Below are 115,343 nucleotides of genomic sequence, written 5' to 3'. Positions count from 1 at the left end.
AGCTAATACCGCTAAAGATCTTGAGCCAACCCGACAACGGAGGTCACCCATGGCCCGCCAATCCTTGCTCAGTCTTCCACTCCCCGCGCCGCCGCTGAAAAGCCGCCGTACCTGGCCCAGCCTGAACCAGCGCCTGTTGCCGTGGCTGCTGCCGCTCAGCCTGTTCGCCCTATGGTGGCTGGCCGCACGCAATGAATGGATGAGCGAGCAGATCTTGCCGGCGCCGTCGCTGGTCTGGAACAGCGCTGTCGAGCTGTCTCAAGGCGAGTTATGGAGCCATTTGTGGATCAGCCTGCAGCGTTTGTTCTGGGGCCTGCTTGCCGGGGTTTCGGCCGGTGCATTGCTCGGCGCAGCACTGGGCTTCAGCCGGCGTCTTGAACGTTTGATCTTCCCGACCTTCGCCGGCCTGTCGCAAATACCGACGCTGGCGTGGATTCCATTGTTCATGGTGTTTTTCGGCATCGGCGAAGTGCTGAAACTGGTGGTGCTGATCAAGGCCATCGTGGTGCCGGTGACCCTGCACACCTTGGTCGGCGTAAGAGATGCCCAGCCGAAACTGCGTGAAGCCGCCGCTGTTCTGCGCCTGCCGCCGCGCCTGCTGATTCGGCGCTTGGTATTGCCCGCCGCCCTCCCCGCGTTCATGGCTGGCGTGCGTCTGGCGCTGGCCGCCGGATGGACGTCGTTGCTGGCCGTCGAACTACTGGCCTCGAGCGAAGGCATCGGTTACCTGATGGTCTGGGCGCGACAACTGTTCATGCTCGACATCGTGTTCGTCTGCATCGTCGTCATCGGTTTGATCGGCATGGCGATGGATCGCGGCATCGGTCTGCTGGACAAAAAACTGGTGCACTGGCCGCACCCCGCCACCGCCGAAATTCGTCGCGGCCCGCGTTATGACGGCTGGCAGCGGCTGCAACCGTGGCTGCTACCGCTGGGCTTGTTGGCGCTGTGGCAATTGGCGAGTGACCAGCAGTGGGTCGACGCCAATATTCTGGTCAGCCCGTTGGCCGTTTTGAGCACGGCATGGGCTGGCGTGCTCGACGGCACGTTGATCAGCGCCATGGCCCTCAGTCTTGGTCGCACACTCGGTGGCCTGTTGCTCGGCGGCGGTCTCGGATTTGCCTTGGGCCTGCTGCTGGGCCTGTCGAACATCAGCGAACGCCTGCTCGGCCCGACCCTCGCGGCCATCCGCCAGATCGCCATTTTCGCCTGGGTGCCGCTGCTCACCGCATGGTTCGGTCTCGGCGAATTGGCCAAGTGGGTGTTCGTCGCCCTTGCCGCTTTCTTCCCGCTGTTTATCGCCACGCAACGCAGCGTCGCCAATCTCTCACCGCAACTCAACGAAGCCGCACAAGTGCTGCGCCTGAGCCTCGGCCAGCGTCTGCGTCGACTGGTACTGCCGGGCGCCGCGCCGGGGATTTTCGCCGGGCTCAGACTGAGCCTGATCTACGCCTGGCTCGGCACCATCGGCGCCGAATACTTCATGCCGTCGAACGGCGGCATCGGCAGCCAGATGATCGGCGCGCAACAACTGCTGCGCATGGACCTGATCATGGCCGGCATGCTTTTCGTCGGCATCACCGGCGCCCTGCTCAACCTCATTGGCCAACGCCTGGAAATTCGCGCGACCCGCTGGAGACACGCATGAACGCACCGATTGTCAGCTTCAATCACGTAGGCAAATCCTTCGACGTCGACGGTTTCGAACTGGAGGCGATTCGCGAATTCAACCTGGACATCGTCGAGGGCGAGTTCGTCGCCATTGTCGGCTCTAGCGGCTGCGGCAAATCGACATTGCTGCGGTTATTGGTGGGCCTTGATACGCAGTTTCGCGGGCAGATTACCGTGGATGGCAAAGCCGTCAGCGGCATCGGTGGCGAGCGTGGCATTGTCTTTCAGGAACACCGTTTGTTCCCGTGGCTGACCGTTGCCGACAACATCGGTCTGGGCTTGGTCAACGAACCGCTGACTGCTGCGCAGAAACAAAAGCGAATCAACGATTTCATTGACCTGGTCGGCCTGCGCGATTTCACCCGTGCCTACCCGCATCAGCTGTCCGGCGGCATGGCCCAGCGTGTGGCGATCGCTCGCGGTCTGGTCGCCAGCCCACGCATTCTGCTGCTTGATGAACCCTTCGGTGCCCTTGATGCACTCACCCGCCAGCAGATGCAGGACGAGCTGCTGGCGATCCGCGAGCGCGCAAAAATCACCACGATCCTCGTCACCCATGACGTCGAAGAAGCGATCTTCCTCGCCGACCGCGTGGTGGTGATGGAGCCGCGCCCGGGACGGATCAAGCAGGTGGTCGACATCGCCCTGCCCCATCCGCGCCAGCGCAGCAGTTTCGACTTCCATCAGTTGCGTGAAGAGCTGCTGCACGAGCTGACCAGTGACGACCATTACCAACCGAGCGTGCCGGTGCAGATCCGCGATCTGCCGCTGACGTTCATTGCCTGCTGAACAGGAGTTTTGCGATGCCGCAACGTCCCAATTTTCTGGTGATTCTGGCCGACGATCTCGGCTTTTCCGACATCGGTGCCTTCGGCGGCGAAATCGCCACGCCGCACCTTGATGCCCTGGCCAACAATGGCCTGCGCCTGACCGATTTTCATACCGCACCGACCTGCTCGCCGACCCGCTCGATGCTGCTGACAGGCACCGACCACCACATCGCCGGGATCGGCACCATGGCCGAAACGCTGACGCCGGAACTGATCGGTAAACCGGGTTACGAGGGTTATCTCAATGACCGCGTCGTCGCACTGCCCGAGCTGTTACGCGAGGCCGGTTATCAAACCTTGATGAGTGGCAAATGGCACTTGGGTTTGAAGGCTGAACTGGCGCCCCATGCACGAGGTTTCGAGCGCTCGTTTTCGCTGCTGCCCGGCGCGGCGAACCATTACGGTTTCGAACCGACCTACGATGAGCAAACGCCAGGCCTGCTGAAATCCACGCCGGCGCTGTACATTGAAGACGATACGTTTCTCGACGAATTGCCGAAGGATTTCTATTCCTCCGATGCCTTCGGCGACAAGTTGCTGCAGTACCTCAAGGAACGTGACCAGACCCGGCCGTTCTTCGCTTACCTGCCGTTCTCCGCACCGCACTGGCCGTTGCAGGCACCGGCCGAGATCGTCGAGAAATACCGTGGCCGCTATGACGCTGGCCCCGAAGTGCTGCGTCTGGAGCGTCTGGAAAAGCTCAAAGAACTCGGCCTGATCGAGCCGGACGTCGAGCCGCATCCACTGATTCAGTTGACCCAGCAGTGGGACGCGTTGAGCGAGGAGCAAAAGCAGATTTCCGCGCGGGCCATGGAGGTCTACGCAGCGATGGTCGAGCGCATGGACTGGAACATCGGTCGGGTTGTCGATTATCTGCGCCAGCAGGGGCAGCTCGACAACACGTTCATCCTGTTCATGTCCGACAACGGTGCCGAAGGCGCGCTGCTTGAAGCATTTCCGAAATTCGGCCCGGAACTGGTGACGTACCTCAGCCAGCATTACGACAACAGCCTCGACAACATTGGCCGGGCCAACTCCTACGTCTGGTACGGGCCGAACTGGGCGCAGGTGGCGACTGCGCCGTCGCGCCTGTTCAAGGCATTTACCACCGAGGGCGGGATTCGCGTGCCGGCGCTGTTGCACTATCCGCAGTTGCCGCTCAAAGGGCAGATCAGCCATGGTTTCGGCACGGTGATGGACGTCACACCGACGATTCTCGATCTGGCAGGTGTGCGGCATCCGGGCAAGTTGTGGCACGGAAAACCGGTCGCACCGTTACGTGGCAAATCGTGGCTGGGGTTCTTGTCGGGTGAGACTGCGCAGGTGCATGACGAGCACACGGTGACGGGGTGGGAATTGTTCGGGCGTCGGGCGATTCGCCAGGGGTCGTGGAAAGCGGTGTGGATCCCCGGGCCGGTCGGGCCGGCGACCTGGCAGCTGTATGATTTGAGCAGTGATCCGGGGGAGATTCATGATCTGGCGTTGAGTCGGCCGGAGAAGCTCAGTGCGTTGATCGGGCATTGGCAGCAGTATGTCGAGGAGACTGGGGTGATCTTGAGTGAGTCGCCGTTTCAGCCGGACTGAGGGCAAGATCAAAAACACCCTCACCCCAGCCCTCTCCCGGAGGGAGAGGGGGCCGACCGAGGTGTCTTTCGTCAAACATCGACCTGAAAAATCGGGTCGATTATGGATTCGACAAAGCTCTTTCACTTCGGTGTAACTCCTCAATATCCCCGGGTCGGTCCCCTCTCCCTCCGGGAGAGGGTTAGGGTGAGGGCAGCTTGTCACGCCTCCACCGCCTCCCCAGACACCGCAACTTCATCCCGACGAACAAACCGGTTCGCCCGCCCAAACGTCCCAAAATCATTAAACCGAACCCCCATCTCACGCATCACCTTATGCGCCACCGGCACCGTCATTTGGCGAATATAAAACGGCTCCTTCACGACAAAATGATGAATCCCGTGGCTGCTGCCAAAGTTGAAGCAAAACGCCTGCAACGGCCACAGCCACCAAGGGTTCAGCACCTGGCACTGCTGCAGCACATTGCCCAGCTCGACATCACCGTAGTAATGCATGTTCGAGCTGATGAAGTGCAGGCAAAACGTGCGCAACACGTTCGGGCCGATGATCACCACGGCGGCGATATCGATCACCTGCATCACCGACAACGTGGTTGCTGACCAGTCGATCGGCGCGCCCAGCAGGTAAGCAATGCCATTGGCCGCATGAAAGCCGAGAAACACATACCACGCCCCCCAATGCACCAGCGCCAGCGGCGCGTAGACCTTCAGCGTGCGCTTGATGATGCTGAACTTGTGCGCCCAGGTCTTGGCTCGCAGCATGCGGATGAACGCCGACATGACGTTGTCGCCAACCATCAGCAAACGTGCAAAACCCCACGGCTCGCCGTTGGTGATCGCGCGCTCTTCCATATCGGTTTCAGTGCCGGAGACCTTGTGGTGATTGAGGTGCAGGTGCCGACGGATCCACGGGTTGATCGTGCTCGGCCGCGCCAGCCACACCAGGCCCATCATCAGGTTGTGCGGCACGCGCTGCTTGCGGAAATACATGCTGTGGATCAGGTCGTGCTCAAGCTCATGGGTCAACGAAGCAAAAAACGCGTTGAGCAACAGACAAACCCACCACGCCATATGGCCGGTGATGTACAGCGTCGCCGAGCCGATCATCCCGATCAGGGCAAAGGCCAGAATCCCCGCGCCCAGCGCATCCTGATGCTGGAGAATCGGGTAGCGCTCGCGCAATTCGACGCCTTTGGCCAGCACCACTTCACGAATATGCGCTGATCGCTGGGCCGCATTGTGTCGCTGGGGACTTGCAGAAGTACCGTCCATGCTTCCATCCTCGGGTTTATGATGTTCGCATCGTGCCTCGCCAACGCTTCAATTGCGGTAGCCGAGAACGCCAACCTGTTGACCGGAAGCGCCAATCAGCATGAAGGAACCGACCTCCCTCGCCAGCTGGACCCGTGCCTTGCGCAAGCAACTCGATGCGCTGGGACTGGACAGCATTGCCCTGTGTCAACAGGCCGGGCTCGATCCGAGCTTGATGGATGATCCCAACGCGCGCTATCCACTGTCCGGCACCACGCGCCTGTGGGAAATTGCCGTGCAGGTCAGTGGCGACCCGGCGATTGGTCTGCGCGTGTCGCGCTTCGTCAGCCCGACCACGTTCCATGCCCTCGGTTATGCGCTGGTCGCCAGCGGCAGTTTGCGCGAGGTGTTCGAGCGCATCGTGCGCTATCACCCGGTGGTCAGCGATGCGCTGGAACTGGAGCTGAGTCGTGGCGACGACCGCTATCAATTTCGTCTGAAAATTCCGTCAGGCAATCCCGCACCAGCCTTCGAAGCCATCGACGCGTTCACCGCGATCTACGTGCGCACCTGCCGCAATCGTCTCGGCCGTGATTACGCACCGCTGGCGGTTTATCTGCGCCGCCCGGAGCCGAGCGATGCGCACCAGTGGCACAAAGTCTTCCGCGCTCCGGTGCATTTCGGTTGTGTCGAGGATCGTCTGGAATTCGCCCTCGCCGACTTCGACAGCCACCTCGACGACGCCAATCCGGAACTCGCTGAACACAATGAAGCGGTGCTCAAACGCACGATGGCCCAGCTTCAACCGCTGACTTGGGAGCGCAAGGTGCGCGATGCGATTGAAGAACAATTGCCGGAAGGTGAGCCAAGTGCAGAACGCATTGCTCAGGCGTTGCACCTGAGTTTGCGCAGTCTGCAAAGGCATCTGGCGGATGAAGGTTGTCGCTTTGATACGTTGCTCAACGAGAGCCGCGAGAATCTGGCGCTGCTGCACCTGCGCGATCCGCAGTGCTCGTTGAGTGAGGTGAGTTATTTGCTCGGGTTCGCCGACACCAGCAGTTTCAGCCGCGCGTTCAAACGCTGGACGGGGCTGACGCCGGGGCAGTTTCGTGATGGGTTGCGCTGATCCAGAATCAGTTTGTCTGATCTGGCGCCATCGCGAGCAGGCTCACTCCTACAGGGGGAACGCATTCCAATTGTAGGAGTGAGCCTGCTCGCGATAGCGCCCTTTAATTCAACGCAAAGCCCAGCTCAAAAATGGTGCCGCCAACATCACTGTTCACCCGCACCTGCCCACCATGCAACTGCATGATCGACTGCACGATCGCCAACCCCAGCCCACCCGAATCCCCCGGCTCCGCGCGCGAAGGATCGACGCGGTAGAAACGGTCGAACAGTTTGCCCAGATGCTCCGCCGCAATGGCCGGGCCATGGTTGTGCACTTGTAACCAGCACCAGCCCGACTCGTCACGCCGGCGCAGGCTGATCACGGTTTCGGAGTCAGCATGACGCACGGCATTGGCCAGCAAGTTGCCCAGCGCCCGTTGCAGCAACTGCTGATCGGCACGCAGTTCGCCATGCAGTTGATTGTCCAGCCGCAGGTCGCGGTCATCGGCCAAGGCTTCAAAGTAATCACACAGTTCAGCGCCCACGCCGTGCAGATCCAGCACTTGCAGGTTAAGCGCGCGCTCGGCCTGCTCGGCGCGGGCAAGGAACATCAGGTTTTCCGCCATGCGCTTGAGCCGTTCGAACTCTTCCATGTTCGAGGCGAGGACTTCCTGATACTCCTCGGTGCTGCGCGGATGATTCAGCGCCTGACCGTTGCTCGCCAACAAGGTGTGCAGCGGCGTACGTATCTCGTGGGCGAGATCGGCGGAAAACTGCGAGAGGCGCTGCACGCTGTCGTCCAGCCGCGCCAGCATGCCGTTGAGCGCCTGCACCGGCTCAAGCAGTTCTGCGGGCGTGCCGGTGGCGGGCAAGCGTTGGTCGAGGCTGCGCAGATCGATACCGCGTACCGCTTCGCTCAACTGCCGCAACGGTTGCAGACCCCGGCGCAGCAACAGCAAGCCCAAGGCAAAGGCCAGCAAAGCACCCAGTCCAACCGATAAGTACAGGCGCAAGCGATAGCTGCCGAGCATCTGTTCGCGCTCGCTAAGCACTTTGCCGGCGATCACGGTCAGCGGTTCGCCGTTCGGCCCCTGCGCTTCGCCGGACAACAGCGCGAGTTCGGCACCGTCCGGCGCTTGCCACGTCAACACATCACGGCGCTGCGGCGTTTGCTCGCGGGGGATCGCGCTCAGCGCGGGCAACTCGCGTTGCCGTGGATTGATCGCGATCACGCTCGATCCGTCGGCGCGGCGCACCAGCAACAGGCTGTCGAGATTACCGAGCATGTTCTGATACAGCCGTGGCCGCGCCTGCAAGGCATCGAGGCTGTCGCTGTCAGCGAGCAACGCGCGCACTTGCTCCAGTCGTCCGAGCAACGCGAGGTCGTCGCGGTAGGCGATTTCCGACGCCAGCGAACGGTAGAGGAACACACCAATCGCGCTCAGCACCAAAGCGCAGACCAATGCGAACGCCAGCGCCAGACGCCAGGCGATCGATCTAGAGCGCATCGTCGGGGGCTTCCAGTTGATAACCGACGCCGCGCACGGTGTGAATCAGTTTCGGCATGTACGGGTCATCGACTTTCGCACGCAAACGCCGCACCGCGACTTCGACCATGTTGGTGTCGCTATCAAAATTCAGGTTCCACACCTGCGAGGCAATCAGCGTGCGCGACAGCACTTCGCCCTGGCGACTGGCGAGCAATTGCAGCAGGGCGAATTCCTTGTTGGTCAGGGCAATGCGCTGGCCACCACGGCTGACGCGGCGGCGCAGGACGTCGATTTCCAGATCGGCGATGGTGTACGACTCGGCTTCGCGCATCGGCCCGCGCCGCAACAACGTGCGCACCCGCGCGAGCAGTTCGGCGAAGGCGAAGGGCTTGAGCAGGTAATCATCGGCGCCCAGCTCGAGGCCGCGCACGCGATCTTCAATGGCGTCCTTGGCGGTCAGGAACAGCACCGGCGTGGCGCCGCGCTGGCGGATCAGTTGCAACAATTGCCAACCGTTGAGGCCCGGCAGCATCACGTCGAGGATGATCAGGTCGTACTCCTGCTGCTCGATAAAATAGCGCCCATCGAGGCCATTGAGCGCCACGTCTACGGCAAAACCCGACTCGCCCAGGCCTTTGGCGAGGAAATTCGCGGTTTTGGCTTCATCTTCTACGACCAGCAAACGCATGGCACACCTCGATTGATCAGGCACACAGGCTAGGCGCCTTCGAAGGCGTTGCCCATTACAAACTTGTAATCAGACTGACGAGGTTCTGACGAAGACCGGCGATTAAGGTGACCACCTTCGCTTTTGGAGCCTGTTCATGACTTTCAAATACTTCGTTGCAAGCCTGATCATCGGCCTCAGTGGTGCCGCTGTCGCCAGCCCTGAACTGCCGCGTCACGCTGATCTCGACCTGAAAACTGCACGGCTGCTCGCCGACACGGCAATGGCCAACTGCACCGGCACGGTGTCGGTGCTCGATCGGGGCGGCAATCTTCTAGTGACCCTGCGCGGCGATGGCGTAGGCCCGCACAACACTGTTGCCAGCCAGCGCAAGGCTTACACCGCGCTGTCGACCAAGACCGCGACCCGGTTGTTCGCCGAACGCGCTCGCAGCAACCCGGAAACCGCCAACCTCAACACCCTCGACGAGTTGCTGTTGCTCGGCGGCGGCATCCCTTTGTTCGCTGCTAATGAGTTGGTCGGCGCGATGGGTGTAGCCGGTTCCGGCGGCGGCGAGCAAGACGAAAACTGTGCGATCAAGGCTGCCGGGAAAACCGGTCTGGCCACTACCCGTTCCCAATAAGGAGATGCATCCATGAGCACTTTGCGCATGACCTTCGCCGCGCTCGGCCTGAGCGCTTTTTCCAGTCTGGCTCTGGCTGCCGGCAATCCCCTGAGCGTGCACGTGCTCAATCTGGAAAACGGCCTGCCTTCGCCAGGTATCAACGTGACGCTGGAGAAACTCGTCGGCCAGAACTGGCAGCCACTGGCTCAAGGCACGACCAATGAACAGGGGCGAATTGCCGAGTTGTTCCCGGCCAGACAGCCTTTTGAAGCGGGTGAATACCGGGTGGTGTTCAAGACCGGCGAGTACTTCAAGAAGGTCAAGCACGACACGTTCTTCCCGGAGATTCCGGTGATTTTTGAAGTGAAGCAGACCGATCAGCATTACCACATCCCGCTGCTGCTCAGCCCGTACGGTTTCTCGACCTATCGCGGTTCCTGAATCAATACTGCCCCATGTGGGAGCGAGCTTGCTCGCGAAGGCGGTGTGTCAGTCAGCAATCATGTTGAATGTTAAATCGCATTCGCGAGCAAGCTCGCTCCCACAGGGGCTTGGGCGAATTGTCAGATCGTGGCGAGAGCGCGCAATCGCATGGCATCAAGGATTTCGATCTCTCCATACCCGAGTCCGATAATCCCCTGCCCCTGCAAATCCTTAAGGATCTGGTTGGTGGTCTGCCGCGACAGCGACAGCATCGATGCCAACTGCTCCTGCGGCAGTTGCAGAACGCGGCGTGGCGCATCGAGCTCGCCGTAGCCTTCGGCAATCATCAGCAAGCGATGGGCCAAGCGTGCCGGCGCTGGCAGCAGGCTCAGTTGTTCGAGATTGATAAAGGTCAGGCGCAGTTTATGGCTCATCAGCAGCGCCAGGTGCCGCCAGTACACCGGGTGTTCGTCGAGCAGTTTGAGCAACGTCGCCTGAGGGATATTGAGCAAGGTGCACGGCCCGACTGCATAGGCGTCATGAGTGCGCGGCTGGCCATCGAACAGGCAGATTTCGCCGAACCAGTGCGGCGCCTCGACCAGACTCAACAACGCCTCTTTGCCCTGCTCGCTCACCGCGCCTATACGCACGGCGCCATTGAGCACCGCGTATAAACCGCAAGGTGGATCACCGCGCTGGAACAGCCGCTGCCCTGCCGTCAACCGCCGCTCCCGGGCCGTAGCCAACAGACTATCCTGAAAGGACGCCGGCAGATGACTGAACCACTGGCCGCTCATCAACCGTGAACGTATTTGCATAAACACTCCTGGACTGTCGCCTGCCTGACAGAGCGAACCCTGATCCCGAGGGATGATGCGATCAACCCTACCGGAGGAACAACAATGAAAAGCCTCGTCGACCATCTCAGTCAATACGCCGCCTACCACCGTGACCCGCGCAACATCGCCAGCCACTTTATCGGCATTCCGCTGATAGTGGTGGCCGTGGCGGTGTTGTTGTCGCGGCCGGAATGGTCGCTGGGCGGGTTGTGGATATCTCCAGCGGTTATCGTGGCTTTGGCCTCGGCGTGGTTTTATCTGCGCCTGGAAATGAAGCTCGGGGTGTTGATGACGGTGCTGATGGGTCTGTCGGTCTGGGCCGGGCATGTATTGGCGCAGCAAAGCACGATGGTCTGGCTGAGCAGCGGGCTGGCGATGTTTGTCGTTGGCTGGGTGATCCAGTTTGTCGGGCATCACTATGAAGGGCGCAAACCGGCGTTTGTCGATGATGTGTCGGGGCTGATTGTCGGGCCGTTGTTTGTCGTGGCCGAGTTGGCGTTCATGCTCGGGATGCGGCGTGAATTGAAGGAGCAGATCGAGGCGCGGGCGGGGGTGGTGCGGGTTAATCCGAAGCGTGCTGCAATCTAGACTTTATGCCCGCTCGTTCCCACGCAGAGCGTGGGAACGATCAGTCTTAGAGGCTGGCGACTTTCTGCCAGACCTTCGGCTTGAAGAACAGGGTTTCACCCTTGGCCAAGCCGATCAGGCTGTCGTGGTCTTTCACCACTTCGGCTTCAATCAGATCAGTCTGCCCTTCTACCTTCAGCGTGACCCGCGTGGTCGCGCCCAACGGCCGGATATCACGCACCTCTGCCGCGTGGTGATCCTCCAGCTCATGCTTGGACAGCGACACCTCATGCGGGCGGAACAGCACGTGGTTGTCGTCGCTCAACAGCAAGCGGTTCGAGTCGCCGAGGAAGTGATAAACGAAATCGCTGGCCGGGTTTTCGTAGACGTCGCCCGGTGAGCCGATCTGCTCGATCACGCCTTTGTTCATCACCACGATACGGTCGGCCACTTCCATCGCTTCTTCCTGATCGTGGGTCACGAACACCGAGGTCAGGTTGATATCTTCGTGCAGACGCGCCAGCCAGCGGCGCAGTTCTTTACGCACCTTGGCATCCAGGGCCCCAAACGGTTCGTCGAGCAGCAGTACTTTCGGCTCGACCGCCAAGGCGCGTGCCAGAGCAATCCGCTGACGCTGACCGCCGGACAACTGCTCCGGATAACGATCCGACAACCAATCCAGCTGCACCATGTTCAGCAACTCATGAACCTTGACCGCAATCTGGCTTTCGCTCGGGCGCTGGTTTTTCGGTTTCATGCGCAGGCCGAACGCGACGTTGTCGAACACGGTCATGTGGCGGAACAACGCGTAGTGCTGGAACACGAAACCGACATTGCGATCACGCACGTCGTGGCCGGAGACGTCTTCACCGTGGAAAACAATGTTGCCGTTATCCGGGGTTTCCAGGCCGGCGATAATCCGCAGCAGCGTGGTCTTGCCGCAGCCCGAGGGGCCGAGCAGCGCGACCAGTTCGCCGCTGTGGATATCCAGGCTGATGTTGTCCAGCGCCTTGAACGCATTGAAATTCTTGCTGACGTTACGCACTTCGATCGACATGAATTATTCCTCCGCGGCGCTAGCGCGCAGGCGGTTGATACGGTTTTCGCTCCACTGCTTGGCCAGCAGGATGAAGAGCGCCAGGATCAGCAACAGGCTCGCCACGGCGAACGCGGCCACGTGGTTGTATTCGTTGTAGAGGATCTCGACGTGCAGCGGCAAGGTGTTGGTCACCCCGCGAATGTGCCCGGACACCACCGACACCGCACCGAATTCACCCATGGCTCGCGCGGTACACAGCACCACGCCATAGATCAGGCCCCACTTGATGTTCGGCACGGTGACATGCCAGAACATCTGCCAGCCGTTGGCGCCGAGCAGGCGCGCGGCCTCCTCTTCCTGCGTGCCTTGTTCCTGCATCAACGGAATCAGCTCGCGGGCCACGAAGGGCACGGTGACGAAGATCGTCGCCAGCACGATGCCCGGCAGGGCGAAGACGATCTGGATGTCGTGATCCTGCAGCCACGGCCCGAACAAGCCTTGTGCGCCGAACATCAGCACGTAGACCAGACCGGCGATCACCGGCGACACCGAGAACGGCAAATCAATCAGGGTCACCAGCATGCTCTTGCCGCGGAACGAGTATTTACTCACGCACCACGCGGCGCTGACGCCGAACACCAGGTTCAACGGCACCGAAATCAGCACGGCGAACACGGTGAGTTTCAATGCCGACAGAGCATCCGGTTCAAAGATCGCGGTGAAGAATGCACCGAGGCCATTCTTCAAACCCTGCGATACGACGATAAACAACGGCAGCAGCAGAAACAGGAAAAAAACCAGCCAGCCGAGGCCGATCAGGACCCTGCGCGAAGTGGCGCTGCCACGGCGTGCCGCATTGGCCGAAGAGGCGGCCGCAATAGAAGATTGGGACATGGTTCGCGCCTCCTTATGGGGTTTCGATGCGCCGCTGCAGCAAGTTGATCAGCAGCAACAGGACGAAGGAAACCACCAGCATCAAAACGCCGATGGCGGTAGCGCCGGTGTAATCGTATTGGTCGAGTTTGACCATGATCAGCAGCGGCAGGATCTCCGTTTTCATCGGCATGTTGCCGGCGATGAAAATCACCGAACCGTACTCGCCGACACCACGGGCGAAGGCCAGGGCAAAACCGGTCAGCCAGGCGGGCAACAATGCGGGAACGAGGATGTGGCGGAACACCTGCAAGGGTTTAGCACCTAGGCACGCGGCGGCTTCCTCGACTTCACGGGGAATGTCGGCCAGCACCGGCTGCACGGTACGCACCACAAACGGCAGAGTGACGAAGGTCAGCGCCAACGTGATACCCAGCGGGGTATAGGCAATCTTGAAACCGAGGTCAGCGGCGAATTGCCCGACCAGTCCTGCCGGCGCGTACAGCGCGGTCAACGCGATACCGGCCACGGCAGTCGGCAGGGCAAACGGCAGATCGATCATCGCGTCGATCACCTTGCGCCCCGGGAAGGTGTAGCGCACCAGCACCCAAGCGAGCAGCGTGCCAATGATGCCGTTGATGATCGCGGCACACAGCGCGGTGCCGAAGCTCAGCTTCAGGGCGGCCAGCACGCGCGGTGCGGAGATGATCGTCCAGAACTGATCCCAGGTGAGTTGCGCGGCGTGGACGAACATCGCCGCCAGCGGGATAAGCACAATCAGACTGAGGTACACCAAGGTGTAGCCCAGCGTCAGCCCGAAGCCGGGTATGACGGGGGAGATACGACGCGACATAAAAGTCCTTGGTTAAAAAGCGATCCGCTGAACGCACCCATGTGGGAGCGAGCTTGCTCGCGAAGAAGGAGTATCAGCCAACTCCACGTCGTCTGACACTGCGCTTTCGCGAGCAAGCTCGCTCCCACATTTTCTGCGCCTGGCTAAAGGCTTGATGTGTGGCTGAAGTCAGATTACTGCGCCTGATAAATCTGGTCGAACACGCCACCGTCGTTGAAGAATTTCGGCTGCGCGGTTTTCCAGCCGCCGAAGTCTTTGTCGATGGTCACCAGTTCCAGTTTCGGGAACTGCTGAGCGTACTTGGCAGCCACGTCCTTATCACGCGGACGGTAGAAGTTCTTCGCGGCAATTTCCTGACCGGCCGGGCTGTACAGGTGCTTCAGGTAGGCCTCGGCGATCTGCTCGTTGCCTTTTTTCTCGGCGTTCTTGTCGACCACGGCCACTGGCGGCTCGGCGAGGATCGACAGCGAAGGCACGACGATGTCGAACTTGTCGGCGCCGCCATCTTCTTTCAGTGCCAGGAACGCTTCGTTTTCCCAGGCCAGCAACACGTCACCCTGACCGTTGTTGACGAAGGTAATGGTCGAACCGCGTGCACCGGTGTCGAGAATCGGCACGTGCTTGAACAGGGTCTGCACATATTCTTTGGCTTTGGCTTCGTCACCGCCGTTGGCTTTCAGGCCGTAGGCCCATGCGGCGAGGAAGTTCCAGCGCGCACCGCCGGAGGTTTTCGGGTTCGGGGTGATCACCGAGACGTCGTTCTTGACCAGATCGCCCCAGTCCTTGATGCCTTTCGGGTTGCCCTTGCGCACCAGGAAGACGATGGTCGAGGTGTACGGCGTGCTCGCTTCCGGCAGCCGCTTCTGCCAGTCGGCGGGCAGGGTCTTGCCGAGTTTGGCGATTTCGTCGATGTCGCCGGCCAGCGCCAGGGTCACTACGTCGGCACGCAGACCGTCGATCACCGCACGGCCCTGCTTGCCCGAACCGCCGTGGGATTGCTGGATTTTCACGGTGTCGCCGGCGTGATCTTTCTGCCAGTACTTGATGAATTCAGCGTTGTAGTCCTGATACAGCTCGCGCGTCGGGTCATACGACACGTTGAGCAGTTCGTAATCCTTGGCAACCGCGGAACCGGCAAACACGGCACTGGCCAGAGCGGCCAAAGCGTAACGGCGAATCGACGACATGGTGAAAGCTCCTGGAATTCTGGGTGGTGGCTTTTTCTTATGTATTTCGGGAATCGTGTTGTCGGTTCAAAGATCGCAGCCTTCGACAGCTCCTACGCACAGCCCCCTGTAGGAGCTGCCGCAGGCTGCGATCTTTTAGCCCGGTTGTTTGCCCGGTTGCTGCAAACGGAATTTCTCTTTGCGTTCGATCTGCACGACCTGGGCGTTGTGCACAGTGATCTCCACCGCGCCGAAACGCAGATCGCGCAGAGCGCTCTGGATTTCACGCAAGATGGTGGTTTCGTCCTGACCGTCAACGCTGCGAAGGGATGCGCTCATGGTGCTGCTCCTTTGAATGGGATTTGCCTGGCAGTGGGCGGCACTGCGTTCGGCGTGGGAGCAATATAAGAGAGGCGCAGATATTCTTAAAAAGACTATTTAAGAATGTTTATATAACTGAAAAACTGATCGTTCCCACGCGCAGCAAAGGAATGCAGCCAGCGGCGCTCTGCGCCGCGATTTTGGGCCGACGCAGAGCGCCCCTTTGCTGAGCGCAGGAACAAGTTTGCCCCTGTCTTAGCTAACCACCGGAGTTCTCGCCCAATCAATCTCCTGCGCCGGAGCCGGTCGCCCAAACCAGTAGCCCTGCCCCAGATCACATTCCTGCTCAAGCAGAAACGCCGCCTGCTCAACCTGCTCGATGCCCTCGGCATGCACCTGCATGCCCATGCTTCGGGCCAGCGCGATGATCACCCGGACAATCGCCACGTCATCCTCATCCCACGGCAACCCGGCAACGAAACCCTGATCGATCTTCAGCTTCTGCACCGGCAAGCGCTTGAGCCGCAGCAGTGACGAGTAACCCGTGCCGAAATCATCGATGGCCAGGCGAATACCCAATTCGCGCAAACGGTGCATCTGCTCCAGCGCCACTTCCGGATCATCCATCACTGCACTTTCAGTGACTTCCAGCTCCAGATATGCCGGATCCAGTCCGGTGTCGTGCAGCACCTGCGCCACCTGCTGGTACAACTCGCGCCGGGCAAACAGGCGCGACGAGACATTCACTGCGACAAACGACAACACCACTCCGGCCTGCTGCCATTGGCACATTTGCCGACACGCCTGCTGCATGACCCAGGCGTCGATTTCAGCGATCAAACCGGTGCGTTCGGCAATCGGGATGAACTCCGCAGGCGAGACCAGACCGCGTTGCGGATGCTGCCAGCGCACCAACGCTTCAACGCCAATCAAGCGACTGGTTTTCAAGTCATGCACCGGTTGGTAATAAACTCGCAGTTCCTGTTGCTCCAGCGCCCGGCGCAGCTCGAATGCGATCTCCACACGTTGCTGGGCGTGGGCGGTGAGTTCTTCGGTATACAAGGCATAACCGTTGCGGCCGCTGCTCTTGGCCTTGAACAGCGCCGCATCGGCATTGCGCAACAGTTGCTCGGCGCTTAGCGCGTCGCTGGGGAACAGGCTGATGCCGAGGCTGGCGTTGATGAACAACTGATTGCCATCAATGCTGAACGGCTCCTTCAGCGCATCGAGAATCCGTTGCGCCAGCGCCGCTGCCTGCACCGGCTGTGGACAACTCTCTGCCAACACCGCGAACTCGTCGCCGCCCAGGCGCGCCAGGGTGATACCGGGTCCAAACAGTTCTTGCAGGCGCGCCGCGACTGCCTTGAGCAAGCGATCGCCGACGTTATGGCCAAGGCTGTCGTTGATCATTTTGAAATGATCGAGATCGAGCATCAGTAACGCGCAGCCGCGCTTGTGGATCTGCGCCGAAGCCAGCGCCTGTTCGGCGCGGTCGCTGAACAGCAGGCGATTGGGCAGATCGGTCAGCGGATCGTGGTGCGCCAGGTGTTTGAGTTCATGCTCGGAATCCTTGATGGCGCTGATATCGGAAAACACCGCAACGTAATGGCTGAGCCGGCCCTGATCATCGTGAATGACCCGGATGGTTTGCCACTGTGGATAAATCTCGCCGCTTTTACGCCGGTTCCAGATCTCGCCACTCCACTCGCCCTGCGACTCCAGGGTGGCGAACATCGCTTGGTAGAAACCCGGCGGATGATGGCCGGACTTGAACAGGCTCGGCTGCTGCCCGAGGACTTCTTCACGCTGATAACCGGTGATCTCGATAAACGCCCGATTGACGTGCACGATCAGCCCTTGGTGGTTGGTGACCAACACCCCTTCGCGGGTGCAATCGAAAACGGCCGCCGCTTGACGCAGGCGTTCGCGATCAGCTTGGCGCTCGCGCAACCGCGCACCGATGCCGAGAAACTCGCACAAGCGCGCCCGCGCCAGAAAGATCAGCCCGGCGCTGAGCGCCGCAAACACGTAACCGTTGATCAGTTGCCATCGGGCAAGATCGACGGAGTTATCGAAGAAATTGTTTAATAAATGATCAGTTCCCTGCAGCCAGACAACCGCAAGTACGAGATAGAGCAGCGCTGCACGCAAAGCATCGCGGTAAGTGGCACGCATTCGGCTGTCCATGTCCCTACAAAAAGGTTGGAATTATAGGTCAAGAAACATCCAGCGACTCTTATCTGAAAGGGCGACTGGTTTTATCTGTGTGCTTGGTGATAATGCAACGGCTGTTTTTATCTTTATCGAGGGCCCTATAGCCTATGTGGTACGAAGGTTTTCTTGGCTTGTCGGCCTGGTCTCTGGTCGCAGTCACCCTGCTGATGACCCACGTGACAATTGTCGCCGTCACGGTCTATCTGCACCGCTACTCGGCCCATCGCTCGTTGGAGCTGAATGCCGGCCTGAAGCACTTTTTCCGTTTCTGGCTGTGGCTGACCACGGCGCAGAACACCCGCGAGTGGACCGCCATCCACCGTAAGCATCACGCCAAGTGCGAAACCGAAGATGACCCGCACAGTCCGGTCATCAAAGGCCTTTCCACCGTGCTGCGCACCGGCGCCGAGCTGTATCGTGCCGAAGCGCAGAACCCGGAAACCCTGCGCATCTACGGCAAGAACTGCCCCGAAGACTGGATCGAACGCAACGTCTACAGCCGCTACCCGCTGTTGGGCGTGGCGATCATGGGCGTTATCGACCTGCTACTGTTCGGCACCATCGGCATCACCATCTGGGCGATCCAGATGATGTGGATCCCGGTGTGGGCCGCTGGCGTGATCAATGGCCTGGGCCATGCGGTCGGCTATCGCAACTTCGAATGCCGCGATGCGGCGACCAATCTGGTGCCTTGGGGCATCCTGATCGGCGGCGAAGAACTGCACAACAACCATCACACCTACCCTAATTCGGCCAAGCTGTCGGTGAAAAAGTGGGAGTTCGACCTCGGCTGGGCATGGATCAAAGTCTTCTGTTTCCTGCGTCTGGCCAAGGTCCAGCGTGTCGCGCCAATTGCCCACCGTGTCGAAGGCAAGGGCAATCTGGACATGGACACCGCGATGGCCATCCTCAACAACCGCTTCCAGATCATGGCCCAGTACCGAAAGCTGGTAATCGGCCCGCTGGTCAAGCAAGAGCTGGCCAAGGTCGATCATTCGGTGCGTCATCAGTTCCACCGCGCCAAACGTCTGCTGTCGCGGGAAACCAGCCTGCTGGAAGATCGTCATCACTTGCGTATCCAGACCATGCTCGAGCACAGCCAGGCACTGAAGGTAATTTACGAAAAACGCCTGGCCCTGCAGCAGATCTGGGTCAAGACCAGTGCAAATGGCCACGACATGCTCGCGGCCATCAAAGAGTGGATTCACGAGGCAGAAGCCAGCGGCATCCAGTCCCTGCGCGAATTTGCTGATCAGTTGAAAACCTACTCGTTGCGTCCTGCCGCGGTCTGAGACCGTTGATCGGTGCACCCGGCTCCCGGATGCACCCTTCGGAACTTCGCCAAAAATCGCCTATCTCAAAGACACTTCGCCATCCCGGCGGGCTGTACTGTGGCCGTTGTCGAATTGCGGCACGTCCTTTGAGATCTGTGCCGATGGTCAACAACAATCAAAAAGACTCATCCTTCCCGCAGTGGCCCGAAGCCGCGCAAACCCTCATGGCGTTGATGCACGCCCAAGGTGAAGTCGCTCGACTGAGCGAACGCGAGCAGCTGTTCAGCTCCTTGCTGGTCAGCGTCAACGCCGTGCTCTGGGCCTTCAACTGGGAAACCCGGCAGGTGCTGTACGTCAGCCCCGCCTATGAAAGGATTTTCGGCCGTTCCGCCGGCCTGCTGCTCGCCGACTACAACCAGTGGCGCGACAGCATCTACCCCGACGATCTCGACTACGCCGAACGCAGCCTCGCCGAAGTCCTGCACAAAGGCGCGGTGGAAGATCGCGAATACCGGATCATCGCCGCCGACGGCCAGGTGCGCTGGCTCAGCGACAAATGCTTCATCAACCGTCAGGACGAACCCGGTCAGCCGGTGATCATCGTCGGCATCGCCGAAGACATTACTGACAAGAAGCAGATGGAAACCGAGCTGCACCGTTTGGCGACTACCGATGTGCTGACGCAAAGCAGCAATCGCCGGCACTTCTTCGAGTGCGCCAATCGCGAGTTCGAAGTAGCGCGGGTGCAGGGCGCGCAAATGGCCTTTCTGCTGCTGGATATCGATGACTTCAAAATGATCAACGACACCTACGGTCATCCCGAAGGCGACAACGTGTTGCAGCGGATTGCCGAGTGCGGGCGCGGGTCATTACGTCGAGGAGATCTGTTCGGGCGGATTGGCGGCGAAGAGTTTGCAGCGGTATTTCCCGGTTGTGCGCCGGACATGGCCATGCAAGTGGCGGAACGGCTGCAGCAGGAGATTCAACGGTTGAGTTTCAGCCATGATGGCCAGACGTTCGGTATCACCGTCAGCCAGGGGTTGACCAGTCTGACCGAGACCGACGACAGCCTCGACAGCCTGTTCGCCCGCGCGGATGCGGCGATGTATGAGGCCAAGCGACAGGGCAAGAACCGCATCATTTCTGCCTGACCCGTATCTCAGCTACACAGAGATCCATTGTAGGAGTGAGCCTGCTCGCGATAGCGGAGTGTCAAACGAATCGTTGGTGTCTGACACTCAGCATCGCGAGCAGGCTCACTCCTACAGGGGTTTGCGTAAGTCAGGTTATTTGCGCATCCGCATCAATTCCGGCAAGCCAATCTTCAGCAACCGCGCCGTGCGACTCTTCGCCAGTTCCTCAACGCCTTCATGCTCGGTCAGATGCGCCATCTGCGCTGCCATGTTCATCACCAACGCCTCACGGGAATACACCCCGCCGCCGAGTTGGTAGACCGACGCAATCAGCTCCCGCAATTCCAGCGGCAGGCGCCATCGGGTACGCAACGCCGAACCATAAGCCGCACCAAACTCGGCCAGCGCGTCGCCCACCTCCTCCCACTCATCCAGCTCTCCGCCGGCCTGCTTCCACTCCTGCAGACAACGCAACAACGCCAGATCACCCAGGCGATGCAGCATGCCCGCGCAGTAACAGCGTTCCTGATCGAGATCGAGCAGCCGCGCGAGGGTGCGCGCATATTCAGCGGTGTGCAGCGACAACCCCCAGTAACGTTCGGCATAGTCCGCCAAACATGGATCGCTGAGCCTGGCGCTGCGCTTGAGCGCCAGCCCCAGAATCAGGTTCATGCTCTGCCCGGTGCCCAGCCGATGCAGGGCCTGCGCCAGTGTCTGCACCGGCGCGCCATGGTGCTGCGCCGCGCTGTTGGCCGCAGCGATCAGCACCGCCGTGATTTGTGGATCGGTCTTGATCTCATCTTCCAACAGCTTCAGATCGAGGCCATTGGGATTGAGGCTGCGCTTCACCGCCACCTGCACATCGGTCATCAACGGCGCACCGTCAGCCTGCTCACGACGTCGCTCGAGAAACACCGACAAGGTCATGCCCGGCGCCAATGCCGGTACTTCACAGAAAACCTCTTCACCGGCATTCAGCAGCAAGCCCTGCAAACGCTCGGTCAGGCTTTCCATGTTCAGTGGTTTGGTCAGATAGGCCGTTGGTGCCAACGGAAGCGCTTCGCGCACACTCGCGCTGTCGTTGCGGCTGCTCATCAGGATGAACGGCAGCGGCGGATTGCGTTTGCGCTGGCGCACGCTGCGCAGCACGCTCAAACCATCGATGCCGGGCAACTCCCAATCAACGATCGCCAGGTCATACGGCACTTCACTGAGCAATGACAGGGCTTGCTGCCCGTCGGCGCACAAGTCTATCCGCGCATCGCAACGCACGTTCAGGAGCACTTGTTTGAGCAGGTCCCGGGACCACGGATCGGCCTCGGCAATCAGCACTCGGGGTACGGCGGGTAAATCAACGGCAGTCATGCGCGCTCTCCCTTGCAATGCCTGAACCTTAGCCAATGCTGGCCATTCGATACAGCGCTAAAGCAATTGATATGTTCACGGGGCGAAAAAAAACCCGCCGAAGCGGGTTTTTTTGTCTATCCGATCACACTGTGCGCGGCTTACAGCTCCGAGAAGCACTCTTCGATGATCGCCAGACCTTTGTCCAGTTGCTCGTCCGGCGAGGTCAGCGGTACGAGGACGCGCAGAACGTTGCCGTAGGTGCCGCAGGACAGCAGGATCAGGCCCTTGTCGCGCGCCTTGGCCACAACGGACGCTACAGCGGCGGCGTTCGGCTTGTGGCTGTCGCCGTTTTCGAACAGCTCGACCGCGATCATCGCGCCCAAGGCACGGACTTCGCCGATCACCGGATACTTGGCCTGGATAGCTTTCAGGCCAGTAACCAGACGCTCGCCGACAGCCTTGCAGCGGTCCAGCAGTTGCTCTTCTTCGAACACTTCCATCACCGCCAGCGCAGCGGCGCAAGCGATCGGGCTACCGGCGTAAGTGCCGCCCAGGCCACCCGGGGCGATGGCGTCCATGTATTCGGCCTTGCCGCACACACCGGCCAGCGGGAAGCCGCCTGCGATGGATTTGGCGAAGGTGGTCAGGTCGGCAGCAACGCCCATCTGCTCCATAGCGAAGAAGGTGCCGGTACGGCCAGCGCCAGTCTGTACTTCGTCAGCGATCAGCAGGATGCCGTGCTGGTCGCACAGGGCACGCAGACGCTTCATGAACTCTTTCGGCGCAACGTAGAAACCACCTTCACCCTGCACAGGTTCGATGATGATCGCGGCGATGTCTTTCGGCTCAGCATCGTTCTTGAAGATACGCTCGATGGAAGCGATCGAATCATCGATGCTCACGCCGTGCAGTTCGTTCGGGTACAGCGCGCGGAAGATGCCGCCTGGCATCAGGCCCATGCCGGCCGAGTACGGCACGACTTTACCGGTCAGGCCCAAGGTCATCATGGTGCGACCGTGGTAAGCGCCGGTGAAGGCGATCACGCCAGCGCGGCCAGTGGCGGCACGGGCGATTTTCACGGCGTTTTCAACGGCTTCGGAACCGGTGGTGACCAGCAGGGTTTTCTTGGCGAAATCACCTGGCACCTTGGCGTTGATTTTCTCGCACAGCTCAACGTACGGCTCGTAAGCCAGTACCTGGAAGCAAGTGTGAGTCAGCTTGTTCAGCTGTTCGGTCACGGCGGCGATGATTTTCGGGTGCACGTGGCCGGTGTTCAGTACCGCGATACCGCCGGCGAAGTCGATGAATTCACGACCTTCAACGTCAGTCACGGTGGCGTTCTTCGCCGATTCAGCGAAGATCGGGTGAATCTGGCCGACACCACGTGGAACAGCTGCGGTACGACGGGCCATCAGTTCAGCGTTAGTCTTGCTCATTACAGTCCTCATTCGCCGCTCATCGGGCGGCGTGGTTCAAGGATTAGCGGGAGAAATCGACGGTGGCAGCATGCGATGATCGACTGCCACGGCGTTCCTGGCCGCAGAGAAAATTCCGGTTTGAAACGACGCAAAGGGACAGCGCTCTCGTGCCCTTTGCGTTTGCAGCGGTCTCTTACAGGGCTTAGATGCCCAGGCAGAGGTATTTGATTTCCAGGTAATCTTCGATGCCGTACTTGGAGCCTTCACGGCCCAGGCCCGAGGCCTTGATGCCGCCGAACGGCGCGACTTCGTTGGAGATCAGCCCGGTGTTGACGCCAACCATGCCGTATTCCAGCGCTTCCGCGACGCGGAACACACGACCGAGGTCGCGAGCGTAGAAGTAGGAGGCCAGGCCGAACTCGGTGTCGTTGGACATCGCGATCACTTCGGCTTCATCTTTGAAGCGGAACAGCGGCGCCAGTGGACCGAAGGTTTCTTCCTTGGCCACAGCGGCGTTTTTCGGCACGTTGGTGAGGATGGTCGGCTCGAAGAAGTTACCTTCCATCGCCTTGCCGCCAGCCAGCACGGTGGCGCCTTTGGCTACGGCGTCAGCAATGTGTTCTTGCACCTTGGCCACGGCTTTTTCGTCAATCAGCGGACCCGTGGTGGTGCCGTCTTCCAGACCATTGCCGATCTTCAGTTTCGCCACCGCCACTTTCAGCTTCTCGGCGAACGCGTCGTAGACCGAATCCTGAATGTACAGACGGTTGGCGCAGACGCAGGTCTGGCCGTTGTTGCGGTACTTGGAAATGATCGCGCCTTCGACGGCCTTATCCAGGTCCGCGTCGTCGAACACGATGAACGGCGCGTTGCCGCCCAGTTCCAGCGAGACTTTCTTGATGTCCTTGGCGCATTCCGACATCAGCTGACGACCGATTTCGGTCGAACCGGTGAAGGACAATTTACGCACGATCGGGTTGCTGGTCAGCTCGCTGCCGATGTCGCCAGCGCTGCCGGAGACCACGCTGAACACGCCCGCAGGAATACCCGCGCGCTGGGCCAGTTCGGCCAACGCGAAAGCGGAAAACGGAGTTTGCGAAGCAGGCTTGAGCACCATGGTGCAACCGGCAGCCAGTGCTGGACCGGCCTTACGGGTGATCATCGCCGCCGGGAAGTTCCACGGGGTGATCGCGGCGGTCACGCCGATTGGCTGCTTGATCACGATCAGGCGTTTGTCTGGCTGGTGGCCCGGAATCACGTCACCGTAGATGCGCTTGGCTTCTTCGGCGAACCACTCGATGAACGAAGCGGCGTAAACGATTTCGCCCTTGGCTTCGGCCAGCGGCTTGCCCTGTTCGAGGGTCATCAGGCGTGCGAGGTCGTCCTGGTTCTCGATCATCAGTTCGAACCAGCGACGCAGCTTGCCGGCACGCTCTTTGGCGGTCAGGGCACGCCAGGCCGGCAGCGCCTTGTCGGCGGCTTCGATGGCACGGCGGGTTTCGGCAGCGCCCATTTTTGGCACGGTACCGAGGATTTCGCCGGTGGCCGGGTTGTTGACCTTGATCGTCTGACCGTTGTCCGCATCGACCCAAGCGCCATCAATGAAGGCTTGCTGGCGGAACAACAGGGTGTCTTTAAGCTGCATGTCGGCTTTCCTTAACAGCACCGCGGCCTGCGCGGAGCAAATTATGATTGTAGAAAGGCGCCTCGCAAGGCTGCCGTCAGGGAAATCAGTGACCGGGTGTGGCGCATCGACAGTGCACGATTCGAAACACCGGCGCTTCTACGCCCGGTCAACGAGCGTTTGAAATCTCAAACGGATCGTAGGATCAAAGGGGTTAAAGGACAATAGGTCGTTCGAAAAAAAGAACAAAAACGCCGCGTTTGTGGAATTTTTCAGATCAACGAGCCAAAAGTCCCCGCCGCAGGAAAACCTTAGATCAACCCTGCCAAAGCGCCAAGCGAGGGTTTTGCAGGACGTTACAGCTTTATGGAATGCAGCGCTTTCTGCCGACACGCGCACTGACAATACCCGCTCAAACCCAGCATGGACGCCCCGAGCCGACCTAGGTATGATGTCGCCCGCTGCACCAGTAGCTCAGCTGGATAGAGTACTGCCCTCCGAAGGCAGGGGTCGTGGGTTCGAATCCCGCCTGGTGCACCATTGATTCAAACGAGAAAGCCCCGGACTGTGATGGTCCGGGGCTTTTTTGTGGGTGACGCAAATGGACCGGAACGACGTTACTCCGTCGTCCAGTCGAACTCGTCGTAATCATCGTCATCCTCTTCCTCCTCAACCTCTTCAAAAACGTCGTCTTCATCAACGACATCCTCTTCCGGTTGATTCAGCAGAAATTCCTTACGCGTCTCGGTAATCGCTCGCCGCATCTCTTCGCCCTTCTCCGGGCAGTTGAGCAGTTGGGCGATGCGGTCAATTTTTGCTGCCACGTTGTCCTCCAGCGCATCGGCAATGCCCCGATAGTGCGCGTTTTTGCGGGGCAATGCCAAATGGCTGAGGGGTCAGGCGGTCATTTTTTCTGCAGCTGTTGGAGTCGGGCGTCGAGATCGGCGTTCGGGTAGCGTTTGTGCAGGTTGTTGAACAGGCTGTCGGCGGCTTGCGATTGGCCGGATTCGCGTAGGCGCAGGACTTCGCGCAGTTGTGCGTCGAGGCCGTTGGCCGGGGCGGTGGCGCGTTTGCTGAATTTGGCTTCATCGGCGCTGATGGCTTGATCTTGCATCGGCGCGGCCATTTCCATCATCGGCGCAGGTGCCGGCATGGCGCCGGCCGGAGCGGACAATCGGTGCAGTTGCGCTGAATCCGTGTCGGTCATCGGTACGGCAAGTTTGGGGGCTGGGGCGTAGTCGTAATGACGCAGCGGCTCAGGAGCGCGCTGTACCAGTGACAACATCAATGCCACGCCGACGAGGCTGGCGAATGCAACCTGCCAGCGGGGTTTACGGCAAGCGTCGAGCCAGCGTTGCCACAGGCTTGGCTTCATCGCAGGGGTTTGACGCTGCGCAGCGTTGAGGATGAACGCATCAAGGTGCGCTGGCGGTTCAGCGTTGTGCTGTTCGCGAACATGTTTAATCACCGAATCTTCCGGTGTCTGGCGGGCGTCAGTCATGTCAGTACCTCCTCGGCCAGCAGCCGACGCAGTTTTTGCTGGGCATAGCGCAAGCGGCTTTTGACGGTTTCCAGCGGTGTTTCGGTGAGGCTGGCGATTTGTGCCAGGTCGAGGTCGCCGTGGGCGCGCAGCAAGAACACCTCGCGCTGGTCGGCAGGCAGGGTTTGCAGGGCGCTTTCCAGGCGCTGGCTGTCGCGACTGAGGCTGAGCAGCTGTTCGGGATCATTTGCCTCATCGCTGACCGCATGATTTTGCTCGTCGTAGCTGTCGAGCAACGGTTGCCGGGCGCCGTGTTTGCGCCAGTGGTCGATCAGGCGATTACGGGCAATCTGGAACAACCACGTCCGAAATGTCGCCCGGCCTTGTGGCTGACTGCTACTGCGGATCAGGCTCAACCAGGTTTCCTGAAACACCTCATCGGCCAGTTCCGGTTTGCCGCTCAAACCGAGCAGAAACCGGTACAGGCCTTGGCGATGGCGCGCGTACAAGATCTCGAACGCGGCTCCGTCGCCCTCGCGATAACGCGCCAGCAGCGATTCATCGCTGCTGGTGGTTGAGCTGTCTGCCGAGGCAAACAGCTGACTGATGAAGCCTTTCAGACGACTCACTTATTCGATCCGTTGTTCAGTGGCCAACGCGTTCGATGCGGTTGAGCTGCGCAAGCTCTGCGCCAGTTCGACCAGTTGCACGAACTCGTTGCGCAGACCGAAGCGATCATCGCCGCGAGCGCCACGGGCCAATGCCTCGGTGTCCTTCAAGCTGAAGTCGCCGGTATAACGGCCGTCTTTGAGCTGCTGGGAGAACGCGGCCACGGCGGCGGCAAAACGCAGATCCTCGCTGGCAGTTGCAACCTGATTGGCGATGGGCCGTTCGATCAGCAGACTTTTCCCACCTTCGGCACGCTGATAACGCACACGCAGCATTGCTAATTCTCCGCTCTTTGCCGAAACAACAGCGTCGGATTTGCCGTAACGCAGCGGCTCCAGCCAGCCCTGCTCGCCCGCCGGAACAATTTCGTACAACGCGGTCACCGTGTGTCCTGCGCCGATTTCGCCGGCATCGACTTTGTCATTGCTGAAATCCTCACGCTTCAACGCACGGTTCTCGTAGCCGAGCAGGCGATATTCGCTGACCTGCGCCGGGTTGAATTCCACCTGCAATTTGACGTTTTGCGCCACCACGGCGAGGGTCGAGCTCAACTGATCCACCAATACTTTGCGTGCCTCGCGCAGATTGTCGATGTAGGCGTAGTTACCGTCGCCTGCGTCGGCCAGTTGTTCCATCAAGTGCTCATTGTAGTTATCCACACCGAAACCCAGGGTCGTCAGCGAAATCCCGGTTCTGCGTTTATCCACAGCCATTTGTTTGAGGCTGTCGAAGTCGCTGACGCCGACATTGAAGTCACCATCAGTGGCCAGGAGGATGCGGTTGATGCCTTTGGGGATGAAGGCCTGCTGCGCCATTTGGTAGGCCAGTTCGATACCCGAGGCGCCAGCGGTCGAGCCACCGGCGGTCAATTGCACGATGGCTGTACGAATTTTCGCTTTCTCGCGTCCGGAGGTCGGCTCCAGTACCACTCTCGATTCGCCGGCATACACCACTAACGAAACGCGATCCTGATCGCGTAACTGATCGACCAGCAATTTCAGCGTGCTTTTGACCATCGGCAGGCCTTCGCGGCGATCCATCGAGCCGGACACGTCGACCAGAAATACCAGATTGGCCGGGGCCAGTTCCGCCACGGCGCGGTCGGAGGCCTTGATGCCGATGCGCAGCAAGCGCGTGTGCGGGTTCCACGGTGAAGCGGCCAGTTCGGTGGTCACGCCGAAGGGCGAGCCATCACTGGGCAGCGCGTAGTCGTAGGGGAAGTAATTGACCATTTCCTCCAGCCTCACCGCGCCTTCCGGCGGCAGTCGGCCCTGATTGAGCAAGCGGCGGACGTTGGCATAAGCGCCCGTATCGACGTCTGCGCTGAAAGTCGAAACCGGTGCCTCGGCGACGCTGTGGATCGGGTTATCGGCCAACGTCTGATACTGCTCGCGCTGCTCGTCGCGATAGCTCTGTGGATAACTTTCACTCAACGGCATCGGCGCGCTGCCCGCATTGGGCATCCTGTACAGCGCGCGTTTGGCCATTGAGCTGTCAGCCATCACGGCTTCCTGATGAACCAGCACCTCAGGCTGCGCCGGCGCTGGCACAGCAGCAGAATCGGGTGTGGACGAAGCACCGCAACCGGCGAGCGCCAGCAGCACACCAACCGCAACAGGACGCAAAAGAGAATGAGACATGGGGGCTGACCTCGGGATGAATTTGATCATTCATCTCCTGAGACGGGCAGCCCTTTCAGTTCGGGTTAAACGCCGCTAAAAATATTTTCAGCGGTGATAACGGCGCACCGCACTGCTGTTGCGCAGCACATGGCCTTTGATTTTTTCCATCAGCTCGGCGCGGGTCAGACCGGCCGGCAAGGCGTCCGGGGCCAGATCCAGCGCGTAGATCTGGATGATGTAGTGGTGCGCACTGTCGCCAACTGGCGGGCACGGTCCCATGTAATGGGTGTTGCCCTTGCTGTTGGTGCCGCCGAGACCTTCGAGCGCGGATTTGGCACCGACGCCCGCTGCAATCTGGTGCGTGGTGGCTTTGATGCCGTAATGAATCCAGTGATCGACGCCCAGGCCTTTCTGGCCATCCGGGTCGTGCATGACAATCGCGTAGCTCTGGGTGCCGACAGGTCCAGCGTTCCAGCTCAGCGCTGGCGACTGGTTCTTGCCGCCGCAACCGGGTGCATCGCTGGCCGCGGCCGAGGTAAACAGGCGGTTATCGGAAACACCCGGGATGTTCAGGGTGAAACGCTCCTGGGCCTGCGCCGGAAACTGCACGCAAAGGGTGACGGCGAGAGCCGCCAGCCATGGGTTGAGAGAGGTCAATCGGGTCATTCCGGGAGCACCTTGTGCAGTTGGGCCGTCGTCGGCTTGCAAACTATAGCTGTACCGTTCGCGCCGTGGCAGTAGCAAATGGCTGAACCTCGCACTACCGCGCAAACTCACAAGAGAAATGCCCGTGAGGAAGCCGATCATGCCAGTGCACCGTGTCGCCCGTATCGCCGATGTCCCAGAAGACCGTGGCCTGCAAGTTGAAATCGGCGCGTGCAAGATCGTGCTGCTGCGCGCCGGTGGGCAATTACGTGCCTATCAGGGCGAATGCCCACATGCCGGCGCACCGCTGGCTGACGGTGCGTTGTGTCACGGACGGCTGATTTGCCCTTGGCACAAGGCTGCGTTTCGCGCCGAGGATGGTGCGTTGTGCGAGCCCCCGGCGCTCGACAGCCTCAAGCGCTATCCGCTGGAGCTGCGTGGCGACGAGGTTTGGGTCGATGATCAGCCGTTGCCCGACCCGCATACGCCGCCGGCGGACGATTCGCGCACTTTCGTGATTGTCGGTGCCGGCGCGGCAGGTACAGCGTGCGCGGCGGCGTTGCGGGAAAAGGGTTTCGGTGGCCGGATCGTGATGATCGATCACGAGCCGGGGGCGGGTTACGACCGTACGGTGCTGAGCAAATTTGTCCTTGCCGGGGAGATGCCCCCGCAAGAAATACCGCCGCTGCGTGAGGATGATTTCTATAAAGACCAGCGCATTGAACGCCAACAAGGCGAAATTAGCGCAATCGACGCTCCGAACAAAACCCTGCACCTTATCGACGGCCAGACGCTGAGTTATGACGCGGCGGTGCTCGCCACTGGCGGCGAGCCCAATCCGCTGGATTTACCCGGCGCAGATCTTCCGCAGGTATTCGTGCTGCGCTCAAAAGCTCAGGCAGAACGGATCATGCACGCTGCCAGAGAGGAGCAACGTGCGGTAATCATCGGCGACAGCTTCATCGCCCTCGAATGTGCGTCGGCCCTGCGCCAGTATGGTCTCGATGTCACGGTGCTGGCTCGCCACGCGATTCCCTTCGCTGCGCAATTCGGTGAAGCCGTGGGCAAAGCGATTCGCGCGCTGCACGAACAGAACGGGGTGAAGTTCATCACCGAACACGCAGCCACCGAGATCATCGGCGAAGGCAAAGTCGAGGCCGTATTGCTGGACAATGGCCTGCGTCTTTCGGCGGATCTGGTGCTGGCCGGGGTCGGCGTGCACCCGGCCACCGAGGCCTTCGCGTCACTGCCGAGGGAAAAAGATCAGTCACTGCGCGTCGATGACGGCATGCGCGTTACGGACGGCCTGTGGGCGATCGGCGACATCGCCACCTTCCCGCTGAACGGCCAGTTGCAGCGTATCGAACACTGGCGCCTGGCCCAGCAACACGCACGCATCGCCGCGGCCAATATGCTCGGTGGCGAAGAACATTACCTCGACGTGCCGTTTTTCTGGACCTGGCACTTCGGCAAGAATTACGACTACCTCGGCCACGCCGAACACTGGGATGAAGTGGAGTTTCTCGGCGAACCCGAAAATCCGCCCTTTATCGGTCTGTTCGGCAGAAACGGTGTGCTGGTCGCTGCAGTCGCCTGCGAAAAAGAACGTGCAATGGCGCTGTTGGCCGAACGGATGAAGCAACCGCTGGCAATGGAAGAGGCCTGGACATTGATCCGCGATTACGCTTGATCGTTCCCACGCTCTGCGTGGGAATGCAGCCCGTGACGCTCCGCGTCACTGGACGCAGAGCGTCCCTAGAGGCATTTCCACGCGGAGCGTGGGAACGATTAATTAACGGGGAAGGGGTTCGCGATTATCGTCATCTTCAGCATGCAGAAAGATCACCCGCGGATGCTCCAGTGGTGCCAGCGGCGGTGGCAATTCCTGCGGATGAACCGGCCAGAAATGTGTCACCACATGGCTGATGTCACCCTCCTGATCGTTATGAATGGTCATCACCCCAGGCGTGCGCAGTTTCTGAAAGCGCTCATCGCAGAGTTTGAAACTCTTGCTCAGCCCTTCATCGTCAATCACCGGCGATGGCAAGCGGCGCTGGGCGAAGCTGCGGCTTTTGCGCTGCTGATAGCGCGCCCAGGAAATCAGAATCACCGCGTTGACCAAGGCAATCCACAGATAAATCTGCAAGGTGCCCAGCGCGTCGAACGCCGATTTATCAAGCAGCGGCCCGCCCGCGTGAGTTTCAATAAGCGGCCACAAGCCACGGATCAGCAGAAACAGCAGGCCAACCCAGGCAATGACCGTAAGGATCACGTCGATCACGACCAGAAAGGGCCGCTGGCGGGTCCGGATGATTTTCATTTGATGACCTCCTCTTCGTCGTCGCCGATCGGTTTGATGCCCCGATCAGGACTGACCCAACGCGCACGTTTCTGATGTTGACCGAACAGCACTTTGGGGAAGCTGACCAACGTGGTCAGCAGGCTGATAAGCCAGAACACCAACGGATACCAGACCACCCAGAACATCGTGCGGCCCAATCCCGGCTCATAGCGCCGATCGATGACGATGCTTACCGCGAACTGCACCAGACAGACGAACGCCAGCAACAAACCGGTAAATGCCGGTGGCATCAGGTGATCCACTGCGATTGCCTCGGGCATGACCACAAACTTGCCGACGCCCCAGAAGATTACCGACAACAAGAAGGTGAACGCCCAACCGGTCGACAGGCAGTATTCGAACAGCAGCGGCCACAGGTAACGGTGACGGTACTGCCAGATACCACGAATGTTTTTGAACAGCACTTCGGCACCGCCCTGCGCCCAGCGCAGTCGTTGCTTCCACAGACCGCCGAGGGTTTCCGGCATGAGGATCCAGCACAGCGCGCGCGGCTCGTAGAAGATGCTCCAGTGGTCGAGTTGCAGCTTCCAGCTGATATCGATGTCTTCGGTGATCATGTCCGGGCTCCAGTAACCGACGCGGTTCAACGCGGTACGGCGGAACGCGACGATCACCCCGGAGACGGTAAAAATCCGCCCGAATACCCGTTGCGTGCGCTTGATCAAGCCGATGATGGATGAGAACTCACCGACCTGCACCCGCCCGACCAGCGTCGAGCGCGTTCGGATCCGCGGGTTACCGGTCACCGCGCCAAGGCGTGCGTTATCCAGCATCGGTGCGACCAGATAGGCTGCGGTGTTCGGCGCCAGCAGCGCATCACCGTCGATGCATACCAGATACTCACTGCGCGCTGCGATAGCGCCCATGCGCAAGGCGACGGCTTTGCCCTGGTTTTCCGCCAGGTGCAGCACGCGCAGGCGCGGATCTTCCTTGGCCAGCGCATCCAGCACTTGCGCGGTGTTGTCCTTCGAGCCGTCGTTGATCGCGATAACTTCGATGTTCGGATAATGCTGGGCCAGCGCCGCGTGGATCGTATCGGCGGCATTGTCGCCTTCGTTGTAGCAAGGGATCAGGATCGAGATCAGCGGCTCGCCTTCCAGTGGCGGTGGCAGGGTGTCGTCCTGCCACGGCCAGTGGCGTTCCCAGTGCAGCCAGAAGTACAGGCCGCCGGCAATCCACAACCCGGACATGAACAGCGGGTAGAAGAACACGAAGTCCATCAGGAACTGCCCGGTGACCAGGAAGATCAGCCCCAGCGGCACGCCGAGGACGAGCGCCAGAACAAGCAGGGCTAACAGTCTATCCAGCATGTTATGGATTCCATTTGTTGGAGAGTGCAGGCCTTACGGTTTTCAGGTCCGGCAGGTTGTCGAGGAAGTTGTCCGGGTAGTAACCGAAACTGGTCGCGCCCTGACGCTTGAGACGGCCCATCCAGTCCGCCAGATGTGCGCCGTCGATGTCGGCCTGATCCTTTTTCGTCCAGTCGCGGGCCTGCAATTCGAACACCGTGCGGTTCAGGGCTCCGGGGCGCTCGCTGACGGTTTGCACCAGGGTTTCCAGCCACGGGCCGGACTCGGCCTGGGTCTGTTTTTCCATGAGCGGCATGGCCATCGGCGCGGTCCAGTCATAGGTCTGCAGGAAATCGTCGAGGTTCTGTGCGTACCAGGCTTCGCTGCCGGGATTGAGCATCGGCTCGGCGAAAATATTACGTGCGGTCAGCACCTGCGGGCCCCGAATGGCGCGGACTTTAGCGGTCAGCTCGTTGGTGAAGTCGATCAGGTAGCGGCTCTTGAACCGCGTCCATCGCTGCAGGGCCGCCGGATCATCGCGCAGGGCGGCAATTGAACCTGGCAAACCGTGGGCGACGTAGGCTTTCAACGCTTCGGGGCCGGCGTCCTCGAAGTCCGACAGAATCGCATCGTCGTGATAGAGGATGCCGTCGACCGAGGTCAGCCGCGCCACGTCCTCGTAGATTTCGCCGATGATCCGCCGCACCTCCGGATCGAACGGTGACAGGCGTTGGTACTGATCCGGATCGATTGCGGTGGTGCCGGTTTTCGGATCCCAGCGCGTGACACGCGGCAGCTTCGCATCAAGGCCGAAACTCAGCACCGGCATCCACGCAAACACCTTCACATTGGCGCGAGTACGCAGTTGCCGGGCCACGCGGTCGAAAATATCCGCACGTACCGGCAAGTGACGGTTGGGAAAGTACAGCGAGTGCACCAGACCATCGCCCTGCGGATCGGCAAAGGCTTGCAGGAACACCGTGTTGGCGCCCATGTCGGCCATGCGCTGCACCAGTTTGCCGAGGTTGATGTCCTGTTGTGCCGGATCCGGGTCGTAGACGTTGTCCAGATCAACGTGCACCACACGCATGACGAAATCCGACTGCACGTCGACGATGCTATTGGAGAAAACCTCGCCGTCGGGATCGGAGGAAACCAGGAAGCGCGGGCTGCTCATCAGGTTGTCGAGGGCGTCGAGACCGTCGTCCAGCGTCAGGGCCATTTCGTAGCCCTCCTCGCCGACCACGGTCAGCGATGTGCCATCCGCCGCACCATACGGCCAGACCCAGACGCGTGGTTTCTTGCCGGTGACCTTGCGGATTTTTTCCGAAATGTTGTTCACGTCGATGCGAATCCGTGCCTGGAAATCGGCCTCGGACTCATAACGTTTGGTCACCGGGTCATAGCGCCGGGTCGCAGCAGCAGGCTGCAGGTTGCCCTGCGGGTTGGCCAGGATCCCTTTGTGGTTGGCGTCGGTGTGCGCGGCAATTTCCACCAGGCCGGATTGCGAGATTTCGCGCACCTGTTCCCAGGTCAGGAAGTCGGAACGCGCACGCGGCGCACCGGCAAAATCCACCGGTTGATTGAGCGGCGTGTCGATCCAGACGCCGACCGGGGCCAGCAAGGCGTGCCAGTTGTAGGCACGCAGCACCGGCAGCACGCGGGTGTAAAAGCTCGAATAGCCGTCGTCGAAGCTGAGCAGGATCGCTTTCGCCGGCAGCTCCGGGCCGCCCTTGCGCGCGGCCATGATCTGGTCGACCGTCACCGGTTTGTAGCCGTTCTCGCGCAGCCACGCGAGCTGCTCGATCATACGCTCGGTGCGCACCGCCACCACGGCCTGATCGGGATCGCGGTCTTCAACATCGTGATAGGCGATGCCGAGCACGTGATTTTTCGGCCACGGTTTTTCGCTGGCCGCCAGCGGACGCTCGGACGGCGGCGCAAAGGCCGGAGCTTGCTGGGCGCAGGCGCTGACCAGCAGCGCTCCCAGCAGAAGGATGAAACGCGAAATCAAAGGCATCTTCAAACTCTTCTAGAAGCGGAAAGTGAGGTCGACGAGCAGACGCAGATCGGTCTCCCGATCACCGTCGTAAGGCCGGTTGATCACACTGAACAAACCGCCCACCTCGAACACGTCGTTCCAGGCATAACGCTGGCCGTAACCGAGCAGGGCCATGCCGCCGGTGCCGTGCTCACGCTGGCTGTACGTGCCTGCACCGGCCTGGAATTGTTGGCTCCAGGAGGTTTCGTAGCGGTGGTAGAGCACGTGATTGACGTTGACCAGCGGCATCACGCTGAAGTCGGATTTGGGGTTGAAGTACGGCACGTCATCGGACTTGGAGTTGTGGCTGGTACCGACTTCCAGACCGGCGTCGACCTGCACGTTCGGCGCGCTGTAGACGCCCTCGCGGCCGGTGAGCAAGGCTTCAACGCGGTTGTTGCCGTCGCTGAAGTGCGACGGGCTTACCGACAGGCGCCACTCGCGGCTTTCGTTGGCACGCCAGCGAATGAAACCGCTGCCGCCATTGGCCTTGATGTCACTGTTGAGCGCGCGCAATGGCGTCTCGGCCGACAGGTATTCGAGGCTGCCGCCGTACTGCCAGTGGTCATTGAAGTCGCGGGCGATCGCCAGACGCGCGCCCTGTTTGTCGCCGAAACCGTAATCGTGATTGGACACCTCGGCTTCAAGGGTCATGTCACGAGTGCGGCGCTCCAGGCCGACACGCTGAAAGCGGTGGTGCCCGGTGCCTTCGGCGAAGTCGCCGGTGGCATACCCGGCCCCGGCGAACACGCGCCAGTCTTCATCGATCGGCGGGCTGTACAGGGTGGTCTGGATACCAAAATCGCGGCTGCCACTGACGGCTCCGGCATCGCCACTGCCGCCGCCATTGGCCTTGCCGCCGTAGGCTTCAACGCGCAGTTCGGACATGTCATGCACTTCGCGCTCGCGCGCTGCACGCTGGACCTGACGGTTATCAGGGAAACGCGCGACCACGTCATCGGTCAGCGCATCCATCTGCCGCCATTCCTGCAGCGTCATCGCCGTGCGCGCCTGCGCGACTTCCAGGCCCATGCCGCGCGGCACCATGCTCTCGGTTTCCTTGAGCTGGATTTCCGCACGGCGCGGCCATTGCCGCGCCAGATACAGGTCAGCCTGGGCCAGACGCAGGCCGACATTGCCGGGGGCCTGATCGACCAGCGTCTGCAAGCGTTCTTCGCTGTGGGGCAAGTCGGAACCATAGGTCCCGGCCTGCGCGGCCAACTGCTGGGCGTCCATCCATTCATGGTTGGGATTGCCGATGGGCAAACCTTTGAGTTCGACACGCGGACGCTGGGACTTGGCAGCGTCCTCGGCGACTTTGCGCGCTTCATCGGCACGGTCGCTTTCCAGCAATGCGTAATACAGCGCGGTGGTGTCTTCGAGGCGATCACCGACATCAGCGTCCGGCGCCGACAGCACCTGGCGATACAAGTCCGCGGCGATTTCCGGTTCACGTTGATCCAGATACGACGCCGCTACCCAGCGCAGGGCATAAGTCGGAATCTTCACGCCTTCGGCTTGCAGCTTCTGGTACTCAGTGATGACGTCGGCCGTGCGTACCCTGGCCTTGAGTGCGCCCATGCGGTCGATGCGCCAGCGAATGACGTCGTCGTGAGCTGTGGCGTCAGGTGTCCAGGTGGCGAGCAGTTTGTCGTAATCGACCAGCGCACGGTCGGCGATGACGTAGCGTTCTTTTTCGCTGCGGGTGGCGAGTTCGGCGAGACGCACGCGCTCGGCGGCCAGATCACCTTCGAGGCGACGCAACGTGACCGGATCGATCAACCCCGGACGCTGATTGGCCAGACGCAGCGCCGGTTCCGGCAAACGCGCCTTTTGCAGAGCAACCACGTATTCGCGAGCGACTTCCGGCTTGCTGCCGGCGCGCTTGAAGGCCTGATCGTATTCGAACAGGGCATCGTAAGGTTTGTTGTCACGGGTCAGGGCATAGCCCAAGGCGAGACGGCGCGACGGATCATCGGGCTTGGCCGCCACCAGCGCTTTGGCGCGGGTCACCGCTTCGTCGGGTTTACCGGCGTCAGCCTGGGTCAGGGCCAGGCCCAGTTGCAGATCGGCGTTATCCGGCTCCAGCGCCAGGGCCTTGTTGTAGACCTGAGTCGCCTGGTCCCAGCGCTTGAGGTTGCGATAGGCACGGGCGGTGGCGGTCAGCGCCTGAACCGGCAGGACGCGGTCGCGGCCCTGGGTTTCATAAACCTGCACCACCTCGGCATCGAGGCCGGCCCAACTGGCGATTTGCAGGTGATCGCTGATCTGCCCGGTCGTCGACTGACCGGGTGGCACCTGACGCAAAACCGTCAGCGTCGGCGTGTACTGCCCGGCGCGAGCGTCGCGCACCATCTGATCGTAGGGTGTGTCGGCAAACGCCAGCGCCGGCCAGAGCAACTGGCTGCACAGCGCGACTCGGAACAAAGGGCGTAAACCACGATGTAATACAGGAACATCAATACGCGGCATTCGTCAGCATCCTTACATGGCCAGCCGGGTCGCAATGCCCTCCTTGCCCATTCGTAACGGTGGCCGCCAATGCACATGCAACGGCCAAGCTTAGTCAGGCAGTTTTGCACGCAAGCGTAGAGCAACATCCAGAACACAATAATTGTTCAGAATCGTGCTGGCGGTTCAGCCGAAACCCGAACGCCAGACAGCAAAACGCCCGGCGTCTGTGCGATACAGAGGCCGGGCGCTGCTATTAAGAACGCAGAATTACTGCACTTGCGTGACGCCTGCGAACTTGCTCATCAGGAAGCCGACGAACTGCTCAACGGTCATCTTCTGGCCGTTGAATTCGACCTGATTGGCGGCGTAGTGCAGCTTGGTCACGACGTTGGTGCCGTCGACGACGGCCAACTGCGAACCGACCGCCATGCCGGCGAACATGTCAGCCGCTTCCTTGGACTGATCGACGATGGCTTTGGCATCGGTCTGACCATCCAGTTGCGCCTGTACGCTAAGCAGATCGACCAGCATCGGCTTGGACACCTGGATATTCAGATCAAGCAACGCAATCAGTTGTTTGCCCAGTTGATCCGGCGGCAAATCCATCGATTGCGGCTTGGTCAGGTCGATCACCAGATTGGCCTTGCTCTCGCCGTTGGCGGTGTTGAACGAGAGGTTTTCCAGCGCAATCTGTGGGCCGGCGGCCAGCAATTTCTGCAGGTCGGCTTTGACCTGGGCGTTTTCAGCTTCGGTGAGGTTCAGCTCCGGCGCTGGCAAGCCCTGGGCTGCAGCCTCGGCCGCGGCTTTTTCATACGGCTGCAATTTGGTCTGGTAGATCTGCATCAGCGACATGGTCGACGGGATGTCGAGGTTTTTCAGGCTCATGGCCATGTTCGCCGAACCGACTTTCTTGTCGTTGATGCTGACTTCGCCAATCTTGTAATCAGCACGACCCGAGGCATTGCTGCCGTTTTCTTCGGTGAGGTTCTTCATTTCGAAGTTCTTCACACCGAGCACCGATTGCTTGGTGCCGAAGGTGGTTTTGCTGTTGGTCAGCTCCAGGGTGTTTTCCCCGGTGTAGTAGCCGTAGCTGCTTTTGGCGAGGTTGCTGGCCAGGGTCAGACCGTTGAGTTCGACCTGCACCGGCGCCTGATCTTCAGCCACGGTGACCAGCTTCAGGTTGTCCATGTAACCGTCTGCCTTGACCTTCTGCGCTTTGGCGTTAGCGGAGATGTTCATGGTCAGGCCGGAAAATTTCAGACTCGATTGCTCATCCAGCGCAGTTTCGAACGGCAGCAGGTCGAGAGTGCTGGTGGTGGACTCGTCGTAGCCGATGCTGGTTACGCCTTTGAGCGGCGCGGCGCCCTTGGTGGCGGCGAACCATTTCTCGGTGGCCGGATTCTTTTCCAGTTCGTAGTTGCTGGTGGCCATGACCGGCAGCCATTTCAGCGAAACCAGACGCGAGAACGGCAGCGGACCGTGTTCGATGTGGTCGACAAACAACAGTTCGACCGGCTTGTCGCCAAACATCTCGCCTTCACCCTTGAGGCGATAGTGCGCGGTACTGGTGAAAGTGTGGCGTTCCAGCGACACCAGCTCCAGCGATGCGGTGCCGTTGGAGCCGGCCATCGCGGTTTGCAGCTCTTTGTTGGCATTGCTGACGGCGTTGTTCAACACACCTTCGATCTTGGTCCCGGTGTACCAGGCCCCGCCCGCGCTGATCGCGCCGATGGCAACAACAATTCCGAGAAGCACGCCTGCTGATTTATTCATGAATGACCTGATCGATTTCCGTGGCTGTGAGTGTGGTCGTCTTCCCTGAACCCGTGACCGGGTCGCGGCTCGACTGCGCTGAATTCAGCGGTGGAGATTAGCACCGGGCGCGCAAGACGGCCCAATGTTTAAAGGTTAAAGAGTGTCTTTGGGGAGAGTGGACAGTGGGCGGGCAGTGAGAGTTTCGCTGTTTTTCAGTCCGCCTTCGCGAGCAAGCTCGCTCCCACAGTGGATCTGTGCTCAACACAAATCCACTGTGGGAGCGAGCTTGCTCGCGAAGGGGCCAGATGATTCAGCAGAGAATCAGGAATACTGAACCTCAATCTCATCCAGTTGATGATCAAAGCTTTTCAGCCGCGCGGTCCACGTATACACCAGCACTTCGAAGTCCCGATCGATCACCGCCCCACCCGGCCCGTCGGCGCGCGGATCACAGAAATCCAGTTGATAGCGCTCGCGGGCCATGGCCGTGGCGACATCGGACAATTCGCGGGCGTTGTTCAACCAATGCCAGCCCTCGTCATCGATCTGCTTGTCTAGTTCAAGACACTGCTTTTTCAGCGCTTCGAGGCTCTTTTCCAACGGCGTGCCGGTGAGTTCGCCCATGACTTCGGCGAATGTCCGCCCCGGTTGCCAGTAACTGCCCCAGAAATACCGGTCGAACACGGTTTCGACCCGGCGCAGGGCGACTTTGGTGTCCCAGATCAGCACCAGGGTCTTGCCCTGTTCAAGCTGCCGCTTCTTCACGCGCTGCACCTGAACCGACGCCCAGGCGACCACGACGATGGCCATGACCGCAATCAGCGCGACGGCGCTGTCGAGGAAAACCATGGCCTTGTCGATCTGATGGGCCAGCATGATGCCGTAGAAATAGGTGGCCGAGAGCAGCACCAGCGCTGCGAGGGCGCACCAGAAGCCGAGAGCGTAAGGGTTTTTCATTATTGGTTTCCCCTAGACCAGCGCTAGCAATGTGCGCTGAAAGGGCGCCTTGCTCGGGGCACCCTTCCAACACTTCAAAGCATAGCAACGGCCTCAGGGTTTGCTGGGGCTTGCAGCGTGCGTTCGTCCGCTTTCCCAACCGCCGCCCAAGGCGAGGAACAAATCGATCTGGCTCATCGCAACCTGGGTGTTGGCGGCGGCCAGTTGCGCGGTGACATCGGTGTAGGTGCGCGTTGCTTGCAGGTCGGCGAGGAACGACTCGCGGCCGGCCTGGAAGAAGCGGTGGGTCTGGTCGGCGGCCAGTTTCGCTGACTGCTCGGCATCGGCCAGCGCATCGCGGCGTTGCAGCAAGGCGCTGTACTGAGCCAGACCGGTCTGGGTTTCGCGAATGGCGTTGAGCACCACGCCGTCAAAGTGCGCCAGTGCGCCTTGGGTCGCCGCTTCTGCCTCGCGGATTCGCGCACGAGCGCCGTTGGTCGGCACTTTCCAGCTCAGCGATGGGCCGAAACCCCAGCGGTTGGTCGACGGATCACCCAAGTCATCGATGAGACCAACAGTGCCGATGGTCGCGCCGATACTGATGTCCGGATACAACTCGCCAGTGGCGACGCCGATGCCGGCGGTCGAAGCGGCCAGACGACGTTCGGCCTGACGAATGTCCGGGCGACGTTTGAGCAGCGCAGCGCCATCGCCGACCGGCACCAGTTGGGCGATTTTCGGCAGTTCGGCGCAGGTGGCGGTGCCGGCCGGCAATTGATCGACCGGTTTGGCCAGCAGCATCGACAGACGGTACAACCCAGCTTGACGGGCCGCTTCATAGCGCGGCAGTTCGGCGCGCAGGGATTTGAATTGGGTTTGCGAGCGAGTCACCTGAGTTTCGTCGCCACGGCCGGCATCGCGCAGACGTTGAATCAGCGTGGTGCCTTGCGATTGCAGGTCGAGGGAGTGCTGGGCAATTTCCCGTTCTTCGTTGGCCGCGCAGACTTGGGTGTAAGCACGCACGACGTCTGCCACCAAGGTGATCCGCGCCGTGTCTGCCGCTGCCTGGGTCGCGTCGGCATTGGCCTTTGCGCCTTCGATGCCGCGTTGCAAAGTGCCCCACAGATCGAACTGATAAGAAGCGCTGATGCCGATGTCGCCGACGTTATCGACCGGGACTTTTTCCGGCAGCAAGAATGCCTGACCAGACTCTTGCAAACGCTGCGCACCCATCTTCACACCTGCGCTCCAGCCGCCCGCTGCTTCGGCCTCATCGACCTGAGCTCGAGCCCGCTGCAGGTTCGCCGCCGCTACGCGCAGATCGGTATTGGAAGCCATGGCCTGCTGCACCAGTTGATCCAGCCGCGCATCCTTATAAAGACGCCACCAATCCGCCGGCACCGGCGCCGAAACTACCGGTTTGCCGGCCACCGCCAGTTCGCCCTGAAAATCCTTGCGCTGCACCGCTGCATCCTCAGGCACGTGATAATCCGGCCCGACCATCTGACAGGCCGAGAGCATCACGCCCAACCCGGCGATCATCAGCGCCCTGCTCATTGCGCAGGCTCCTGTTTCCGCTCGTCGCGTGGCTGATCGTCGATGATCGAAACGGTGGCAGTGCGTCCGGCGATCATGCGGAAATCTGCCGGCACGTCATCAAAGGCAATCCGCACCGGAATCCGCTGCGCCAGCCGCACCCAGCTGAACGCCGGGTTGACGTTCGGCAACAGATTGCTGCCGCTGGTACGGTCGCGGTCTTCGATACCGGCGACGATGCTTTCAACATGCCCGCGCAGTTTGGCGCGGTCGCCGATCACACGAATATCCACCGACTGGCCAACATGAATGCCGTCGAGTTTGGTCTCTTCGAAATAGCCGTCGATGTGAAACGAATTGCTGTCGACCACCGACAACACCGGACGCCCGGCGGTAACGAATTCCTGCGGACGCGGCGCACGGTCGTTGACGTAGCCGTCCACCGGGCTGCGGATCACTGAGCGGTCGAGGTTGAGCTGAGCGCTGTCCACGGTGACCATGGCTTCGGCCAGTGCCGATTGCGCGCGGGCGACCTTCGACTGGCTTTCTTCCAGTTGCTCGGCCGGCACCAGGTTACCGAGGCCACGGTTACGCTTGGCCTCGCGCTGGGCTTGAGCGAGGGTTTCTTCGCGATCAGCGACGGCCGCCTTGGCCTGACGCAGGGCCAGTTTGAAGCGATCCTGGTCGATGCTGAACAGCACCTGGCCACGCTTGATCAACTGGTTGTCTTTCACTTCAACCTGCTGGATCAACCCGGAAACGTCCGGGGCGATCTGGATGATGTCGGCGCGAATGTGGCCGTCACGGGTCCACGGCGCGAACATGTAATACATCACCATGCGCCAGACGAGGACAACGGCAAAAGTCACGATCAGCAGGGTCAGTACCACGCGACCGATGGTCAAAAACGGTTTTTTCATGTCATCAGGTATCGACTGAGTGAGTCCACGCCGTACAGCAGTACCGCGTAGAGAGCCACGTTGAACAATGCCCGGTGCCAGACCAGACGGTAAAAGTGCACGCGCTGAAGTACGCCATGCACCAACAAAAACAGCACATAAGTAATGCCCATCAACACCAGCAGGGTCGGCAGGAAAATGCCGCTGATGTCCAGATCACCGATCATAGGGGCGCTCCATCGGGCAGCGGTTCTTCGGAGTCGGCACTGGCGACGAATTCGACGCCGGGCAACAACGCCAGACGCAAACCGCTCAAGGCATGCAACAGGTTCAGACGGGTTTCATCGTCGCCCTGGCCATTGAGTGCGCGACGAGTGCGATCGAGGGTCATCAACAATGGCGCTGGCGCCGGCAAGCGTTCGCCAGCCTTGAGACAAGCGCGGAAATACTCGCCGACTTCACTGACTACTTGCTGCAACAGCGCGTTCGGCGCGCCCGTCACCCGTGGGGTATAGGCGAGTAAATCGAGCAGGTTCAGGCCGACGCGGACTTCGCGCATGGCGATGCCGGTGTCTTGGCCGGTGAGGGCCAGACGCGGCAGGTGCTGCATCAGTCGATCGAGCAACTGCACGCCCAATTTGCGATGTTCGGCAAGGTTGGCCGGCTCGGTCATGTGGACGATGTCTTTCCAGCTGAAACGGGTCAGGCGTTTGGCTGCCAGTTCGGCGCCGAACGGGCGTGCGACCAGCGTCCAGATGAAAGCGAAAAGCAGGCCGATCGGTCCAGCGAGGTTGGAGTTCACGAAGGCGAAAAAATCCGCATCGTAAGCGCCCTGAATGCTGATGAACGACGAGGTGTTAACCAGCGTCAGCAGCATGCCGAGGAAGAACCGCGGCTGTACCGTCAACGTACCGACGCAGATGAACGGGATGGAAAACGCCAGCACCAGCATCGGGAAGTCATGCAGGTTGGGCAGAATCAGAAACAGATAAAGGCTGGCGAACAGCACCGACATCCCGGTCCAGAAAAAGAACCGGTAAATCTGCGGTGCCGGGTCGTCCATCGAGGCGAAAAAGCTACAGGCCACCGCGGCGAGAATCACCGCGCTGCCGCCGTCCGGCCAGCCGAGCAGAATCCACAGCACCGAGGCGGTGATGATCGCCAGAACGGTCGAGGCCACCGAGTAGAGCATCAGTCCACGATCAATAAACGGTGTCAGTCGACCCAGTCGCCAGTGGCGATACACCGCGCGCCAGCTGTCCTGGCGTTCGCAAAGAATCGCGTCCTGCAGACTGCGGCAGTCTTGCCACAGATCGATGAATTCGCCGAGACGATAAATCGAATTTGAGAACAGCAATTGCCTACGATCCTCAAGCGCCTCGACGCTCGGCTGCAGGGCTTCGAGCTGATCTTTCAGCGTTTGCCAACGGTCGAGATCGGCGTCCGGGTGACCGAGCCATTCACGGGTCGCGGTAAGCAGCGGTGCGAATTTTTCCACCAGTTCCGGCGTGCGCCGTTCGAGGGCGTAGAGCGAATCTTCCAGCGCATCAATCACCGGTAATAGATGAATCATCCGCCCGCGCAATTCTTTGGTGTTGCGCACGGTTTGCGGTCGCGCACCTTCGTGAGGCAACTGGCCAATCATTAATTCGAGGCTGTTGAAGTTGGCAACCATGGCCATGCGCAACGCAGTGACTTCTTCGGGCTGCACGTCGCGGCTGAGGAATTTCAGGCTGTAGGTCGTTGCGTCGGTGAACCACTTGCTCACGGCATCGTTGAACACCGGGGCCAGACGACGCGGCCAGAACATCGCGCCGACCACGGCGGCAACGGCGATGCCGAGGAAAATCTCTTCGGTGCGCGCCTCTGCTACGTCCCACACCGCCAGCGGGTTATCCACCACCGGCAAGGCAATCAGCGGCAGGGTGTAACCGGCGAGCATCAATGCATAGTTGTTGGCCGTGCGCAGTTGCAGGGACAGGAACAGCAAAATACCCGTCCACAGCGCGATGACCACCACCAGCACAAACGGACTCTGCACGAACATCGGCACGAAAAAAACCGCCGCCGCGGCACCGAGAAAAGTCCCGATGGCGCGGTACAAGGCCTTGGAACTGGTCGGCCCGAGAAACGGGCTGGAGACGATATACACCGTGGCCATCGCCCAATATGGACGCGGCATTTGCATGAGCAAGGCGATGTACAGCGCGATCATCGACGCTGCAAACGTACGGACCCCGTAGAACCAGTCACGGGCCGGCGGAATGCCGGAGAAAAAACCGTTCAAGAATTGACCACCAAAGGCGGACTGGCCGCCTCAAAAGCTCTGAGTACCCGAAGCGTAGCTTCCAGATCGCTTTGCTCGATGCCTTCGAGCACCTCGTGACGCAAGCGCACCAGTTCGATCTCCACCGCTTGCACCAGTTCACGACCGGTGTCGGTCAGGCTCAGGCATTTGGCCCGGCGATCCTGGGCATCTTCGGTGCGGCAGACGTAGCCGGAATGGCACAACTGATCGAGCAGACGCACCAGCGACGGACTCTCCATCCCGGCGGCCTGCGCCACCCGCACCTGGCGCACGCCCTCGCCCAAGCGGCCGATCATCAACAGCGGCACGGCGCAGGCTTCGGAGATTCCGTAGTTGACCAGCGTGGTCTGGCAGATCTTCCGCCAATGCCTGGCGGCCACCACCATGGCACTGCTGATGTTCATCTGGAGAGCGTCGAGTTCGTTCGGCACGAGGAAATGCACACTGTTAGTTTGCTAACTATCAATATCGCATTGGAGGGGAATTTCAGTCAAGTTTTGAAACAAATTGCCTGTTCAGGGTTAGCCTACCGAATCGAAATCACCCGCTATCTGCTCAATGAAATCGAAAACCTCCTCCGGCACGCTGAACTGGAACTGCTTACGTCGATGCTTTGAAACTTTGTTACCGTTATCCAGACACATCATTACCAGTTTCGAGAGGTCGCTCCCCCGTACGTCAAAACGCCCATTCACCTCTTTGATGACGTAGTCGTATTTTTCAAGAAACTCGGTCTCCTCGCGCAGCTCCACTTCCAATGCTCGCAAGGCCATCTGCAAGGTAAATTCTGCACATTGAGTCCCGTCCCAGAATCGATAGATTGAGTCGTGCCCAATAAAATCGAAAGCCATCTGATCAGCGTCCAGCCAAGTGACATTCCAGAACTCTCTTGCTGGTTTCGAGAACTCCTTTAACGCTTCGAGATAGCCAGACTCTTCGTGTTTCATCGCTACGGAAACCGGTAACAACAAACCATTTTTTAGAGCGTCAGAGTGGCAAAGCGTCTGGTGAATCAGGAAACGTGAAAGTCGACCATTGCCATCCATGAACGGGTGAAGAAAGACAAACCCGAAAGCCACAACCGCTGCAGCTATCAACGGATCAACCTGCTTGGCTGAGTGATTGGCAAAACTCATCAACTCGTCCATCAACTCCCTGCACAATTGCGGTGGAGGCGGGACATAGCTGACGCCAGCTGCGCCTCTCAAGCCGTTGTGTAAATGGTTCTGTTCATGACGGAAAAGCACAGCTTTATCGAAAGGATTGGAAACCGTACTGTTCTGCAACTCGACCAAATAGTCTTCGCTCAACTCTGTTCGCTCATGGGCTTGGCGCAGAAGCCGAACAAAACGGCGCGACTTTTCTTCGTTGGGCTCTTCTTTCTCAATGGCGAAAGAATCGCGGGTCTCATGCAGATAGGCCCAATTGATTGCCCGATCCATCATTTCCGGCGGCAACGTCGCCATAAAAGCCTGGGCTCGACCAAGGATGTCCAGATCAAGCAGCGCCTGCAGCTCCGTCGTACGCTCGACTGTGGCGCAGTAACGCATTGACCCCAACCCGTTAAAATCTACCCGCCAACGACTATTTCGAATTGCAGGCCCGGTGACATAACGCTTGGGATCAAACAAAGCGACAACGTTGCCCCGAACCGGTACGGAATATTCCAGCTGTTTGCCCGTGAAACTTTCCCAAAGAAAACAGGCCTTGCGGATAAATACCCCGTTAGGTGATCGGCTCAACTCACCTAGCAACTCGTCCGCTTCAACGGTTTCAAGCGCCTGAGCAAGAATGCACAGGTTTATTCCCTCATGCTTCAGAGCAAACAAGATGTGCTCAAGTGTCGAACCCTGTGCCGGCGCGACGCCGTTTGGAACCGCTAGACACTCACCGATCAAGGTAATCCGGGTAACCGGTTTGATCATCGCAATACGCTTGGGGGCAAATGCATTAAGCTTCAGCGCATCACGCAGGTGGGCATAACCAACAGTTGGCATCGTCATCGTCCACATAAAAAATTCACTGCGACGATTAAAGCCCAGTTTTTTTACATCGCGCATGTTTTTTTTACATTTCAGCCTTTTCCTACAATTTTTTTTACACACTCCTGCCCTTACGCAACAACACATCCAACTGATCCACGACCTCCGCCCAGTCGGCGTCATCCAGAATCTCGTCACGCAAAAAATCCGCTTGGCTCTTCGTCCAGAAAAACGCATCAGCCAAATGCAGCTCAGGTTCGAGCGGGGAATGGGTGGCGATGAATTTGTCGATGTTGATCGGATCGTCGGGAAGGCCGAGTTGTTTGAACAGGGATGGCAAGCTGTGCGTTGGGCTTTCCATTGAGCAATTCCTTGATGAATGGGGTGTTTGGAAGATTATTCGCGAGCAGGCTCGCTCCCACAGGGGAATGCGATCAACCTGCGGGAGCGAACCTGCTCGCGAAGGCGTCAGTGCCGGCGCCACAAATCCTAATCACACAACTCCCGCACCTCGGCATGCGGCACCATTTTCAGAAATTCGGGCATGCTCATGTGCAGCAGGTAGTTGTGGTTGCCCGCCTCCAGATAAATATCCTTCTGCCGCGTCAGCAACGGGTCGATAACCATGTCCAGCCCGTAGGAATCACCCAGCGGCGGCACCGCGCCGCGTTCACAGTCGTCAAAGATGTGCGCCAGATTGCTTTCGCGAGTCAGTTGCCATTCGCCGCTGGTGCGTACCTTGCTCAGGTCCAGGTGACGACTGGCCGGCAATACGGCCATCAGGTAATGCCCGTGGTGGTCGTCAAGGATGATCGATTTGGCCACGCGCTCGGCGGGTACCCCTGCGACCCGTGCGGTTTCCAGGCTGCTGGACGAGTGTCGATGGGCGACGATATCGTATTCGCAGTGCGCCCGGTTCAGGCTGCTCTGCACCTTTCTTGCCATACGCATGATGCACCTCGGTGTTGCGCTGAACGGTGATTGCCGTGTCTTTGAGTCTAGTTCGGCGGGTGTCTGGCGCAGGGAAATCCGCTCACCGGACATATCTGCATATTGATCAAAATTCATACAGGACAACCCTCAACTAGACTGTAAGAACCAGACATGACGCTCGCGGAGGGTCACGTGAACAGCCGATGTTGTGCGTTTGCCTTGCTCCTGCTGATCAGCGGATCAGCCCTGGCTGCCGACAGCCAGTTACCGGCCATGAGTCCGGCCGGTTTGTGGCTGATTACCTTGGGCATCGTGTTTCTGATCGCCGAAGCGGCGCTGCCCAATTACGGGGTGATCGGCTTGGCCGGAATCATCATGTTCGTCATCGGCGCGCTGATTCTGAGCAACGCCGAATTGCCGGTGCCGATGATGATCGGCCTCGGTCTGATCAGCGCGCTGCTGTTGCTCGCGCTGCTGATTCGCGCCCTGAAAACCCGCCCGCGCCATGCCGTCAGTGGCGACGCCGGCCTGCTCGGCAGTGTGACCGCGATCACCACGGTGCAACCGGGCGATGCCCGTAACGGCTGGGTGCAACTGCAAGGTGAACGCTGGCAAGTGCTCAGTGCCACACCGCTGCACACCGGGCAACCGGTGCGCGTGGTGGCGCGCAAGGGATTGTTGCTGCAAGTGGCCGCGACTGACGCGGCACCGCTCGGAGAGTGATCATGGGTCTGCAAATCGGCTTTGTTGCGCTGCTGTTACTGGTCATTGCCCTGGCCGGCTCGACGTTTCGCATCCTGCGCGAATACGAACGGGGCGTGGTGTTTCAGCTCGGCCGTTTTTGGCAGGTCAAAGGCCCCGGTTTGATCCTGCTGATCCCGGTGGTCCAGCAAATGGTCAGGGTCGACCTGCGCACGGTCGTCCTCGACGTGCCGCCGCAGGACGTGATCACCCGCGACAACGTCTCGGTCAAGGTCAACGCCGTGCTGTATTTCCGCGTGCTCGATCCGCAGAAGGCGATTATTCAGGTTGAGGATTATCTTTCTGCCACCAGCCAACTGGCGCAAACCACCCTGCGCGCGGTGCTTGGCAAGCATGAACTGGATGAGCTGCTGGCCGAGCGCGAGCAGTTGAACATCGACATTCAGCAGGTGCTCGATGCGCAGACCGATGCCTGGGGGATCAAGGTCGCCAACGTCGAGATCAAGCATGTCGATCTCAACGAATCGATGGTCCGCGCCATCGCCAAACAGGCAGAAGCCGAACGCGAGCGGCGCGCGAAAGTGATTCACGCCGAAGGCGAATTGCAGGCCTCGGAAAAACTCATGCAAGCGGCGGAAATGCTCGGACGCCAGCCCGGGGCGATGCAGTTGCGCTATATGCAGACCTTGAGTTCGATTGCCGGAGACAAGAGTTCGACGATTGTCTTTCCGTTGCCGATCGAATTGCTCAAGGGCATGGCGGATTTGTCTGGCAAGTCCTGAAGAGCAAAAGATCGCAGCCTGCGGCATCTACAGGGGATCACATTTCAATGCAGGAGCCGCCGAAGGCTGCGATCTTTTGAATGCCGCGCAATTCTTCCAGGGCTTCAAATGGTGCTAGCGCAAAAGTGCGCACACGTTCCTGCAACAGCGCCGAAGCCTCGCGGAGCTTGTCTTCACCATCGGCAACAAACACTTGCGAAGGCTGTTTCGCATGCTGCGCGGCAGCGGCAAACACCTGCTGACGCTGCACATCATTCAATCGAAAGAACCGCGCCAAACGCCCTGCCATCGCATCAGGCAACTCACTGTAATTCACCGCCAAACCGCCGGAATCACGGCAATGCAGCCACCCCGCCTCAAGCAAGCGTCCCAAACGCCGCGCGATAAAATCTTCACGTCCTTCAAACGGCAAACCATCCTCCAATACGCAATCACCGAGCATCCCCGGCACCATGTGCATCCCCGGCCGGCGCAGATGAGAAACGGCAATTTCCAAAGGATCGCGATAGAGAAACAGCCACGGCGTATCTGCGAAACAGTCCTGCAGCAGCGGCCATTCACCGATGTTCCAAGCGTCGAGTTTGATCACTAAACGCTGTTCAATACCGCGCCGGCGCTGACCATAAGCCGAGAGCAATCCAGTGATCACCGCCCGGCGTTCGATGGCAGGCAATTCGTTGCGCAACAGTGCGTCCAGCGGTGGCGGTTCGGACACAACGATGTGATCGTCGAGTTGCGCGAGCATCTGACTGATCAACGTCGAGCCACAGCGCGAGGCGTGCAGAATAAAAGCGCTTGGTGCGAGGCCGGGGCTTTGCGCTTGCCATTCGGTCAGCGCCGACAGCGGCGTCTGCCGTCGAAACGCCTGATTGAAGGGCAGCCGCAGTGCATCGTCCACCGCCTCACGGAAAAACGGCTGATGCAGCGGTGTCTCACCGAACCAGCACCAATCGACCCGCCACTGCCCGTCGACCGGCCAGACACGAATGGGCAGCCAACCGTCGAAACTCAACAGCTCCATTGTTCGTTCCATTGCCGCCGACCATTGCGCATCGCGGTACGCAGTTCTTCGCGAGAAAATACCAAGCCGCGTTCCGTCGCGAGTTCCAGCGTTCGGGCGATAAACACCTCAGGGTCATGCAGCGTGCGCAAGACCAGTGACAGCGAGCCATCCTCAGTCACCAGCCTCTGAAAGCGCTGCAAGTCGGTATCGGCCAAACCCGGCGCTGGTGTGTCGGGCAATCCTTCGACGATCATCTGTTCAAGCCAGGCATCGGGTTTGCAATCGATGACCAGATGAATACGCGCTGAGGTATCGCGGTTATCCACTCGGTGCGGACGGGCGAGATCGAGAAACCAGCATTCCCCAGCAGCCATCGGCACGCGTTGGCCGTCGAGCCAGAAGTCGACATTGGGCGGACTGAGCAACGGAATGTGCAAACGGCGATCGGCGTCCGGGCCATTCAGATCGTAATCGCGATGTTCGTGAATGCGCGCGCCAGGGCCCAGGCGCAGCAGTCGAGCGCTGACGATATCCAGCGACAGATTGCGCAAGCCGTGGCGCCAGCGCTCATCACGCAACCACGGTTCGCGTAGCAACGGCTCACCGCGACCGGGCGACAGTTCGGTCAACGCATCGGCTGCCGAAATCAGCGCGACGCCACTCCAGTCACCCGAGAAATACTCGGCGTTGAAGTGACTGCGCCAAGCGTCGTCGGCAATCGCCGCCAGCGCTTGCAGCAACAGCGGCAAATCCACCGTCACCGGCAAACGCGAGAACGCCGGCCGGCTCATGTCCTGGGCAACACCGCGCACTCGCCGAGCCAGGTCAGCAATCGATCAAGGCAGGCTTCGACCGTTTGCGCACCGGTGTCGAGCACCAGCGACGCCTGCGTTGGCGGCTCATACGGTGCCGACACTCCGGTAAATCCAGCGAGGTCACCGCGTCGCGCCCGTGCGTAGTGTCCTTTCGGGTCGCGCTGTTCGCAAACAGCCAGAGAGGCGCTGCACCAAACGTCGCGATAGTCCTCACCTAACCGTTGCGCGAACACCTCACGTAGCTCAACCAGTGGCGCAATCATCGCCAAAATCACGATTTGCCCGTTTTCCACCAGCAACGCGGCGAGCTCGCTGGCGCGACGAATATTTTCCTGGCGATCAGCGTCGGTGAATCGCAGATCCCGATTGAGCCCGATGCGCAAACCGTCGCCATCCAGTACCACGCTTTGCAAACCTCGCCCGAACAACTCGGCGTGCAGCGCCTGGGCAAGTGTCGACTTGCCCGCCGCCGGCAAACCGGTCAACAGAATCGCTGCACCGCGATGCCCATTACGAACCTCGCGTTGCGTGCGGCTGACGCTGGCAACGGGCGCCAGCACATCACTGCGCTGGGGCATGCGCCACCACCGGCACCGAGATATCCCCCGACGCCCACGCCGACTCGCGGTTGGCCAGCGCGGTAGCGATCGACTGCACTTCGGTCGACTGCACCTGATCCGGCAGCGGATCGAGGCCGGCACTGGCGAAGATCTGGCCGTAGGCATTGCGCAAATCGGCGTACGACAAATCACGGCGCAAGTCGGCTTGCAGGTTGTTCAACTCGCCCTGAATCAACTCCAGCTCACCAATCCCGGCAGCCTGATGACGGTTGCGTAACTGGCCAACGATTTGCCCGTCGATGTCCGACAACTGTTGGTTGGTCTTGAACTGGCGCAAGGCTTCTTGATAGTTGGCATTCGCCACATACAGTTGCGCGAGCACCGCTATCGACATTGCTTGTCGCCGCGCAGTGGCCACTTCTTCGCCGGCCTTGGCGACGTTGATCGCCGCCGGAGCGGAGATCACGTTGAACAGGTTCCAGGTGACTTTCACGCCATAGTCGGCCCAGCCCTGCTCGACAAGGAAGGAGTTGCTGTCGTAATGCCCGCCAGCAGAAAACTCCAGGCCCGGCAGCAAGCGCAGCATGGCCTTGCGGGTTTCAGCGGCGCTGATGCGCGTCTGGTAATCCTGCTCGCGCAGTTCCGGGCGGCTGGTCAGGGCTTCCTGTTCGAGTTTGGCCAGATCGACCTTGAGTTCGGGAATCTGATAACCGTCATCGGTGGCCAAAGTTAAAGGGGTGCCCAGCGGCAAGTTGATCAGCGTCGCCAGTTCGGTTTTCGCCAGCGACAAGGCGCGGCGTTGTTCTTCCAGTTGCCGGGTCGCTTCGATCAGCGAGCGCTGGTAACCGAGCGACTGCACCGGATCACCAATGCGTTGATCGCTCAGGGTCTGACTGTTGTCGCGGGCGGTCTGCACTCGTGCCATCAGGCTGTCGATCTGCTTGAGCAGACGTTCAGCGGCCATCGCCCGCCAATAGGCCGAGCGCACGTCCTGAACGATGGTGTTGATCACCTTGCGGCGCCGTTCCTGGACGATCAGGCGCTGATCGCCCTGCTGCTTGGCGCTGATGTAGCTGACGCCGAAGTCGAGGACGTTCCAGACCATGGTCAGGTCGGCGACTTCGCGGTCACGATCCTGCGAGGTCGACGGTTCCAGAGACTGGGTGCCGGTGCGTACGCTCTGGCTGCTGGAGGCGTTGACATTGTTGCGCCCGACGTAGCCGGCATCCAGCGCCATGCGCGGCAGCATGTCGAAACTGGCGAGGTCGAGCTGCCGCTTGGCCAGCGCTTCCTCCATGATCTTCAAGCGGCCTTCGAGGTTGTACTTCACGGCGCGGGCCATGGCCTGGTGCAGGGTCAACGGACCGCGCAGCGGTTCCTGATCCTTGTACATGCCTTGCAGATCGCTTTTGGCACGCTGTTCACTGACGCTGCGCTCAATCGGTTCACTGGTCACTGCACATCCGCTGATCGCCAGCGCCAGCAGGCTGGCGCCGAACAACTTCTGACTTCTCTTCATCCCTGGATCGCCCCTAGGTCCCGCACAGTGTTGAGTAATGGTTGGTTCAGGCCGATATTTCGCTGATGCCGACCTGTTGCAGTGCTGCCGCCAGGTTGTCGACCCGGTGCTGTTCGGTGTCTTTGAGTTGTTGCAGTTGCTGGCCCAGCGTCGGCGCGCCAAACACGCCGCGCAGGCCTTGAGAAACATCACCCGCCTTGAGTGACTGACTGCCGAACGCATTCAATGAATCGCGCTCGGCGGCACTGTCCTGATTGAACAGGCTCGCCAGTGTGCTGCTGCCGAACACGCCGCCGTCACCCCCGCCAAAACCGAGGAAGCCGTGGCCGGATCCATCAGCGCCGCTGTCGCTGCTGCTGAACACCTGCGCGATGAAGCTCGGGCTGAGGGCACCGTGGTTCATGAAGATATCGCCCAAAGGACGGATGCCATTGCCGATCACCCGTTGCTCGAACAGCGGCGCGAAGGTCAGCGGGGAGCCGAGGTCGCCGGTCGGCGCGGTGAAAATGATCGGTTGTAACGGCACGTTCGGTGGCGGTGGTGCCACCACCGGATCACTGCTGCGAATCAGTGGATCGGGAATCACCACACTGGTTGGCGTAGTGGGAGGAACGACCGCCGGCACGGTGTTGATCGCGTAATTGTTCGAGCTGCTGACACCGCTGCCGCTGTTGCCTGACAGATCACTGACCCCGGCGCTATTGACGCTGATGGCATTGCTGGCGCTGTTGATGTTGGCATTCGGCGTCAGGGTCGCGGTCCAGGTTTTGCCGCCGTCGCTGCTGCTCAGGTTGGACAAGGTGCCATTGCCGACATTGATGTCCGCCAGATCAAAACCACTGACCGCCTCATTGAAGGTGATGGTTACCTGTGAGGTCTGGCCGAGACCGAGATTCGGATTGGCAATCACCACCGTCGCCGTGGGCCGTTCGCTGTCGAGTACGTAGTTGTTCGACACCGCCACCGTGCTGCCGACGTTACCGGCCAGATCCGTGACGTTGCTGGTGTCCAGCGCGATGAAGTTGCTCGGATCGCTGACGTTGGCGGTCGGCGTGAAGGTCGCGGTCCAGGTCTTGCCGCCATCACTGCTGCTGAGGTTGCTCAGATCACCGTTGGTCACGCTCAGGTCGGACAAGTCGAAATTGCTCACCGCCTCGCTGAAAGTGAAGGTCACCGTGGTGGTCTGGCCGATGCCCAAGTGCGAATTGGCGACCACGATGTCCACCGTTGGCCGGGTCGCATCCAGCGCGTAATTGTTGGAGATGGCGATGCTGGCGCCAAGGTTGCCGGCCAGATCCTGCACACCAGCGGTGTCGACGATGATCAGGTTGGTTGCATCGTTGACGTTGGCGGTCGGTGTCAACGTGGCGGTCCAGGTGATGCCGCCATCGTTGCTGGTCAGGTTCGCCAGTGTGCCGTTGGCGACACTGATGTCCGACAGGTCAAAACCGCTGACTGCTTCACTGAACGTGATGGTCACTGTGGTGGTTTCACCGATGCCCAGGCGATTGTCGGCGACCACGATGGTTGCAGTCGGCAACGCCGTGTCGATGGCGAAATTGTTCGAATCGGTGGTGCCGACGCCACTGTTGCCGGAGGCGTTGGTCACGCCACTGTTGTCGAGGGTGATCAGGTTGCTGGTGTCGGTGATGTTGGCGGTCGGCGTCAGCGTAGCGGTCCAGGTAATGCCGCCGTCGCTGGAGGCCACATTGCTCAAGGTGCCGTTGGCGATGGTCAGGTCAGCGTTGCTGAAACCGCTGACGGCCTCGCTGAAGGTGATCGTCACGATCGAAGTTTCCCCGGCCTTGAGCGAGCTGTCCGCAACGACAATGGTCGCCGTCGGCACTTCGGTCTGTACCGCATAGTTCGCCGAGTTGGTGGTGCCGGTGCCGGCATTGCCCGCCAGATCGCTGATGCCAGCGTTATTCAGCACGATCAGGTTAGTCGCATCGCTGAGGCCAATGGTCGGGGTAAACGTGGCGGTCCAGGTGATGCCGCCGTCGCTCGACGAGACGTTGCTCAGCGTGCCGTTGGCGACGCTCAGGTCGGAATTGTCGAAGCCCGTGACCGCCTCGCTGAAGGTAATTGTGACGAGCGCGGCTTCGCCCGGGCGCAAGTCGGTATCACTGATAACGATGGTGGCGGTAGGGCGCTGGCTGTCGATCACATAGTTGCCCGAGTCGGTGGTGCCGCTGCCGGTGTTGCCCGCCACGTCAGTAATGCCGGTGTTGTCCAGGGTGATGATGTTGCTGGTGTCGGTGATGCCCGCCGACGGCGTAAACGTCGCCGTGTAGGTGATGTTGTCCGACGTACTCAATCCGGAGAGCGTGCCGTTGGCCACAGTCAGATCGGCCAGAGTCAAACCGCTGACCGCCTCGCTGAAAGTGATGGTCACGGTGGTGGTCTGGCCGACGCCCAGTGCCGAGTCGGCGAGTGCAATGGTTGCCGTTGGGCGTTGGGTGTCGATGGCGTAGTTGTTGGAGTTGGTGGTGCCATTGCCCGCGTTGCCGGAGGCGTTTTGCACGCCGCTGTTGTCGAGGCTGATCAGGTTGGAGGCGTCGGTGATGTTGCTGGTTGGCGTGAACGTCGCCGTCCAGGTGATGCCGCCATCGCTGCTGCTCACCGCCGTCAGCGTACCGTTGGCAATCGTCAGGTCGGCATTGTTGAAACCGCTGACGGCTTCGCTGAAGGTGATGGTCACCAGCGACGTTTCACCAATCGTCAGGCTGTTGTCAGCGACGACGATGGTCGCGGTCGGTGCCACGGTGTTGATGGTGAAGTTGCCCGAGTTGGTCGTGCCCGTGCCGGCGTTCCCGGCCAGGTCAGCGATCCCGGTGTTGGCCAGGGTGATGATATTGCTGGTGTCGTTGACCCCCACGGTCGGCGTGAATGTCGCTGTCCAGGTGATGCCGCCATCCGCGCTACTGACCGCCGTGAGCGTGCCGTTGGGCACGGCGAGGTCGGCGTTGGTGAAACCGCTGATCGCTTCGCTGAAGGTGATGGTCACCAGTGAGGTTTCGCCGGCGCTCAGGGCAGGATCGGCGATCACGATGGTCGCGGTCGGCCGCTGGGTGTCGATGCTGTAATTGTTCGAATCGGTGGTGCCGCTGCCAGCGTTGCCGGCGAGGTCGGCGACACCGGTGTTGTCCAGCGTCACCAGGTTGGTGGCATCGGTGATGTTCGCACTCGGCGTAAACGTCGCCGTCCAGGTAATCCCGCCGTCCGCACTGCTGACCGCCGTCAGAGTGCCGTTGGCGATGGTCAGGTCGGCGTTGGTGAAACCGCTCACCGCTTCACTGAAGGTGATGGTCACCAGCGAGGTATCGCCGATTTTCAAAGTGTTTTGCGCGAACACCACGGTGGCGGTCGGCCGCACGGTGTCGATCGCGTAATTGTTCGAGTCGGTGGTGCCAGTGCCAGCGTTGCCCGACAGATCCGCGACCCCGCTGTTATTCAGGGTGATCAGGTTGGTGGCGTCGGTGATGCTGCTGGTCGGCGTGAAAGTGGCCGTCCAGGTGATGCCGCCATCCGCGCTGCTGACTGCGCTCAACGTACCGTTGGCAATGCTCAGATCGGCGTTGGTGAAACCGCTGACCGCCTCACTGAAGGTGATGGTCACCAGAGAGGTTTCACCGATTTTCAGCGCGTTGTCGGCGACCACGATGGTCGCCGTCGGCCGTGCGGTGTCGATCGCGTAGTTGTTGGAGTTGGTGCTGCCAGTGCCGGCGTTGCCGGACAGGTCATTGACACCGGTATTGTCCAGAGTGATCAGGTTGGTGGTGTCGGTGACGCTCGTGGTTGGCGTCAGCGTGGCGGTCCAGGTGATGCCGCCGTCGCTGCTGCTCAGTCCGCTCAAGGTGCCGTTGGCCACCGTCAGGTCGGCGGCGGTGAAGCCGCTCACCGCTTCGCTGAAGGTGATGGTCACCACAGAGGTTTCGCCTGCCGCGAGATTGGTGTCGGCAACGACAATGGTCGCTGTCGGACGCACGGTGTCGATGGCGTAATTGGCTGAATCGGTGGTGCCGCTGCCGGCGTTGCCGGCCAGATCTGCGATCCCGGTGTTGTCCAGGGTAATCAGGTTGGTCGCATCGTTGATGCTGCTGCTCGGAGTAAAGGTCGCCGTCCAGGTGATGCCGCCGTCAGCACTGGACACGTTGGTCAGCGTGCCATTGGCAATGGTCAGGTCGGCGTTGGTGAAACCGGATACCGCTTCGCTGAAGGTAATGGTCACCAGAGATGTATCGCCAATTTTCAGCGCGGTGTCGGCCATGACGATGGTCGCGGTCGGGCGCTGAGTATCGATCGCGTAATTGTTCGAGTTGGTGGTGCCAACACCGGCCACGCTGTCGGACACTGCCGCCACCCCGGTGTTATCGAGGGTGATGAGGTTGGTGGTGTCGGTAATGTTGTTGGTCGGCGTGAAGGTCGCTGTCCAGGTAATTCCGCCGTCGGCGCTGGAAACACTGGTCAGCGTGCCGTTGGCAATGGTCAGGTCGGCGTTGGTGAAACCGCTGACCGCACGACTGAAGGTGATGGTCACCAGCGACGTTTCGCCGATTCTCAGCGCGGTATCGGCGACCACGACGGTGGCGGTGGGTGGTTCCACGTAAGCGGTGTTGAGCGTACCGCCGTTGTTGTAGATCCCCACCAGTGCGCTCGGCGTCGTGCCGGTCGAACCGCCGTTGGAAAGCCCCCCGCCACCGCTGGCGGCGCCGTTGCCGCTGATCGCCGCGAAGTTGCTCGCGGTGATCAGCACCACACCGCCGTTGTTCCAGATCGCTCCGACGCCGCGACCGCCGGCACCGCCATCGGCACCGTTGCTGCCGACCCCACCGCCACCACCACCGCCGCCGCCGGCAGCAATGTTGTTGCTGATGACCGAGGTGCCGATGACTTTCAGGGTGCCGCTCGAAGCGTTGTAGATACCGCCCGCCGCATTGCCGCCGACGCCGCCGACTTTGTCCCAGCCGGAACCACCGCCGCCGCCGCCAATCGACAGGCTGCCGTTGCTCGCCGAACCGCCATTGCCGCCATGACTGTAACCGGCACCGGCGCTGCCGCCATTGCCGCCCACGCCACCGGTGCTGGTGCCGCCTCGGCCGCCCATGTCGGTCGGGCTGTAACCACCGCCATAACCGCCGGCATTGGCACTGCCTGCGCCGCCGGCATAAGTGCCAGTGGCTGGGCCGGACGAACCACCATGGCCACCGGTCTGGCCACCGATACCCGCGCCACCGCCACCGCCACCGCCGACATAACCGCCGGTCACCCCCCCGCCGCCGCCACCGCCGGAAGCGGCGTTCGCGGTCACGGTGACGTTGTTCAGGGTAAGAGTGCCGGCGTTGAAAATGCCGCCGCCCATGGCGCCCGCCGCCGCCGAGCCGCCATTACCGCCGTTGCCCGCCACCAGACCTTTGGTGATCACCAGGCCGTCGAGAGTCACGGTGCTGCCGGAGGTGACTTCCACCACGCGGGTTTTGTACTGACCATCGAGGGTCACGTCGGCGACGCCGTCGTTGTTCAGGTCGCCATCGACGGTGATGTTCTTGTTGATCAGCAATTCCGACGTGAGCTGAACGGTCATGCCGGAACTGAACGTGACAATGTCGCCGTTCTGCGCCGAAGCCAGCGCCGCGCGCAGGGAGCCGACACCCGAGTTGAGGTTGTTGGTCGCCGTCCAGGTGGCCAGGCCCCACTGGTACTCGCTCATGGCTTTGCTCGACAGCACGTTGGCGCTTTCGATGGTGCCGGTGGCGATCTCCAGATCCCAGTCGCCGCCGACACCGGTGCGATTGTTCGAAGCGGCCACATCACGTCCGGTCAACTGCGCCAGCGAATCGACGAAACTCAAGCCACGATCACCTTCGGCGGTGTAGCAGCCGTAAATCAGGATGTCGCCGCCAGCATTCATGTCCTTGCCGATTTCCGCGAGAACCGCGCTGCGCTGGGCGACGTTGTCTGCCGAGAGATAACTGTTGCCCAGCCACAAGTCACCGGCGTTGCCGTGGGCAATGATCTGCACCGAGCTGACGCCGTGATGCTGATCAAGGAAGTCGGCGATCTGTTGCAAACCATCCTTGCTGGCGTCGAGTTTCACCACTTGCGTGCCGGGAGCAATGCCTTGCAGCAGGCTGTCGGCATCCTTCACCCGCGAATCGACGAACACCACACTCTGACCGGGCACCGCGACCGGGCTGGCCGCCGGCGTGGCATCAGCCTGGCCGTGGGTGTCTTTACTCGCTACGGGATGATCGGCTGCCGGCGCCTTGGCCGCATCGGCAGCGGTGGGTGCATGGTTGTCGGCTTGCGCAGCGGTATCGGCCACGGTGGCGGCCACCGCGCCGTCGAACAGCATGCGCGGCTCCAGCGACATGATCATCGGCGAGGCCAGCGAACGCTGACCTGCGGTTGCCCGAGACCTGACTTTTGCACCGCCAAAAATGCTCCACCACATGTTGCTCACCCGAACTCGAACGAAGATACGTAAGGCATCAATGAAAAACGCCGCGATCAACTGATCGCGGCGTCGGATTTCATACGAATGACATTGGCGGCGCTGGCTGAGCCATCGAGCCAAAAGGACAAATCTGCGTATTGCTTGAACAGGTCGGGCGGCAGAATGGTGCGCCGTGACTGCAAGGCCACTTTCGGTTTGACCTTGTGCAGGCCAGCCAGGCCAAGGCCTTGGTCGAACGCCGGCGCGTCATAGGCCAGATGTTCGAAATCGTGCTCGAACCAGGGCTCACCGATAAATTCATAGACCAGCCGCAGCACGCGCTCCGGTGCCTGGGTCAACAAGTCGTAATCGATGATCAGCAGTGAGTCAGCGTGTTCGCCGTAATAGGCTTCCTTGAGCGCAGCCCAGGCAAAACCTACCAGGCGATTGCGCTGAGCCAGGGTTTCGCAGCGGCTGTACACCGTGTTGCGCTCGACGGCATCGCCAAACAGCTTGGTGTTTTCAAAGGGATTGGCGCGGTACAAGCGTTCAAGACTGTCCATGACCCAAGCGACGTTGCGTACGCAGGCGATGACTTTGGCTTGCGGAAACAGATCGTTGAGTGCCGGCAGACGCGAGCTCCACTGCCGATTGGTGTCGAACACCACCGGTTTGTCGGCCTTGTCGGCATAGTAGGAGTCGAACAGACCACGCAACAGGCGACGGCGCATGTCGGTGTCAATTACCGCGCCGTATTCACTGCCGGCGCTGCATTGCTCGAGGACACTGGCGAACAGCGATCCGACCGGGCTGGTCATGCCGGCGTGAAAGCGCGGGTTCTGCAAAAGAATCGCAGAAAGCAGGGTGGAGCCTGAGCGCGGCAAGCCGGAGATAAAGTGGAACTGCTGCAATCCCTTCACCCTGATCTAAAGTCCTTTTGTCCGACAAAGCGTAGTCCAACACCCCCCTGCGACTAGTAGTGTTTTGATATCAATTCAGAGCAAAAAGAACTAACCAGTTAATTTTTTATCGCGGATTTAAAGGTGAAACGTTTTAGTCTGAACAGTCGCTATTCGGCTGCGGATTTCGGCGTGATCAAGCGCACTTGTGCCCCGCCCGCATGGACTTGCGCGCTGATCTGCCAAGTGGCGGGCAGCGCTGCAAACTCTGTCGGGTCATCCTGGGTGCCGACCAGCCATATCCGCGCGTTGCCAGAAACCTCGGCAAGGCTGTCGAGGTAGACATCGTCGCTGACCAGCGTACCGAAACCATATTGATTCGGCCGCGTCGAGCGGCCGTCTGCAGCCGGCGGCGTGTACAGCCGCACCTGTGCGTCGGTGCGATCGTAGTAGACGTAACTCAAGTACCAGAGCATGTCGCTGGTGATGATGCGATCTCCGGGCTGGAAATGCTGATTGACGTAGTTCACCACGCGATCGAACTGATCACTGCTGTCGACCGCGGCGTTGTTGTTCAGACCAACCATTTCCACCCCGAGCAATACCACCAGCACCGCCAACGCGAGGACCCGCACGCGGCTGTACAAACGGTCGATGGCCAGCGCCGCCAGCAGCGGCAAACCCAAGGCGTAGGCGGTCAGATAGCGCTCGATGAATACCGGCGTGATGAACGACACCGCAAACACCAGCAACAGCGGTAAGCCGGTGTACAACGCCAGCAGGACACTGCCGCGCGACACGCTGCGATCACGAATGACCGCCACCGCCGTCAGCAGCAGCAATGCCAGCGGCAACGCGCCGAACACCAGCAACGGCAGATGTTCGCCGTCATCCTGGATCAGCCATGTCCAGATCATCGACGGCAACGACGCCAGCGTCACCGGGTCTTCCCAGCCGACATCGCCACCGACCTTGAGTTGTTCCATGTGCTGCGTCAGATCGAGCAGGTTGGGCAGCCACGGCAGGTACAACGCCGCGATGGCCAGATTCGCCAGCCACCAGCCCGGGCGCTGGATATGCCGCAAGCGATAGCCGCGCTGGAACCGGATCACTCCCAGATAAACCCAGTGACACAGCGCCGCCAGCACCGCGAAGTAATGGGTGTAGAACGCCGCCGTCATCAACAGCGCATAAACCGCCAGATAGCGATGACGCTGCGGCCGGCGGATCCAGTAGACCAACGCCAGCGTCGCGGCGATCAACAACAGGCCGAGCAGCGAATACATGCGCACTTCCTGGCTGTAGCGCACCGCCGTCGGCAACAGCGCCAGCAGCAGGCCGGCGAGGATCGCAGCGCGGCGCGTGGCCAAGCGATCCACCAGCCAGACGCCCATTCCGACTGCGGCGAGGCCGGCCAGAGCGCTAAGACAGCGAATGGCAAAAATCCCGTCGCCGAACAGTTCGATCCAGCCATGCAGCAGCATGAAGTACAGCGGCGGATGCACATCGAACGCCGCGTGGCGCCAGATATCGCCCAGCGAGTAGCGCGCCAGTAGCAGGCTGGAACCTTCGTCGCCCCAGATCGCCGCCGCAGTCAGGTCGTAAAAACGCACAGCGGCGGCCAAGAGCAGGATCGGCAGCAGCCAGTGCTCCCTCGCCCAACGGATCAAGGGCAAGCGGACAAACCACGAACCCGGCGTCGCATGCGGATCCTGTGTGTCGCCCACCGGTGTCACTCTGTTGACCTCCATCGCTTCCTCTTGCCGTGCCACGACACCACGCCTGTATGAGCCCGAACCTGCCAGTCACTCTAGGTCAGGCGCAGGAGACCCGTCGATGCCGATTTGCGACTTCACGACACCCGGCAACCTTGCCAATCCGCGTCTACGCTCTGGCGTGGCGTGACCTGGCCACGGAGTGCCAAGGCAATAGCACCAGCCTGATCCCACTAGCGGCCCGCCGACAACCAATCAGAAGGATAAGGACTTTATGGACGTTTACATGGGCACTGTTCTGACGTTTGCCTTCAACTACGCGCCCAGCGGCTGGGCCTTGTGCAACGGTCAGATCATCGGCATCAACCAGAACCAGGCGTTGTTTGCATTGCTGGGCACCACCTACGGCGGCAACGGTACCGTCAACTTCGGCCTGCCCAACCTGCAGAGCCGCATGCCGATCTGCCAAGGCAATGGCGGGGGCCTGACGCCGAGAGTCATGGGCGAAATCTCCGGCGCCGAACAAGTCACCGCCACCCTCAACAACCTGCCGAACCACACTCACACCCTCGCCGGCCTCACCGCCACCACCACCGTGCAACTGGCCAACCCGGCCAGCAACCCGGTGGGCGCTCCGACGGCGACCAATGCCTACATCGGCGCTTCGGGGACCGGGCCGGGTCTGGCGAATATCTTTTCCGATGCCCAGGGCACCTCAGCCATTCCTCTCAAAGGTGCTGCGACCACTATCAGCGGCACAATCTCGCCAACTGGCAACGGCTTACCGCTGCCCATCATGAACCCGTATCTGGTGATGAACTTCAGCATCGCGCTGAACGGTATTTTCCCTTCGCGTAACTGATCGACCACCGGGGGATCACCCTCCCCCGGCTCCCCTCTTTGCCGGAGCGAGACCATGCTGCAATCGGTTAAAAGCCAACATTTCCAGGCCCTTCTCGGGCGGATCGGCACCCTGTATCTGCCCGATGGCAGCGCATTGCAAATCCATATCGGCGAACTCGCAGAGAAACCGCTGGCGCAAATGCGTTACAGCGAGCGCATGCCATTCAGCGTCGAACTGAGCAGCCTGGAAGCGACTGAATTCGTCGATGGTTTATGTACACTGGAGTTGCCTGAACTGGGGCGAGTGGACGGCATCTTCGTGTCGCGCGTACCACCGATGGGGCGGCCGCCAGAGCTGGCTTACTTCCACATCACCTTCAACTGACCCGAACCCAAGGAGCAGCCTTCGGCGGCTCCTGCACGGAGATTACTGGGGATACCAGACCAGTCGCTCCGCCGCCGGGTTGCTTTCTTCAACCGCAAACCCGAGCGCGAGGTAATGCCGTCGCGCATGGGGATTGCTGGTCCAGACCACCGTCGCCACCGGGCAGCGAATCTGCTGCGCGGCTTTCTGCACGCCTTGCAGCACCGCCCGCCCAAAACCCTGGCCACGCGCCTGCGGAATGAACGCCAGGTACAACACGCGAATCTCGTTGGCGCCGAAATCAGTACTCAACGCGCCAATCGCCGTGCCGAGTTTTTCTACCACGTAGTGCATGGCGTTGGGGTAGTTGTCGGCCATGCCCTGCTCCTGCACCTGAAACTGCTGCGCGACCAGTTGCTGCACCTGTTCCTGCTCGCCGTCGACCCATTGCAGGTCCGGCCGCGCCGTCTGATACAGGCCCTGCAAAAATGGCGCGTCGGTTGCCCGCGAAGGTCGCACCACCAATCCGTCTGCCGCCACTGCTGCGTTGTCCGCCATCGTGCTCTCCGTTAGAAACCGCTTTCCCTGACCCCCAGCGCCGCCATTCGGCGCCAGGCTACGCCGAGCAACGATTCACCGCTACCCTGCAAAATCACAACACCGCGCAACGGTTGCGGCGGTGTCGGCGCGGTATCGAGCACGCTGAGCCGTGCGCCGTATTGCGCCTGCACCGGTTCGGCCCGCTGCTGTTGATCGCGGCGCACGGCAATCGGCCCGTGGTGATCGGAGGTCAGCGCCTCCTGATCGACGTAGGCCACGCCATTGGTGTCGATTTCATTCAATTGCACGGCGAGCGCCGGGTGCATCGGGTCATCGGCGATGAAGCGGCCACTGGCCCCGGGCTTGACTCGCCACAATTCGGCTTCGGCGAGATAACCGCGCAGGCGCGCGCCGTCTTCGACGACCCGTGCCAGTGCATCCTTGCTCGACAGCCAGCGCCCGACCGTCATGTTCGGCAGCAGATCACGCACGTTGCCGGCCTGCGGTGCGCGCAGCAGCAAGCGTTCGCGTTGCGCCGTCAGCCCGCGGTATTCGGCGACCGCTTCGGCCAATCGCTGCTCGACAATGCCAGCGTCGGCGGCGGTTTCGCTGCGACTGGCCTGACGACGCATCAACAGCTGCTGGATCTGGATTTCCCGGCGCACGATCGCCAGCCGCGATTCTAGATCCGGTGACTCCAGTTCGATCAGCACATCGCCCTGCGCGACTTTCTGCCCGTCCGTCACCTTCACCGCTTTGACCCGCGCCGCCGTCGGCGCGTGCAGGGCACTGGCGCGCCCGGCCTCGAGCATGGTCGGCAACTCCACCGAACTGCGCCACGGCACGATCAGCACCAGCAACAATCCGAGCAGCGCCAACCCACTGAGCAGCACGCGCGGGCCGTGCGCCTGTTCGCGGCGGCTCCACCACTGGCGCCACTCACGCATGATCGGCAGAAAAATGAACCACACCAGTTCCACCAGCATCAGGAAGATCCCCAACACCTTGAAAAACAGGTGATAGACCGCCAGTGCGATCCCGAAAAACAACGCCGCACGCCACAACCATGAGCCATACCCCCAGATCAGCAAACGCCGTCGCATCTTCGGCGACCAAGGTTCCGGCGCCGGGGCGCCATAACCGAGCAAAAACTCGCGCAGACGCCAACGGCACAGGGCAAATGCGCGCCCCTGCAAGTTGTCGACTTCCCAGAAATCACTGATCAGAAAATAACCATCAAAACGCATGAACGGATTGAGGTTGACCACCAGCGTGGTGATCCACGTGGCGCTGGCGAGCATGAACGCCGCTGTGCGCCCCGGTCCATCCGGCAGCAACGACCATGCGAGTAGCGCAATACACGCCAACAGCAATTCCGCGAGCACACCGCCGGCACCGATCAGCAATCGCGCACGGCGATCATTGACCCGTCAGGCGTCGCTGACATCGGTGTAGAACATCGGCAGCAAGACCATGAACGCCACGCCCATGCTCTGCACTCGACACCCGGCGCGCTTGGCCATGAACGCATGGCCGAATTCGTGACAGAGCTTGGCAAAGAACAACGCCACGCCAAACGCCAATGCGCCGCCGAGGCTGAACAGGTGTGGAAACGTGCCGATAAAACGCTGCCAGTCGCGCGCCACCAGAAACACACCCAACGCCAGCGTCGCCGGTAAACCGTAACGCAGCAGGCGCGGGCCGAAGCGCGCAAGCCACGGCCACGCGCGATTGAGAAACGCGTCCGGGCGCCACAGCGGAATACGGAAAAACAGATATTGATGCAGGAGGATTTGCCACAGGCTTTGCTTCTGCGCCAAGGCCTTGAGGCGGTAGCTGGCGCGCTGTTGATCGTCGAGCGCACTGATCAAATCGTGTCCGCGCAAGAACTCCAGCAACTGCTCAAGCTCGGTGCCGGCCAACGGTAAACCCGGCTCGCGATTGGCCGCGCGCAAGACTTGCTCGGCGTCGCCCAACGACCAATGGCGCAACAAGCGCATCGCCGCCGTGCCCAGTTTGAAATAACGCCCGCGCACCGGATCGGCGAGGGTCCAGCGCGGCGAACCGTCCAAGGCCGGCGCCGCGGGCGACAGTTGCAGGTCGGCACGCAGGCTCGGCAGATTCATCTACAGACCCACACTCTGGCGCAAACCGGCCAGTGGCCGGCGCAGCAAGTACAGCGCCAGCGGCGCGCGGTCGCCGAAGATTTTCGCCGTGCCGCGCAGGCCGATGCGTGGCGGTGTCTCGGTAAAATTGGCGTCGAGCCGATAGGCCAGTTGCCCGCCCGCCGTCGGCTGCGCCTCGTACGCCGAGCGTTCCAGTGTGGCGAGATGGCGCTTCAGCGGATCGCTGTCGAGAAACAACGCCACTTCGGCACCAGGCTCCAACGAGATCGCGTCGCCCACCGCCAGTTCGATACGTAGTTCAGCCTGATTGGGGTCGGCAATTTCCATCAGGCGTTCGCCGGTCTGCACCGGTTTGCCGGTCAAGCGCTCGGCGTCGGCGAACACCGCGATGCCATCACGTTCGGCACGCACTTCGCTGCGCTTGAGCAGCTCACGGGCGTAGTCACGTTCGGCGCGCTTCTGCTCAACCCGAGCGGCGAGCAAGTCGACTTTTGCGCTCGACTCGGCATCAGCAAACGAGCGCTGGGAATTGGATTTCAGTTCAGCTTCGGCCACACCCAGCGCACGCTCAGCGACGTCGGCCTGCGCCTTGAGCGTGGTGCTTTCGAAACGCACCAGCACATCGCCGTTTTTTACCGTTTGATTGGGTTTGACCAGAAACTCGGCGATTACTCCGTCCAGCGGCGCCGCCACCACGCGGCCACCCAGCGGTACCACTTCGGCCGGGGCCAGCACCGATTGACGCACCGGAAGCAACAGCCCGAGCAACAGCACCGCGAGCAACGCCACCTGACGCTTGCGGGTCCAGCGCAGCCGCCACGGTTTGCGCGGTTGCAGCGCCAGCCAGGCGTGGCTGTAGGTGTCACCGAGTTGCGACAGCAAGACTTGTTCGGAAGGATTCCACGGCACATCGCGCGCCAGCCACAAGCCGCCGAACACCTGCGCGTCGCGATCCACCAGCGGTAACCAGAACACCTGCGCAGCGGACAGACTGCGCCAGTCGGCCTGGATCGATTCGCTGAGCAGTTCCGGCGCGATCACCCGCGCTTGCTTCAGCACATCCTGCTTGAACAACTGCGCCACGGCCTGCTCGACGAACGCCACGAACGGCGCATTCGGCTCAACCGCACTGACGCCCGTCACGGCTTGTACCTTGCCGGCGATCAATAACGCGGCATGGCGAAAGCCAAACAACGACTGGCCGTCATTGACCAGGCTGTAGGCCAGTTGCGCGGCATCACGGGCAGCGCGAGTCTGCCGTTCAAGGTCGAGAAACCGTGCGAACACCTGTTCAGCGCCGCCGCTCACCGGGGCGTTCACTTAAGCTCCGGGAAACGCGCGGTGCCGCTCATGCCGGCGAGCAAACCTTTGGCTTCGGGAAGTGTTGCGACCAGCAACAGGGTCTGACTGCCCTCATCGATTCGCGCGCCGAGGCGTTTGACCGTGGCGTCGATGGCCTGGCCGGTTTCATCGGGAACGAAGCTGAAGGTCTGGCCGGGCTTGAGTCTGGCCATCCAGCGCGACGGCACCAGCAAATGAATCTCGAGGGTACGGTTATCGACGACATCGAGCAGCGGTGCACCGGCCGGCACGCTTTCATAGCGCTGCACCTTGCGCTCAACCACTTGCCCGTCGAACGGCGCGACGACGCTGCAGCGCTTGACCTGCACTTGATACACCTGGGATTGCGCCTGGGTTTCGCTGACCTTGGCCTCGGCCCGCGCCACTTCGAAACGCCCGACAGAGTTGAGTGCAGCCAACTGTTTGTTGTGCGCCAGCTCTTCACCGGCACCCCGGCTGGCCGCTTGTGCGGCATTGAGCTGTGCTTGATAAGCAGAGCAATCGAACTTCGCCAGCGTATCGCCCTTCTTGAACGACTCGCCCTCACTGAACGGCAGTTCGACAATCCGCCCGGAAAGCTCACTGGCCAGCGTCGCCTGATCGCGCGCCCGCAACACCCCCCGCGCCTCACTGCTCGCGGTGGCCGCCGCCGTCCCCGGATTATCCAGCAGCGGATCGTCTGGCCCGGGCGTTTGCGCCTGAACTGCACACGTAACTAAGGTCAATCCGATAACCCAACCGCGAAAACGCTGCATAACCGCTACTCCCTGACGGATGTGCGGAGTCTACGACAGCGGGGGTTAGCGTCAAGCGAAAGGCCATCACTCTTCGGAAATGTAATGTTTCAAAAGAGAAAGCCGCTCAATGACCGTTTAAGAGATGTAGGCAAATTCCGGCGTCCTACACGAGTTGGGGATACTGCTGATTGCTCACTGCGAAAACGGCGATAGACAGGCTACCTATGCAAATAGGCGCGGAGCGAATTTACCTCTCTCTGCAACAACCTCTAATACACAAGCCCTTAAATGGCTTGACCATGGCGGATACCAGCAACCAAAACTGACAAGCCGGTGCTGGAGCTAAACCAGCGAAGTGAGCGTGCAATTATTTGGTGGTTGACCTGCATGACGCGCTCAATCTAGGATTGCCTTACTCAACCCCGTACGTAGCGATTCAGTTCGCTGGCAGTTGGGGTGAAGAAACCGGCCTAGGCCGGTTTTTTCGTTTCTGAGGAATAATTTGTGCGTACTGCTTTCTTTGTTGATGGCTACAACTTGTTCTATGGGCTGCTCGCGGGCACCCCCTATAAATGGCTCAATCTCGAAGGTTTGCTGATTCATGTCGCACACATCGAAAACCCGCAGAACGCCGTTGTCTCGATTGACTATTTCACCTCCTCAATCAAACCCGAGCTCGCGACATTGGGCCGGATTTCAAAAGAGGCACAAGACACTTATATAAGGGCACTGCGCACGACCAATGTCAGGGTGCATTTTGGTCGACATCACCTTGAACAGGCTAAAGCGCCTCGATTCATCGACAAAAACACCAAGGCCTCACGTCAGGACAAGGTCGACATCTGGAAGCTTGAAGAAAAGGAAACCGACGTTCATATCGCGATCAGCATGTATCGCACTGCCTGCCAGCAGGCAATGTTCGCAACGCAAGATCGCGTCGAACAACTCGTACTGGTTTCGAGTGACACTGATATCACCCCCACATTGAGAGCAATACGTGCGGACTTTCCTCACCTAACCATCGGCGTCCTTCTTCCTCACAGGGCAGGTTTGAATCGGCCCACCCCGGGCTCTCTGAAAGATCACTCTCACTGGCTGCGCCGCGTGATCACAGAGGAAGAATTGCTCATTAATCAGTTTCCAGGCCGAGTAGCCACGCACAAAAAACCAGCGTTCAAACCGGATTATTGGTAGGTACTTCTGCCGGATACACCGACTCCCATCCCCCACCCAACGCCTTGTACAAACCCACCATCGCCAACGAAACACCGGTCGAACTCTCAACCCACTGCTCCTGCGTCGCCAGCAGCGCGCTTTGCACGGTGAGGACGTTGACGAAATCGACCACGCCTTCGACGTATTGCTGTTGCGCGGTGCGCAGGGCGATCTGGTTCTGGCGGACGGCTTCGGCGAGGCTGTCACGGCGGCGTTGACTGGCGTTGTAGGCGGTCAGTTGATCATCGATTTCGTGCCAGGCGCGCAGTACGGTTTGCTGGTAGGCGACGGCCGCTTCCTGCTGCTGGGCTTCGCGCAGTTGCAGCATGCCGCGCAGGCGTCCGCCGTCGAACAGCGGCAGGCTGAATTGCGGGCCGATGCCGAACGCGCGTGAGCCCCACGAGCCAAAGTCGCTGAGTTGCATGGCTTGCGAGCCGAGGTTGCCGGACAAGGTGATACGCGGATAGAAATCACCCTTGGCCACGCCGATATTGGCAGTGGCGGCGTGCAGACGCGCTTCGGCCTGGCGGATATCCGGTCGGCGTTCGGCCAGTTGCGACGGCAGACCGATGGCGACTTGCAGCGGCGACTGCGGCACGGCGGCGTCTGTGGATAACTCCTTGGCCAATGCCTGTGGCGGTTCGCCCATCAACAGGCTGATCGCATTGATCAGTTGCGATTGGCGCTGTTCCAGCGCGGGCAGGCGCGAGTCGATCGCGGCGACTTGCGCGGCGGCTTCGGCGACGTCGAGGTCAGTCGCCACACCATCAGCCAAGCGCAGTTGCGAGAGTTTCAGGCTGTGCCGGGCGACGTCGAGGTTCTGCTCGGTGACGGCGCGGGTGTTTTGCACGCCGCGCAGTTGAATGTAGTTTTGTGCGGTGTCGGCAAGCACCGCCAGCAACACCCCACGACGGTCGTTTTCGGCGACTTCGAGGTTGGCGTCGGCAGCTTCGGTTTCGCGGCGCACGCGACCCCAGAAATCCAGTTCCCACGAGGCGGAAAAACCGGCGTCCCACAGGTTGAAGGCGGAATCACCGTTATGCCCGGACGGGTCGTTCAGGCCTTCGCCGCTGTTGCGTTTGCGCGCATAACTGCCCGTGGCGGCGGTGTTCGGATAACGATCAGCGGTGATCACCTGGCGAGCGGCGCGGCTTTGTTGCAGACGGCTGCTGGCCAGTTGCAAGTCGAGGTTGCTCTGCACCGCACGTTGAGTGAGCGCGGAGAGTTGCGGGTCGTGGAAGACTTCCCACCAGCGTTCGTTCAGGGGTTCGCTGATGGCTTGGCTGGGGGCGGAATTGGCAGGTTTGGCCCAGTCGGCGATTTGTGTGGCTTCGGGTTTCTGGAAATCAGGGCCTACGGTGCAGGCGCTGAGGCTTACTGCAAGCAAGATACTTAAAGTGAGTGGCTGCCACTGGCCTCTTCGCGAGCAAGCTCGCTCCCACAGGGGGGCTGCGGTGTTGCCGAGGTCCAATGTGGGAGCGAGCCTGCTCGCGAAGGCGTCGGTTCGATCAACACGGCTCATCGCTGAGTCACCTCACGCACCGACGTCGCCGAGCTTCTGGTATCAATGCTCGCCTCCACCGACATGCCCACCCGCAACCGTTCGGCCAACGGCTGCCCCGGTTCCAGCATGATCTTCACCGGAATCCGCTGCACCACCTTGGTGAAGTTACCGGTGGCGTTGTCCGGTTTCACCGCCGCAAAGGTCACGCCCGTCGCCGGAGCGATACTCTCGACACGACCGGTCAGCGCTTCACCACCCAGGCTGTCGACGCGTACTTGCACCTCTTGCCCTGGCTGCACGTCAGTCAGTTGCGTCTCCTGAAAGTTCGCCACGACATATGCCTGCTTCAAAGGAACCACCGCCAGCAGCTTGCTGCCCGGCGTCACATAGGCACCAACACGCACGGCGCGCTCACCGATCATGCCGTCCTGCGGTGCAGTGATACGCGTGTAAGAGAGTTCAAAACTGGCGATTTCCAGCGCCGCTTGTGCGTGCTTCAAACTGCCTTCGGCGGCATCCCGCTGAGCCGTGAGAATGTCGACCTGCTTGCGCTCTGCCGCCAGTTTCGCCGTGGCGGTGTCGAGATGCGCCGTGGCTTGATCGATGCGAGTACGCGCCTGTTGCGCGTTCTGCACCGTACCGGCACCAACGCCGGCCAAATGGTTGTAGCGATTCAACTCCTGCTGGGCGAAAGCCATTTCAGCTTTGGCCGACACCACCGAGGCCTGCGCCTGGGCGATCACCGAAGTCTGGCGTTCCAGCGTCGCTTTGGCGTTCTGCAATTGCGCCCGCGCGACCAGGGTCTGCGCGTCCGCCGCTTCGGCTGACGCGCGCAAATCGCGATCATCAATCAGCGCCAGCAATTGCCCGGCCTTCACTTGCTGGTTGTCTTCCACCAGCACTTCCTTGATGAAACCGGCCACACGCGGCACCACCAGGGTGTAGTCGGCAGAGACAAAGGCGTCGTTGGTGTTTTGCTGGGTGCGTTTGCCAAACACACCGGGCAGCGCCAGATACACCAGCACGCCGACGGCCAGCGCGGCCGCGATGGCCACCGCGAGTTTTTGCTTTGCTTGAGTCGTCATAAAAACCTTCATTGTTCAGTGCAGCAATCAGGTCGACGCGCGGGGCGGAAAGATCCGCGTCGGCAGCCAGAAAATCAGCAGGATCAACGCCACCGCGACGCCGGCCATGCACACATAGAGATCGGAAGAAGTCAGCACCACGGCTTGTTCGTGCAGGCGATGGGCAAGGCCCGGATCGCTGCGATCGGCAAGCGGCGAATTGCCGAGGCTGTCGACCAACATGGTCGAGTGGAAATGCAGACGCGCCGTAGTCAGCGCCTCAAGCACCCCGGTGGCGACCACCGCCGCCAGACCTTTCACGGTGTTGAACCACGCCGAGGCAAACGGACCGTCCGTTGGCTGGATGCTGCCGGTCGAGAGCATCAACAGCGGCAGCACCGACATCGGCTGGCCGAAGATCTGCAGCCATTGCAGAACGTAGAAGTTGTCGCGAATCCATTCTGAAGTCAGCAGCGATCCGCCCAGGCAGGACAGCGTCAACATGCTCAAACCCATGCCAAGCACCCAGCGGCAATCGACCCAGCGCAGGTTGCACAACGCTGCCACCAACGGCAGCGCAATCAGTTGCGGCAATGCGGCGATCAGCATGATCGGTGCGGTCTGCGCCGGGCGATAACCCTGCACCTGCGCCAGATAACTCGACGGAATCAACACCACCGCCTGCAGAACTATCAGCACACCGGCCAAGGTCATCAAGGCGAACGACAGGTTACGAATACCGAGCATCTGCAATTTGAAAAACGGGATCGGCTGCGACCACTCGTTGATCAGGAACGCCACCAGCAGCAGCGAGCCGGCGCCGAGCAATCCACAGATCAGGCTCGACTCGAACCAGTCCAGCCGATTGCCCTGCAGCAAACCGATCACCAACATGCAGATCGCCGGAAAGCCCAGCAGCAGGCCTTTCCAGTTGAACGATTTGAGGCGCTCCAGGCGTAGCGGGTCCTGCGGAATACCCCACGCGACCATCGCCATGGCGATCAGACAAGGCACGATGATTTGCCAGAACGTCCACTGCCAGCCGACGTATTCCGTCCACAAACCGGCCAGCGGCGTGCCGAGGCCGGGGCCGAATGTCGCCGTCAGTGCGTATCCGGCCAGACCGTAAAGCTTGATGTTCGCCGGCAAAAAGCGCAGGGCGACGGTCATCAGCATCGGTGGCAGCGCACCGCCTGCCAGCCCTTGCAGGATGCGCATCAGCAGCAGACTTTCGTAGTTCGGCGCGAATGGACACAACACGCCGAGCAACGTGAACAGACCGATCGCGCAAAGGGTGAAGCGGCGCAACGAGAAGGTCACCGAACACCACGGCGCGAAGGCCATGGCCGCGACCGAAGTGGCGGTGTAACTGGCCACCAGCCAGGTGCCTTCGTCGTAACCGATGCTCAGCGCGCCACGGATGTCGGCCAGGGCCACCTTGGTGACCATCTCGTTGAGACCCGACACCAGCACCGCCAGCAGCACGCCGACCAGGCCAATGATGATCCGCGCCCCGAACACCGGTGGCGTCGCCGCCTTCGCCGGGCTGGCCGCAGCGATGGGCATCGCGGCCGTCAGGGATGTCATGAGTACACACTCCGGAGGGAAAAATACGGGAGCATCTTAGTCGGGCTTGGCAATGACTAAAATTGACTTATTGGCAGGTTATAAGTGCGCCAGACGCAACAATTAACCCCTCCTGTGGGAGCGAGCTTGCTCGCGAATGCGTCAGGTCAGCCAACATCATGGGGGAATGACCCACCGCTTTCGCGAGCAAGCTCGCTCCCACAGGGTTTTGTGTTGATTCGAAGGTCAGGGCTGGGCAGCCAGCCACGTTTCGTCGCAGCAAGCCTTGAGCGTTTCCCGCAGCCAGCGATGCGCCGGATCCTTGTCGAAACGCGGGTGCCAGGCCTGGGTCAGCATCAGCGTCGGCAACGGGATAGGCAGGTCGAATGAGCGCAGTTTCAAACCCAGCCGGCGCACGCTGAGCAGCGCTTCTTTGGGCACCGGCAAGATCAGATCGGAATCCGGCAAGGCAAACATCGCCGCATGGAAACTCGGCGCGATCACCGCCACGCGCCGCTCCAGGCCTAGCGCATTCAGCGCCGTATCGATCGGGCCGCGCGCGATACCACGGCGCGACATGCTGATATGGGAAAACCCGGCGTAGCGCTCGGCGGTGATTTCACCGTCGAGCAGTGGATGATCTTCGCGCACCAGTCCCACGAAGTGCGTGGAAAACAGGTTCTGCACTTTGACTTCAGGGGTGACGGGGCGGGTGTTGCTGACGCTCAGATCGATGCGGCCCTCGCGCAGTGCCTCATCGTCGCCATCGCCTTCCGGGACGAAACGCAATTCGCAGTGCGGCGCCAGTTGATCTAGGGTGTCGAACAGCTTGCCGCCGTAAACACCGATGAAAAAGTCATTGGCGCGGATGCTGAAACGACGGCGTAACGTGCCCAGTTCCACGGTGTCGGCGGAACGGAACAACAGCGCCGCCTGCTCGACCACATCGCGCACCTGTTCGCGTAATTCCAGGGCTTTGGGCGTTGGCACCAGACCCCGACCGGCTCGCACCAGAATCGGGTCGCCGATGGCTTCGCGGATTCGCGTCAGGGTTCGGCTCATGGCGGCCGGACTGAGGTTCATCCGCCGCGCGGCGCCGACCACACTGCCCTCGTCGAGCAAGGCGTCGAGGGCTACCAGAAGGTTCATGTCCGGAAGTTGCATGCTGAGCACTCTTGGCCGATCGGGATTGATCTGGGCGCAATGCTAGCAAACATCTTTCAGAGTAGGCGTTGATCTTACTGCCGCCTTCGCGAGCAAGCTCGCTCCCACATTTGGAATGCATTCTCCTGTGGGAGCGAGCTTGCTCGCGAAGGGGCCAGACGCAACGCCACAGAGTTACCGCTGCATCCCCCACCGCTTAACGGTCACCCGCTCCAGCGTATCGAACACCAGATTCTCCACCAGCAACCCGATCAGGATCACCACCGCCAGCCCGGCAAACACCTTGTCGGTGTACAGCTCATTACGATTCTGAAAAATGTACCAACCCAGACCGCCCTTGCCACTGGTCGCGCCAAACACCAATTCCGCCGCGATCAACGTGCGCCAGGCAAACGCCCAGCCAATCTTCAACCCGGCCAGAATCGACGGCAGCGCTGCCGGAATCAAAATGAACAGCACCAGCCGCAAGCCCTTCAAACCATAATTGCGCCCAGCCATGCGCAGGGTTTCCGAAACGCCGAGAAACCCGGCATAGGTATTCAGCGCCAGCGCCCACAACACCGAATGCACCAGCACAAAAATCAGGCTGTTCTGCCCCAGGCCAAACCACAGCAGCGCCAACGGCAACAGGGCAATCGCTGGCAGTGGATTGAACATCGAGGTCATCGTGCTCAGCAGATCGCGGCCCAACTGCGTCGATACGGCCAACGTGGTCAGAGCGAATGCCAAAACGATGCCGATCAGATAACCCTTGATCAGCACCACCAGCGATATCCACACTTTGGCCAATAACTCACCACTGAGCAGCCCGTCGAACAACGCATGGCTGGTCTGCAGGAAACTCGGCAGCATCAGGTCGTTGTTCTGAATCCGCGCGACCACTTCCCACAGCACCGCCAGCACAATCAGGATCAGGCTTTTACGCAGCCAGCCCTGTTGCCACAGTCGCGTGCCGAGCGACAGCTCTCGCTCGACCGGCACCTGCGTCAACGGTTCCAGCACAATTTCGAACTCTTCACGCACAGATGATGAATGGCTCATCGGGTAGTCCTCCTGGCCGCTCAATAAGCGATGCGAATGTCGTTGAAGTCGTGGTCACGCTCGGTTTCCGGCGGCTGACCTTCGTCGAACAGCAGCCGATGAATGCGCCGCGCCGACTCCTGAAACGCCACGCCGCCGAGGCTGTGCAGATCGTATTGATGGCTGTGCACTTCGGCGCGCACTCGACCCGGATGCGGCGACAGCAGCAGGATGCGATTGCCGACCACCAATGCTTCTTCAATCGAGTGGGTGACGAACAGCAGGGTGAAGCGCACCTCTTCCCAGAGCAGCAGCAATTCTTCCTGCATCTTGCGTCTAGTCAGCGCATCGAGTGCGGCGAATGGTTCGTCCATCAGCAGGATTTTCGGCTGCATCGCCAGCGCCCGGGCAATCGCCACGCGCGCCTTCATGCCGCCGGACAACGTGTGCGGATAGGCATCGGCAAACGCCGCCAGACCGACCTTTTCCAGATAGTGCAGCGCACGTTCTTCGGCTTCTTTTTTCTTCAGCGTGCGCGATGCGAGCAGCGGAAACATCACGTTCTGTTTGACAGTTTTCCACGGTGGCAGTTGGTCGAACTCCTGAAACACCACGATCCGGTCCGGCCCCGGCGCGTCGATGCGCTGGCCTTGCAGACGGATCTCGCCTTCGCACGGTTGAATAAACCCGGCGACCGCTTTGAGCAACGTCGATTTGCCGCAACCGGACGGACCGAGCAGCACGTAACGATCGGCCGGGTCGATTTCAAAACTGACCTGATGGGTGGCGCGCACTACGCGTTGCGGCGTGCGGTATTCGAGACTGACGTGATCGACCGCCAGCAACGCGTCGCTGCGGGCGATCAGGTTGCTGGCCGCGTGGCCTGGCAAGGGAGCGTTCATGGTTTGATCAATCTCCGGCGAATCAGAAAGGCGCGTCGCCCTGAATGGTCGTGCGATACAGCTTGCGGCGCAGGTGCGCGGGGCAGCCGGCGGCGAGATGGATCAGCGAACGGTTGTCCCAGAACACCAGATCGTGGGGCTGCCACTGATGGCGGTAGATGTTTTGCGGCAGCACGCTGTGGGCGTAGAGCTCGGTCAGCAGCTGCTGGCTCTCGTCTTCGGGCAGGCCGACGATGCGCGTGGTGAACCCTTCGCTGACGAACAGCGCCTTGCGACCGTTCTCCGGATGCGTGCGCACCACCGGGTGCACCACTTCCGCGACCTGAACCAGTTGCTCCGGGGTCAGGGTCGGGCGCCAGTTGCCTTCGAATTTGGTTTCGCTATAGCGGGCGGTGTAGGAATGCGCGGCCGAACGACCTTCAACAGCTTTGCGCAAGGCCTCGGGCAAGCTGTCCCAGGCTTTGTGCATGTCGGCGAACAACGTATCGCCGCCCTCGGAAGGCAGCTCTTGCGCATGCAGCATCGAGCCGAGACTTGGCAGCTCTTTATAGGAAAGGTCGGAGTGCCAGAACTTGCCAGCATCACCGAGGCCGATGTTCTGGCCGTTTTCGATGATGTTGGAAACGATGAGGATTTCCGGGTGGTTGGCCAGCAGGAACTGCTTGAGCACGTGGATCTGCAACACGCCGAAGCGGCGGCTGAAGTCGATCTGTTGCTGTGGGGTGATTTGCTGGTCGCGAAATACCACGACGTGGTGATCCAGGTGCGCGCGATGAATGCGCGCAAAGTCCTGATCATTGATCGGCCGGGTGAGGTCGAGGCCAATGATCTCTGCGCCGACGGCACCGCTGAAAGGGCGGATTTCGAAGGCTTGCGGCGCGGCGGTCGCGGCGCTTGGGGAAGCAGTAGCTGCGGACATCTTTCCATCTCCCACGCACGGCACGCTCACGGGCGCGCTCGTCGATCAGACACTCACGCTGGATTGCGTGTTGGTTCAGGTCGTGCGGCGCGCCGATTGGTCGGCAGGTACGCAGGGGGATGACTTTATAGCTATAAGAATTGGAAATTAAATACCGTTAATGAATAACGATATGGCGGAATGGACTGGATGGTGAGTGACGGTTTTTGTCACTTCCTGACAGATGCAGCGATCCGACTGACGCCTTCGCGAGCAAGCTCGCTCCCACAGTTGATCTTCAGTGGACACAAATTCTGTGTTCAAAAGAAATCCAAATGTGGGAGCGAGCCTGCTCCGGGCGGCGAACCGACGAAGAGGCCGGCAGCCGCGCTGAAGATCTAACGCTCGTGCAACGCCTCTGCCCGCGCACGAATGATCGGCTTGAGCAGATAACTCAACACCGACTTCTTGCCGGTAATGATGTCCACCGACGCCACCATCCCCGGAATGATCAGCAACGGCTTTTCATCGGTACCCAAGTGGCTGCGCTCGGTGCGCACCTTGATGATGTAGTAAGTGGTTTTCTTGTCTTCGTCGGTGATGGTGTCAGCGCCGATCTGCTCAAGCTTGGCTTTGAGCCCGCCGTAGATGGTGTAGTCGTACGCGGTGAATTTCACGATCGCTTCCTGCCCCGGGTGCAGGAAGGCAATGTCCTGCGGACGGATCTTGGCTTCGACCAGCAAAGTGTCGTCCAACGGTACGATTTCAACCATGTCGCTGCCCGGCTGGATCACGCCGCCGATGGTGTTGACCAGCAACTTGTTGACGATGCCGCGCACCGGCGATGTCACCAGCGTGCGGCTGACGCGGTCTTCCAGCGCCTTGCCGGTGGCCTGGGCCTTGTTCAGGTCGGTGCGCGCTTCGTTGAGTTGGGTCAGCGCTTCACTGCGGAATTTGCCACGCGTCTCGTCGATCTTGCGCTGCACTTCCTTGATCGCCGATTCGGCACGCGGGATGGCCAGCGTGGTGGCGTCGAGCTGACCGCGGGTTTCCACTTCGGCACGCTTGAGGCGCAAGACTTCCACCGGGGAAACCGCGCCCTGCGCCACCAGCGGCTCGGACATGTTGATTTCCTGGCGCTGTAAGCCCAGTTGCTGGCGGTACTGCGCCTGCTTGGAGCTGAATTCGCGCAGCTCTTGCTGACGCTGGATCAACTGCTCCTGCAAACCACCGATCTCGTCGTGCAGTTGCTGACGACGGCTGATGTACAGCGACTCTTCGCTTTTCGCCTGTCCCGGCACAGCCTTGAGCACGTCCTCGGGGAAATTCAGCGGACGATCATCAACTTCAGCGCTAAGACGCTCTACGCGCAGCAACATCGACAGGCGATCGGCTTCGGTTTCGCCGACGTTGGAAGCAAATCGTGTGTCGTCGAGGCGAATCAGTGGTGCACCGGCTTCGACGATCTGGCCTTCCTTGACGAACAGCTCGGAGATGATCCCGCCTTCGAGGTTCTGGATTTTCTGGATCTTCGACGACGGAATCGCCTTGCCGTCGCCCTTGGTCACTTCGTCGATCACGGCGAAGTTGGCCCACAGCAGCAGGAAGATAAAGAAGCCGATGATCGCCCAGATGGTCAGACGCACGACGCGCGGGGCGTCTTCGATCAGCGCTTTGTTGACCTCTGGGAGGGGCTGGCCCTGCAGTGATGCCGAGCCTTTGAAGTAGCGACGGATCGAATCCTTGAAACCCGACTTAAGCAACACTGATCTGCCCCTTCTTCAACGCTTCCATCACGGCGGCTTTCGGGCCATCGGCGAGAATCTGTCCACGGTCAACCACCAGCAGGCGATCCACCAGCGACAGCAGCGACGCCCGGTGCGTTACCAGCACCACGGTCTTGTTTTCTATCACTGCCGCGAGGCGTTGCTTGAGTCGTTCTTCACCGGTGTTGTCCATGGCGCTGGTCGGCTCGTCCATTAACAGGATCGGTGGATTGAGCAACAGCGCCCGGGCCAGTGCAACGTTCTGCCGTTGACCGCCGGAGAGGTTCTGCCCGCGCTCGCCGACTTGCAGCTCGTAACCTTGTGGATGCAGACGGGCGAATTCGTGGACGCCGGCCAGTTCGGCCGCCTGCAGGACAAGCTCATCTTCGACATAACGCGCGCCGGAGACGAGGTTGTCACGCAGGGTGCCGGCCAGCAGTTGGATGTCTTGCGGCACGTAGCCAATGTTGTAGCGCAGTTCGCTGACGTCGATCTGACGGATATCCACACCGTCGACCAGCAACGCGCCGTCATCCGGTTGATAGAGGCCGACCAGCAGTTTTGCCAGGGAGCTTTTGCCCGAGCCGCTGCGGCCGATGATGCCAATTTTCTCGCCGGGGCGAATCACCAGGTTGATGTTTTTCAGCGCCGGGTTCTGTTGTTCCGGGTAGGTGAAGCTGAGCTGGCGGCACTCGATCGCGCCTTGCAGCACCTTGCGGCTCAGCGGGCGCTCTTCGAAATTGCGCTCTTGCGGCAGCTCCATCATCTGGTCGACCGAGGTCATGGTCACACGCGCCTGCTGGTAACGCGTCAACAGACCGGACAGCGAGGCCAACGGGCTGAGGGCGCGGCCGCTAAGCATGTAGCAGGCAATCAGACCGCCCATGCTCAGGTTGCCGGCGATGATCTGGTAGACGCCGAAGACGATCATGATCACCCCGGCCAGTTGCTGGATCAGCAGGGTGATGTTCATCGCCAGACCGGAGAGCATTTTCACTCGCAGCTCGAGGCGGCTGAGGGTGCCGATGGTCTGTTCCCACTGGTATTGGCGTTCGCTCTCGGCGTTGTTGACCTTCACCGCGTCGAGGCCGGCGAGGGTTTCGATCAGGCTCGACTGGCGCTCGGCACCGAGGGCCATGGTGCGCTCCATGGTCGCCACCAGCGGTTTCTGCAACGCGTAGCCGATCAGCAAGGCAATCGGGAAGGCCAACACCGGAATCCACACCAGGTGCCCGCCGAGAATGGCGATGACAATAAAGATGAGGATGGTGAACGGCAGGTCGATCAGGCTGGTCAGGGTCAGCGAGGCGAGGAAGTCGCGCAGGCTCTGAAACTCATGGATGTTCTGCGCAAAACTGCCGACCCGCGCCGGACGGTATTTCATCGCCATGCCAACAATGCGCTCGAACAGCGTCGCGGAGATGATCAGGTCGGTTTTCTTCCCGGCCAGGTCCAGGCACAGGCTGCGCAGGCTTTTGAGGACCAGGTCGAAGATATAGGCGCCGGTGATACCCAGCGCCAGCACCCACAGGGTCGCTTCGGCCTGGTTCGGCACCACGCGGTCGTAGACGTTCATCACGAACAGCGGCGCGGCCATGGCGATGATGTTGATCAGGAAGCTCGCGGCGATGGCATCGGCGTACAGCCAGCGCGAGCGCTTGAGGGTGTCGCGGAACCACGAGCGGGCACGTGGAATCAGCGTGCCGTGGTTGACGTCGAATTTGTGTTGCGGCTGAGCGAAGAAGACTTTACCGGTGTAATCGTCGGCGAGCAGTTCGCGACTGACGATGGACTCGCCGCCGTCGGTTTCGCTGAGCAGGACTCGTGCTTCATTGTCACCTTGCCAACCGAGCAGGACGGCGCTGCGGCCATCCTTGAGCAGCAACAAGGCCGGCATGGCGATCGCCGGAATTTCTTCCAGTTTGCGCTGCAGCACCCGACCTTGCAGGCCGGCGCGAGCCGCCGCGCGGGGCAGCAACTCGACACTCAGGCGTTGTTTGGGCAGCGGCAGGCCGGTGGTCAGCATCGCCGCGCTGGCGGGCTTCTGGTGCAGCATGCAAAGGGCGAGCAGACCGTCCAGTAAAGGATCGTCGTGCAACGCGCGTGGATCATGACTGAGTTGAACTCGACTGACTTCTGATTCCACGCTCGACACTCTTTGACAGTTGAAAAGGGATAACTCAATTCATCCCAGGCAGCTGGACCTTGGGCTTCACGTCGTTCTGCACAACGGATGCCAACGGTGCGACCACTCCCTGGCTTCTGAGCAACTCGCCCATGGTCGCCTTGATTCGGTACTGAGTAAATAACTGAATGTTTTTGATTTCCGCCAGACGCCGCGAAGCGGTGAACAACTCGTTTTCGCTGTCGAGCAAATCGAGCAGGGTCCGTTCGCCGAGGCTGAACTGACGCTGGTAGGCGGTGCGCACCGAGGTGCTGTGGTCGACATATTGCTGCGCGATCGGCACCTGCGCGTTGGCGTTGTTCAAGGCGTTCCAGGCCAGACCGAGTTCTTCGTTCAACTGGCGCAGGGCGTTGTTGCGGATGTCCAGCGCTTGGTTCGACAGGTACGACTTGGATTCCAGATCAGCCTTGTTGCTGCCACCGGAATACAGGTTGAAGCGCATGCGCAGCATCGCTTGCCATTCGTTGTTGTGACCGTTCTGACCATCGAGATCGTTGTCGGCGGTACGGCCCAGTTCGGCGTCGAAACGCGGGTAGAAGGTCGACTTGGCGGTTTCGTACTGTTTCTCGGCAGCGGCGATATCGGACTCGGCCGAACGCAGGATCGGGCTATTTTCCAGCATCTGCTGGCGCGCTTCATTGAGGTTGGCCGGCATCATCGCCATGAACGGTGCCGGCCGCTCCAGTTGATCAGGCATCTGGCCGACGGCGCTGAGGAAGTTGGTTTCCGAGTCGGCCAGATTGGTTTGCTCGGTGATCAGGTTGTTGCGAGCCTGGGCCATCCGCGCTTCGGCTTGATCGAGGTCGGCACCGCTGCCGACGCCGCGCTGGGTGCGCAACTGGATCTGGTCGTAGATGCGCTGATGGCTCTTGAGGTTGTCCTCGGCCAAGCGCACGAATTCGCGGCGGGTCAGCACATCCAGGTAGACCTGGGCGACGGTCAGCGCGGTGCGCTCGGAAGTGCCGAGCAACGAGTAGGCGCGGGAGTTGACGGTGGCTTGTTGACGCCCGACTTCGCTGGACGTCGCAAAACCGTCAAAGACCATTTGCGAGAGACGTAAACTTGACTCGCTGCGGTTCAGGGTTTCCCAATGGTTGCCGCCGCCATTGGCGCGGGTGGTGACGCTGTCGGTGCCTTCACGGCCATAACCGCCGAGCAGATCGACCTTCGGCAGGTATCCCCCTTTCGCCGCTCTTAATTGATAATCCGCAGCCAAACGACTGTTGACCCCTGCCTGGATTTCCGGATGGACATCCAGTGCCTGCTGCATGGCTTCTGGTAAGGATTGTGCTTGTACAAAAGAGGCGGCGAGGGCGAAGGGTACGGCGAAAAGCAGGGGCGAACGCATGATAGGAATTTCCCAGGACTTCTTGTCTTGAATCACAGCAAAACGTGGCGCTGCGTCGGATGATGGCAACCAGATTGACCGTATGTCGGAAAGTTCAAAACAGGAACTGGATCACACGCTAAAGGACAGGTCGCCGCGGAAATATCAATGTGACATTAGTGGGGCGATTGTTTAGGATGGCACCCAGAAGGTCAATAGTTTGGCATAAAGTTAATAGCGAAAGAATATAGCCAAATTATTGACGATTAGATGCGTCAAACTTGATTCGCAAAATTTAAAAGTACGTCCAGACTGAGTCGGCGCTAAAAGCCATCAGGTTTATGGAAGTCAACTGAACGTGACACCCCGGAGAGTCTTCAATGAGCAGTGTTGTTGCCATCGTCAAAAGCATTGTCGGTCAGGTAGTTGCAGTCTCCCCTGAGGGTGTACGTCGCGTACTCGTTGAAGGCGATCGCCTGTTCGTGGGTGACCAGATCGACACCGGCCTCTCCGGCGCCGTGTCGCTTGAGTTGGCTGATGGCCGCACCCTCGATCTGGGCCGTGAAACCCAGTGGAGCGCCAACGCGCCTGACTCCAGCACTGACCTGGCCGAAGCCACTGCGCAGGCAGCGCCGTCGGTAGCCGAACTGCAGCAAGCCATCGCCGCCGGTGTCGACCCGACCACCGCGCTGGACGCCACTGCTGCCGGCCCGAGTGCCGCAGGCACGGGCGGTGCCGCCGGTGGTGGTCACAGCTTCGTCATGCTCGACGCCACCGCTGGCCGCGTTGACCCGACCATTGGTTTCCCGACTGCAGGCATCAACGCGGGCGGACAAGCCGCGCAAAACATCACCGGCGGCCAGACCACCGACACCACCACCAACGCCTTGCGTGATTCGACCCTGAGCCTCAGCGCCACGCCATCCATCACCGAAGCCGGCGGCGTGCTGGTGTACACCGCGACCCTGACCCAGGCGCCGCTGACCGACCTGACCATCACCCTGTCCAACGGCGCGGTGATTGTGATTCCGGCAGGCGCAACCACTGGCACCGTCAATGTGCCGCTGGCGCCGAACGACACCGTTTACAACGACCCGACCCAGATCGACGTGACCGTCACCGGCACCACCGGCGGCAATGGCATCACCGTGACCACGCCAACCACTCCGGCCACGACCCAGGTCACTGACACCATCGACACCACCACCGTCACCCTGACGGCTGGGCCGAGTGTCACCGAAGGCGGGCAGATCACTTACACCGCGACCCTGACCAACCCGGCGCAAACCCCGGTGACCGTCACCCTGTCGAACGGCTCGACCATCACCATCGGCGCCGGCCAGACCACCGGCACCGTCAACGTGCCGACCCCGGCCAACGACGTCTATAACAACGGCAGCACTGTCACCACGACGATTACCGGTGCGACTGGCGGCAACTTCGAAAACCTGGTGCCGAACCCGACGCCAGCGGTGACCACCATCACCGATTCGATCGACACCACTAATCTGACCCTGACCGCCACCGGCACAGTGGTCGAAGGCGGCCAGATCACCTACACCGCGACTCTGACCAACCCGGCGCAAACCCCGGTAACGGTCACCCTGTCGAACGGTTCGACCATCACCATTGAGGCTGGGCAGACCACCGGCACCGTCAACGTGCCGACGGCGGCCAATGACGTCTACAACAATGGCGGCACCGTCAGCACCACCATTACCGGCGCCACTGGCGGCAATTTTGAAAGCCTGGTGCCGAACACTACGCCTGCGACCACCACCGTTACCGATTCGATCGACACCACCAGCGTGAGCCTTACCGCCACCGGTACGGTCGTCGAAGGCGGCCAGATCACTTACACCGCGACGCTGACCAATGCTGCGCAGACTCCGGTGACGATCACCCTGTCGAACGGCTCGACCATCACCATTGACGCCGGCCAGACCACCGGCACCGTCAACGTGCCAACTGCGGCCAACGACGTTTACAACAATGGCAGCACCGTCAGCACCACCATCACCGGTACTACCGGTGGCAACTTCGAAAATCTGGTGCCGAACACGACGCCAGCGACCACCACCATTACCGACTCGATCGACGACACCAACCTGTCGCTGACGGCAACCGGGACCGTGGCCGAAGGTGGTTCGATTGTTTACACCGCGACCCTGACCAATCCTGCTGGCACCCCAGTCACCGTGACCCTGAGCAATGGCTCGGTGATCACCATCGAGGCAGGCAAAACCACTGGCACCGTGACTGTTCCGGCGCCAGCCGATGACGTCTATAAAGACGCCGGCAAAGTCGAAGTGACCATCAAGGACGCTTCCGGCGGCAACTTCGAGAACCTGGTGCCAAGCACCGCTCCAGCCGTGACCGAAGTGACCGACACCATCGACACGTCGACCGTGAAACTGACGGCTGACACCTCGGTGGCTGAAGGCGGCACCGTCACTTACACCGCCACCGTCGGTGCGCCGGTGACTGGCTCGCCAGTGATCGTGACCCTGGCCAACGGTCAGAACATCACCATCGAAGTCGGTAAAACCAGCGGCACCGTGACCACCACCGCTCCTAACGATGCGTTGACCGGCAATGCGCCGCTGACCAACTCGATCACCGGTGTTTCCGGTGGTAATTACGAAGATCTGGTTGCCGACAAGACCCCGGTATCGACCACTGTTACCGATGTCGTCGACACCACCAACCTGTCGCTGAGCGCGACCGGTTCCGTGGCCGAGGGTGGTTCGATCGTTTACACCGCGACGCTGACCAATCCGGCCGGCACGCCCGTTACCGTGACCCTGAGCAACGGCTCGGTGATCACCATCGACGCGGGTAAAACCACTGGCACTGTGACTGTTCCGGCGCCAGCTGATGACGTTTACAAAGACGCCGGCAAAGTCGAAGTCACCATCAAGGATGTGTCTGGCGGTAATTTCGAGAACCTGGTCCCGAGCACCACGCCAGCCGTTACCGAAGTGACTGATACCATCGACACGTCGACCGTAAAGCTGACGGCTGACACCTCGGTGGCTGAAGGCGGCACCGTCACTTATACCGCCACTGTCGGCGCGCCGGTGACCGGCTCGCCCGTGGTCGTGACCCTGGCCAACGGCCAGAACATCACCATTGAAGTCGGCAAAACCAGCGGCACCGTGACCACCACTGCGCCAAACGATGCACTGACTGGCCAGGCTCCGCTGACCAACGCGATCACCGACGTTTCCGGCGGCAATTACGAAAACCTCGTGGCCGACAAAACCCCCGTCAGCACCACCGTCACCGACACCACTGACACCACCGACCTGACGCTGAGTGCGACGGGAACCGTGGCTGAAGGCGGCCAGATCACTTACACCGCGACCCTGAGCAATGCCGCAGGTTCGCCTGTTACCGTAACCCTGTCGAACGGCTCGGTGATCACCATCGAAGCGGGGAAAACCACCGGCACCGTGACCGTTCCTGCGCCAGCCGATGATGTCTATAAAGACGCTGGCAAAGTCGAAGTCACCATCAAGGACGCCACTGGCGGCAACTTCGAGAACCTGGTGCCAAGCACCGTTCCTGCCGTCACCGACGTGACCGATACCGTTGATACCTCGACGGTGAAACTGACCGCCACCGAGACGGCCGCTGAAGGTGGCACCGTCACCTACACCGCCACTATCGGTGCTCCAGTGACCGGTTCGCCTGTGGTCGTGACTCTGGCGAATGGTCAGAACATCACCATTGAAGTCGGCAAAACAACCGGCACCGTGACGACCATTGCACCGAACGATGCGTTGACCGGCCACGCGCCGATTACCAATGCGATCACGGGCGTGAGCGGCGGCAATTACGAAGACCTCGTTGCCGACAAAACGCCGGTCAGCACCACGGTCACCGACACCACTGACACCACCGACCTGACCCTGAGCGCGACGGGCACCGTGACTGAAGGCGGCCAGATCACCTACACCGCGACCCTGACCAATGCCGCAGGTTCGCCTGTTACCGTGACCCTGTCGAACGGCTCGGTGATCACCATCGAGACTGGCAAAACCACTGGCACCGTGACCGTTCCGGCGCCCGTCGATGACGTCTACAAAGACGCCGGCAAAGTCGAAGTCACCATCAAGGACGCGACTGGCGGCAACTTCGAGAACCTGGTGCCAAGCACCGTTCCGGCTGTCACTGACGTAACCGATACCATCGACACCTCGACGGTCAAACTGACCGCCACCGAGACTGCCGCTGAAGGTGGCACCGTCACTTACACCGCCACTGTTGGCGCACCGGTGACCGGTTCGCCGGTGGTCGTGACTCTGGCCAATGGTCAGAACATCACTATTGAAGTCGGCAAAACCACCGGCACCGTGACTACCACTGCACCAAACGATGCGCTGACTGGCCACACGCCGCTGACCAATGCGATCACTGACGTAAGCGGCGGTAACTACGAGAATCTGGTTGCCGACAAGACTCCGGTTTCGACCACTGTTACTGACACTGTCGACACCACCAACCTGTCGCTGACTGCGACCGACACCGTGGCTGAAGGCGGTTCGATCGTTTACACCGCAACACTGACCAATCCGGCCGGCACGCCAGTCACCGTTACCCTGTCCAACGGCGCCGTGATCACCATTGAGGCGGGTAAAACCACTGGCACCGTCACCGTCGCTGCGCCCGCCGATGACGTCTATAAAGACGCCGGCAAAGTTGAAGTCACGATCAAGGACGCCACTGGCGGCAACTTCGAGAACCTCGTTCCGAGCACCAACCCAGCCGTTACCGACGTCTCTGACACCATCGACACTTCGACGGTCAAACTGACCGCTACCGAGTCCGCGGCTGAAGGTGGCACTGTCACCTACACCGCCACGGTCGGTGCGCCAGTCACTGGCTCGCCAGTTGTGGTGACCCCGGCCAACGGCCAGAACATCACCATCGAAGTGGGTAAAACCAGCGGCACCGTGACCACCACCGCGCCAAACGATGCGTTGACTGGCCACGCTCCACTGACCAACGCGATCACCGACGTTTCCGGCGGCAATTACGAAAACCTCGTGGCCGACAAAACTCCGGTCAGCACCACCGTCACCGACACCACTGACACCACCGACCTGACGCTGAGCGCGACCGGCACCGTGGCTGAAGGCGGTTCAATTGTTTACACCGCGACCCTGACCAATCCGGCCGGCACGCCAGTGACCGTGACCCTGAGCAACGGTTCGGTGATCACCATCGAAGCGGGCAAAACCACCGGCACCGTGACCGTTGCAGCGCCTGCCGATGACGTCTACAAGGACGCCGGCAAAGTCGAAGTGACCATCAAGGACGCCACTGGCGGCAACTTCGAGAATCTGGTCCCGAGCACCACGCCAGCCGTGACCGACGTCACTGACACCATCGACACCTCGACCGTGAAACTGACGGCCGACACCACTGTGGCCGAAGGTGGCACCGTCACCTACACCGCCACTGTTGGCGCGCCGGTCACCGGTTCGCCGGTCGTGGTGACCCCCGCCAACGGCCAGAACATCACCATCGAAGTCGGCAAGACCACCGGCACCGTGACCTTCACCGCGCCGAACGATGCACTGACCGGTCAGGCGTCGCTGGGTAATTCGATCACGGGTGTAAGCGGCGGTAACTACGAAAACCTGGTGGCCGACAAGACCCCGGTTTCGACCACGGTCACTGACACCATCGACACCACTGACCTGTCGCTCAGCGCCACCAACTCGGTCGCCGAGGGCGGCTCGATCATCTACACCGCGACGCTGACCAACCCGGCTGGCTCGCCGGTGACTGTGAACCTGTCGAACGGCTCGACCATCACCATCGAGGCCGGTAAAACCACCGGCACCGTGACTGTCGCTGCGCCAGCCGATGACGTCTACAAAGACGCCGGCAAAGTCGAAGTCACCATCAAGGATGTGTCTGGCGGTAATTTCGAGAACCTGGTCCCGAGCACCACGCCAGCCGTTACCGAAGTGACTGATACCATCGACACTACCACCGTCAAACTGACCGCCACCGAGTCAGCGGCTGAAGGTGGCACCGTTACTTACACCGCCACCGTAGGCGCTCCAGTCACCGGTTCGCCGGTCGTCGTGACCCTGGCCAACGGCCAGAACATCACCATCGAAATCGGCAAAACCACCGGCACCGTGACCACCACTGCGCCGAACGATGCGTTGAACGGCCACACCCCGCTGACCAATGCGATCACTGACGTAAGCGGCGGTAACTACGAGAATCTGGTTGCCGACAAGACTCCGGTTTCGACCACTGTTACTGACACTGTCGACACCACCAACCTGTCGCTGACTGCGACCGACACCGTGGCTGAAGGCGGTTCGATCGTTTACACCGCAACACTGACCAATCCGGCCGGCACGCCAGTCACCGTTACCCTGTCCAACGGCGCCGTGATCACCATTGAGGCGGGTAAAACCACTGGCACCGTCACCGTCGCTGCGCCCGCCGATGACGTCTATAAAGACGCCGGCAAAGTTGAAGTCACGATCAAGGACGCCACTGGCGGCAACTTCGAGAACCTCGTTCCGAGCACCAACCCAGCCGTTACCGACGTCTCTGACACCATCGACACTTCGACGGTCAAACTGACCGCCACCGAGTCGGCGGCTGAAGGTGGCACCGTCACCTACACCGCCACGGTCGGTGCACCGGTGACCGGTTCGCCGGTTGTGGTGACCCCGGCCAACGGTCAGAACATCACCATCGAAGTGGGTAAAACCACCGGTACCGTGACCACCACCGCGCCAAACGATGCGTTGACTGGCCACGCTCCACTGACCAACGCGATCACCGACATTTCCGGCGGCAATTACGAAAACCTCGTGGCTGACAAAACCCCGGTCAGCACCACCGTCACCGACACCGTCGACACCACCAACCTGTCGCTGACCGCGACCGGTTCGGTGAACGAAGGCGGCCAGATCACCTACACCGCGACCCTGACCAACGCCGCTGGTTCGCCAGTCACCGTGACTCTGTCGAACGGTGCCGTGATCACCATCGACGCCGGCAAAACCACCGGCACCGTCACCGTCGACGCGCCGAAAGATGACGTCTACAAAGATGCCGGTACCGTTGAAGCGACCATCAAGGGCGCGACCGGTGGCGACTTCGAAAACCTCGTCACCAGCACTACTCCGGCCGTCACCACCGTCAACGACACCATCGACACCTCCACCGTGTCGCTGACCGCCACGGCGAACGTCGCTGAAGGCGAAACCGTGGTCTACACCGCGACCGTGACCGCGCCAGTGACTGGCTCACCGGTTGTCCTGACCCTGTCCAACGGCCAGACCATTACCATCGCTGTCGGTGAAACCACCGGTTCGGTGAACTTCGTTGCACCGAACAGCCCACTGGCTGGTGGCAGCTCGCTGAGCGTAACCATCGACGGCGCTACCGGTGGCAACTACGAAAAACTCGCGGTCGACGGCAAGTCCGCCGACACCGCGGTTTCGGACACCACCGACACCACCAACCTGAACCTGACCGCAACCGATTCGGTGGCTGAAGGCGGTTCGATCGTTTACACCGCGACGCTGACCAACCCGGCCGGCACCCCGGTGACCGTGACCCTGTCGAACGGTTCGGTGATCACTATCGAAGCCGGCAAAACCACCGGCACCGTAACCGTTCCAGCGCCTGCCGATGACGTCTACAAAGACGCCGGCAAGGTCGAAGTGACGATCAAGGATGCAACGGGCGGTAACTTCGAAAATCTGGTGCCGAGCACTGTGCCGGCCGTGACCAACGTCACCGATACCATCGACACCACCACCGTCAAGCTCACCGCGACCGAGTCGGCGGCTGAGGGTGGCAGCGTGACTTACACCGCAACCGTCGGCGCGCCAGTGACCGGTTCCCCTGTGGTCGTGACCCTGGCTAACGGTCAGACCATCACCATTGGTGTTGGCCAGACCACCGGCACCGCGACCACCACCGCACCGAACGATGCATTGACCGGCCACACGCCGCTGACCAATGCGATCACTGAGGTGAGCGGTGGTAACTTCGAAAATCTGGTTGCCGACAAGACACCGGTTTCGACCAATGTCACCGACACTGTCGACACCACTAACCTGTCGCTCAGCGCCACGGGTTCTGTGGCCGAGGGTGGTTCGATTGTTTACACCGCAACCCTGACCAACGCTGCAGGCTCGCCAGTCACGGTGACCCTGTCGAACGGCGCGGTAATCACCATCGAAGCCGGCAAAACCAGCGGCACCGTGACAGTTCCAGCTCCGGCTGACGACGTCTACAAAGACGCCGGAAAAGTCGAAGCGACGATTTCGACCGCTACCGGTGGCAACTTCGAAAACCTGGTGCCGAGCACTGTTCCAGCCGTCACCGAAGTGACTGACACCATCGACACCTCGACCGTGAAACTGACGGCGACCGAGACCGCCGCTGAAGGGGGCACCGTCACTTACACCGCGACAGTCGGGGCGCCTGTGACAGGCTCGCCGGTTGTGGTGACCCTGGCCAACGGTCAGAACATCACTATCGAAGTCGGCAAAACCACCGGCACCGTAACCTTCACCGCACCGAACGATGCCCTGACCGGCCACGCGCCGATCACCAACGCGATCACCGGTGTCACTGGCGGCAACTACGAAAATCTGGTTGCCGACAAGACCCCGGTTTCGACCACGGTCACCGACACCGTCGACACCACCAACCTGTCGCTCAGTGCGACCGGTTCTGTGGCCGAAGGCGGTTCGATCATCTATACCGCGACATTGACCAACGCTGCTGGCTCGCCAGTGACCGTGACCCTGTCGAACGGCGCGGTGATTACCATCGACGCCGGCAAAACCAGCGGCACCGTGTCCGTTCCAGCGCCAGCCGACGACGTCTACAAAGACGCCGGCAAGGTTGAAGCGACGATCTCCACCGCTACCGGTGGCAACTTCGAAAACCTGGTGCCGAGCACGACGCCGGCCGTGACCGAAGTCACCGACACCATCGACACCTCGACCGTCAAACTGACCGCCGATACGTCCGTGGCTGAAGGCGGCACCGTCACTTACACCGCCACTGTGGGCGCTCCAGTAACCGGTTCGCCGGTCACCGTGACCCTGGCTAACGGCCAGAACATCACCATCGAAGTCGGCAAAACCACCGGTACCGTGACCTTCACCGCACCAAATGATGCGTTGACCGGCCATGCGCCACTGACCAACTCGATCACCAACGTGACCGGCGGCAACTACGAAAACCTTGTTGCCGACAAAACTCCGGTCAGCACCACCGTGACCGACACCGTCGACACCACTAACCTGTCGCTCAGCGCCACAGGGACAGTGGCCGAGGGTGGTTCGATTGTTTACACCGCAACGCTGACCAACGCGGCTGGCTCGCCAGTGACCGTGACCCTGTCCAACGGCGCCGTGATCACCATCGACGCCGGCAAAACCACTGGCACCGTGACCGTTCCAGCGCCAGCCGACGACGTCTACAAAGACGCCGGCAAGGTTGAAGCGACGATCTCCACCGCTACCGGTGGCAACTTCGAAAACCTGGTGCCGAGCACGACGCCGGCCGTGACCGAAGTCACCGATACCATCGACACCACCACCGTCAAACTGACAGCGACAGAGTCGGCAGCTGAAGGTGGCAACGTCACCTACACCGCGACTGTCGGCGCGCCAGTCACCGGCTCGCCGGTTGTCGTTACCCTGGCCAACGGTCAGACGATCACCATCGGCGTCGGCCAGACCACCGGTACCGCGACCACCACGGCGCCAAACGATGCACTGACCGGTCAGGCACCACTGACCAACTCGATCACCAGTGTAACCGGCGGCAATTACGAGAATCTCGTAGCCGACAAGACCCCGGTTTCGACCACGGTCACCGATACCGTCGACACCACCAATCTGTCGCTCAGTGCGACCGGTTCCGTGGCCGAGGGCGGTTCGATTGTCTACACCGCTACTTTGACCAACGCCGCCGGTTCACCAGTGACCGTGACGCTGAGCAACGGCGCCGTGATCACCATCGAGGCCGGTAAAACCACCGGCACCGTCACCGTCGCAGCGCCAGCGGATGACGTATACAAAGATGCAGGCAAAGTCGAAGCAACCATTTCGACCGCGACCGGCGGCAACTTCGAGAATCTGGTACCGAGCACCGTGCCGGCAGTGACCAACGTCACCGACACCATCGACACCACCACCGTCAAACTGACAGCGACAGAGTCGGCAGCTGAAGGTGGCAACGTCACCTACACCGCGACTGTCGGCGCGCCAGTCACCGGCTCGCCGGTTGTCGTTACCCTGGCCAACGGTCAGACGATCACCATCGGCGTCGGCCAGACCACCGGTACCGCGACCACCACGGCGCCAAACGACGCATTGACTGGCCACGCACCGCTGACCAACTCGATCACTGACGTAACAGGTGGCAACTTCGAGAACCTGGTGGCCGACAAGACCCTGGTTTCGACCAATGTCACCGACACTGTCGACACCACCAATCTGTCGCTGAGCGCGACCGGTACCGTGGCCGAGGGTGGCTCGATTGTTTACACCGCAACGCTGACCAACGCTGCTGGCTCGCCAGTGACCGTGACGCTGAGCAACGGCGCCGTGATCACCATCGACGCCGGTAAAACCACCGGCACCGTGACCGTTCCAGCTCCGGCTGATGACGTCTACAAAGATGCCGGCACCGTGCAGGCGACGATCAGCAACGCCACCGGTGGCAACTTCGAAAACCTGGTGCCGAGCACTACGCCGGCCGTGACCAGCGTTACCGACACCATCGACACCACCACCGTCAAACTGACGGCCACCGAGTCGGCGGCTGAAGGCGGCAATGTTGTCTACACCGCGACTGTCGGCGCACCGGTTACCGGCTCGCCAGTTGTCGTGACTTTGGCCAATGGTCAAACCATCACCATCGGTGTTGGCCAGACTACGGGCACCGCAACCACCGCTGCGCCAAACGATGCATTGACTGGTCATGCTCCACTGACCAACGCGATCACTGACGTGACCGGCGGAAACTACGAAAATCTCGTGGCCGACAAGACGCCAGTCAGCACCAACGTGACCGATACCGTCGACACCACCAACCTGTCGCTGAGCGCGACCGGTACCGTGGCCGAGGGTGGTTCGATTGTTTACACCGCAACCCTGACCAACGCCGCTGGCTCGCCAGTGACCGTGACGCTGAGCAACGGCGCCGTGATCACCATCGACGCCGGTAAAACCACCGGCACCGTGACCGTTCCAGCTCCGGCTGATGACGTCTACAAAGACGCCGGCAAGGTTGAAGCGACAATCTCCACCGCCACCGGTGGCAACTTCGAAAACCTGGTGCCAAGCACTACGCCGGCCGTGACTAGCGTCACCGACACCATCGACACCACCACCGTCAAACTGACGGCCACCGAGTCGGCGGCTGAAGGCGGCAATGTTGTCTACACCGCGACTGTCGGCGCACCGGTTACCGGCTCGCCAGTTGTCGTGACTTTGGCCAATGGTCAAACCATCACCATCGGTGTTGGCCAGACTACGGGCACCGCAACCACCGCTGCGCCAAACGATGCATTGACTGGTCATGCTCCACTGACCAACGCGATCACTGACGTGACCGGCGGAAACTACGAAAATCTCGTGGCCGACAAGACGCCAGTCAGCACCACCGTGACCGACACCGTCGACACCACTAACCTGTCGCTCAGCGCCACAGGGACAGTGGCCGAGGGTGGTTCGATTGTTTACACCGCAACGCTGACCAACGCGGCTGGCTCGCCAGTGACCGTGACCCTGTCCAACGGCGCCGTGATCACCATCGACGCCGGCAAAACCACTGGCACCGTGACCGTTCCAGCCCCGGCCGACGACGTCTACAAAGATGCCGGCACCGTGCAGGCGACGATCAGCAACGCCACCGGTGGCAACTTCGAAAATCTGGTGCCGAGCACGACGCCAGCCGTGACCAGCGTCACCGACACCATCGACACCACCACCGTCAAACTCACGGCCACCGAGTCGGCGGCTGAAGGCGGCAATGTTGTCTACACCGCGACTGTCGGCGCACCGGTTACCGGCTCGCCAGTTGTCGTGACGTTGGCCAATGGTCAAACCATCACCATCGGTGTTGGCCAGACTACGGGCACCGCAACCACCGCTGCGCCAAACGATGCATTGACCGGTCATGCGCCGCTGACCAACTCGATCACCAACGTGACCGGCGGAAACTACGAAAATCTCGTGGCCGACAAGACGCCAGTCAGCACCAACGTGACCGATACCGTCGACACCACCAACCTGTCGCTGAGCGCGACCGGTACCGTGGCCGAGGGTGGTTCGATTGTTTACACCGCAACGCTGACCAACGCTGCTGGCTCGCCAGTGACCGTGACCCTGTCGAACGGCGCGGTGATTACCATCGACGCCGGCAAAACCACTGGCACCGTGACCGTTCCAGCCCCGGCCGACGACGTCTACAAAGATGCGGGCACCGTGCAGGCGACCATCAGCACCGCCACCGGTGGCAACTTCGAAAATCTGGTGCCTAGCACTACGCCGGCCGTGACCAGCGTTACCGACACGATCGACACCACCACTGTCAAACTGACAGCAACAGAGTCGACAGCTGAGGGTGGCAACGTCACGTACACCGCCACTGTTGGTGCTCCGGTCACTGGTTCGCCAGTTGTCGTTACCCTGGCCAACGGTCAGACGATCACCATCGGCGTCGGCCAGACCACTGGCACAGCAACCACTACCGCACCAAACGACGTATTGACCGGTCACGCACCGCTAACCAACGCGATCACCGACGTCAGCGGCGGTAACTACGAAAACCTCGTGGCGGATAAGACGCCGGTCAGCACTACGGTGACCGACACTGTCGACACGACCAATCTGTCGCTCAGCGCTACCAATTCGGTCGCTGAAGGCGGTTCGATCGTCTACACCGCGACCCTGACCAACGCCGCTGGCTCGCCAGTGACCGTGACGCTGTCGAACGGCGCCGTGATCACCATCGACGCCGGCAAAACCACTGGCACCGTGACCGTTCCAGCGCCAGCCGATGACGTCTACAAAGACGCCGGCAACGTCCAGGCCACGATCAAAACCGCCACCGGTGGCAGCTTCGAAAATCTCGTCACCAGCACGGCCCCGGCCGTGACCAGCGTCACCGACACCATCGACACGACTACCGTGAAGCTGACTGCGACCGGCTCTGCGGCGGAAGGCGGCAACGTCGTCTACACCGCCACTGTCGGTGCAGCCGTGACCGGTTCGCCGGTCGTGGTGACCTTGGCCAACGGTCAGACCATCACCATCGACATCGGCAAAACCACCGGCACCGTGACCACCACCGCACCGAACGATGCGCTGACCGGCCACGCCCCGCTGACCAACTCGATCAGCAACGTCACGGGCGGCAACTACGAAAATCTGGTCGCCGACAAAACCCCGGTCAGCACTACCGTCACCGACACCGTCGACACCACCAACCTGACGCTGTCCGCGACCGGCACCGTGGCCGAAGGTGGCCAGATCACCTACACCGCGACCCTGACCAACGCCGCTGGCTCGCCAGTCACCGTGACCCTCAGCAACGGTTCGGTGATCACCATCGACGCCGGCAAAACCACTGGCACCGTGACCGTTCCGGCTCCGGCCGATGACGTCTACAAAGACGCCGGCACCGTGCAGGCGACCATCACCGGCACCAGCGGCGGCAGCTTCGAAAATCTGGTGACCAGCAACACGCCAGCCGTGACCAACGTCACCGACACAGTCGATACCACCACGGTCAGCATCACTGGCAGCAGCTCGGTGACCGAAGGCCAGACCGCCAGCTACACGGTCAGCCTGAACCACCCGGCGCAAACCGAAGTGACCCTGAAAATCGTCTACAGCGGCACCGCCGCCGACGGTTCGGACTTCACCGGCGTGTACACCGTGAAGATCCCGGCAGGTGCGAGCAGCGCGCAGTTCAACGTCGCCACCCTCGATGACAAGATCACCGAAGGCACCGAGAACTTCGTGGTCAAGATCGATTCGGCCACTGGCGGCAACTTCGAGAACCTCGCGGTCAGCAGCACCAATGGCAGCGTCAGCACGTCGATCATCGACAACGACGCACCGCCGGTCATCGACCTGGATGCCAACAACTCCAGCGGCGCCACCGGTGCCGACTACAAGGTGACCTTCACCGAAAACACCCCGGGCGCTGGTGTGTCGATTGCCGACACCGATATCAGCATCACCGACCCGGACAGCACCATGCTCACCGGCGCCACTGTAGTCCTGACCAACCGTCAGGACGGCGATGCGCTGAACCTGGGCAACAGCGTCAACGGCATCACCATCAATGCCAACAGCACCAACGGCACCGTGACCCTGACCTTGTCGGGCAACGCGACGCTGGCTGATTACATGCAGGCCATCAAGAACATCAGCTTCACCAATAGCAGTGAAAACCCGAGCACCGTGCCGCGGATCATCACCGTGACCGTGACCGATGGCGGCAATTACTCCAACACCGCGACCACCACGGTCAACGTGGTGGCGGTCAACGACGCTCCGGTTGCTGCACCGAGCAATGTCACCGGCACCGAAGACACGCCGCTGGTACTCGGCTGGTCGACTTTCGGCGTAACTGACGTCGACAGCCCGGCCAACAGCCTCGGCATCAAAATTACCCAACTGCCGGGCGAAGGCAAACTGCAGTACCTGGACGGCTCGACCTGGAAGGACGTCGCCAACAACCAGACCTTCAGCAAGGCTGACATCGACGCGGGCAAGCTGCGCTTCCTGCCGGATGCCAACGAGTCGGGCGTCAACGGTTACGGCGGCAGCGGCCTGGGCAACAATCAGGCGGACTACGCGCAGATCAAGTTCCAGCCAACCGACGGTCAACTGCTGGGCAACACCGGCACCGTGAAGATCGACATCACCCCGGTAGCGGATGCGCCGACCGTGAGCGTGGCCGACAACAGCGTGAAGTCGACCGGTTTGATCAAAGAAGTCTGGACCGGTCTGTCAGGTCTGGGTACCGACGGTAGCGGTGCGAACTCGACCACCCTGAAAAACGTGATCGACGGTGCCGGCACCCCGAACAGCAGCGGCAACGTGACTAACGTGCAGTCGGACGGCAGTGTGGCCGCCGGCACCGCTTCGAAAACTTCGGGCCTGATCTACCTGGAAGCCGGCAAAACCTATTCCTTCAGTGGTGTTGCCGACGACAGCCTGCTGATCACCATTGGCGGCAAGAGCGTGGCTTCGGGTACCTGGGGCGCGGGCGGTGCGATCAGCGGTTCGTTCACCCCGACCACCAGCGGCTACTACACACTGGATATCTACCACCACAATCAGAGCGGCCCGGGCAGCTACGACGTCAACCTGTCGGTCAACGGCAGCACGCCGATCGACCTGAGCAGCGCTGGCATACCGATCTACACCGGCGTGCAGGATCTGGTGAATTCGGGCGTGACCGTCTCCGATCTGCACGGCAGCAACGGCGAAGGCTATTACGACGGCTATAAACTCAACACCGGCGCCGAAGGCACCACGGTGAAACTGTCGGCAATCACCACCGCACTGACTGATACCGACGGCTCGGAAACCCTGAGCGTGAAGATCAGCGGCGCGCCAGTCGGCTCGGTGCTCAGCGATGGCGCGGGCCATACCTTCACCGTCACCGCCAGCAGCGGCGACGCCAACGTCACCGGCTGGAACCTCGGCAGCCTGACCGTGACCCCGCCGCCGTACTACAACGGCCAGTTCAACCTGACCGTGACCTCGACCTCCACCGAGATGGTCGGCGGCTCGGCCAGCAGCACCGCGACCATTCCGGTCACCGTGGTGCCGGCGGTCTACAACGCCATTGTCGCCACCTCAGCCGATGACACCGTCACCGGCACCGATGGCAACGACATCATGGTCGCCGACATCGGTGGTCTGACCGTGGTGCCGGGCACCAACTACAACATCGCGTTCATGGTCGACAGCTCTGGCAGCATGACCGCGTCGTCGCTCAACGCGGCCAAAGACTCGCTGACATCGGTGTTCAACACCCTCAAGCAGAGCCTGGGCGGCAGCAACTCGGGTACGGTGAACATCTTCCTGGTGGACTTCGATACCCAGGTCAACAAGTCGGTGTCGGTGAACCTCAATGACCCGAACGCGCTGACCAAGCTCAAAGCGGTACTGGACTCGATGGCGTCCGGCGGCGGCACCAACTATGAAGACGTGTTCAAGACCACGGCCAACTTCTTCCAGAGCGCGGAAGCCGTGGCCAACACCGGGGCGAAAAACCTCACGTACTTCATCACCGACGGCCAGCCGACCTACTACCAGACCGGCGAGTCGACCAACCCGTACCTGTACGGCAACAAAACCCTCGATAGCCTGATCACCACCACCAACTATAAGTTGGGGACAGCGGTCAGCCTGTACCCGGACAGCTCGCACCAGATTGATATCAGCGCGAACGGCTCGGTGACGGTCTGGACCAAATCGGGCGGCAATTGGTCGTATCAGAACTTCGGCACGCTGCACGCCCAGGGCGACGGCACCTATGAGTTCTCCGGCCTGGCGGGCAGCGGTAGCAGCACCGATTACTACACCACTACCAACTCCAACAGCAGCTTCACCTTGCTCAGCGGCCTGTCGAACGTCGAAGCCATCGGCCTCAACAGCGGCGTCAGCCTCAACGATCTGAAGCCGTACGATTCGGATAAAACGCCGCAGACCAACATCGATCCGAAGGATCTGGCCAACTCGATCATCGGCCACACCGAGGCGACGCTGCCGGGCAACGACACCGTCAGCGGTGGCGACGGCAACGACATCCTGTTCGGCGATCTGGTGAGCTTCAACGGCATTGCCGGCGAGGGTTATCAAGCGATGCAGGCGTTCGTTGCCAAGGAAACCGGGGTCGATGTCAGCAAAGTCACCACCAGCAACGTGCACCAGTACATCACCGAGCACTATCAGGCGTTCGATGTCTCCGGTGCGCATGACGGCAACGACACACTGCTGGGCGGCGCGGGCAATGACATCCTGTTCGGCTCGGGCGGCAACGACCTGCTCGATGGCGGCAAAGGCAATGACATCCTGCTCGGCGGCACCGGCAACGACACGCTGATCGGCGGTCAGGGTAATGACATCCTTATCGGTGGTTCGGGTGCCGACACCTTCGTCTGGAAGGCGGGCGACACCGGCAACGACGTGATCAAGGACTTCAAGGCCAGCGAAGGTGACCGCATCGACTTGCGTGATCTGTTGCAGGGCGAGACCGGCAGCACCATCGACAACTTCCTGAAGATCACTACGGTCGACGGCACGTCGTCGCTGCAAGTCAGCTCGGCGGGCAAGTTCAACTCCGGCGACGCTGCGGCGGCAACCCCGGACGTGACGATCAAACTGGAAGGCAACAACTGGTCGAGCGCCAACATTCACAACCTGATTGCCGGCAGCGACCCGACCATCAAGGTCGACCACAACAACAGCTGATCGTGAACAAAACGGCCGCCCCGATGGGGCGGCCGTCACGTTTGTGCTGACCGGACCGGTGACGATCGCGTCGCCGCACCGCATACTCGCGCACAGTTGGCTATGCTGCTGACAGCATGACGCTGGTTCATTTCTGAGGGATGCTCAATGTTTTACGTGCAACGCGATGCGCAAGGTCTGTTGATTCGCGTGGAAGCCGCGGCCTACGCCGAGGCCACGGAAACGCTGCCGGCCGACAGCCATGAAATCCAGGCCTGGTTCGCCAATGAAGTGGTGGAAACCAGCCTGAAGCAGCTCAAGCAGAGCGACTTCGAAATGATTCGGGTACTCGACGACCTGATTCAGGTGCTGACCCAGAAGGGCGTGATCCGCGTCACCGACCTGCCGCCGGCGGCCCAGGCCAAACTGATGGACCGGACCCAGGCGCGTGAGGCGTTGGGCGGGTTGAGCCAGTTGATCGATGAGGATGAGGGCGGGTTGATCTGATCCACCCAGTATCAAAAGCCTACCCTCACCCCAGCCCTCTCCCGGTGGGAGAGGGGGCCGACCGAGGTGTCTGGCGCCATACATCGACCTGAGAAATCGAGTCGATTATGGATTCAGCGAAAATCGTTCACGTCAGCGTACTTCCCGAACATCCCCCAATCAGTCCCCGTGAGGGAGAGGGGCCGACCGAGGTGTCTGGCGCCATACATCGACCTGAGAATTCGAGTCGATTATGGATTCAGCGCAAATCGTTCACGTCGGCGTACTTCCCGAACATCCCCCAATCAGTCCCCGTGAGGGAGAGGGGCTGACCGAGGTGTCTGGCGCCATACATCGACCTGAGAAATCGAGTCGATTATGGATTCAGCGCAAATCGTTCACGTCGGCGTACTTCCCGAACATCCCCCAATCAGTCCCCTCTCCCTCTGGGAGAGGGCTAGGGTGAGGGTGGCTTTTGCAATCTCACCGCCAAGGCCGAGGCTCACCAAACAACCGCCCCTGAACCCCATACAAGCCCATCTCGCGAATCACCGACAACTCCCCTTCCGTCTCGACCCGCTCGGCAATCAGCGGCAGATCAATGCTGTGCGCCGCACGCTGGATCGCCTCGATAAACAGACGCTTGTCACTCTCCTGATCAATCGCACGAATGTAACTGCCATCGATCTTCAAGTACGCCAGCCCCAGCCGCGCCAGGTTGCCGATCATGCTGAAGCGCCCACCAAAGCGTTGCAGGCTCAGAGAGAAACCGAGTTCGCGCAGGCGCCGGGTCAACTGCTCCAGCACCGCTTGTTCGGGCAATTGCTCCTCGCCGATTTCCAGGGTCAAACGCTCGCCCAAGTTGGAATGCGCACGCAGAATCTCGAAGACTTTGTTCAACGCCTGCGGGTCAGCCAGAGTCGCCGAGGACAAATTCAGCGCCAGCGAATCTTCGTGCTCTTTCATTTGCTCCAGCACGCGTTCGAGCATCAGGCGGTCAAGCCGTGCAGTCCAGCCGAAGCGTTCCAGCCAAGGCAGGAAGCGCCCGGCCGGGATGGTCTGGCCCTGATCATCGAGCAGGCGCGAGAGCACTTTGTAATGCAGCACCAGCTGCGTGTCTGCGGCGGCGACCACCGGCTGGAAATACAGCTCGAAACGCTGCTGACTCAAGGCCTGATCGAGCAAGCGATGCCAGGCATGGTGATCGTCGCCGACATCCGCCGTCAGGCTCTGATCGATGCACGCCCAATTCTGCTCGCCCTGACCTTCAGCTTGCGCCAGCGCCTGATCGCCGAGCGTCAGTACTTGTTGCGGTGAATCACCGTGGGTGAACGGCGCCAGGCCGATCGACGCCACGGCAGCCAAATCGGTCGCCCCGGTGGCGTGCAGACTGCTCAAAGCGCTGTCGAGGTTCTGCGCCAGTTGCAGCGCTTCCTCACGAACCAGCCCCGGCGCCAGCACGGCAAACTCTCCGCCACGAATACGGGTGACGAGGTTTTGGGTTTCCGGGTATTTGGCGCATTCGCGGGACAGTTGCTCGCCAACTGCTTTCAACAATTCATCGGTGCGCTGGCCACCGAGACGCTGGTTGAGCCCGGCCAGATCCTTGACCCGCAATAGCAGCAGATAACCGGAACTGGCCTGCTCCGGGTTGCTCACCCGGTTGTGCAACTGCATTTCGAAATAGCGCCGGTTGGCAAGCCCCGTGAGATTGTCCTGATAGGACTCGGCGCGCAGCTTTTCACTGCGTTCGGCCTGCTCCTGGAACAGCGCCTTGAGCTTCTCGACCATCTGGTTCATCGCCTGCACCACACGGCGCAACTCAGGTGTGCGCGGCAGTTCCGGCAGGCTGAGGAATTCGCGACGGGCGATGGCGTGGGACTGCTTGACCATGTAATCCAGCGGCTTCAACTGCCGGCGCAGCAGCAGCGCGCCGAGCACGGCACTGATCGCCCCGCAGATCAGCAGCCAGCCAAGGCTGCCCAACGCGCTCTGCCACAATTTGGCCACAGCAAACATCGGATGGCTGACCACCTCGACTCGCGCCGCCTGCTCCCAGCCACGGCTGACCAGCGCGTCGCCACCGGCCGGCTCCAGGCCGATCAGCTTGACGAACCAGTCCGGCACATTGGTGACGGCCGGAATGCCGTTGCGCTCAACAATCGTCTGGTCAGTCTTCAGATCGACCACGCGGATGCTCGCGTAATAACCGCTGTCGAAAATCGAGCTGACCAGCAACTCGACCATGGCCGGATCGTCGATATTCGGCGTCAGCGACAACGCCAGCGCCGTCGCGGCGTCCTGGGCGTGGGAACGCAACTGGTTGACGTACTGGGTGCGCGAGCTTTCCAGACTGACCATGAAGCTGCCGGTGAAGGCGACCACCAGGAACAGACAGATAGCGATCAACAGCTGTTTGAACAAAGACATCTGAGCGCATGCTCCTAGTTAGTCGTTTCGACCGGGAAACCTTCGGCCTGCATTTTCTTCAACACATCCTGCCAGCGTGACAGGCGTTTGGTGTCACCGACCTTCTTGTTGCCCTTGGCGCCCGGCAGGTACAACCCTTCAGCATTAAAAGAGTAGACCGGCAGCAAATCGGTTCGCTGCGACGCCGGCTGGATCGGATCGATCAGGCTGTCGAGCACCAGAGGCATGGCATCGGGGGTGGCATAGTAAGTCAGGACCATGTGCGCGCGGTTCTGACGCAACGCCTTGACGTAGGTGATACGCAGCTTGTCACTGGAAACCCCAAGATGACGCAAGCTGAAATACTTGGCGATCGCATAGTCTTCGCAGTCGCCGGCGCCCTTCCACAGCGCTTCGATCGGCGTTTCCCAGTAATCGACCTCGTGCCACAGATCGATGTCCTCGACGTAGCGCACCTGTTTGTTGAAGAACAGGTTCACCACTTTGAGCTTTTCCATCTCGCTGACTTGTTTCTGCGTGGCCAACAGATTCTGCCAGGCATCAATGCGCTGCTGCCCGGCACCCAGCGGCCCGTAGAGTGCCGTGGCTTTGCGGCTGATCGTGGAAAAATCCCAATCGGCATGCAGACCGCCCAGCATGACGCCGGCCAGCAGCAGTGCGCAGCCTAGCCAGCGCAGAGTCCGGGGGATCGCGAAACGTACCGCCACAGCAGGTTTCCAGGGGGCAGGAAGGAAAGCGTTTGATGGTGAAGCTTAGCCCGACAAAAAACAATGGCACCATGAGATCATACTCGGCACGCTAAACTTCAGTTGGCACAGCGATGTTTTACAAGGTTTGACAACCTGTAGAGCAATCACTAGTGTCATTTGGATCCAAACCAGGCCGACATACAGGGTGCGTAGTCGTGACACAGAAGCCCAAACCGTTGCACAGCATTAAAGTCGATGGACCGATTCCTGCTCATCTGGCCCGTTCGGTGATCGAAGAAACCCTGCGCTCGGCAATCCTCGACGGTCGTCTGCCCTGTGGCACGGCGCTGCGCCAGCAGGATCTGGCCGACCTTTTCGGTGTCAGCCGCATGCCGGTGCGCGAAGCGTTGCGCCAGCTCGAAGCCCAAGAACTGCTGAGCGTTACTACGCATAAAGGTGCAGTGGTTGCGCCATTGATTCAGGGTGACGCGACCGAAACCTACGAGTTGCGCATCCTGCTCGAATCCGAAGCCATGCGGCAATCGATTCCGCTGCTGACCGCTGCCGACCACGCACGCGCAGCCGGGTACATCGAAGAGCTTGAGGCGCAACACGACTACACGGAAATCGGCCGGCTCAACCGTTTGTTCCACATGGCCCTGTACAGCAAGGCGCCCAACCAACGCTTACTGCGACTGGTTGAAGACGGGCTCAACGAAGAAGAGCGTTTTCTGCGCTTCAACCTTGAGGCCATGGGCCTGGGCAAATTGTCCCAGGACGATCACCGGGCGATGTTGCAAGCCGTGCAGGATCGCGACACTGAGCTGTCGATCAAACTCCTCGAGCAGCACCTCAATCGCGGTGTCGAAGTGATTACCCGTTATCTCGCTACCCCTGCCGCGCAAAACCGCCAAGCTGCGCGCTGAGCGCGCACTGCCCCGCGAATCACCCGCTTACAAATCCCCAAGCGATCCGCCAGCCCTCTGCTGGGCGGATCCACATGTCCGCTCTAACCTCCTTGCGCCGTTCAGTCCGATATTTGCACGTTGCCGCTGATGAATCGGTCATAGCCGTGGCGCAAATTTACCCGCACTCTTGAGCCGCCACCCCATAAAGAACGGGCGACGCGCCGCCCTGCCGGCGCAGTCCCCGCACCAGGAACCTACGGAAGGAGCCTTGCCACGGGAAAAAGGAAGTCATGGCGCGGGGTCACGGCCAACTTCCGCCCCTTTTAAATCATTCAATTCTTATTACTGGAAAGTTGCTTCGAGTGAGGCATTCACTCTTCTTGAGCAATTTTGGCCGTTATTCGCCGAAAGGAGCAACTACGCCCAAATAAAACTTTACCTGAAAGTTTTATTGGAACAACTCAACTTCAAAAAACAGCAAACTTAAAATAATTAAAAATATACTTGTTAAACACTTTGTCGGTGTATTAGCTTTTCTTCGCCAAGTTTGAACTTCACCCTTCACTTCGGCAGCAGCCCAATGCCTGCGGTACAGCAGCAGCGCTTGATGGGCAGACATGAAGCCATGTCAAAGGTATATCGATCCGCACTTACCTATCAGGAAGGAAGGCTGTCGTCCGCCGACAGGAAACAAGTAAGTCGTAGTTTCATTGATTGCGCAGTTGCAGAGCAGTTCCATTTAATATCAACGATAAAGGACATCATGATGCCCACTAAGCACCAACTCGCCCTGAAGAAAGCCGAACTTAGCATTCACCCGATCTTTGCCGAGATCACGTCGTTATCGGTGTTGCGTCGCTTCATGGAAACCCATGTATTTGCCGTGTGGGACTTCATGTCGCTGACCAAACGCCTGCAGCAGGAGCTGACCTGCACCCGACTACCGTGGTTGCCGCCGCGCGATCCTCTCGCCGCCCGACTGATCAACGAGATCGTTCTCGGCGAAGAGTCGGATAATCGCCTGGCCGAAGGGCATTACAGCCATTTTGAGCTGTACCTGGACGCAATGCGCGAAATCGGCGCGAGTACCCAAGCCGTGGAGCGCTTTGTCGCCCTGCAACAGGAAGGCGTGAGCTATGACGTCGCGCTGCAAAGCGTCGAGGTTGATCCGGCCGCCGCGCAGTTTGTCCGCGACACCTTGCGCACCGCCCTGCATGCACCGGGACACAGCGTGGCGGCGGCGTTTCTGCATGGTCGCGAGAGCGTGATCCCGACCATGTTCCAGCGCATTCTTGACGACTGGGGCATCGGTATCGAACAGGCGCCGACCTTTCGCTATTACCTCGAACGGCACATCGAGGTCGACTCCGAAGACCACGGCCCGGCGGCCGAACACCTGCTCGAGCGCCTGGTCGACGGCGACCCGCAACGTGAAGCCGAGGTCTACGCCAGCGCCATTGCCGCCGTGGAAAGCCGTATCGCCTTGTGGGACGGCCTGCGCGTAAGCATGCGCGAGCCGTTGGCAGAGGTGACCCAATGAACGCTGCTGACTATCAATCCTTTGCCGACGCCTGGGAGAATCGCGCGACCATCCGCACCCGTCCGCGACGCGTACTCGAAGACGATGAACGGCTGATCTATCCGCTCAGCCGCCAGCCGCTGGTGCTCAGCGAAACTTTCCTGCGCGAGTGCCCGCAGCAGCGTGATTTCGCCTTGGTGCAGACGCTGTACAAATTCATCAACGACGTGGTGATTTTCGAGACCGAGATCGTCGACAAGACCGCGCGCAGCATCGCCAAGAATCGCTTCGCCGTGGCCTTCCCGTTTGCCTGTCGTTACGACGCGATGACCGTGGTGGTCGACGAGGATTACCACGCCCTCGTGGCGATGGATTTCATGCAGCAAACGGTGGCGATGACCGGCATCGAACCGATTCAGCTCCCCGATGAAATCGAACTGAGCCGGGCGATTCCTGCGGCAGTAGCGCTGGCGCCAGAGCACCTGCGCAGCGCGGTCGAATTAATCTGCGTGGCCATCGCCGAAAACACCGTGACCGGTGATGTCGCGGCGTTCGCACGCGACGACACGGTCAAGCCGTCGATCAAAGGCCTGATGGCCGATCACTTGCTCGATGAAGGTCGCCATTCGAGTTTCTGGGCGCGGATGGTGCGCATCTATTGGCACACCGCCAACGCGGCGGATCGCGAAACCATCGCGCAGATTCTGCCGGTGTTCATCGGCCATTACCTGACCAACGACATCCAGAAATCCTTCGACCTGCGCCTGATCGACGCACTGCCGGTCAGCGAGACCACGCGCCGTTCGCTCAGGGACGAGATGGCCGGGCTGGCATTCCCGATCAATCGCCATCACCCGCTGGTGGGCAACATCGTCAAGTTCTTCCACAACAGCTCGCTGCTCGATGCGCCCTGCGTGCAGCACGCGCTGCGCGACTATCTGGTTTGATGAGGAGGCCGATATGAAACGTCTCGACATTTTGCTGATTGGCACCAGCCAGGCGATGACCGACCTGGCGCAGGAACTGGAACAACACGGTCACTCCTTGCAGCGCAGCGCTGCCGGTGCATCGACGGTGGATCTGATCATCGACGATGGTTTTATCGGCGCCGGCGATTTCTGCTCGATCCCGCACCTGCATCTGCGTTTGGGTGTCGGCGTGCAGAGCCCTGCCGGTTTGCCGACACTCGACTTGCTGTGTTTCCTTGGCTCGTCACTGATCAGCCGCGTACCGATTGGCGATGAGCCGTCCGGCAATGGGCAGGCGCTGCGGCAACGGGTGCTGACGCAGGTGGTCGATGAAGTGGCGTTGCTGGTCAGCCGCTTCTCCCGTGATGCTGACTATCTGCAGCTGGCCGCGTCAGTGACTGCGCCGGATTTCGAGAGAATGGAAAACCTGCTGTTCCTCGACAACCTGGCTTACGTCCATCACCGCAACGACACGGCCAATCCCGCATTGCTGGAAGAGGCGCAGATCCCGGTGATCGAGCGCCTGCAACGAAGCTTGATCCACCACGCTGAACGCCCGGCGCTGCACATCGCCGAACAGTCGATCAGCTATCGCCAACTGCACGCTCACAGCCGTGCGATTCAACAGCGCTTGCTGCCGTTGCTCGAGCAACAGCCAAAACCGTGGGTGGTCGGCATCTGCCTGCCAAAAAGCCCGGCGTTGTTTGCCTCGATTCTGGCGATCCTCGGCAGCGGCGCGGTGTATCTGCCGCTGGAGCCGAGCCACCCGCTGCAGCGTCAGCAATACATTCTGCAAAACGCTGGCGCGCTGCTGTTGCTGCATGATGGCGAGCATCCGTTCAGCGCATCCATGGCGGGGCTGAACGTCAGCCGCATCGACAACTCAGAGGCAGATCTCAGCCAACCGTTGATGCGCCGCCGCCCCGAACTTGATGCACCGTGCATGGCGCTCTACACCTCGGGCACCACCGGGCATCCGAAAGGCGTGTTGCTCAGTCAGGCCAACCTCGCGCACTTTACCGCGTGGTACGCCGATTACGTGCAATTGCGTGCCGAGAGTCGGGTCTTGCAGTTCTCGTCGCTGAGCTTCGATTCGTCACTGATCGACATCTTCCCGACCCTGCTGGAAGGTGCCGAACTGGTGGTGCCGGACGACACGCAACGACGAGATCCATTGCAACTGGTCGCGTTGATCCGCCGCCGACACCTGACCCACGCATTCCTGCCACCGGCGCTGTTGAGCATCCTGCCGCTGGAGCAACTGGAAGGCGTGCAAGTGATGACCGGCGGCGATGTCTGCGAGCCGTTTGTCATTGAGCAACTCACCCGCCAAGGCACACTGCACAACCTTTACGGCCCGACCGAAGCCACCGTACTGATCACCGCGCGCCAGCTCAAACCGGGCGACAGTAACCGTACCCTCGGGGCACCAATCGCCAACAGCCAAGTGCTGATTCTCGATGACGATTTGCAACCGGTGGCGGAGCACACCGTCGGCGAATTGTTCATCGTCGGCCCCGGTGTTTGCCTCGGTTATCTGAACAATCCGCAGCAGACCGCCGAGCGTTATCTGACCCTGCAATTACCGGACGGCCAAACGCTGCGCGCCTACCGCAGCGGCGACATGGCCAGGTGGGGCGAGCACGGTATCGAACTGTGCGGGCGGCGCGACAATCAGGTAAAAATCCGTGGCTTCCGGGTCGAGCCGGAAGAGATCGAGCGCTGCCTGCGCGAGAGCCAGTTGTACCGGCAAATGGCGGTGGTGATCGACAGTCAGCGGCGCATTCTCGCGTTCCTCGCACAAGCGCAATCGGACACCGCACGCGACGCGCTGAAAGCCCACGCCAGACAGTTTTTGCCGGACTACATGCAACCGGTGGCGTGGACCGAGCTGGCGAGCATGCCGTTCGCCAGCAACGGCAAAGTCGATCGCAAAGCACTGCTGGAACTGCCAGTGAGCGTGCAGGGCAACGCGCCGAAATGCCTGCCGGTGAATGCCGATGAAGCGCTGTTGCTGGAGATCTGGGCGGAGTTGCTGGAGCTGCCGAGCAGCGACATTTCCACCGACGAAAGCTTCTTCAATCTCGGTGGCCACTCGATTCTGCTCTCGCGCATGTTGCTGCGTTTGCGTGAGGAGTTCGGGCGTAGCATTTCGATCAATCGCTTCATCGAACTGCCGACCATCATCAAACTGGCAACGCTGGTACGCGGCACCGATGACAGCGCCGTACTCAGCGCCCAGGCCACGGCCGACGCCGAGCGTGCACTGGAAATCGAGCCACTGCCGATCAGCCGCATGGGTGATGTGCATAAAGTCATCGTCACCGGCGCCAATAGCTTTGTCGGCGTGCACATCGTCGAGGCGCTGCTCGGTTGGGGTGCCACCGAAGTAGCGTGTCTGGTGCGCGACGGCGGCGGTAAAACGGCGGCGCAACGCTTTGCCGAGTCACTGCGTGAAAACCGCCTGGAGCATCTGGATCTGAGTCGTGTGCGGGTTTACGCGGCGGATATTACGCGTCCGCAGTTGGGCCTGAATGACGACGACTATCAGCGCCTGGATCGCGAGTTCGGCGCACTGGTGCACAACGCCGCTAACGTCAATCACGTACTCGATTACGAGTCGCTGGCGGCGGACAACGTCGAACCGATTTTCGCCCTGCTGCGCTTGTGCGAAGGGCAGAGCAAAAAGGTTTTCAACTTCGTCTCGACGCTGTCGGCTTCCAGCACGGTGGACGATGCTGGACGGGTGCTGGAACTGCCAGCCGCCACGACCCCACCGATCTATATTCGCAACGGCTACAACCTGTCGAAATGGGTCGGCGAACGCATCCTCGAACGGGCGCGGGAACGCGGTGTACGGGTCAATCTGTATCGCCCTGGCAACATTAGTTTCAACAGCTTGAGCGGCGTTTGTCAGCCGCACAAAAACCGTTTGATGCTGATGCTCAAAGGCTCGATTCAGCTCGGCCAGGTACCGGCCTTCGCGCTGAATTTTGACCTGATGCCGGTGGACTTTCTCGCCCGCTTCATTGCTTTCCACGCCAGCCGTTATTCGTCCGACCGCGCGGTGTTCAACCTGCATAACCCCGAGCCTTTGAGCTGGGACGCCTACGTCACTTCGTTCCGCGAAACCGGCAGCGAGTTCGCGCTGGTCAGCGTCGCCGACTGGCAGCAGCAACTAAACCGCGTCGATGCCGACAACGCGCTGTTCGGCGTGCTCGGTTTCTACCTCAACGGCTTCGAAGAAGACATCGGCGACATCTCCCTGATTGGTCATGCCAACGCTGAGGCCGGCGTGCATCTGATGGGCGCGCACTACCCGCAGAAATCCCCGGCGCTGCTGCGTCGTGGCTGCGATTACCTGAAAGAAATCAACTTCATCTGATCCAACAAAAGGAGCAACACCATGAGCACTTTGCAACCCGATACCCTGATCAAAAACCCGCATGGCTGCCACGTAGTGTCTTCGGTAGAAGTGCCGGCAGACGCGGCGCAGGTCTGGGCGGTGGTCGGCGATTTCGGCGGATTCGACCGTTTCATTCCGGCGCTGTCGCACATCGAAACAATCGGCGAGGGCGTGTCCTCGCTGCGCAAGAAATGCTTCAAGGATGGCAACGTGGTAGTCGAGCAACTCAACTCCCGCGATGAGCACGCGCGGAGCATGACCTGGACGACGATTTACAACACGTTGGGGGTGGCGAATCTGTGGGCGGCGATGAATGTCGAATCGCTGGGCGCGGGTAAGTCTCGGGCGACGTGGACGATCATTGCCGAGGCGGCTGCGGGCGGTGAAGAGGCACTGCCAGGGTTCAAGGATTTTGTGCAGGGGTTTGCGGATGATGCGATGGGGAATGTGCTGAAGCTGTTTGTTTAAGGCTTCGGCTTTGCGGTGAATGTCAGACCGCTTTCGCGAGCAGGCTCGCTCCCACATTTTGATTGCATTCCTTCTGTAGGAATGCGGTCAATCTGTGGGAGCGAGCTTGCTCGCGAAGAACGATAACGCGGTCTCCAATCTGAATAATCAGATCTTGAAGCTGTCGACCAATTGCTTCAGACGGTTAGCCTGCTGCGACAACGCATCACAATCCTTCAACGTCTCGTTGAGGTTAGCCACGCTCTGCTGGTTCAGCAGATTGATCTGGTTAACGTCGACGTTGAGGGTTTCCACAACCGCGGTCTGCTCTTCAGTGGCCGCTGCCACCGATTGGTTCATGCCGTCGATTTCACCGATGCGTTGAGTCACGCTGACCAGACGCAAACCGGCCTGATTGGCCACTTCCACGCTCTGCTCGCTGGACACCTGACTGGCGTTCATCGTGGTCACCGCTTCCCGCGAACCGATCTGCAACGACGTGATCATTTTGTGGATCTCTTCCGCCGACTCCTGGGTGCGATGGGCAAGGTTTCGCACCTCGTCCGCCACCACGGCAAAACCACGTCCGGCTTCACCGGCACGCGCCGCTTCGATTGCGGCGTTAAGTGCCAGCAGGTTGGTCTGCTGCGAAATCCCTTTGATCACATCGAGGATGTGGCCGATGTTGTCGGTGCTGGCGTTCAGGGTTTCGATCTGCGTGCACGACAGGCTGATCTTCTGCGACAACTCTGTCATCGCTTGAATCGTCTGCTCGACCACCTGACGACCGTCATCAGCCTGCTCGCTGGCGCCGCTGGCGTGTTGCGAAGCATCGGCGGCGTTGCGCGCAATTTCCTGAGTGGCGGCGCCCAACTCGTTAATAGCGGCAGCCACGCTGTTGGTGCGCGCGCTTTGTTCGTCGGAACCGACGATCGAGGCGTTGGACGATGCCATCACCCGTTGCGACAAGTCATGCACATGACGGGTGGCGGAAGACACTTCGGAAATCGACGCGTGAATACGCTCAACGAACTGGTTGAACGCGCTGCCCAATTCACCGAACTCGTCTTTGCTCTCGACCACCAGGCGGCGGGTCAGGTCGCCTTCGCCCTGAGCGATATCCTGCATCGCACGGCCCATGGTGGTCAGCGGACGCATCAACACATTGATCAACAGGCTCAGCAGCAAGGCAATGGCCGCCACGGCCACGAACATCGCAATCAGTGCCGAGGTGCGGAATTGGCTGAGTGCTGCGTAGGCCTTGTCGCGGTCGATCGACAGACCGATGTACCACTGCGCATTCGGCAGATCGCTGACCGGGGTAAACGACAGAATACGTTCCTGACCGTTGAGCAACACGTTCTGGTTGCCCTTCTCGATGCGTACGCTGGTGTTTGGGTAGATGTCTTTCAGGTTTTTCATGACCTGATCCTTGTCCGGGCTAACGATCACCTGACCGTCGGCGCTAACCAGGAATGCATGGCCGAGGCCACCGAAGTCCACCGAGTTGATGATCTTCACCAGGGTTTCCAGGCTCAGGTCACCCCCGACGACGCCGAGCAGTTCACCGTTCTTTTTCACCGGCATGGCGATGGTCACCACCAGCCCGCCGACAGCAGCCATGTACGGCGGCGTCAGCATGGTTTTGTCAGCTACCACGGCCTGCTTGTACCAAGGGCGCTGACGCGGGTCATAGCCGTCCGGCATCTTCGCGTCAGGACGCTGGGTGAACACACCGTTGGCCTGACCGACGTAGGTGAACTGGAAGTTCGAGGTGAAGGCCGGTTGATCGACCAGGCCCGGGAAGTCCGCGTCCTTACCCTGATGGGCAACGTTCTGCGCGAGGTTTTCCAGCACCAGGATCCGCCCGCTCATCCAGTTCTGCACGCTGCTGGCGGTCAGATCACCGGCCTGCTGCACGGAAGACTGGAGGTTCTGGCGAATGGTGTTTCGCTGCAGATAGTCGTTGTAGAGGGTGAACAGCGCGAACGCCAGGACCACGACGCCCGAGGCGGCCAACAGGATTTTATGGCTGAACTTGAGATTCATTTCATGGGACTTCTTATGCCAAAAGTGGGGATGCGTTCCGGATGCAACATCCATGTACAGTGCAGGCAGCGTTCTACTAGCCGCTCTACTTTGGTGCACGCATGTCTCACCAGTCTGTCGGCACGTGTCGGAGAAATCTTAGGGCCATACAGGAAATGGATGGTATTTCTGCCAGATTCCCGCCCAACGGCGTGCCAGAGCGTTCGTCACGGTGTTTCCGGAGCAACGTTCCGGCGGCAGTTTCAAATCCTGCAACCCTTTTTCCTGTGCATAAAAAAGCCAGCCCCTGATGTCTCAGGGGCTGGCTTTGTCGTTTCTTTATCTGATCCTGAAATGACAAAACCCCCGTCCGCGTTAGCAGACAGGGGTTTCGGAATTCAATCTTGACGATGACCTACTCTCACATGGGGAAACCCCACACTACCATCGGCGATGCATCGTTTCACTTCTGAGTTCGGGATGGGATCAGGTGGTTCCAACGCTCTATGGTCGTCAAGAAATTCTGTATCTGGCCCGTCAACACGGTAACGAGCCAGCAAAAACAGTTACTTCTACTAAAACAAAACCCCAACTGCTTTCGCAATTGGGGTTTCGGAATTTAATCTTGACGATGACCTACTCTCACATGGGGAAACCCCACACTACCATCGGCGATGCATCGTTTCACTGCTGAGTTCGGGATGGGATCAGGTGGTTCCAACGCTCTATGGTCGTCAAGAAATTCGGGTACTGACTCGTGACCAGATGGCCTCGCTTCAGCAAATTGGGTATGTGACAGCTTTCGGTGTTTTGTGAACATCGAACTTTCGGTTCGTTTCGTCTTCACACACCGCAATCTGGTCTCTTCGACGCAAATTGCTTGGGTGTTATATGGTCAAGCCTCACGGGCAATTAGTATTGGTTAGCTCAACGCCTCACAGCGCTTACACACCCAACCTATCAACGTCGTAGTCTTCGACGGCCCTTCAGGGAACTCAAGGTTCCAGTGAGATCTCATCTTGAGGCAAGTTTCCCGCTTAGATGCTTTCAGCGGTTATCTTTCCCGAACATAGCTACCCGGCAATGCCACTGGCGTGACAACCGGAACACCAGAGGTTCGTCCACTCCGGTCCTCTCGTACTAGGAGCAGCCCCTCTCAAATCTCAAACGTCCACGGCAGATAGGGACCGAACTGTCTCACGACGTTCTAAACCCAGCTCGCGTACCACTTTAAATGGCGAACAGCCATACCCTTGGGACCGGCTTCAGCCCCAGGATGTGATGAGCCGACATCGAGGTGCCAAACACCGCCGTCGATATGAACTCTTGGGCGGTATCAGCCTGTTATCCCCGGAGTACCTTTTATCCGTTGAGCGATGGCCCTTCCATACAGAACCACCGGATCACTAAGACCTACTTTCGTACCTGCTCGACGTGTCTGTCTCGCAGTCAAGCGCGCTTTTGCCTTTATACTCTACGACCGATTTCCGACCGGTCTGAGCGCACCTTCGTACTCCTCCGTTACTCTTTAGGAGGAGACCGCCCCAGTCAAACTACCCACCATACACTGTCCTCGATCCGGATAACGGACCTGAGTTAGAACCTCAAAGTTGCCAGGGTGGTATTTCAAGGATGGCTCCACGCGAACTGGCGTCCACGCTTCAAAGCCTCCCACCTATCCTACACAAGCAAATTCAAAGTCCAGTGCAAAGCTATAGTAAAGGTTCACGGGGTCTTTCCGTCTAGCCGCGGATACACTGCATCTTCACAGCGATTTCAATTTCACTGAGTCTCGGGTGGAGACAGCGCCGCCATCGTTACGCCATTCGTGCAGGTCGGAACTTACCCGACAAGGAATTTCGCTACCTTAGGACCGTTATAGTTACGGCCGCCGTTTACCGGGGCTTCGATCAAGAGCTTCGCGTTAGCTAACCCCATCAATTAACCTTCCGGCACCGGGCAGGCGTCACACCCTATACGTCCACTTTCGTGTTTGCAGAGTGCTGTGTTTTTAATAAACAGTCGCAGCGGCCTGGTATCTTCGACCGGCATGAGCTTACGGAGCAAGTCCTTCACCCTCACCGGCGCACCTTCTCCCGAAGTTACGGTGCCATTTTGCCTAGTTCCTTCACCCGAGTTCTCTCAAGCGCCTTGGTATTCTCTACCCAACCACCTGTGTCGGTTTGGGGTACGGTTCCTGGTTACCTGAAGCTTAGAAGCTTTTCTTGGAAGCATGGCATCAACCACTTCGTGTTCTAAAAGAACACTCGTCATCAGCTCTCGGCCTTAAGATCCCGGATTTACCTAAGATCTCAGCCTACCACCTTAAACTTGGACAACCAACGCCAAGCTGGCCTAGCCTTCTCCGTCCCTCCATCGCAATAACCAGAAGTACAGGAATATTAACCTGTTTTCCATCGACTACGCTTTTCAGCCTCGCCTTAGGGACCGACTAACCCTGCGTCGATTAACGTTGCGCAGGAAACCTTGGTCTTTCGGCGTGGGTGTTTTTCACACCCATTGTCGTTACTCATGTCAGCATTCGCACTTCTGATACCTCCAGCAAGCTTCTCAACTCACCTTCACAGGCTTACAGAACGCTCCTCTACCGCATCACCCGAAGGTGATACCCGTAGCTTCGGTGTATGGTTTGAGCCCCGTTACATCTTCCGCGCAGGCCGACTCGACTAGTGAGCTATTACGCTTTCTTTAAAGGGTGGCTGCTTCTAAGCCAACCTCCTAGCTGTC

78 protein-coding genes, 1 tRNA gene, 3 rRNA genes and 1 pseudogene (1 of these 83 running past the window's edge) are annotated in these 115,343 nt (G+C 60.4%); 23 read left to right on the top strand and 60 right to left on the bottom strand.

The window, feature by feature from the left end:
- The first annotated feature begins 49 nt into the window (after window positions 1-49).
- Genes AB4O11_RS09525 through AB4O11_RS09515 form a run of 3 tightly spaced genes read left to right on the top strand, consistent with a single transcriptional unit; the run spans window position 50 to window position 4,085 of the window.
- Window positions 50-1,648 carry an ABC transporter permease gene (locus AB4O11_RS09525; RefSeq protein WP_460130511.1) on the top strand — a complete coding sequence of 533 codons (1,599 nt, stop codon included), beginning with the start codon at window positions 50-52 and terminating at the stop codon, window positions 1,646-1,648.
- Window positions 1,645-2,460 (top strand): ABC transporter ATP-binding protein, encoded by an 816-nt coding sequence (locus tag AB4O11_RS09520; RefSeq protein ID WP_460130510.1) that lies wholly within the window; start codon window positions 1,645-1,647, stop codon window positions 2,458-2,460. Before AB4O11_RS09525 ends, AB4O11_RS09520 begins: the two co-directional genes overlap by 4 nt.
- 14 nt (window positions 2,461-2,474) lie before the next feature.
- Entirely contained in the window at window positions 2,475-4,085 is a 1,611-nt protein-coding gene (locus tag AB4O11_RS09515) for an arylsulfatase (protein WP_460130509.1), read from the top strand.
- A gap of 200 nt (window positions 4,086-4,285) precedes the next feature.
- On the opposite strand, the gene AB4O11_RS09510 is transcribed toward AB4O11_RS09515, so the two are convergent.
- Window positions 4,286-5,356 carry a fatty acid desaturase gene (locus AB4O11_RS09510; RefSeq protein WP_099757690.1) on the bottom strand — a complete coding sequence of 357 codons (1,071 nt, stop codon included), beginning with the start codon at window positions 5,354-5,356 and terminating at the stop codon, window positions 4,286-4,288.
- 100 nt (window positions 5,357-5,456) lie between these two features.
- Here AB4O11_RS09510 and AB4O11_RS09505 point away from each other — a divergent pair, with 100 nt between their 5' ends.
- Window positions 5,457-6,461: an AraC family transcriptional regulator gene (locus AB4O11_RS09505; RefSeq protein ID WP_093440427.1), complete on the top strand. Its 1,005-nt coding sequence runs from the start codon at window positions 5,457-5,459 to the stop codon at window positions 6,459-6,461.
- Between the two features lie 103 nt (window positions 6,462-6,564).
- On the opposite strand, the gene AB4O11_RS09500 is transcribed toward AB4O11_RS09505, so the two are convergent.
- On the bottom strand, window positions 6,565-7,950 hold the full coding sequence (locus AB4O11_RS09500; protein ID WP_460130508.1) for a heavy metal sensor histidine kinase: 1,386 nt from the start codon (window positions 7,948-7,950) through the stop codon (window positions 6,565-6,567).
- Window positions 7,940-8,620 carry a heavy metal response regulator transcription factor gene (locus AB4O11_RS09495; protein WP_016987597.1) on the bottom strand — a complete coding sequence of 227 codons (681 nt, stop codon included), beginning with the start codon at window positions 8,618-8,620 and terminating at the stop codon, window positions 7,940-7,942. The genes AB4O11_RS09500 and AB4O11_RS09495 overlap by 11 nt, the downstream gene beginning before the upstream one ends.
- A gap of 136 nt (window positions 8,621-8,756) precedes the next feature.
- Here AB4O11_RS09495 and AB4O11_RS09490 point away from each other — a divergent pair, with 136 nt between their 5' ends.
- Window positions 8,757-9,242: a GlcG/HbpS family heme-binding protein gene (locus AB4O11_RS09490; protein WP_460130507.1), complete on the top strand. Its 486-nt coding sequence runs from the start codon at window positions 8,757-8,759 to the stop codon at window positions 9,240-9,242.
- A 12-nt stretch (window positions 9,243-9,254) separates the two neighbouring features.
- Window positions 9,255-9,665: a hydroxyisourate hydrolase gene (uraH, locus tag AB4O11_RS09485; protein ID WP_460130506.1), complete on the top strand. Its 411-nt coding sequence runs from the start codon at window positions 9,255-9,257 to the stop codon at window positions 9,663-9,665.
- A gap of 122 nt (window positions 9,666-9,787) precedes the next feature.
- Here the strand turns inward: uraH and AB4O11_RS09480 are convergent, their stop codons facing one another.
- Window positions 9,788-10,465 carry a Crp/Fnr family transcriptional regulator gene (locus AB4O11_RS09480; protein ID WP_460130505.1) on the bottom strand — a complete coding sequence of 226 codons (678 nt, stop codon included), beginning with the start codon at window positions 10,463-10,465 and terminating at the stop codon, window positions 9,788-9,790.
- An 84-nt stretch (window positions 10,466-10,549) separates the two neighbouring features.
- Here AB4O11_RS09480 and AB4O11_RS09475 point away from each other — a divergent pair, with 84 nt between their 5' ends.
- On the top strand, window positions 10,550-11,074 hold the full coding sequence (locus tag AB4O11_RS09475; RefSeq protein WP_460130504.1) for an Mpo1 family 2-hydroxy fatty acid dioxygenase: 525 nt from the start codon (window positions 10,550-10,552) through the stop codon (window positions 11,072-11,074).
- Between the two features lie 46 nt (window positions 11,075-11,120).
- On the opposite strand, the gene AB4O11_RS09470 is transcribed toward AB4O11_RS09475, so the two are convergent.
- From AB4O11_RS09470 to dibA, 6 genes are all read right to left on the bottom strand, one after another.
- Window positions 11,121-12,110, bottom strand: a complete 990-nt coding sequence (locus tag AB4O11_RS09470) for a sulfate/molybdate ABC transporter ATP-binding protein (protein WP_016987602.1) — start codon at window positions 12,108-12,110, stop codon at window positions 11,121-11,123.
- Window positions 12,111-12,113: 3 nt separating this feature from the next.
- Entirely contained in the window at window positions 12,114-12,986 is an 873-nt protein-coding gene (gene cysW / locus AB4O11_RS09465; RefSeq protein WP_034151824.1) for a sulfate ABC transporter permease subunit CysW, read from the bottom strand.
- A gap of 13 nt (window positions 12,987-12,999) precedes the next feature.
- Window positions 13,000-13,818 carry a sulfate ABC transporter permease subunit CysT gene (cysT, locus tag AB4O11_RS09460; protein WP_038367238.1) on the bottom strand — a complete coding sequence of 273 codons (819 nt, stop codon included), beginning with the start codon at window positions 13,816-13,818 and terminating at the stop codon, window positions 13,000-13,002.
- 173 nt (window positions 13,819-13,991) lie between these two features.
- On the bottom strand, window positions 13,992-15,005 hold the full coding sequence (locus tag AB4O11_RS09455) for a sulfate ABC transporter substrate-binding protein (protein WP_460089449.1): 1,014 nt from the start codon (window positions 15,003-15,005) through the stop codon (window positions 13,992-13,994).
- 135 nt (window positions 15,006-15,140) lie between these two features.
- Window positions 15,141-15,323 carry a sulfur starvation response protein OscA gene (gene oscA, locus AB4O11_RS09450; RefSeq protein WP_034151822.1) on the bottom strand — a complete coding sequence of 61 codons (183 nt, stop codon included), beginning with the start codon at window positions 15,321-15,323 and terminating at the stop codon, window positions 15,141-15,143.
- Window positions 15,324-15,560: 237 nt separating this feature from the next.
- Complete coding sequence (gene dibA, locus AB4O11_RS09445; protein WP_460130503.1) at window positions 15,561-17,480, bottom strand: phosphodiesterase DibA; 1,920 nt, start codon at window positions 17,478-17,480, stop codon at window positions 15,561-15,563.
- A 146-nt stretch (window positions 17,481-17,626) separates the two neighbouring features.
- On the opposite strand from dibA, the gene desA reads away from it, so the two are divergent.
- Window positions 17,627-18,811 (top strand): delta-9 fatty acid desaturase DesA, encoded by a 1,185-nt coding sequence (gene desA / locus AB4O11_RS09440; protein ID WP_034151820.1) that lies wholly within the window; start codon window positions 17,627-17,629, stop codon window positions 18,809-18,811.
- Window positions 18,812-18,954: 143 nt separating this feature from the next.
- The gene (locus AB4O11_RS09435; RefSeq protein ID WP_093440388.1) at window positions 18,955-19,944 is read left to right on the top strand and encodes a GGDEF domain-containing protein; all 990 of its coding nucleotides are present in this window, start codon (window positions 18,955-18,957) and stop codon (window positions 19,942-19,944) included.
- A gap of 135 nt (window positions 19,945-20,079) precedes the next feature.
- On the opposite strand, the gene AB4O11_RS09430 is transcribed toward AB4O11_RS09435, so the two are convergent.
- From AB4O11_RS09430 to gabD, 3 genes are all read right to left on the bottom strand, one after another.
- The gene (locus AB4O11_RS09430) at window positions 20,080-21,291 is read right to left on the bottom strand and encodes a response regulator (protein ID WP_093440384.1); all 1,212 of its coding nucleotides are present in this window, start codon (window positions 21,289-21,291) and stop codon (window positions 20,080-20,082) included.
- A gap of 140 nt (window positions 21,292-21,431) precedes the next feature.
- Window positions 21,432-22,709 (bottom strand): 4-aminobutyrate--2-oxoglutarate transaminase, encoded by a 1,278-nt coding sequence (gabT, locus tag AB4O11_RS09425; protein WP_007917687.1) that lies wholly within the window; start codon window positions 22,707-22,709, stop codon window positions 21,432-21,434.
- 184 nt (window positions 22,710-22,893) lie between these two features.
- Window positions 22,894-24,336, bottom strand: coding sequence for an NADP-dependent succinate-semialdehyde dehydrogenase (gene gabD / locus AB4O11_RS09420; protein WP_007917688.1), 1,443 nt, complete (start codon window positions 24,334-24,336; stop codon window positions 22,894-22,896).
- Window positions 24,337-24,778: 442 nt separating this feature from the next.
- Here gabD and AB4O11_RS09415 point away from each other — a divergent pair.
- A tRNA-Arg gene (locus tag AB4O11_RS09415) sits at window positions 24,779-24,855 on the top strand.
- 77 nt (window positions 24,856-24,932) lie between these two features.
- On the opposite strand, the gene AB4O11_RS09410 is transcribed toward AB4O11_RS09415, so the two are convergent.
- The 5 genes from AB4O11_RS09410 to AB4O11_RS09390 all read right to left on the bottom strand — a co-directional run bounded on the left by AB4O11_RS09410 (window position 24,933) and on the right by AB4O11_RS09390 (window position 28,752).
- Window positions 24,933-25,199 carry a hypothetical protein gene (locus AB4O11_RS09410; protein ID WP_460130502.1) on the bottom strand — a complete coding sequence of 89 codons (267 nt, stop codon included), beginning with the start codon at window positions 25,197-25,199 and terminating at the stop codon, window positions 24,933-24,935.
- A 20-nt stretch (window positions 25,200-25,219) separates the two neighbouring features.
- Complete coding sequence (locus AB4O11_RS09405) at window positions 25,220-25,816, bottom strand: hypothetical protein (protein WP_460130501.1); 597 nt, start codon at window positions 25,814-25,816, stop codon at window positions 25,220-25,222.
- Entirely contained in the window at window positions 25,813-26,394 is a 582-nt protein-coding gene (locus AB4O11_RS09400; protein WP_460131067.1) for an RNA polymerase sigma factor, read from the bottom strand. Before AB4O11_RS09400 ends, AB4O11_RS09405 begins: the two co-directional genes overlap by 4 nt.
- 30 nt (window positions 26,395-26,424) lie before the next feature.
- Window positions 26,425-28,104 (bottom strand): vWA domain-containing protein, encoded by a 1,680-nt coding sequence (locus AB4O11_RS09395; protein WP_460130500.1) that lies wholly within the window; start codon window positions 28,102-28,104, stop codon window positions 26,425-26,427.
- An 87-nt stretch (window positions 28,105-28,191) separates the two neighbouring features.
- Window positions 28,192-28,752, bottom strand: a complete 561-nt coding sequence (locus AB4O11_RS09390) for a YbhB/YbcL family Raf kinase inhibitor-like protein (RefSeq protein WP_093440364.1) — start codon at window positions 28,750-28,752, stop codon at window positions 28,192-28,194.
- 139 nt (window positions 28,753-28,891) lie between these two features.
- On the opposite strand from AB4O11_RS09390, the gene AB4O11_RS09385 reads away from it, so the two are divergent.
- Complete coding sequence (locus tag AB4O11_RS09385) at window positions 28,892-30,421, top strand: FAD-dependent oxidoreductase (RefSeq protein WP_099757679.1); 1,530 nt, start codon at window positions 28,892-28,894, stop codon at window positions 30,419-30,421.
- Window positions 30,422-30,523: 102 nt separating this feature from the next.
- Here AB4O11_RS09385 and pgaD read toward each other — a convergent pair whose 3' ends face one another.
- From pgaD to AB4O11_RS09315, 14 genes are all read right to left on the bottom strand, one after another.
- Window positions 30,524-31,051, bottom strand: coding sequence for a poly-beta-1,6-N-acetyl-D-glucosamine biosynthesis protein PgaD (gene pgaD, locus AB4O11_RS09380; protein WP_460130499.1), 528 nt, complete (start codon window positions 31,049-31,051; stop codon window positions 30,524-30,526).
- Window positions 31,048-32,403 carry a poly-beta-1,6-N-acetyl-D-glucosamine synthase gene (gene pgaC, locus AB4O11_RS09375; protein WP_093440350.1) on the bottom strand — a complete coding sequence of 452 codons (1,356 nt, stop codon included), beginning with the start codon at window positions 32,401-32,403 and terminating at the stop codon, window positions 31,048-31,050. The genes pgaD and pgaC overlap by 4 nt, the downstream gene beginning before the upstream one ends.
- Window position 32,404: 1 nt before the next feature.
- The gene (gene pgaB, locus AB4O11_RS09370; RefSeq protein WP_460130498.1) at window positions 32,405-34,402 is read right to left on the bottom strand and encodes a poly-beta-1,6-N-acetyl-D-glucosamine N-deacetylase PgaB; all 1,998 of its coding nucleotides are present in this window, start codon (window positions 34,400-34,402) and stop codon (window positions 32,405-32,407) included.
- Window positions 34,403-34,414: 12 nt separating this feature from the next.
- The gene (gene pgaA, locus AB4O11_RS09365; RefSeq protein WP_460130497.1) at window positions 34,415-36,895 is read right to left on the bottom strand and encodes a poly-beta-1,6 N-acetyl-D-glucosamine export porin PgaA; all 2,481 of its coding nucleotides are present in this window, start codon (window positions 36,893-36,895) and stop codon (window positions 34,415-34,417) included.
- A gap of 249 nt (window positions 36,896-37,144) precedes the next feature.
- Window positions 37,145-38,650: a YdgA family protein gene (locus tag AB4O11_RS09360; RefSeq protein ID WP_320336035.1), complete on the bottom strand. Its 1,506-nt coding sequence runs from the start codon at window positions 38,648-38,650 to the stop codon at window positions 37,145-37,147.
- A 303-nt stretch (window positions 38,651-38,953) separates the two neighbouring features.
- Window positions 38,954-39,589 (bottom strand): NADH:ubiquinone oxidoreductase subunit N, encoded by a 636-nt coding sequence (locus AB4O11_RS09355; protein WP_320336036.1) that lies wholly within the window; start codon window positions 39,587-39,589, stop codon window positions 38,954-38,956.
- Between the two features lie 93 nt (window positions 39,590-39,682).
- Window positions 39,683-41,125, bottom strand: coding sequence for an efflux transporter outer membrane subunit (locus tag AB4O11_RS09350; RefSeq protein WP_116256408.1), 1,443 nt, complete (start codon window positions 41,123-41,125; stop codon window positions 39,683-39,685).
- Window positions 41,122-42,024 carry an efflux RND transporter periplasmic adaptor subunit gene (locus tag AB4O11_RS09345; RefSeq protein WP_099757674.1) on the bottom strand — a complete coding sequence of 301 codons (903 nt, stop codon included), beginning with the start codon at window positions 42,022-42,024 and terminating at the stop codon, window positions 41,122-41,124. The genes AB4O11_RS09350 and AB4O11_RS09345 overlap by 4 nt, the downstream gene beginning before the upstream one ends.
- Window positions 42,021-42,230 carry a DUF1656 domain-containing protein gene (locus AB4O11_RS09340; protein WP_034151805.1) on the bottom strand — a complete coding sequence of 70 codons (210 nt, stop codon included), beginning with the start codon at window positions 42,228-42,230 and terminating at the stop codon, window positions 42,021-42,023. The genes AB4O11_RS09345 and AB4O11_RS09340 overlap by 4 nt, the downstream gene beginning before the upstream one ends.
- Entirely contained in the window at window positions 42,227-44,290 is a 2,064-nt protein-coding gene (locus tag AB4O11_RS09335) for an FUSC family protein (protein WP_460089436.1), read from the bottom strand. Before AB4O11_RS09335 ends, AB4O11_RS09340 begins: the two co-directional genes overlap by 4 nt.
- On the bottom strand, window positions 44,287-44,715 hold the full coding sequence (locus tag AB4O11_RS09330; protein WP_093440308.1) for a MarR family winged helix-turn-helix transcriptional regulator: 429 nt from the start codon (window positions 44,713-44,715) through the stop codon (window positions 44,287-44,289). Before AB4O11_RS09330 ends, AB4O11_RS09335 begins: the two co-directional genes overlap by 4 nt.
- Window positions 44,716-44,832: 117 nt before the next feature.
- A complete protein-coding gene (locus AB4O11_RS09325; protein ID WP_175559669.1) occupies window positions 44,833-46,308 on the bottom strand; it encodes a Fic family protein in 1,476 nt (491 codons plus the stop codon).
- A gap of 100 nt (window positions 46,309-46,408) precedes the next feature.
- Window positions 46,409-46,654, bottom strand: coding sequence for a DUF2789 domain-containing protein (locus AB4O11_RS09320; RefSeq protein ID WP_460130496.1), 246 nt, complete (start codon window positions 46,652-46,654; stop codon window positions 46,409-46,411).
- Window positions 46,655-46,782: 128 nt separating this feature from the next.
- A complete protein-coding gene (locus AB4O11_RS09315) occupies window positions 46,783-47,244 on the bottom strand; it encodes an aminoacyl-tRNA deacylase (RefSeq protein WP_460130495.1) in 462 nt (153 codons plus the stop codon).
- Between the two features lie 153 nt (window positions 47,245-47,397).
- On the opposite strand from AB4O11_RS09315, the gene AB4O11_RS09310 reads away from it, so the two are divergent.
- Both AB4O11_RS09310 and AB4O11_RS09305 read left to right on the top strand, forming a co-directional pair.
- Window positions 47,398-47,949, top strand: a complete 552-nt coding sequence (locus tag AB4O11_RS09310; protein WP_460130494.1) for an NfeD family protein — start codon at window positions 47,398-47,400, stop codon at window positions 47,947-47,949.
- Between the two features lie 2 nt (window positions 47,950-47,951).
- Complete coding sequence (locus AB4O11_RS09305; protein WP_007917711.1) at window positions 47,952-48,710, top strand: slipin family protein; 759 nt, start codon at window positions 47,952-47,954, stop codon at window positions 48,708-48,710.
- Window positions 48,711-48,747: 37 nt separating this feature from the next.
- Here the strand turns inward: AB4O11_RS09305 and AB4O11_RS09300 are convergent, their stop codons facing one another.
- The 7 genes from AB4O11_RS09300 to AB4O11_RS09270 all read right to left on the bottom strand — a co-directional run bounded on the left by AB4O11_RS09300 (window position 48,748) and on the right by AB4O11_RS09270 (window position 61,693).
- Entirely contained in the window at window positions 48,748-49,731 is a 984-nt protein-coding gene (locus tag AB4O11_RS09300; RefSeq protein WP_460130493.1) for a sulfotransferase family protein, read from the bottom strand.
- Window positions 49,719-50,504: an aspartyl/asparaginyl beta-hydroxylase domain-containing protein gene (locus AB4O11_RS09295; RefSeq protein WP_320336551.1), complete on the bottom strand. Its 786-nt coding sequence runs from the start codon at window positions 50,502-50,504 to the stop codon at window positions 49,719-49,721. Before AB4O11_RS09295 ends, AB4O11_RS09300 begins: the two co-directional genes overlap by 13 nt.
- On the bottom strand, window positions 50,501-51,106 hold the full coding sequence (cysC, locus tag AB4O11_RS09290; RefSeq protein WP_116256414.1) for an adenylyl-sulfate kinase: 606 nt from the start codon (window positions 51,104-51,106) through the stop codon (window positions 50,501-50,503). The genes AB4O11_RS09295 and cysC overlap by 4 nt, the downstream gene beginning before the upstream one ends.
- Complete coding sequence (locus AB4O11_RS09285; RefSeq protein WP_093440267.1) at window positions 51,090-52,607, bottom strand: TolC family protein; 1,518 nt, start codon at window positions 52,605-52,607, stop codon at window positions 51,090-51,092. The genes cysC and AB4O11_RS09285 overlap by 17 nt, the downstream gene beginning before the upstream one ends.
- 46 nt (window positions 52,608-52,653) lie before the next feature.
- Window positions 52,654-59,061, bottom strand: a complete 6,408-nt coding sequence (locus AB4O11_RS09280; protein WP_460130492.1) for an Ig-like domain-containing protein — start codon at window positions 59,059-59,061, stop codon at window positions 52,654-52,656.
- A 56-nt stretch (window positions 59,062-59,117) separates the two neighbouring features.
- The gene (locus AB4O11_RS09275; RefSeq protein ID WP_093440257.1) at window positions 59,118-59,963 is read right to left on the bottom strand and encodes a sulfotransferase family protein; all 846 of its coding nucleotides are present in this window, start codon (window positions 59,961-59,963) and stop codon (window positions 59,118-59,120) included.
- Window positions 59,964-60,112: 149 nt separating this feature from the next.
- On the bottom strand, window positions 60,113-61,693 hold the full coding sequence (locus tag AB4O11_RS09270) for a glycosyltransferase family 39 protein (protein WP_460130491.1): 1,581 nt from the start codon (window positions 61,691-61,693) through the stop codon (window positions 60,113-60,115).
- 238 nt (window positions 61,694-61,931) lie between these two features.
- On the opposite strand from AB4O11_RS09270, the gene AB4O11_RS09265 reads away from it, so the two are divergent.
- Together AB4O11_RS09265 and AB4O11_RS09260 are read left to right on the top strand one after the other, a co-directional pair.
- Window positions 61,932-62,519 (top strand): phage tail protein, encoded by a 588-nt coding sequence (locus tag AB4O11_RS09265; RefSeq protein ID WP_460089428.1) that lies wholly within the window; start codon window positions 61,932-61,934, stop codon window positions 62,517-62,519.
- A gap of 54 nt (window positions 62,520-62,573) precedes the next feature.
- Window positions 62,574-62,885 (top strand): DUF6916 family protein, encoded by a 312-nt coding sequence (locus AB4O11_RS09260; protein ID WP_093440242.1) that lies wholly within the window; start codon window positions 62,574-62,576, stop codon window positions 62,883-62,885.
- Window positions 62,886-62,927: 42 nt separating this feature from the next.
- Here AB4O11_RS09260 and AB4O11_RS09255 read toward each other — a convergent pair whose 3' ends face one another.
- The 4 genes and pseudogenes from AB4O11_RS09255 to AB4O11_RS09240 form a co-directional block, all read right to left on the bottom strand.
- Entirely contained in the window at window positions 62,928-63,422 is a 495-nt protein-coding gene (locus AB4O11_RS09255) for a GNAT family N-acetyltransferase (RefSeq protein WP_186620848.1), read from the bottom strand.
- Window positions 63,423-63,433: 11 nt separating this feature from the next.
- A pseudogene (locus AB4O11_RS09250) lies at window positions 63,434-65,530 on the bottom strand (efflux RND transporter periplasmic adaptor subunit).
- Window positions 65,531-66,850, bottom strand: coding sequence for an efflux RND transporter periplasmic adaptor subunit (locus AB4O11_RS09245; RefSeq protein ID WP_460130490.1), 1,320 nt, complete (start codon window positions 66,848-66,850; stop codon window positions 65,531-65,533).
- Entirely contained in the window at window positions 66,847-67,626 is a 780-nt protein-coding gene (locus AB4O11_RS09240) for an efflux RND transporter periplasmic adaptor subunit (RefSeq protein ID WP_099757661.1), read from the bottom strand. Before AB4O11_RS09240 ends, AB4O11_RS09245 begins: the two co-directional genes overlap by 4 nt.
- A gap of 486 nt (window positions 67,627-68,112) precedes the next feature.
- Here AB4O11_RS09240 and AB4O11_RS09235 point away from each other — a divergent pair, with 486 nt between their 5' ends.
- Window positions 68,113-68,802: an NYN domain-containing protein gene (locus AB4O11_RS09235; protein WP_460130489.1), complete on the top strand. Its 690-nt coding sequence runs from the start codon at window positions 68,113-68,115 to the stop codon at window positions 68,800-68,802.
- On the opposite strand, the gene AB4O11_RS09230 is transcribed toward AB4O11_RS09235, so the two are convergent.
- The 10 genes from AB4O11_RS09230 to AB4O11_RS09185 all read right to left on the bottom strand — a co-directional run bounded on the left by AB4O11_RS09230 (window position 68,783) and on the right by AB4O11_RS09185 (window position 82,240).
- Window positions 68,783-70,345, bottom strand: a complete 1,563-nt coding sequence (locus AB4O11_RS09230; RefSeq protein ID WP_460130488.1) for an efflux transporter outer membrane subunit — start codon at window positions 70,343-70,345, stop codon at window positions 68,783-68,785. The two genes, AB4O11_RS09235 and AB4O11_RS09230, sit on opposite strands and share 20 nt — an antisense overlap.
- A complete protein-coding gene (locus AB4O11_RS09225; RefSeq protein WP_093440215.1) occupies window positions 70,342-71,412 on the bottom strand; it encodes an HlyD family secretion protein in 1,071 nt (356 codons plus the stop codon). Before AB4O11_RS09225 ends, AB4O11_RS09230 begins: the two co-directional genes overlap by 4 nt.
- Window positions 71,413-71,439: 27 nt before the next feature.
- Window positions 71,440-72,978 (bottom strand): MFS transporter, encoded by a 1,539-nt coding sequence (locus tag AB4O11_RS09220; protein WP_460089421.1) that lies wholly within the window; start codon window positions 72,976-72,978, stop codon window positions 71,440-71,442.
- Between the two features lie 225 nt (window positions 72,979-73,203).
- Window positions 73,204-74,121: a LysR family transcriptional regulator gene (locus AB4O11_RS09215; protein ID WP_025113444.1), complete on the bottom strand. Its 918-nt coding sequence runs from the start codon at window positions 74,119-74,121 to the stop codon at window positions 73,204-73,206.
- Window positions 74,122-74,295: 174 nt separating this feature from the next.
- A complete protein-coding gene (locus AB4O11_RS09210; RefSeq protein WP_099757659.1) occupies window positions 74,296-75,162 on the bottom strand; it encodes an ABC transporter permease in 867 nt (288 codons plus the stop codon).
- Between the two features lie 20 nt (window positions 75,163-75,182).
- Complete coding sequence (locus AB4O11_RS09205; protein ID WP_414927288.1) at window positions 75,183-76,043, bottom strand: ABC transporter ATP-binding protein; 861 nt, start codon at window positions 76,041-76,043, stop codon at window positions 75,183-75,185.
- A 22-nt stretch (window positions 76,044-76,065) separates the two neighbouring features.
- The gene (locus tag AB4O11_RS09200; protein WP_460130487.1) at window positions 76,066-76,962 is read right to left on the bottom strand and encodes a TauD/TfdA dioxygenase family protein; all 897 of its coding nucleotides are present in this window, start codon (window positions 76,960-76,962) and stop codon (window positions 76,066-76,068) included.
- A gap of 377 nt (window positions 76,963-77,339) precedes the next feature.
- Window positions 77,340-78,707, bottom strand: a complete 1,368-nt coding sequence (locus AB4O11_RS09195; RefSeq protein WP_250606522.1) for an HlyD family type I secretion periplasmic adaptor subunit — start codon at window positions 78,705-78,707, stop codon at window positions 77,340-77,342.
- Window positions 78,697-80,853, bottom strand: coding sequence for a type I secretion system permease/ATPase (locus AB4O11_RS09190; protein WP_099757656.1), 2,157 nt, complete (start codon window positions 80,851-80,853; stop codon window positions 78,697-78,699). The genes AB4O11_RS09195 and AB4O11_RS09190 overlap by 11 nt, the downstream gene beginning before the upstream one ends.
- A 34-nt stretch (window positions 80,854-80,887) precedes the next feature.
- On the bottom strand, window positions 80,888-82,240 hold the full coding sequence (locus tag AB4O11_RS09185; protein WP_093440182.1) for a TolC family outer membrane protein: 1,353 nt from the start codon (window positions 82,238-82,240) through the stop codon (window positions 80,888-80,890).
- A 359-nt stretch (window positions 82,241-82,599) separates the two neighbouring features.
- Here AB4O11_RS09185 and AB4O11_RS09180 point away from each other — a divergent pair, with 359 nt between their 5' ends.
- On the top strand, window positions 82,600-99,735 hold the full coding sequence (locus AB4O11_RS09180) for an immunoglobulin-like domain-containing protein (protein ID WP_460130486.1): 17,136 nt from the start codon (window positions 82,600-82,602) through the stop codon (window positions 99,733-99,735).
- 147 nt (window positions 99,736-99,882) lie between these two features.
- On the top strand, window positions 99,883-100,221 hold the full coding sequence (locus AB4O11_RS09175; protein ID WP_007918987.1) for a hypothetical protein: 339 nt from the start codon (window positions 99,883-99,885) through the stop codon (window positions 100,219-100,221).
- 462 nt (window positions 100,222-100,683) lie between these two features.
- Here the strand turns inward: AB4O11_RS09175 and lapD are convergent, their stop codons facing one another.
- Together lapD and lapG are read right to left on the bottom strand one after the other, a co-directional pair.
- On the bottom strand, window positions 100,684-102,630 hold the full coding sequence (lapD, locus tag AB4O11_RS09170; RefSeq protein ID WP_460130485.1) for a cyclic di-GMP receptor LapD: 1,947 nt from the start codon (window positions 102,628-102,630) through the stop codon (window positions 100,684-100,686).
- Window positions 102,631-102,644: 14 nt separating this feature from the next.
- The gene (gene lapG, locus AB4O11_RS09165; protein WP_095113878.1) at window positions 102,645-103,337 is read right to left on the bottom strand and encodes a cysteine protease LapG; all 693 of its coding nucleotides are present in this window, start codon (window positions 103,335-103,337) and stop codon (window positions 102,645-102,647) included.
- A 197-nt stretch (window positions 103,338-103,534) separates the two neighbouring features.
- Between lapG and AB4O11_RS09160 the strand changes: the two genes are divergently transcribed.
- The gene (locus AB4O11_RS09160) at window positions 103,535-104,245 is read left to right on the top strand and encodes a GntR family transcriptional regulator (protein ID WP_093442659.1); all 711 of its coding nucleotides are present in this window, start codon (window positions 103,535-103,537) and stop codon (window positions 104,243-104,245) included.
- Window positions 104,246-104,675: 430 nt separating this feature from the next.
- Here the strand turns inward: AB4O11_RS09160 and AB4O11_RS09155 are convergent, their stop codons facing one another.
- Entirely contained in the window at window positions 104,676-104,846 is a 171-nt protein-coding gene (locus AB4O11_RS09155; protein WP_158561687.1) for a hypothetical protein, read from the bottom strand.
- A 144-nt stretch (window positions 104,847-104,990) separates the two neighbouring features.
- Here AB4O11_RS09155 and AB4O11_RS09150 point away from each other — a divergent pair, with 144 nt between their 5' ends.
- From AB4O11_RS09150 to AB4O11_RS09135, 4 genes are read left to right on the top strand one after another with little or no spacing between them, the layout of a single operon-like run.
- Complete coding sequence (locus AB4O11_RS09150) at window positions 104,991-105,767, top strand: DUF3050 domain-containing protein (protein WP_460130484.1); 777 nt, start codon at window positions 104,991-104,993, stop codon at window positions 105,765-105,767.
- Window positions 105,764-106,693 (top strand): diiron oxygenase, encoded by a 930-nt coding sequence (locus AB4O11_RS09145; protein WP_099757654.1) that lies wholly within the window; start codon window positions 105,764-105,766, stop codon window positions 106,691-106,693. Before AB4O11_RS09150 ends, AB4O11_RS09145 begins: the two co-directional genes overlap by 4 nt.
- Window positions 106,694-106,706: 13 nt before the next feature.
- On the top strand, window positions 106,707-110,099 hold the full coding sequence (locus tag AB4O11_RS09140) for an amino acid adenylation domain-containing protein (RefSeq protein ID WP_460130483.1): 3,393 nt from the start codon (window positions 106,707-106,709) through the stop codon (window positions 110,097-110,099).
- Between the two features lie 21 nt (window positions 110,100-110,120).
- Window positions 110,121-110,588, top strand: a complete 468-nt coding sequence (locus tag AB4O11_RS09135) for an SRPBCC family protein (RefSeq protein WP_460130482.1) — start codon at window positions 110,121-110,123, stop codon at window positions 110,586-110,588.
- Between the two features lie 147 nt (window positions 110,589-110,735).
- Here AB4O11_RS09135 and AB4O11_RS09130 read toward each other — a convergent pair whose 3' ends face one another.
- The 4 genes from AB4O11_RS09130 to AB4O11_RS09115 form a co-directional block, all read right to left on the bottom strand.
- Entirely contained in the window at window positions 110,736-112,616 is a 1,881-nt protein-coding gene (locus tag AB4O11_RS09130; RefSeq protein ID WP_460130481.1) for a methyl-accepting chemotaxis protein, read from the bottom strand.
- 381 nt (window positions 112,617-112,997) lie between these two features.
- Window positions 112,998-113,113, bottom strand: a 5S ribosomal RNA gene (gene rrf / locus AB4O11_RS09125).
- A 105-nt stretch (window positions 113,114-113,218) separates the two neighbouring features.
- Window positions 113,219-113,334, bottom strand: a 5S ribosomal RNA gene (rrf, locus tag AB4O11_RS09120).
- Window positions 113,335-113,486: 152 nt separating this feature from the next.
- A 23S ribosomal RNA gene (locus AB4O11_RS09115) occupies window positions 113,487-115,343 on the bottom strand (it continues 1,037 nt past the right edge of the window).

It is taken from the genome of Pseudomonas sp. H1_D05 (assembly GCF_054682705.1).
This window is presented reverse-complemented; position numbering and strand designations above follow the sequence as displayed.

Bases quoted from the DNA above. Each gene is read 5' to 3' on its own strand.
- AB4O11_RS09525 (WP_460130511.1), top strand. From the start codon at position 50: ATGGCCCGCCAATCCTTGCTCAGTCTTCCACTCCCCGCGCCGCCGCTG.
- AB4O11_RS09520 (WP_460130510.1), top strand. From the start codon at position 1,645: ATGAACGCACCGATTGTCAGCTTCAATCACGTAGGCAAATCCTTCGAC.
- AB4O11_RS09515 (WP_460130509.1), top strand. From the start codon at position 2,475: ATGCCGCAACGTCCCAATTTTCTGGTGATTCTGGCCGACGATCTCGGC.
- AB4O11_RS09510 (WP_099757690.1), bottom strand. From the start codon at position 5,356: ATGGACGGTACTTCTGCAAGTCCCCAGCGACACAATGCGGCCCAGCGA.
- AB4O11_RS09505 (WP_093440427.1), top strand. From the start codon at position 5,457: ATGAAGGAACCGACCTCCCTCGCCAGCTGGACCCGTGCCTTGCGCAAG.
- AB4O11_RS09500 (WP_460130508.1), bottom strand. From the start codon at position 7,950: ATGCGCTCTAGATCGATCGCCTGGCGTCTGGCGCTGGCGTTCGCATTG.
- AB4O11_RS09495 (WP_016987597.1), bottom strand. From the start codon at position 8,620: ATGCGTTTGCTGGTCGTAGAAGATGAAGCCAAAACCGCGAATTTCCTC.
- AB4O11_RS09490 (WP_460130507.1), top strand. From the start codon at position 8,757: ATGACTTTCAAATACTTCGTTGCAAGCCTGATCATCGGCCTCAGTGGT.
- uraH (WP_460130506.1), top strand. From the start codon at position 9,255: ATGAGCACTTTGCGCATGACCTTCGCCGCGCTCGGCCTGAGCGCTTTT.
- AB4O11_RS09480 (WP_460130505.1), bottom strand. From the start codon at position 10,465: ATGCAAATACGTTCACGGTTGATGAGCGGCCAGTGGTTCAGTCATCTG.
- AB4O11_RS09475 (WP_460130504.1), top strand. From the start codon at position 10,550: ATGAAAAGCCTCGTCGACCATCTCAGTCAATACGCCGCCTACCACCGT.
- AB4O11_RS09470 (WP_016987602.1), bottom strand. From the start codon at position 12,110: ATGTCGATCGAAGTGCGTAACGTCAGCAAGAATTTCAATGCGTTCAAG.
- cysW (WP_034151824.1), bottom strand. From the start codon at position 12,986: ATGTCCCAATCTTCTATTGCGGCCGCCTCTTCGGCCAATGCGGCACGC.
- cysT (WP_038367238.1), bottom strand. From the start codon at position 13,818: ATGTCGCGTCGTATCTCCCCCGTCATACCCGGCTTCGGGCTGACGCTG.
- AB4O11_RS09455 (WP_460089449.1), bottom strand. From the start codon at position 15,005: ATGTCGTCGATTCGCCGTTACGCTTTGGCCGCTCTGGCCAGTGCCGTG.
- oscA (WP_034151822.1), bottom strand. From the start codon at position 15,323: ATGAGCGCATCCCTTCGCAGCGTTGACGGTCAGGACGAAACCACCATC.
- dibA (WP_460130503.1), bottom strand. From the start codon at position 17,480: ATGCGTGCCACTTACCGCGATGCTTTGCGTGCAGCGCTGCTCTATCTC.
- desA (WP_034151820.1), top strand. From the start codon at position 17,627: ATGTGGTACGAAGGTTTTCTTGGCTTGTCGGCCTGGTCTCTGGTCGCA.
- AB4O11_RS09435 (WP_093440388.1), top strand. From the start codon at position 18,955: ATGGTCAACAACAATCAAAAAGACTCATCCTTCCCGCAGTGGCCCGAA.
- AB4O11_RS09430 (WP_093440384.1), bottom strand. From the start codon at position 21,291: ATGACTGCCGTTGATTTACCCGCCGTACCCCGAGTGCTGATTGCCGAG.
- gabT (WP_007917687.1), bottom strand. From the start codon at position 22,709: ATGAGCAAGACTAACGCTGAACTGATGGCCCGTCGTACCGCAGCTGTT.
- gabD (WP_007917688.1), bottom strand. From the start codon at position 24,336: ATGCAGCTTAAAGACACCCTGTTGTTCCGCCAGCAAGCCTTCATTGAT.
- AB4O11_RS09405 (WP_460130501.1), bottom strand. From the start codon at position 25,816: ATGACTGACGCCCGCCAGACACCGGAAGATTCGGTGATTAAACATGTT.
- AB4O11_RS09395 (WP_460130500.1), bottom strand. From the start codon at position 28,104: ATGTCTCATTCTCTTTTGCGTCCTGTTGCGGTTGGTGTGCTGCTGGCG.
- AB4O11_RS09390 (WP_093440364.1), bottom strand. From the start codon at position 28,752: ATGACCCGATTGACCTCTCTCAACCCATGGCTGGCGGCTCTCGCCGTC.
- AB4O11_RS09385 (WP_099757679.1), top strand. From the start codon at position 28,892: ATGCCAGTGCACCGTGTCGCCCGTATCGCCGATGTCCCAGAAGACCGT.
- pgaD (WP_460130499.1), bottom strand. From the start codon at position 31,051: ATGAAAATCATCCGGACCCGCCAGCGGCCCTTTCTGGTCGTGATCGAC.
- pgaC (WP_093440350.1), bottom strand. From the start codon at position 32,403: ATGCTGGATAGACTGTTAGCCCTGCTTGTTCTGGCGCTCGTCCTCGGC.
- pgaB (WP_460130498.1), bottom strand. From the start codon at position 34,402: ATGCCTTTGATTTCGCGTTTCATCCTTCTGCTGGGAGCGCTGCTGGTC.
- pgaA (WP_460130497.1), bottom strand. From the start codon at position 36,895: ATGCCGCGTATTGATGTTCCTGTATTACATCGTGGTTTACGCCCTTTG.
- AB4O11_RS09360 (WP_320336035.1), bottom strand. From the start codon at position 38,650: ATGAATAAATCAGCAGGCGTGCTTCTCGGAATTGTTGTTGCCATCGGC.
- AB4O11_RS09355 (WP_320336036.1), bottom strand. From the start codon at position 39,589: ATGAAAAACCCTTACGCTCTCGGCTTCTGGTGCGCCCTCGCAGCGCTG.
- AB4O11_RS09350 (WP_116256408.1), bottom strand. From the start codon at position 41,125: ATGAGCAGGGCGCTGATGATCGCCGGGTTGGGCGTGATGCTCTCGGCC.
- AB4O11_RS09345 (WP_099757674.1), bottom strand. From the start codon at position 42,024: ATGAAAAAACCGTTTTTGACCATCGGTCGCGTGGTACTGACCCTGCTG.
- AB4O11_RS09340 (WP_034151805.1), bottom strand. From the start codon at position 42,230: ATGATCGGTGATCTGGACATCAGCGGCATTTTCCTGCCGACCCTGCTG.
- AB4O11_RS09330 (WP_093440308.1), bottom strand. From the start codon at position 44,715: ATGAACATCAGCAGTGCCATGGTGGTGGCCGCCAGGCATTGGCGGAAG.
- AB4O11_RS09325 (WP_175559669.1), bottom strand. From the start codon at position 46,308: ATGCCAACTGTTGGTTATGCCCACCTGCGTGATGCGCTGAAGCTTAAT.
- AB4O11_RS09320 (WP_460130496.1), bottom strand. From the start codon at position 46,654: ATGGAAAGCCCAACGCACAGCTTGCCATCCCTGTTCAAACAACTCGGC.
- AB4O11_RS09315 (WP_460130495.1), bottom strand. From the start codon at position 47,244: ATGCGTATGGCAAGAAAGGTGCAGAGCAGCCTGAACCGGGCGCACTGC.
- AB4O11_RS09310 (WP_460130494.1), top strand. From the start codon at position 47,398: ATGACGCTCGCGGAGGGTCACGTGAACAGCCGATGTTGTGCGTTTGCC.
- AB4O11_RS09305 (WP_007917711.1), top strand. From the start codon at position 47,952: ATGGGTCTGCAAATCGGCTTTGTTGCGCTGCTGTTACTGGTCATTGCC.
- AB4O11_RS09300 (WP_460130493.1), bottom strand. From the start codon at position 49,731: ATGGAGCTGTTGAGTTTCGACGGTTGGCTGCCCATTCGTGTCTGGCCG.
- AB4O11_RS09295 (WP_320336551.1), bottom strand. From the start codon at position 50,504: ATGAGCCGGCCGGCGTTCTCGCGTTTGCCGGTGACGGTGGATTTGCCG.
- cysC (WP_116256414.1), bottom strand. From the start codon at position 51,106: ATGCCCCAGCGCAGTGATGTGCTGGCGCCCGTTGCCAGCGTCAGCCGC.
- AB4O11_RS09285 (WP_093440267.1), bottom strand. From the start codon at position 52,607: ATGAAGAGAAGTCAGAAGTTGTTCGGCGCCAGCCTGCTGGCGCTGGCG.
- AB4O11_RS09280 (WP_460130492.1), bottom strand. From the start codon at position 59,061: ATGTGGTGGAGCATTTTTGGCGGTGCAAAAGTCAGGTCTCGGGCAACC.
- AB4O11_RS09270 (WP_460130491.1), bottom strand. From the start codon at position 61,693: ATGGAGGTCAACAGAGTGACACCGGTGGGCGACACACAGGATCCGCAT.
- AB4O11_RS09265 (WP_460089428.1), top strand. From the start codon at position 61,932: ATGGACGTTTACATGGGCACTGTTCTGACGTTTGCCTTCAACTACGCG.
- AB4O11_RS09260 (WP_093440242.1), top strand. From the start codon at position 62,574: ATGCTGCAATCGGTTAAAAGCCAACATTTCCAGGCCCTTCTCGGGCGG.
- AB4O11_RS09255 (WP_186620848.1), bottom strand. From the start codon at position 63,422: ATGGCGGACAACGCAGCAGTGGCGGCAGACGGATTGGTGGTGCGACCT.
- AB4O11_RS09240 (WP_099757661.1), bottom strand. From the start codon at position 67,626: ATGCAGCGTTTTCGCGGTTGGGTTATCGGATTGACCTTAGTTACGTGT.
- AB4O11_RS09230 (WP_460130488.1), bottom strand. From the start codon at position 70,345: ATGAGCCGTGTTGATCGAACCGACGCCTTCGCGAGCAGGCTCGCTCCC.
- AB4O11_RS09225 (WP_093440215.1), bottom strand. From the start codon at position 71,412: ATGACGACTCAAGCAAAGCAAAAACTCGCGGTGGCCATCGCGGCCGCG.
- AB4O11_RS09220 (WP_460089421.1), bottom strand. From the start codon at position 72,978: ATGACATCCCTGACGGCCGCGATGCCCATCGCTGCGGCCAGCCCGGCG.
- AB4O11_RS09215 (WP_025113444.1), bottom strand. From the start codon at position 74,121: ATGCAACTTCCGGACATGAACCTTCTGGTAGCCCTCGACGCCTTGCTC.
- AB4O11_RS09210 (WP_099757659.1), bottom strand. From the start codon at position 75,162: ATGAGCCATTCATCATCTGTGCGTGAAGAGTTCGAAATTGTGCTGGAA.
- AB4O11_RS09205 (WP_414927288.1), bottom strand. From the start codon at position 76,043: ATGAACGCTCCCTTGCCAGGCCACGCGGCCAGCAACCTGATCGCCCGC.
- AB4O11_RS09200 (WP_460130487.1), bottom strand. From the start codon at position 76,962: ATGTCCGCAGCTACTGCTTCCCCAAGCGCCGCGACCGCCGCGCCGCAA.
- AB4O11_RS09185 (WP_093440182.1), bottom strand. From the start codon at position 82,240: ATGCGTTCGCCCCTGCTTTTCGCCGTACCCTTCGCCCTCGCCGCCTCT.
- AB4O11_RS09180 (WP_460130486.1), top strand. From the start codon at position 82,600: ATGAGCAGTGTTGTTGCCATCGTCAAAAGCATTGTCGGTCAGGTAGTT.
- AB4O11_RS09175 (WP_007918987.1), top strand. From the start codon at position 99,883: ATGTTTTACGTGCAACGCGATGCGCAAGGTCTGTTGATTCGCGTGGAA.
- lapD (WP_460130485.1), bottom strand. From the start codon at position 102,630: ATGTCTTTGTTCAAACAGCTGTTGATCGCTATCTGTCTGTTCCTGGTG.
- AB4O11_RS09155 (WP_158561687.1), bottom strand. From the start codon at position 104,846: ATGTCTGCCCATCAAGCGCTGCTGCTGTACCGCAGGCATTGGGCTGCT.
- AB4O11_RS09150 (WP_460130484.1), top strand. From the start codon at position 104,991: ATGATGCCCACTAAGCACCAACTCGCCCTGAAGAAAGCCGAACTTAGC.
- AB4O11_RS09145 (WP_099757654.1), top strand. From the start codon at position 105,764: ATGAACGCTGCTGACTATCAATCCTTTGCCGACGCCTGGGAGAATCGC.
- AB4O11_RS09140 (WP_460130483.1), top strand. From the start codon at position 106,707: ATGAAACGTCTCGACATTTTGCTGATTGGCACCAGCCAGGCGATGACC.
- AB4O11_RS09135 (WP_460130482.1), top strand. From the start codon at position 110,121: ATGAGCACTTTGCAACCCGATACCCTGATCAAAAACCCGCATGGCTGC.
- AB4O11_RS09130 (WP_460130481.1), bottom strand. From the start codon at position 112,616: ATGAATCTCAAGTTCAGCCATAAAATCCTGTTGGCCGCCTCGGGCGTC.